General features: G+C 46.1%; 103 protein-coding genes, 1 pseudogene and 1 riboswitch (1 of these 105 cut by a window edge). Of the genes and pseudogenes, 45 read left to right on the top strand and 59 right to left on the bottom strand.

Translation table 11 applies throughout. The features are described 5' to 3' along the window. Window positions 1-483: 483 nt before the first annotated feature. The 8 genes from AC5FX6_RS10955 to AC5FX6_RS10920 all read left to right on the top strand — a co-directional run bounded on the left by AC5FX6_RS10955 (window position 484) and on the right by AC5FX6_RS10920 (window position 6,338). Complete coding sequence (locus AC5FX6_RS10955) at window positions 484-1,704, top strand: site-specific integrase (protein WP_493597092.1); 1,221 nt, start codon at window positions 484-486, stop codon at window positions 1,702-1,704. A 501-nt stretch (window positions 1,705-2,205) separates the two neighbouring features. Further along, a complete protein-coding gene (locus tag AC5FX6_RS10950; RefSeq protein WP_493597091.1) occupies window positions 2,206-2,403 on the top strand; it encodes a hypothetical protein in 198 nt (65 codons plus the stop codon). Then, window positions 2,390-2,869, top strand: coding sequence for a nucleotidyltransferase (locus AC5FX6_RS10945; protein ID WP_493597090.1), 480 nt, complete (start codon window positions 2,390-2,392; stop codon window positions 2,867-2,869). The genes AC5FX6_RS10950 and AC5FX6_RS10945 overlap by 14 nt, the downstream gene beginning before the upstream one ends. Window positions 2,870-3,249: 380 nt before the next feature. After that, window positions 3,250-4,155, top strand: coding sequence for a DoxX-like family protein (locus AC5FX6_RS10940; RefSeq protein ID WP_493597089.1), 906 nt, complete (start codon window positions 3,250-3,252; stop codon window positions 4,153-4,155). After that, window positions 4,152-4,835, top strand: a complete 684-nt coding sequence (locus AC5FX6_RS10935; RefSeq protein ID WP_493597088.1) for a DUF4166 domain-containing protein — start codon at window positions 4,152-4,154, stop codon at window positions 4,833-4,835. Before AC5FX6_RS10940 ends, AC5FX6_RS10935 begins: the two co-directional genes overlap by 4 nt. 19 nt (window positions 4,836-4,854) lie before the next feature. Continuing rightward, window positions 4,855-5,406 (top strand): hypothetical protein, encoded by a 552-nt coding sequence (locus AC5FX6_RS10930; RefSeq protein WP_493597087.1) that lies wholly within the window; start codon window positions 4,855-4,857, stop codon window positions 5,404-5,406. A gap of 6 nt (window positions 5,407-5,412) precedes the next feature. Beyond that, entirely contained in the window at window positions 5,413-5,826 is a 414-nt protein-coding gene (locus AC5FX6_RS10925) for a DUF2569 family protein (RefSeq protein WP_493597086.1), read from the top strand. 26 nt (window positions 5,827-5,852) lie between these two features. Beyond that, a complete protein-coding gene (locus tag AC5FX6_RS10920; protein WP_493597085.1) occupies window positions 5,853-6,338 on the top strand; it encodes an SRPBCC family protein in 486 nt (161 codons plus the stop codon). Window positions 6,339-6,379: 41 nt separating this feature from the next. Here AC5FX6_RS10920 and AC5FX6_RS10915 read toward each other — a convergent pair whose 3' ends face one another. From AC5FX6_RS10915 to AC5FX6_RS10895, 5 genes are all read right to left on the bottom strand, one after another. Then, entirely contained in the window at window positions 6,380-6,547 is a 168-nt protein-coding gene (locus tag AC5FX6_RS10915) for a hypothetical protein (protein WP_493597084.1), read from the bottom strand. Between the two features lie 880 nt (window positions 6,548-7,427). After that, complete coding sequence (locus tag AC5FX6_RS10910) at window positions 7,428-7,751, bottom strand: TfoX/Sxy family protein (RefSeq protein ID WP_493597083.1); 324 nt, start codon at window positions 7,749-7,751, stop codon at window positions 7,428-7,430. A gap of 174 nt (window positions 7,752-7,925) precedes the next feature. Continuing rightward, on the bottom strand, window positions 7,926-8,615 hold the full coding sequence (locus tag AC5FX6_RS10905) for a hypothetical protein (RefSeq protein WP_493597082.1): 690 nt from the start codon (window positions 8,613-8,615) through the stop codon (window positions 7,926-7,928). A 16-nt stretch (window positions 8,616-8,631) separates the two neighbouring features. Then, the gene (locus AC5FX6_RS10900; RefSeq protein ID WP_493597081.1) at window positions 8,632-9,381 is read right to left on the bottom strand and encodes an LVIVD repeat-containing protein; all 750 of its coding nucleotides are present in this window, start codon (window positions 9,379-9,381) and stop codon (window positions 8,632-8,634) included. A gap of 1 nt (window position 9,382) precedes the next feature. Continuing rightward, the gene (locus AC5FX6_RS10895) at window positions 9,383-9,895 is read right to left on the bottom strand and encodes a hypothetical protein (protein ID WP_493597080.1); all 513 of its coding nucleotides are present in this window, start codon (window positions 9,893-9,895) and stop codon (window positions 9,383-9,385) included. Window positions 9,896-10,037: 142 nt separating this feature from the next. Here AC5FX6_RS10895 and AC5FX6_RS10890 point away from each other — a divergent pair, with 142 nt between their 5' ends. The 5 genes from AC5FX6_RS10890 (at window position 10,038) to AC5FX6_RS10870 (ending at window position 12,412) form a co-directional block, all read left to right on the top strand. After that, on the top strand, window positions 10,038-10,289 hold the full coding sequence (locus AC5FX6_RS10890; RefSeq protein ID WP_493597079.1) for a DDE-type integrase/transposase/recombinase: 252 nt from the start codon (window positions 10,038-10,040) through the stop codon (window positions 10,287-10,289). After that, complete coding sequence (locus AC5FX6_RS10885; RefSeq protein WP_493597534.1) at window positions 10,243-10,590, top strand: integrase core domain-containing protein; 348 nt, start codon at window positions 10,243-10,245, stop codon at window positions 10,588-10,590. The genes AC5FX6_RS10890 and AC5FX6_RS10885 overlap by 47 nt, the downstream gene beginning before the upstream one ends. Before the next feature lie 496 nt (window positions 10,591-11,086). After that, entirely contained in the window at window positions 11,087-11,365 is a 279-nt protein-coding gene (locus tag AC5FX6_RS10880) for a helix-turn-helix domain-containing protein (protein WP_493597078.1), read from the top strand. Next, window positions 11,356-11,703 carry a hypothetical protein gene (locus AC5FX6_RS10875; RefSeq protein WP_493597077.1) on the top strand — a complete coding sequence of 116 codons (348 nt, stop codon included), beginning with the start codon at window positions 11,356-11,358 and terminating at the stop codon, window positions 11,701-11,703. The genes AC5FX6_RS10880 and AC5FX6_RS10875 overlap by 10 nt, the downstream gene beginning before the upstream one ends. 301 nt (window positions 11,704-12,004) lie before the next feature. Continuing rightward, complete coding sequence (locus tag AC5FX6_RS10870) at window positions 12,005-12,412, top strand: helix-turn-helix domain-containing protein (protein WP_493597076.1); 408 nt, start codon at window positions 12,005-12,007, stop codon at window positions 12,410-12,412. A gap of 639 nt (window positions 12,413-13,051) precedes the next feature. Here the strand turns inward: AC5FX6_RS10870 and AC5FX6_RS10865 are convergent. From AC5FX6_RS10865 to AC5FX6_RS10840, 6 genes are all read right to left on the bottom strand, one after another. Then, window positions 13,052-13,399: a hypothetical protein gene (locus tag AC5FX6_RS10865; protein WP_493597075.1), complete on the bottom strand. Its 348-nt coding sequence runs from the start codon at window positions 13,397-13,399 to the stop codon at window positions 13,052-13,054. A 74-nt stretch (window positions 13,400-13,473) separates the two neighbouring features. After that, window positions 13,474-13,743, bottom strand: a complete 270-nt coding sequence (locus AC5FX6_RS10860; protein ID WP_493597074.1) for a hypothetical protein — start codon at window positions 13,741-13,743, stop codon at window positions 13,474-13,476. A 71-nt stretch (window positions 13,744-13,814) separates the two neighbouring features. Beyond that, window positions 13,815-14,120, bottom strand: a complete 306-nt coding sequence (locus tag AC5FX6_RS10855; protein ID WP_493597073.1) for a hypothetical protein — start codon at window positions 14,118-14,120, stop codon at window positions 13,815-13,817. A 74-nt stretch (window positions 14,121-14,194) separates the two neighbouring features. Next, a complete protein-coding gene (locus AC5FX6_RS10850) occupies window positions 14,195-14,458 on the bottom strand; it encodes a hypothetical protein (RefSeq protein WP_493597072.1) in 264 nt (87 codons plus the stop codon). 199 nt (window positions 14,459-14,657) lie between these two features. Further along, window positions 14,658-17,483 (bottom strand): DUF262 domain-containing protein, encoded by a 2,826-nt coding sequence (locus tag AC5FX6_RS10845; RefSeq protein WP_493597071.1) that lies wholly within the window; start codon window positions 17,481-17,483, stop codon window positions 14,658-14,660. A 6-nt stretch (window positions 17,484-17,489) separates the two neighbouring features. Next, window positions 17,490-19,241, bottom strand: coding sequence for a DUF262 domain-containing protein (locus AC5FX6_RS10840; protein ID WP_493597070.1), 1,752 nt, complete (start codon window positions 19,239-19,241; stop codon window positions 17,490-17,492). Window positions 19,242-19,581: 340 nt separating this feature from the next. Here AC5FX6_RS10840 and AC5FX6_RS10835 point away from each other — a divergent pair, with 340 nt between their 5' ends. The 8 genes from AC5FX6_RS10835 (at window position 19,582) to AC5FX6_RS10800 (ending at window position 32,119) form a co-directional block, all read left to right on the top strand. Beyond that, window positions 19,582-19,896: a hypothetical protein gene (locus tag AC5FX6_RS10835; RefSeq protein WP_493597069.1), complete on the top strand. Its 315-nt coding sequence runs from the start codon at window positions 19,582-19,584 to the stop codon at window positions 19,894-19,896. A gap of 136 nt (window positions 19,897-20,032) precedes the next feature. Further along, window positions 20,033-21,043: a helix-turn-helix transcriptional regulator gene (locus AC5FX6_RS10830; RefSeq protein WP_493597068.1), complete on the top strand. Its 1,011-nt coding sequence runs from the start codon at window positions 20,033-20,035 to the stop codon at window positions 21,041-21,043. Window positions 21,044-21,131: 88 nt separating this feature from the next. After that, complete coding sequence (locus AC5FX6_RS10825; RefSeq protein WP_493597067.1) at window positions 21,132-23,663, top strand: N-6 DNA methylase; 2,532 nt, start codon at window positions 21,132-21,134, stop codon at window positions 23,661-23,663. After that, the gene (locus AC5FX6_RS10820) at window positions 23,650-24,894 is read left to right on the top strand and encodes a hypothetical protein (RefSeq protein ID WP_493597066.1); all 1,245 of its coding nucleotides are present in this window, start codon (window positions 23,650-23,652) and stop codon (window positions 24,892-24,894) included. Before AC5FX6_RS10825 ends, AC5FX6_RS10820 begins: the two co-directional genes overlap by 14 nt. Before the next feature lie 256 nt (window positions 24,895-25,150). Continuing rightward, window positions 25,151-26,734: a type I restriction-modification system subunit M gene (locus AC5FX6_RS10815; protein ID WP_493597065.1), complete on the top strand. Its 1,584-nt coding sequence runs from the start codon at window positions 25,151-25,153 to the stop codon at window positions 26,732-26,734. Between the two features lie 8 nt (window positions 26,735-26,742). Continuing rightward, window positions 26,743-28,050, top strand: coding sequence for a restriction endonuclease subunit S (locus AC5FX6_RS10810; protein WP_493597064.1), 1,308 nt, complete (start codon window positions 26,743-26,745; stop codon window positions 28,048-28,050). 17 nt (window positions 28,051-28,067) lie between these two features. Then, the gene (locus AC5FX6_RS10805) at window positions 28,068-30,935 is read left to right on the top strand and encodes a type I restriction endonuclease subunit R (RefSeq protein WP_493597063.1); all 2,868 of its coding nucleotides are present in this window, start codon (window positions 28,068-28,070) and stop codon (window positions 30,933-30,935) included. A 35-nt stretch (window positions 30,936-30,970) separates the two neighbouring features. Then, entirely contained in the window at window positions 30,971-32,119 is a 1,149-nt protein-coding gene (locus AC5FX6_RS10800; RefSeq protein WP_493597062.1) for a DUF4268 domain-containing protein, read from the top strand. Between the two features lie 78 nt (window positions 32,120-32,197). On the opposite strand, the gene AC5FX6_RS10795 is transcribed toward AC5FX6_RS10800, so the two are convergent. The 4 genes from AC5FX6_RS10795 to AC5FX6_RS10780 form a co-directional block, all read right to left on the bottom strand. Further along, window positions 32,198-32,806: an alpha-ketoglutarate-dependent dioxygenase AlkB gene (locus tag AC5FX6_RS10795; RefSeq protein ID WP_493597061.1), complete on the bottom strand. Its 609-nt coding sequence runs from the start codon at window positions 32,804-32,806 to the stop codon at window positions 32,198-32,200. Window position 32,807: 1 nt separating this feature from the next. Next, window positions 32,808-37,121: a small ribosomal subunit Rsm22 family protein gene (locus AC5FX6_RS10790; RefSeq protein ID WP_493597060.1), complete on the bottom strand. Its 4,314-nt coding sequence runs from the start codon at window positions 37,119-37,121 to the stop codon at window positions 32,808-32,810. Window positions 37,122-37,123: 2 nt separating this feature from the next. Then, window positions 37,124-40,918 carry a DEAD/DEAH box helicase gene (locus AC5FX6_RS10785; protein ID WP_493597059.1) on the bottom strand — a complete coding sequence of 1,265 codons (3,795 nt, stop codon included), beginning with the start codon at window positions 40,916-40,918 and terminating at the stop codon, window positions 37,124-37,126. Window positions 40,919-41,267: 349 nt separating this feature from the next. Then, the gene (locus AC5FX6_RS10780; protein WP_493597058.1) at window positions 41,268-41,519 is read right to left on the bottom strand and encodes a DUF3293 domain-containing protein; all 252 of its coding nucleotides are present in this window, start codon (window positions 41,517-41,519) and stop codon (window positions 41,268-41,270) included. Between the two features lie 139 nt (window positions 41,520-41,658). Between AC5FX6_RS10780 and AC5FX6_RS10775 the strand changes: the two genes are divergently transcribed. The 5 genes from AC5FX6_RS10775 (at window position 41,659) to AC5FX6_RS10755 (ending at window position 46,765) form a co-directional block, all read left to right on the top strand. Then, window positions 41,659-41,832, top strand: coding sequence for a hypothetical protein (locus AC5FX6_RS10775; RefSeq protein ID WP_493597057.1), 174 nt, complete (start codon window positions 41,659-41,661; stop codon window positions 41,830-41,832). 106 nt (window positions 41,833-41,938) lie between these two features. After that, window positions 41,939-42,316: a DUF1016 N-terminal domain-containing protein gene (locus AC5FX6_RS10770; RefSeq protein ID WP_493597533.1), complete on the top strand. Its 378-nt coding sequence runs from the start codon at window positions 41,939-41,941 to the stop codon at window positions 42,314-42,316. Window positions 42,317-42,549: 233 nt separating this feature from the next. Next, a complete protein-coding gene (locus AC5FX6_RS10765; protein WP_493597532.1) occupies window positions 42,550-42,765 on the top strand; it encodes a Fic family protein in 216 nt (71 codons plus the stop codon). A 325-nt stretch (window positions 42,766-43,090) separates the two neighbouring features. Further along, the gene (locus AC5FX6_RS10760) at window positions 43,091-44,278 is read left to right on the top strand and encodes an AAA family ATPase (RefSeq protein WP_493597056.1); all 1,188 of its coding nucleotides are present in this window, start codon (window positions 43,091-43,093) and stop codon (window positions 44,276-44,278) included. Window positions 44,279-44,281: 3 nt separating this feature from the next. After that, window positions 44,282-46,765: a S8 family peptidase gene (locus AC5FX6_RS10755; protein WP_493597055.1), complete on the top strand. Its 2,484-nt coding sequence runs from the start codon at window positions 44,282-44,284 to the stop codon at window positions 46,763-46,765. A 443-nt stretch (window positions 46,766-47,208) separates the two neighbouring features. Here AC5FX6_RS10755 and AC5FX6_RS10750 read toward each other — a convergent pair whose 3' ends face one another. The 5 genes from AC5FX6_RS10750 to AC5FX6_RS10730 all read right to left on the bottom strand — a co-directional run bounded on the left by AC5FX6_RS10750 (window position 47,209) and on the right by AC5FX6_RS10730 (window position 52,351). Then, window positions 47,209-47,952 (bottom strand): hypothetical protein, encoded by a 744-nt coding sequence (locus tag AC5FX6_RS10750; RefSeq protein ID WP_493597054.1) that lies wholly within the window; start codon window positions 47,950-47,952, stop codon window positions 47,209-47,211. Window position 47,953: 1 nt separating this feature from the next. Continuing rightward, window positions 47,954-48,997 (bottom strand): hypothetical protein, encoded by a 1,044-nt coding sequence (locus AC5FX6_RS10745; protein ID WP_493597053.1) that lies wholly within the window; start codon window positions 48,995-48,997, stop codon window positions 47,954-47,956. Between the two features lie 617 nt (window positions 48,998-49,614). After that, window positions 49,615-50,571 carry a DUF8464 domain-containing protein gene (locus AC5FX6_RS10740; protein WP_493597052.1) on the bottom strand — a complete coding sequence of 319 codons (957 nt, stop codon included), beginning with the start codon at window positions 50,569-50,571 and terminating at the stop codon, window positions 49,615-49,617. 294 nt (window positions 50,572-50,865) lie between these two features. Then, a complete protein-coding gene (locus AC5FX6_RS10735) occupies window positions 50,866-51,810 on the bottom strand; it encodes an ArdC family protein (RefSeq protein WP_493597051.1) in 945 nt (314 codons plus the stop codon). A gap of 76 nt (window positions 51,811-51,886) precedes the next feature. Beyond that, complete coding sequence (locus tag AC5FX6_RS10730) at window positions 51,887-52,351, bottom strand: JAB domain-containing protein (RefSeq protein WP_493597050.1); 465 nt, start codon at window positions 52,349-52,351, stop codon at window positions 51,887-51,889. Between the two features lie 513 nt (window positions 52,352-52,864). Here AC5FX6_RS10730 and AC5FX6_RS10725 point away from each other — a divergent pair. From AC5FX6_RS10725 to AC5FX6_RS10715, 3 genes and pseudogenes are all read left to right on the top strand, one after another. Further along, window positions 52,865-53,155: a helix-turn-helix domain-containing protein gene (locus tag AC5FX6_RS10725; RefSeq protein WP_493597049.1), complete on the top strand. Its 291-nt coding sequence runs from the start codon at window positions 52,865-52,867 to the stop codon at window positions 53,153-53,155. 21 nt (window positions 53,156-53,176) lie between these two features. Next, window positions 53,177-53,467 carry a hypothetical protein gene (locus AC5FX6_RS10720; protein ID WP_493597048.1) on the top strand — a complete coding sequence of 97 codons (291 nt, stop codon included), beginning with the start codon at window positions 53,177-53,179 and terminating at the stop codon, window positions 53,465-53,467. Continuing rightward, window positions 53,446-53,992 (top strand): annotated as a pseudogene (locus AC5FX6_RS10715) (PDDEXK nuclease domain-containing protein). Before AC5FX6_RS10720 ends, AC5FX6_RS10715 begins: the two are co-directional and overlap by 22 nt. Window positions 53,993-54,165: 173 nt before the next feature. Here the strand turns inward: AC5FX6_RS10715 and AC5FX6_RS10710 are convergent. The 7 genes from AC5FX6_RS10710 to AC5FX6_RS10680 form a co-directional block, all read right to left on the bottom strand. Further along, window positions 54,166-54,771: a hypothetical protein gene (locus tag AC5FX6_RS10710; protein ID WP_493597047.1), complete on the bottom strand. Its 606-nt coding sequence runs from the start codon at window positions 54,769-54,771 to the stop codon at window positions 54,166-54,168. Between the two features lie 57 nt (window positions 54,772-54,828). Then, window positions 54,829-55,776, bottom strand: a complete 948-nt coding sequence (locus AC5FX6_RS10705) for a hypothetical protein (protein WP_493597046.1) — start codon at window positions 55,774-55,776, stop codon at window positions 54,829-54,831. Between the two features lie 205 nt (window positions 55,777-55,981). Next, complete coding sequence (locus AC5FX6_RS10700; RefSeq protein WP_493597045.1) at window positions 55,982-56,320, bottom strand: cytochrome c oxidase assembly factor Coa1 family protein; 339 nt, start codon at window positions 56,318-56,320, stop codon at window positions 55,982-55,984. Between the two features lie 135 nt (window positions 56,321-56,455). Further along, complete coding sequence (locus AC5FX6_RS10695; RefSeq protein ID WP_493597044.1) at window positions 56,456-56,884, bottom strand: hypothetical protein; 429 nt, start codon at window positions 56,882-56,884, stop codon at window positions 56,456-56,458. Between the two features lie 238 nt (window positions 56,885-57,122). Further along, entirely contained in the window at window positions 57,123-57,476 is a 354-nt protein-coding gene (locus AC5FX6_RS10690; RefSeq protein WP_493597043.1) for a hypothetical protein, read from the bottom strand. An 80-nt stretch (window positions 57,477-57,556) separates the two neighbouring features. Beyond that, a complete protein-coding gene (locus AC5FX6_RS10685; protein WP_493597042.1) occupies window positions 57,557-58,180 on the bottom strand; it encodes a hypothetical protein in 624 nt (207 codons plus the stop codon). Window positions 58,181-58,319: 139 nt separating this feature from the next. Next, window positions 58,320-59,156: a toxin-antitoxin system YwqK family antitoxin gene (locus AC5FX6_RS10680; protein WP_493597041.1), complete on the bottom strand. Its 837-nt coding sequence runs from the start codon at window positions 59,154-59,156 to the stop codon at window positions 58,320-58,322. Window positions 59,157-59,706: 550 nt separating this feature from the next. On the opposite strand from AC5FX6_RS10680, the gene ltrA reads away from it, so the two are divergent. Continuing rightward, window positions 59,707-61,023 carry a group II intron reverse transcriptase/maturase gene (gene ltrA, locus AC5FX6_RS10675; protein WP_493597040.1) on the top strand — a complete coding sequence of 439 codons (1,317 nt, stop codon included), beginning with the start codon at window positions 59,707-59,709 and terminating at the stop codon, window positions 61,021-61,023. 59 nt (window positions 61,024-61,082) lie between these two features. On the opposite strand, the gene AC5FX6_RS10670 is transcribed toward ltrA, so the two are convergent. The 4 genes from AC5FX6_RS10670 to AC5FX6_RS10655 form a co-directional block, all read right to left on the bottom strand. Beyond that, the gene (locus AC5FX6_RS10670) at window positions 61,083-61,730 is read right to left on the bottom strand and encodes a tetratricopeptide repeat protein (RefSeq protein WP_493597039.1); all 648 of its coding nucleotides are present in this window, start codon (window positions 61,728-61,730) and stop codon (window positions 61,083-61,085) included. An 87-nt stretch (window positions 61,731-61,817) separates the two neighbouring features. After that, entirely contained in the window at window positions 61,818-62,297 is a 480-nt protein-coding gene (locus AC5FX6_RS10665) for a hypothetical protein (protein WP_493597038.1), read from the bottom strand. Between the two features lie 134 nt (window positions 62,298-62,431). After that, the gene (locus AC5FX6_RS10660; protein WP_493597037.1) at window positions 62,432-63,022 is read right to left on the bottom strand and encodes a hypothetical protein; all 591 of its coding nucleotides are present in this window, start codon (window positions 63,020-63,022) and stop codon (window positions 62,432-62,434) included. Window positions 63,023-63,123: 101 nt separating this feature from the next. Further along, window positions 63,124-63,672: a hypothetical protein gene (locus AC5FX6_RS10655; protein WP_493597036.1), complete on the bottom strand. Its 549-nt coding sequence runs from the start codon at window positions 63,670-63,672 to the stop codon at window positions 63,124-63,126. 267 nt (window positions 63,673-63,939) lie between these two features. Here AC5FX6_RS10655 and AC5FX6_RS10650 point away from each other — a divergent pair, with 267 nt between their 5' ends. Then, window positions 63,940-64,965, top strand: a complete 1,026-nt coding sequence (locus tag AC5FX6_RS10650) for an IS110 family RNA-guided transposase (RefSeq protein WP_493597035.1) — start codon at window positions 63,940-63,942, stop codon at window positions 64,963-64,965. 102 nt (window positions 64,966-65,067) lie between these two features. Here the strand turns inward: AC5FX6_RS10650 and AC5FX6_RS10645 are convergent, their stop codons facing one another. The 5 genes from AC5FX6_RS10645 to AC5FX6_RS10625 all read right to left on the bottom strand — a co-directional run bounded on the left by AC5FX6_RS10645 (window position 65,068) and on the right by AC5FX6_RS10625 (window position 69,241). Next, complete coding sequence (locus AC5FX6_RS10645; RefSeq protein WP_493597034.1) at window positions 65,068-65,571, bottom strand: hypothetical protein; 504 nt, start codon at window positions 65,569-65,571, stop codon at window positions 65,068-65,070. A 93-nt stretch (window positions 65,572-65,664) separates the two neighbouring features. Then, window positions 65,665-66,198 (bottom strand): YfbO family protein, encoded by a 534-nt coding sequence (locus AC5FX6_RS10640; RefSeq protein ID WP_493597033.1) that lies wholly within the window; start codon window positions 66,196-66,198, stop codon window positions 65,665-65,667. Window positions 66,199-66,235: 37 nt separating this feature from the next. Further along, complete coding sequence (locus AC5FX6_RS10635; protein ID WP_493597032.1) at window positions 66,236-67,246, bottom strand: Fic family protein; 1,011 nt, start codon at window positions 67,244-67,246, stop codon at window positions 66,236-66,238. A gap of 927 nt (window positions 67,247-68,173) precedes the next feature. After that, window positions 68,174-68,851 (bottom strand): hypothetical protein, encoded by a 678-nt coding sequence (locus AC5FX6_RS10630; RefSeq protein ID WP_493597031.1) that lies wholly within the window; start codon window positions 68,849-68,851, stop codon window positions 68,174-68,176. Between the two features lie 180 nt (window positions 68,852-69,031). Beyond that, complete coding sequence (locus tag AC5FX6_RS10625; protein WP_493597030.1) at window positions 69,032-69,241, bottom strand: hypothetical protein; 210 nt, start codon at window positions 69,239-69,241, stop codon at window positions 69,032-69,034. A 530-nt stretch (window positions 69,242-69,771) separates the two neighbouring features. On the opposite strand from AC5FX6_RS10625, the gene AC5FX6_RS10620 reads away from it, so the two are divergent. Together AC5FX6_RS10620 and AC5FX6_RS10615 are read left to right on the top strand one after the other, a co-directional pair. After that, window positions 69,772-69,933 carry an Arm DNA-binding domain-containing protein gene (locus AC5FX6_RS10620; RefSeq protein WP_493597029.1) on the top strand — a complete coding sequence of 54 codons (162 nt, stop codon included), beginning with the start codon at window positions 69,772-69,774 and terminating at the stop codon, window positions 69,931-69,933. Then, a complete protein-coding gene (locus AC5FX6_RS10615; RefSeq protein ID WP_493597028.1) occupies window positions 69,934-70,065 on the top strand; it encodes a hypothetical protein in 132 nt (43 codons plus the stop codon). A gap of 143 nt (window positions 70,066-70,208) precedes the next feature. Here the strand turns inward: AC5FX6_RS10615 and AC5FX6_RS10610 are convergent, their stop codons facing one another. From AC5FX6_RS10610 to AC5FX6_RS10575, 8 genes are all read right to left on the bottom strand, one after another. Further along, complete coding sequence (locus AC5FX6_RS10610) at window positions 70,209-71,699, bottom strand: amino acid permease (RefSeq protein ID WP_493597027.1); 1,491 nt, start codon at window positions 71,697-71,699, stop codon at window positions 70,209-70,211. A 509-nt stretch (window positions 71,700-72,208) separates the two neighbouring features. Continuing rightward, window positions 72,209-73,957, bottom strand: coding sequence for an amino acid permease (locus AC5FX6_RS10605; RefSeq protein ID WP_493597026.1), 1,749 nt, complete (start codon window positions 73,955-73,957; stop codon window positions 72,209-72,211). Beyond that, the gene (locus AC5FX6_RS10600) at window positions 73,954-75,069 is read right to left on the bottom strand and encodes a lysylphosphatidylglycerol synthase transmembrane domain-containing protein (RefSeq protein ID WP_493597025.1); all 1,116 of its coding nucleotides are present in this window, start codon (window positions 75,067-75,069) and stop codon (window positions 73,954-73,956) included. Before AC5FX6_RS10600 ends, AC5FX6_RS10605 begins: the two co-directional genes overlap by 4 nt. A 9-nt stretch (window positions 75,070-75,078) precedes the next feature. After that, complete coding sequence (locus AC5FX6_RS10595) at window positions 75,079-77,025, bottom strand: KUP/HAK/KT family potassium transporter (RefSeq protein WP_493597024.1); 1,947 nt, start codon at window positions 77,023-77,025, stop codon at window positions 75,079-75,081. 40 nt (window positions 77,026-77,065) lie between these two features. Next, window positions 77,066-77,221, bottom strand: coding sequence for a hypothetical protein (locus tag AC5FX6_RS10590; protein ID WP_493597023.1), 156 nt, complete (start codon window positions 77,219-77,221; stop codon window positions 77,066-77,068). Further along, window positions 77,218-78,168: a TerC family protein gene (locus tag AC5FX6_RS10585; RefSeq protein ID WP_493597022.1), complete on the bottom strand. Its 951-nt coding sequence runs from the start codon at window positions 78,166-78,168 to the stop codon at window positions 77,218-77,220. The genes AC5FX6_RS10590 and AC5FX6_RS10585 overlap by 4 nt, the downstream gene beginning before the upstream one ends. 283 nt (window positions 78,169-78,451) lie before the next feature. Next, a complete protein-coding gene (locus AC5FX6_RS10580; protein ID WP_493597021.1) occupies window positions 78,452-78,808 on the bottom strand; it encodes a hypothetical protein in 357 nt (118 codons plus the stop codon). Window positions 78,809-78,988: 180 nt separating this feature from the next. Further along, window positions 78,989-80,410 carry an APC family permease gene (locus tag AC5FX6_RS10575; protein WP_493597020.1) on the bottom strand — a complete coding sequence of 474 codons (1,422 nt, stop codon included), beginning with the start codon at window positions 80,408-80,410 and terminating at the stop codon, window positions 78,989-78,991. Between the two features lie 326 nt (window positions 80,411-80,736). Between AC5FX6_RS10575 and AC5FX6_RS10570 the strand changes: the two genes are divergently transcribed. After that, window positions 80,737-81,999, top strand: a complete 1,263-nt coding sequence (locus AC5FX6_RS10570) for a DUF819 family protein (protein ID WP_493597019.1) — start codon at window positions 80,737-80,739, stop codon at window positions 81,997-81,999. 94 nt (window positions 82,000-82,093) lie between these two features. On the opposite strand, the gene AC5FX6_RS10565 is transcribed toward AC5FX6_RS10570, so the two are convergent. Further along, window positions 82,094-84,763, bottom strand: a complete 2,670-nt coding sequence (locus AC5FX6_RS10565) for a cation-translocating P-type ATPase (protein ID WP_493597018.1) — start codon at window positions 84,761-84,763, stop codon at window positions 82,094-82,096. 1,162 nt (window positions 84,764-85,925) lie between these two features. Here AC5FX6_RS10565 and AC5FX6_RS10560 point away from each other — a divergent pair. Both AC5FX6_RS10560 and AC5FX6_RS10555 read left to right on the top strand, forming a co-directional pair. Beyond that, a complete protein-coding gene (locus AC5FX6_RS10560; RefSeq protein WP_493597017.1) occupies window positions 85,926-88,520 on the top strand; it encodes a phosphoenolpyruvate carboxylase in 2,595 nt (864 codons plus the stop codon). 58 nt (window positions 88,521-88,578) lie between these two features. After that, window positions 88,579-88,683: riboswitch (SAM riboswitch) on the top strand. A 370-nt stretch (window positions 88,684-89,053) separates the two neighbouring features. Further along, entirely contained in the window at window positions 89,054-90,379 is a 1,326-nt protein-coding gene (locus tag AC5FX6_RS10555; protein WP_493597016.1) for a Na+/H+ antiporter NhaC family protein, read from the top strand. A gap of 74 nt (window positions 90,380-90,453) precedes the next feature. Here the strand turns inward: AC5FX6_RS10555 and AC5FX6_RS10550 are convergent, their stop codons facing one another. Together AC5FX6_RS10550 and AC5FX6_RS10545 are read right to left on the bottom strand one after the other, a co-directional pair. Continuing rightward, window positions 90,454-91,143: a response regulator transcription factor gene (locus AC5FX6_RS10550; RefSeq protein WP_493597015.1), complete on the bottom strand. Its 690-nt coding sequence runs from the start codon at window positions 91,141-91,143 to the stop codon at window positions 90,454-90,456. Beyond that, a complete protein-coding gene (locus AC5FX6_RS10545; RefSeq protein ID WP_493597014.1) occupies window positions 91,115-92,620 on the bottom strand; it encodes a sensor histidine kinase in 1,506 nt (501 codons plus the stop codon). The genes AC5FX6_RS10550 and AC5FX6_RS10545 overlap by 29 nt, the downstream gene beginning before the upstream one ends. 124 nt (window positions 92,621-92,744) lie before the next feature. Here AC5FX6_RS10545 and AC5FX6_RS10540 point away from each other — a divergent pair, with 124 nt between their 5' ends. The 3 genes from AC5FX6_RS10540 (at window position 92,745) to AC5FX6_RS10530 (ending at window position 96,864) form a co-directional block, all read left to right on the top strand. After that, the gene (locus AC5FX6_RS10540) at window positions 92,745-93,413 is read left to right on the top strand and encodes a hypothetical protein (protein WP_493597013.1); all 669 of its coding nucleotides are present in this window, start codon (window positions 92,745-92,747) and stop codon (window positions 93,411-93,413) included. 17 nt (window positions 93,414-93,430) lie between these two features. Next, on the top strand, window positions 93,431-96,382 hold the full coding sequence (locus AC5FX6_RS10535; RefSeq protein WP_493597012.1) for a glycosyltransferase family 117 protein: 2,952 nt from the start codon (window positions 93,431-93,433) through the stop codon (window positions 96,380-96,382). A 302-nt stretch (window positions 96,383-96,684) separates the two neighbouring features. Beyond that, on the top strand, window positions 96,685-96,864 hold the full coding sequence (locus AC5FX6_RS10530; RefSeq protein WP_493597011.1) for a hypothetical protein: 180 nt from the start codon (window positions 96,685-96,687) through the stop codon (window positions 96,862-96,864). A gap of 243 nt (window positions 96,865-97,107) precedes the next feature. On the opposite strand, the gene AC5FX6_RS10525 is transcribed toward AC5FX6_RS10530, so the two are convergent. From AC5FX6_RS10525 to AC5FX6_RS10495, 7 genes are all read right to left on the bottom strand, one after another. Next, the gene (locus AC5FX6_RS10525; RefSeq protein ID WP_493597010.1) at window positions 97,108-98,484 is read right to left on the bottom strand and encodes a GH1 family beta-glucosidase; all 1,377 of its coding nucleotides are present in this window, start codon (window positions 98,482-98,484) and stop codon (window positions 97,108-97,110) included. Between the two features lie 55 nt (window positions 98,485-98,539). Then, on the bottom strand, window positions 98,540-99,526 hold the full coding sequence (locus AC5FX6_RS10520) for a glycosyltransferase family protein (protein ID WP_493597009.1): 987 nt from the start codon (window positions 99,524-99,526) through the stop codon (window positions 98,540-98,542). After that, on the bottom strand, window positions 99,523-100,365 hold the full coding sequence (locus tag AC5FX6_RS10515; RefSeq protein WP_493597008.1) for a UDP-2,3-diacylglucosamine diphosphatase: 843 nt from the start codon (window positions 100,363-100,365) through the stop codon (window positions 99,523-99,525). The genes AC5FX6_RS10520 and AC5FX6_RS10515 overlap by 4 nt, the downstream gene beginning before the upstream one ends. A gap of 366 nt (window positions 100,366-100,731) precedes the next feature. Beyond that, the gene (locus AC5FX6_RS10510; protein WP_493597007.1) at window positions 100,732-101,340 is read right to left on the bottom strand and encodes a TetR/AcrR family transcriptional regulator; all 609 of its coding nucleotides are present in this window, start codon (window positions 101,338-101,340) and stop codon (window positions 100,732-100,734) included. Between the two features lie 200 nt (window positions 101,341-101,540). Continuing rightward, window positions 101,541-101,996: a cold-shock protein gene (locus tag AC5FX6_RS10505; RefSeq protein ID WP_493597006.1), complete on the bottom strand. Its 456-nt coding sequence runs from the start codon at window positions 101,994-101,996 to the stop codon at window positions 101,541-101,543. Between the two features lie 52 nt (window positions 101,997-102,048). Continuing rightward, window positions 102,049-102,276, bottom strand: coding sequence for a hypothetical protein (locus AC5FX6_RS10500; protein WP_007653367.1), 228 nt, complete (start codon window positions 102,274-102,276; stop codon window positions 102,049-102,051). A gap of 139 nt (window positions 102,277-102,415) precedes the next feature. Beyond that, the gene (locus AC5FX6_RS10495) at window positions 102,416-102,607 is read right to left on the bottom strand and encodes a cold-shock protein (protein ID WP_076671102.1); all 192 of its coding nucleotides are present in this window, start codon (window positions 102,605-102,607) and stop codon (window positions 102,416-102,418) included. Between the two features lie 587 nt (window positions 102,608-103,194). On the opposite strand from AC5FX6_RS10495, the gene AC5FX6_RS10490 reads away from it, so the two are divergent. Both AC5FX6_RS10490 and AC5FX6_RS10485 read left to right on the top strand, forming a co-directional pair. Then, a complete protein-coding gene (locus AC5FX6_RS10490) occupies window positions 103,195-104,016 on the top strand; it encodes a prephenate dehydratase (protein ID WP_493597005.1) in 822 nt (273 codons plus the stop codon). 90 nt (window positions 104,017-104,106) lie between these two features. Then, the gene (locus tag AC5FX6_RS10485) at window positions 104,107-105,252 is read left to right on the top strand and encodes a bifunctional 3-deoxy-7-phosphoheptulonate synthase/chorismate mutase type II (RefSeq protein ID WP_493597004.1); all 1,146 of its coding nucleotides are present in this window, start codon (window positions 104,107-104,109) and stop codon (window positions 105,250-105,252) included. Here AC5FX6_RS10485 and AC5FX6_RS10480 read toward each other — a convergent pair. The 4 genes from AC5FX6_RS10480 to AC5FX6_RS10465 form a co-directional block, all read right to left on the bottom strand. Further along, the gene (locus AC5FX6_RS10480; protein WP_493597003.1) at window positions 105,164-106,423 is read right to left on the bottom strand and encodes an MgtC/SapB family protein; all 1,260 of its coding nucleotides are present in this window, start codon (window positions 106,421-106,423) and stop codon (window positions 105,164-105,166) included. The two genes, AC5FX6_RS10485 and AC5FX6_RS10480, sit on opposite strands and share 89 nt — an antisense overlap. A 111-nt stretch (window positions 106,424-106,534) precedes the next feature. Continuing rightward, a complete protein-coding gene (locus AC5FX6_RS10475; RefSeq protein WP_493597002.1) occupies window positions 106,535-107,872 on the bottom strand; it encodes a TolC family protein in 1,338 nt (445 codons plus the stop codon). 53 nt (window positions 107,873-107,925) lie between these two features. Then, the gene (locus AC5FX6_RS10470) at window positions 107,926-111,042 is read right to left on the bottom strand and encodes an efflux RND transporter permease subunit (protein ID WP_493597001.1); all 3,117 of its coding nucleotides are present in this window, start codon (window positions 111,040-111,042) and stop codon (window positions 107,926-107,928) included. Window positions 111,043-111,120: 78 nt separating this feature from the next. Next, entirely contained in the window at window positions 111,121-112,209 is a 1,089-nt protein-coding gene (locus AC5FX6_RS10465) for an efflux RND transporter periplasmic adaptor subunit (RefSeq protein WP_493597000.1), read from the bottom strand. 214 nt (window positions 112,210-112,423) lie between these two features. On the opposite strand from AC5FX6_RS10465, the gene AC5FX6_RS10460 reads away from it, so the two are divergent. Beyond that, a complete protein-coding gene (locus AC5FX6_RS10460) occupies window positions 112,424-112,759 on the top strand; it encodes an MGMT family protein (RefSeq protein ID WP_493596999.1) in 336 nt (111 codons plus the stop codon). Between the two features lie 103 nt (window positions 112,760-112,862). Here the strand turns inward: AC5FX6_RS10460 and AC5FX6_RS10455 are convergent, their stop codons facing one another. After that, window positions 112,863-113,432: a glycosyl-4,4'-diaponeurosporenoate acyltransferase CrtO family protein gene (locus tag AC5FX6_RS10455; RefSeq protein WP_493596998.1), complete on the bottom strand. Its 570-nt coding sequence runs from the start codon at window positions 113,430-113,432 to the stop codon at window positions 112,863-112,865. Here AC5FX6_RS10455 and AC5FX6_RS10450 point away from each other — a divergent pair. The 3 genes from AC5FX6_RS10450 to AC5FX6_RS10440 all read left to right on the top strand — a co-directional run. Further along, window positions 113,419-113,619 (top strand): hypothetical protein, encoded by a 201-nt coding sequence (locus AC5FX6_RS10450; protein WP_493596997.1) that lies wholly within the window; start codon window positions 113,419-113,421, stop codon window positions 113,617-113,619. The two genes, AC5FX6_RS10455 and AC5FX6_RS10450, sit on opposite strands and share 14 nt — an antisense overlap. Window positions 113,620-113,870: 251 nt before the next feature. Beyond that, window positions 113,871-114,980, top strand: coding sequence for a sensor histidine kinase (locus tag AC5FX6_RS10445; RefSeq protein ID WP_493596996.1), 1,110 nt, complete (start codon window positions 113,871-113,873; stop codon window positions 114,978-114,980). 303 nt (window positions 114,981-115,283) lie between these two features. Next, a protein-coding gene (locus tag AC5FX6_RS10440) for a LytR/AlgR family response regulator transcription factor (protein ID WP_493596995.1) crosses the window boundary here: on the top strand, window positions 115,284-115,343 show its start. 681 nt of this gene lie beyond the right edge of the window; the window shows 60 of its 741 coding nt (coding positions 1-60); it begins with the start codon at window positions 115,284-115,286; the stop codon falls past the right edge of the window.

Raw genomic sequence — 115,343 nt, 5'->3', positions numbered from 1 at the left:
AGTTAAATATACCTACTATTGGAAGGTCTCAGATATGAGTTGGAGCCAACATGTTTGTGAGTTAAATTTCCGGTTGAAATTAATAAAAAAGATGTGTAAATTTAAGTAGAAGCATTTGCAGCTAAACTGAGATAAAAAAGTTAGTGCGTAATTCGGTGAGTCGAATTTATAAGGTGTTTTATATTATTGATTATCAGTAGTTTATGGAAGGGTTCGAGACCCTCACTCTCTGCGGAATAACTTATCAGTTAGCATAAAAAGCCCTTAAATCAGCGATTTAAGGGCTTTTTTGTTTTTAGTCCTACCTGAATTTTACATTTTCTCTCCTTTCTGAGGCAGCAAATTCGGGTACCCGAAGCCGTTTCGATTCCGGGTACCCGAATTAGTGTTTAACTATCTGGCTTTAAGTAAGATGTACAGTTGTTTTACATCTTGTGGAGCCTTGGTTTGATTGTTAATTTTAAGTATAAAAGGAGGGACATAATGGACACTAAAATTAGTATCCTGTTTTACGGCAGGAAAGCCAAGACTACCAAAGACAATCTTGTGCCAATTTACCTGCGCGTCACATTGCATGGCCAGCGGCTAGAGCTCAGCACCCACCGCTACGTCTCACCAGAGCGCTGGTCAGCCGAGGCAGGCAAAGTGAAGGGCAGCTCGGCGGAAGCCCGGAGCGTGAACGCTTATCTAGACACCCTCAGGACCAAGGCCTACGCCCATCACCGGGAATTGCTGGATGAAGGCAGACCCGTCAATGTGGAGACGTTCAAGGAGAAGTGGATGGGAGTGGAGGAGAAGCCGGTGATGCTGCTAGAGGTGTTCCGAATGCACAACGAGCAGATGGCCCAGCTGGTGGGCAAGGACTACGCCCCGGGAACCATGGACCGCTACGCAACTTCCCTACAACACACCCGGGACTTTATCCGGTGGAAGTTCGGCATGGAGGACATCGACGTGAAGAAGCTCTCCTACGGCTTTATCACCGACTACGAGTTCTGGTTCAAGACCGTGCGCAACTGCGCCCACAACACCACGATGAAGTACCTGGCCAACTTCAAGAAGGTCATCCACCTGTGCCTGAAGAATGGCTGGCTAGAGCGCGACCCCTTCCTGGGCTACAGGATGAGCAAGCGGGAGGTGGTGCGCGAGTGCCTCACCGAGGCCGAGCTGCAGCGGATGGCCGAGAAGGAGTTCGTCACCGACCGGCTCGCGCAGGTGCGGGACGTGTTCCTCTTCAGCTGCTACACCGGCCTTGCCTACGTGGACGTGCAGCAGCTCAAGCGCACCGAAATAGGGGAGGGCATGGACGGGGAGCGGTGGATCTTCACCAGGCGGCAGAAGACGGAGACGCCCTCCCGCATCCCGCTCCTGCCCGTGGCCCTGGCGATTCTGGAGCGGTACCAGGACCATCCCCAGTGCCTCTACCAGGACAGGGTGCTGCCGGTGCTGAGCAACCAGAAGATGAACGCCTACCTCAAGGAGATCGCCGACGTGTGCGGAATCCGCAAGACGCTCACCTTCCATATCGCCCGCCACACCTTCGCCACCACTGTGACCCTTTCCAACGGGGTGCCCATCGAGACGGTGAGCCGGATGCTGGGCCACACCAACATCAAGACCACCCAGCACTACGCCAAGATCCTGGACCGGAAGGTGGGGGAGGACATGCAGCAGCTTCGGGACAGACTCACGAGGAAAGCGTGAAATAAGGTCACTTTGTTAGTTCATTGGAGATGCACCGCCTCAGCCTCTGGGCACGGGTGGGGGCTTGTCCAGACGGAGAGCAGGCACTAAATTTACTGTAAAGGTAAAACTTAGCGGCACTTTCCTTCACCGTTGATACGGTGTGTCTGATCGAGTGGAAAAGGGTGTTATTTTAATCAGATATTGGTGATGATAAGGGAACATGAAAGTATCTACTCCTTGTATAGCTGGCCTTGCGGCACTTGCCCTCAGCCTGTACGCCGTACGTGTACTAAGTTGGGACATGAAGAGAAGAACATGTACCATGGTGGTACATATATTATGATTCATGTACTAAAATTAATGCTTTTGTCTCATGTCATGCCAAGCCTATGAAATTAGCGCCAGCCATATCCTACGATAGGCACCAACCCCTTCTTGCATCACAACTAGAGTCTGATTAATTTAGTATATTTGTAATGGGCATCATCGATTTGTCCTAAGTACATATAAATAAGCACCATGCGTATACAAGCTGTCGTACGAAAAGGTCATATAAAAGAGATCGATGAGCAGGAGGACCTGCTCTACTGGCTCAGCCGCTCCCCAAGAGAACGAATAGAGGCAGTCACCTTCATCATCTCCCAGTTCCTCAAGCCGGGGCAAAGGATGGACAAAAGTGCTGTGACTAAAAGAAAGCTTTCTCATGGTCTTAGCTAGGGATTTCGAGGAGTTCATCGGCCTGCTGAACAAGCACGGGGTAGAGTACTTGGTGGTCGGGGGCTACGCGCTCGCCTTCCACGGAAGACCGCGCCACACGGGTGATCTGGATATCTGGATAAAGGTTTCTGAGGAGAATGCACAGCGTATGCTGCAGGTGCTAAAGGATTTCGGTCTTGCCTCTCTCGGCTTTGAGAAGCAGGATTTCCTAAAAGAAGGCTACGTAACTCAAATCGGCTACCCTCCGTTGCGAATCGACATACTCAACACCATTGACGGCGTCACTTTCCAGGAAGCTTACGGTAACCGAGAAAAGGTGGAGCTAGAGGGGCTGGAGGTAGCCTATATAGGCCTCCGTGAGTTCATCCAAAATAAGGAAGTGGTTGGAAGAGCCAGAGATTTGAGCGACATCAAGGATATACAGGCAAAGCCAAAATTGAAACGAGGCCGGGGACGCAAGTTATAGTTTGCTCCCTTCGCTGTCAAAGTATAAGAAGAAGGCTTGATTGAACCAAGCCTGATCGCTCAATCTTCTCAAATCTTTGAAATGTTTGATTAAATGGCTTTGATGTTTAATTAAAGCTGATTGCCGATGATTCAATTTGTTATATCTAAGACTCTACTAAAAACCCTTTACAAAGCCCTTACAGTCTCAATTCACTGTATCAGCCAGAGTCATTTTCAAATTAATCCTTCGTTAGCGCAGCTCTACAATTATTGCTAAAGGCACAAATTGGAGTTGATATTTTTCACTATATTCAATTCCTGTTTCATTGGATAGATAGCATGTCTCCTGCATCCTCTTACGAATGAAGGCAGTCGTAGATATCTCCATATAATTGACCAGTGGTAAGGAAACTCCTCTACATTGAAACCAAGATTGACTGCGGTCTCGATACCCTGTGGGCTTATACGCAGGAGCCTCATATTCACCAACAATGGGATTTAAGGTTCTCTGAAATAAAGTACCTCCCCAAAGAAGAGGCGGATGACTTGCAGCGGTTTCATTACTCCACCGACATAGGCTTTGGGATAAATGTAAGCGGAGTCGGTGAAAGCGTGGCGACCAAGACGAAAACAAACGGAGAAAGCACGTCTGTCCTGAGGTTCTCATCCGACAGCAGTATCTCACTCATCAAGCAAGGCTCAGGTTACTGGAAATACAAGCCTGAGGCAAACGGAGTAAGGTTCTACACGGGATATGACTATGAAACCCGCTGGGGAAAGCTTGGACAACTCATCGACAAGCTCATCTTTCGACCTCTGATGATTTGGGCAACGGCTTGGAGCTTTGACTGCCTCAAGAACTGGATAGAGAAGGGTGTACACCCAAAGCAAGCCATCACCTCACATATTACGGTGCTGCTTTCTTCAATCATACTGTCAGTTATCTGGCTTTACCAAGGCATCGTACCGAAGCTGCTCTTCACCGACACGGGCGAATTGGAGATTCTTCGGCAATCTGGCTTTTTAACGGGCTTTGAGGAAACTGTACTGATGGCTGTCGGCATTGCCGAAATAGCCTGGGGTATTGTGCTGCTATTCTTTCAAATAAGGTTGGTACACGGCATCAACATCGCTGCCCTGACCCTGCTTGGCTTGGGAGCCTTACTCAGTGATACCTCTATCTATACGCTGCCGTTCAATCCCTTCTCCCTCAACTTCGCCATGATAGGGCTATCATTAGTTGCTATCATAAACATAAAGCATGTACCAAGAGCCTCCAACTGTATCACCAAACAACGGAAATGACATCAATCTATCAGAAAGCATTGGGAAGGGAGTTTGAAAAACTGCACCCCCAGATACAGAAGCGTTTCGGTTTCAGCAGCAAGGATGGAATCGCTTCTATCGGCAGGGGTATCATGCACGAGGTGAGCTACGGCAAACTATACACCCTACCCTTCCTCTATGTCGGCACGTGGCGCAACATCATGTTCCCGCAGAAAGGCATCAACATCCCCTTTACCATTGAGAATTTTGCTTACGTTGACAGGTTCGGCAGGGAAACGGTGACGTGGGTGCGGAAGTACCAGTTCCCCGATAAGGTAAGACGATTTGATGCCACCATGATTTACAGCGAGAAACGGAAGCAGGTAATAGACTACCTTGGCACACACCAGCACCTGGCTGTGGACATAGAGTTCTCTGTAACAGAGAACGGTGGTTTAAGGCTCCGCTCTGGTGAGCAGCGCTTCTACGAGGGCATCATCGGCTTTAAGTTCCCGATGTTGTTTTCAGGCTATGCGGATGTGTGCGAGTGGTTTGATGATGCAGAGAACAGGTTCAAGATATCAGTCGAGGTCAAAAACAAAGTCTGGGGCAGGCTTTTCCACTACCAAGGCTCGTTCGATGCAGCCTACATTCCCGTGAACTCCGAGGCTGACATACCGCAGGATGTAAAGCCTGTCAGAGAAGAAATCCGAGATTAAACCCACCACACCAATAGCCATGATTTTTCACCAGAAGAAGAACAAAAACAACATCTCCGTTGAGCTTGGGGAAAGCTATATCACCTATACTATAAAGGACGAGACCACCAACAGAACCGAGAAGGTGACATACGAGAACATCCTGAATGAAAAGTACGAGTTCTACGAAAGCAACAAGGCATTTAAGAACAACGCCATCTATACTGGTGTAGTGGGTGCCTTGTTCCTGGCGATTAACATCTTCTATGGTACAAAGCTCTGGGCATGGATTTTTATACTCGCCTGCCCAACTTTCTTTTACCTGTACCACAGGTCGAAGGCTGCCTTTACTGTAATCAAGACCACTGGCGACATCAACCTATTCATCCTGCAAGACAAACAGCATGATGAGGTGGTTGAGCGCATCTACAAGAACAGAAACAGCTATCTTCAGGACAGGTACCTGAGCATTGACTACGATAATGACCCACAGAAAGAAATGAACAAGTTCGCTTGGCTCTTCGAACTTGGGGTGATTAAAGGGCGTGAATTTCAGGTGATACGGGAGGAAATCGAGAACAGCATAGCCTAAGCGAGTATGAAAAGTATCTTGAACGAGAACGCCTTCGAAGACGAGGGAAGGAAGACTGGTTACGGCTTATGGCTCTACCTCCTGCTGTTTATGGTAGCCTATAATGGGCTGAAAGCAGCCATGGGGTTGATTCAGAACGCCACATTCGACTTGGCTAACCTGATTTATGCGCTTCTTCTGGTCGTGATAACCGTTGCGACCACGGTGGGCTTTTTTGCCAGAAAGCGGTGGACACCTTTGCTTTTCATCTCGTTTTTTCTGCTGAATCTGGTCTACATTGTGTTTATCTCTATTGCCCTGTCTTCCAAATTTCCAGAGCAGATTGACTATTTTTCTCTGGTAAGGGTAGCGGTGATGAGCATCATCGTGATTCCATATATGCTGCGTTCAGAAAGGGTAAAAGAGGTTTTTGTAAATTAACATAGAGAACCCAGAGCGCCATCCCTATGCCCACTATAAGCCTAGAAACAGCCATTCACGCACCAGTGGAAATATGCTTCGACTTATCCAGAAGCATAGACTTACATGTTATCTCGACCAAGCATACAGGCGAACGGGCAATTGCTGGCGTAACATCGGGGCTTATAGGACTCGGAGAGTACGTAACGTGGAGGGCAAAGCATTTGGGAATTTGGCAGCACCTGTCGACCAAAATCACCAAATATGAACGACCCTACTATTTTGCAGATGAAATGGTAGAGGGTGCTTTCAAGCGTTTCAAACATGAACACCACTTCCAGGAATCTGGAAACGGTATCACATTGATGCGAGATGTGTTTGACTACAGCTCCCCTTTCGGCATTTGCGGTATGCTCGCTGACAATCTTTTTCTTAAGAGGTACATGACCCGATTGCTGGTGGAGCGAAACAACGTGATAAAGCACTACGCTGAATCTGGACTGTGGAAAAGCTTATTGCACATCAAAAAGTAACAGATGTTGCCAGATTCGGCTAATTAACACCAACAACCGCATTACATCCACTTTTCAAACTTGCCATCCTGCAACTTGAACACTTTATCGGAAACGATGTGGTCACCCTTCTCATTGATTTCTGCCACTGTTTCAACAAGTCTTGCTACGTTCTCTGCATCATTGCTTCCAGTTACCAACACCACATCCCGTGCGGGTATACCAATCAATATTTATCCATTCACTGGAAAGTTTTCTTTATTCCAGATATCAAGAAGAATAAGACTTGCTCCGTAGTTACCACCAACGGTAAGAATGAAGTACCCTCCTTCTCCGTAACTTTCCATATCAGGCAGCATCGCATTCAGGTTTTCTATGGAATGTTCATGCAGGGATTTTCTTTATCCGCACTACCAGCTGACTATCATTACTTTAAAACTTACAATTTGAGTAACTCACCGAATCACTCACCGCCTGATATGCTGCAAAGTAACTGCAAATACTATGGCTTAAAAATACTCATAGTTTAGGAAATAGCAACTTGGTTCTTGCTTTATACCCTGCTGTCGAGGTAGACTATATCTACTATTAGGCAGTTTTAAAATTGAGAAGCTGACAATATCCGACTCTGCCACCCTTTGCTTTGTGTCAGCCTTATTCAGACCCTAGTGAGGCTTATACTTGGATCGATGATTATCCTCTTACCTGTTTTTCTGTGCTCCAGAAAGATATTGTGCTGCATCTGAAAAGCTCTCGGGGATGAAGAAAGGTAGAGGTCGGATTTCTGAGCATGCACCTTAGGGGCGTTGCCGAAGTGCTTCCGGAAAGTGCATTACAACATTGTTGCCTTGCAATACCATAAGTATACCAATGCAAATCATCTTGCACAGTCTCAGAAAAGGAGGGGTTTTATGAGACGAATGGGAATGCTTCAGGAGAACTTTAAAGGATTAATAGCTCAGCGGTTCGGGTATTGCCGAGGTCGGGGATTTTCAGCACTAATGTTCAATAGCGGAGCAGAAGTTGGATTTTGCACAACTATCAAATAGAAGCTGTTCAGGCCCGCCTTTGGCAATGCCTTGTTAGCTGTGGCCCGTTTGATTCCGGTGTTCATTTTTTCTTTTTCGGTTTAGGTGCTGGTAATTCCTTCACAGATATTTTAACCAGTTCACTTAACCATTCACTATCTTCGATTTTATCTTCTATTAAAAAACTTGGTTTTGCGCCTTCATACGGAGGTGCTTCAACAACACTCCCTATAAATTCTCGTCCGGAACTGGTCGGTTTTATGAATAGTTTATTATCGCATATTAGTCCGAATAGTTTTTCATCAGAATAAATACCGTATTCACCAAACATTTTTCTAGCGGTTATTTTCCCTGCATTTTTGATTTGCTCTAAAACAAAGTCCACAAAATTTTGGTCGGAAGCCATCTTTAGCCTTTTAATTGAAAGTGAGGATTGTAGATTAAGCCAATGTAATTTTTTTAGCCATGACTCAATATAGCAGATTCTATGTATGCTTTCTTAACCAAAGTGGGCACTACTTTTATTCCCCTACATCCAATTTAAAACAGCTTCTTAGGGAATCATGTTTCGCGAAAAAGATTAGAAAGCCGCCCCGATCATTATCCCGAGCAGCAAATGCAAGCCGGAATAGCCATAGTCCATGGCATTTCTGTTGTAGCGCTCATGGGAATAATCAGTTTGGATAGAGCTGTTTTTGATGCCTGCCCCGGAGTAAAAATCAAACAGGAGGTGGCCATCCAATGCAGGAACCTGCAGGCCAAACAAAGCCACCCCTCCTATGCGGTTGATCTTCTCGTTAAAAGGCCGGAGGCGGTATTTGTATACCTCCAAACCCTCCGGGTCCATTTCTTTAACCCAGCCCTCTCTTTTGAACTCTAAATTAAAATGGTGGTAATTAACGCCATAGGCCAAGTACACCCTGCTTTTATCTGGGCTGGTGTAGTTGTTCATGTAGATTTTGTGCTGCACCTCTGCACCATAACCTAACACACGGTCATCCTCCCTGTCTTCCCAATTACGCCCCGCAAAAAGATCCACGGTTTTCGCTTTACCATTATAAGCCCGTGGTGAGAAAACAAAGCCATGCCTGCTCCCTTGCTCCGGAATGCGCTCCAGGTACAGGTGCAAGCCGTTTATGAGCAAATGCTGCGGACTGAATTTTATACTTATGGTTTTATCAGGAGCAGCCTCTAAAGCCTGTGCGTTGCCCTGTAGAAGAGAAGAGAAAAAAAGAAGTATAACGACAACAGCAACCCTTTTTAGCATCATAAGAGATTGTTTTGGGCTAGATAGCCGGCTTGATTGAAATAGTGCTCAGCAACACCAGTTTCTCATCCTCATACTGGTACTGGTAAAGGCCATCACTGCCTATAACCAGCAGTCTGCCGTTATCCGGTATCACATCAAAAGCGTTTATCCGGAAGTGTTGCTCCAGCTCCAGGTTCATTACATCGGTGGCATTGTATACTTTCAGCCCTTCGTCGCATACAAATAGCCTGGTGTTGGCTAAACCTAAACCTTTCGGGTTCGTCATGCTGTACTGCTTCAGGAGTGTCGGATCGTTTATGTTTTGCAGATCAATCACCTGCAGCTCATTTATGGCCAACCTGCAGGCAGTGCCGGTGCTAAGGGTAACGTAGGCGTAGCGCCCGTCTGTCACCACGGGGTCGCAGCTCACCACGTGCTGATACTGCGAGATATGCTGGGGAAACGCCGGGTTTTTGACGCTAAAAATGTGCATGCCTGTTTGGGTGCCAATGAAAAGCATATCCTCAAAAGGAAAGATCGTTTCGATGCCAAACCCTATCGGGAGCGACTGCCCCTGCTGTGGGTCTTCGGGTGTGCTAATATCGAAAATATTCAGGCTTGAGTGATCTACCGTATACAAATGATTTCCGCTGATGGCAAACCTGGCCATAGAACCACCCTGGCCCTGTGCGCCATCCGCCGAGGGCGAGGCAGCGTTATCGCTGGTGCAGGAAATGGCTGCCATGCAAACCAGAACGGAAGAAGCGATGTGTAGAAGTCTTTTCATGTTATTCCGGCTTTCTAAGTTCCCAACCTACGACAATGGCATCTTCCGGAGCGCCTGCCCTGTTATAGTATACTTCCAGGTTATCTGGTGGCAACAGGCTTGGCAGCGCATCGCGCACACGCTTGGCAACCTGAATATCCTCCATCCCGCTTAATTTTATGGCAACAAGGTCTACGGCATTATCCACATACAGCACGTCATCTTTCACGGCCATATCCACGCAGCCTGGCACCTGAATAAAGGCCATATTCACAGGCATCTTCGGATTTTGGTTGTTGATGATGTGCACGCCTTTGTACTGCTCGTTTATAAGTATATAGCTGCCGTAGCGGTAAATTTTACCAGGGTTCGAGATCGTCCGTGGCTCCTTCTTTAGAATGGAGGACTCGAGCTGCTGCCGGCTCATCAGAATGGGAGCATAAGCTGATTCCGGCATAGGATCTACGCTGCCCGGGCAGGAACAGAGCAACGGCATCAGGAGGAGCAGCAGAAAGTTTTTTGCTTGTTTTCTCATATTAGTGAAAGGATTATAACATGGAAGACTATCCATTAAATATATTAATTACTTATTATACTTCACTATGTTCTTTATTTAATAATAATTTCATAATCCTCACGCGTCTCTACATGCTAAGGCAGAAAATGATATTCCATTTGTGCCCAAGGCAGCCGGGCAGCTTTGGATGAGTGACATCACCTATATTAACTTGGAGGAAGGCTTTGCCTATCTGAGCCTGGTCACCGATGCTTACAGCCGCAAGATCGTCGGTTTTTACCTAAGCGGAGATCTTGCCGCCGGGGGATGCATCCGGGCTTTGGAGATGGTCCTTGCCAACTGCCCCATGCAAGGCTATCTGACCCATCACTCTGATAGGGGGTATCCAGTACTGCAGCCAAGGGTATGTTAGGCTGCTGCAGGAGCGGCGCATCGCCATCTCCATGACCCAAAGCGGCTACCCGCTGGAGAATGCGCTGGCCGAGCGGGTGAATGGCGTCCTCAAGCAGGAGCTTCTGGAGACGGTGTACCCAGGCTTCGCGGCGGCCCAACTAGCCATGGCCACGGCTGTGAGCATCTACAATTATCAGCGCCCACACTTAAGCGTGGACATGCTCACGCCTGTGGAGGCGCACAGCAGGACTGGCGAGCTGAAGAGGCACTGGAAAAACCATTATCCTGACAAGAATGGAAAGGAGGTGCCCGTGCAGTAGGGTGCAGGCCAAGAAGGTTTGTCGCTGTTTGGGCAGGCTGTATATCCTGCTGCTCCTTTGCCAACCTAAGAAAGAGAAGCGCCGAGTTCCGAGGTAAGCTCCACAGGGCCCGACACCCGTGGAAGGCTTTTTGTATGCAAAAATACATCTTGCTCGCTGCACCAGGCCGAAGCGTGTTTTTCCTGCCGAAGGAGGGGGCAAGCTTTTGAGACGTGAGTGATTGTAGGGCGTCATCTACTCCTGCTTTATGATAAATCTGGGCATACGGTGCAGAGAATAACACAAGCTCGGCCGGGGCGAGGTGAAAGCTGATGATGTAGCTGCTTTTCTGTAGGAATACCCGGTTCAGGCGGATCTATTGGTTTTTAATCCTGAAGGAAAGGCACCTTGCTTGTATTCTACTCGGTAAAATTGTTTTTCACAAGTTGGGTTCTCCATGTGAAAAAGGGAAGAGGAAAGCGGGCATCTTCATCCTGTAACCAAAGCAAATAGAACGATGCCCGTAGAAATCATCACCAAACAGGACCTGCTCCAGGCCCACCGGCAGCTGCTGGAGGACTTGGCAAAGCTGATCGGAAAGCAGCAGGCCGAGGCGCCGAAGAAGGTGCTCAAGTCCGCCGAGGTGCGGCGCATGCTGCAGGTCTCTCCTTCCACCCTGCAGAAGTTGCGGGTGGAGGGCACGCTGCCCTCTGTCAAGGTCGGGGGCACCCATTACTACCGCCAAGAGGATATCTCAAGGCTACTCAACGGGAAGGAGGTGCGGTCATGGAGATAAGTGCTCAGCTGGATATATTCCTCAGGAAGTTCAAAGGGGACAGGCGCTTGCGCCACCCGCACCTGAGCCTGTACCTGTCCCTGCTGATCAGAAGCCAAGGCTGTGGGGCTTTCCGGGTGAACAGGAAGGAGGTGATGGCTTGGGCGTGCATCGGCTCCCGCGCCACCTACCACCGCTGTATCCGGGAGCTGGACAGGTGGGGTTACCTATACTACCTGCCCTCTTACGATCCCTCCTCTAAAAGCCTGGTGTACATCAGGCCCCTGGCAAAGGCGGGAGCGGCAACCGAAACAGTGACAGATGATACGCTAATGAAGCTGGGTTTTCCCTGGAACTGAGCTGTGAGTGGAGCGGCCGGGAAGTTAACTGCGCTGCCGAATCCTCCCGGCTTCCCCGTTATCTGCCAAGGGAAGCTGAAAAGAATGAGGAGAGTAGGTAAGACTTGCCCGTTTTTGATTTGCTCCGAATACCTTCTATCTTTATAGCGGTTGTTTAGCAGCCTAAAGATACAACCAGCAAAGATACAAGCGAAATCACGCTAAATGGGCAGGTGATGCACTTGTAAAAGACAATCTTCTGCTTATGAAAAACAAGAACTTATTAATTGGTATTTTAATAAGAAATTCGTAAATTAATCATATGGAAACAGCAACCAGAAAACGACCGATCCACCTGGGCGACCACGTCCGCAGAATGCGTACTGCTTTGGGCGTGAAGCAATCCGCTCTTGCCAGCGAGCTAGGCACCACACAGCAGAACATCTCCCGAATTGAGCAAGACGAGGAGGTCGACAAATCTACTTTGGAGAAGATCGCAAAAGCCCTTGGCGTGACACCTGAAGCCATTGAGAATTTCTCGGAAGAAGGGGCAATGTTTAATGTGCAAAATAACTATGAAGGGTCATCTAGCAACTATAGTGGGCTACATCAATGTACTTTCAATCCCATCGAGAAAATCGTGGAGCTCTATGATGCCTTGTTAAAAGCTGAACGGGAAAAAAATGAGCTGTTGGAAAGGATGTTAAAGAGCCAGAAGACTGATGAATAACATTTTTCAGATATTTAGACTAAAAGTATTTTAAACAGTCGGTTTTACGCCCGAAATGTTAAAGTCATTCGAAAGTCGAGCACTTTTAAGTGTTTTATTTTTATATGTATACAAGTCTTACACTTCTTCCTGCCCACACTACTTTACTATCCAAGTTATTTTAAATCGAACTAGCTTCAGAATGTGTTGCTTTAACGTTCTATGAACGCGCGTTTGTAAAAGGTTATTGGCTGGAAATCTAGAGTATGCTAATTATAAATCACCCTTCAATTCACAGTAGGTATTAATATGCTTGTAGGGTAAGAGAATTTAGGCAAACTGTAAATCTTAAATCAAAAGCTGAACGGACTTTCTGCGTTCGAAATGGGATCAGAAAATATATTCAAGGCTTGTAAGTAGCTATTATATCAAAGAACTACGTTTGTTAGTGTTGTATTCGCGCGAAGAATAACTCATAGTTCACACGGACTTTCTGCGTTTGAAACAATTTCCCATGCAAAGGTGGTGTAGTGTTATAGGTAGCCATGAGTATTAGTCTTGCCTGGTTTGAAAATATAAACCTTTTTCGGCCACTCCTTTTATCACACAATCTAAAAGAGAAAGGAAAACGTGTAAATAAGCTAAAAATTGAAGTCCTGCTTAAGTCATCATACCATCCAAGTAAATATACCTGTCTAGAATGTCCTGGCAACACAGTTGGATCAGTGCCCGATTAAACTCATCTCCTGAGCTGTCGCCCAATTCTAGCCATTGGGCTAGCACATCTCCCAAGGGTATGCCTTGGTTCACCTTTAAGGAGGTTGCGATAACAAAGTCAGATAGCATACCGACATAGTCGAGCTTGGCATTTATAACCGCGTTGTACTCCTCTGGACCAAAAGCAAGAATCTCCCGGTTGCTCATTTTTCGCATGTCGGCTATTTCGATATTGCGCTCTTGTAATTGGTCTCTTACTGTCGCTAAAAAGGTGTCTAGTTCTATATTCATAAGGCTTCGGTTAAAGACAATGACTCTACTGATGAGAATTTATTGTGACAGGGATATGGGGTTGATGCTTACCCCTATAAGTTATACCAGCATGAGCCATTGCGCTCCTTCCACTCTTGTAAGAGTCTCTCAAACTTAGGGGTCGGGTACTTGGCGAAATAGCGTTTCAAATAGAATTGCTCATCGAACACTATGTCATCATCCTGATAAGCATCTGTGTGCAAAAGGAAATCCATGGTGACTGAGACAATAAGATCCCCTAATTTATCAGAGTCTAAATTGCTTATCTGGTGGTACTGGATAGTGGCTAACGTCATTGCGCAAATCTGTCTGTGTCGTTTCATCTTCTAGTATTTAGGTTTAGTGTGACCTATATACCATCGAGAAAGTCAAACTGTGACAAGCTTGATAAATGCTAAGAAAGTTCGTCCAGCCAGTCTCTGCCGGTAAATTCTTTCCAGCGCTGCTCCATCAGTTTATATTCCGGATCCTCGTATCGGGAAAGGTATCGAGCTGTTATTGATGCGTCCGACTCACTCTCCCTAAAACTCATTTTGAATAATTCTACTTCTATGCCAAGCAGCGCCTGCCTTAGCTCTTCCTGTGACATTTCAGCTACAGGCTTGGGTGTGACAGCAGGAACGGGGACAGGACCCTCCAGGGGTTCCTCTGAAAGGGGTTCTGATAAGGTCAGTTTGAATATACTTTTTCTTTGCGTCATCTTTTTAGTAAGAGAAATTGAGTGGTTGATTGCTGTATGAATTCATGTGTCACACTTTGCGGCACGACCTACCGCTATTCATAGGAGCGTATGTTAGTCAGATAAAGGGCAGGGTAGAGAGATTCTTTGTCATCCCTTTCCCATGCCACATGCTGCACTGTCCATCCGAGCACAAACTGGACATCGTCCTCAAAATCGACATACGCCTCCAGGTTGAAGGATTCGCTGGCTCTAGGTAGGAAAGGCAGGTGCCAGTCAATGACTACTTCATGCAGAGGGACAGAGGAGATTTCCTCTTCTAAATTATCGAGCGGATATAGTAGCTTAACTTTTATCATCTGGTATATACATTTAAACATCACATAATGTGACTTGAGAAACTAGCTGCCTATCTAGAGGTCTTAGTGCTGGGTGAAGTAGAATCAAGAGACTTTCTATATCTATAAAAAAGGCTGCCATTGTAGCACAATGACAGCCTTTTGATTTTTAAGCTAGGAAAAAGCTAGCCTGAGAATTCTTATTTACAAAGAGCTTCATTTAGAGACCCATCTCATCTCGCTGTGATTCAATTTTTTTGTCTAATGAGTTAAGTATGTCCTTCACATCATTTAAAAGCGATGTTGAATCTGCCAGATGTTTTGAGCCGTTTGGAATAATCTGGGTGGTAGGCTTATGGTCCGTAGCTGGTCTGAGATATATCCAACTGAAGTTCCCATCACCCTTTTCGCCACACTGAACAACTCTTATCTTATCTGCTAAACCCAGTCCTTTAAGTTTCTCCCTTAATTCATGAGTCACAAAAGAAGTGAAGGCAAAATTATCGTTGAACTGAGTGGCATTATACACTAACCCCCCTGTGCTTGGAGAAGGTGTAGTCGGAGTAGATTTATTTAAGTCTTCTGCATCATCTGTATCATTGGGTAGGCCTACCAACTTTCGGAAAGAGTCACAGAGTGAGACAATAAACTCGTCCAGCTCATCAGAAGCTCTTGAAACAGAAAAACAGTTGTCTTCAGCCTTAAAGCCGTTTGCCTCCAGTATAGCTGTAACAGTTGTATCAACAGCTTTCTTCTTCCTGTTGAAGAGCTTCACCTTGAATACCTGCTGTGACGAATAGAAAATATCAATCGCATATTGAGACTCTTTATCAAATTTCCAGTCATCGATGACAGCGCAAGGTCTTTCGTCTTCTCCACTTACAGCATAATACCATGATTTTGAAAACGGAAGGTACTGCTTGCCTTTTAAGCTATCTAAGTAGTAAGCATAAGAATAGTATTCAGCGTGCTTGCCACTCATGCGCTGTTTCTCCAACAGGTAGATGCTATCAGGGGAATTCCACCTAATGTATCTTTTGTTACCAAGGAAGTTAAACATGCCTGATACTTTGACGAAGTGTCTTCTCCAGTCTTGGATGTCGGCTTGGGTGATAATGGTATCGAGAGAGTTAATTAGATCAGCTGAATTGAACTCAGGATCATCAAACAACTCTCGCACAAATTTTCTTTTTCCTGCGTTACCATCTCTCAGCAAGCGCTTCCAGCTGATATCCCTGTCTGCATTGATTAAGAAGCTATAGTTCTTGTCCTTGCTTAATAAATAATCCCCCTTCGAAAGTAATGCCCGTTCCCAGATATGTTCATGTAGATCAATGACACCTCCTTTTCCAAATACAGTCGCCGCTTTTCCAGCGTATTCATTGAATGCGAAAATGAACTGTGCGTTTTCTGCATCAGACCAATCGCAGTTGTTGGAGTTCTTATAATAGGCCTGGATACCTGAAAAACTTAGGAGGAACCCTATCTGGCCATTGAAGTAGGGATGAGCCTCGGCTTTTAAAATAATATTCTTCCACGCATCAGTCTTAAGAATCAACTTGGCTTTTATTATTTCTTCAGCCACTTGGATATCCAGGAAACCTCTGATGTCTTTGCTGCTATGAGCAGCCAAATAGGTGAGGATGTCTGAGCTAAAGTGCAGGAGAGACTTGACTGACTTTATGGATCTTGCAAAGTCAATGGTGCTGTTGTAGATAGTATTTTCTGCTAGGTTGTGTATTACGCGCATCCACTCTGTAAGGCCGTCTGAAGAGCCGTTGGTGGTTAGGTACCCATAAAAAGCAAAGAACTTGATTCGTTGTGTATAATTGAGACTGTTATCAATTACCTCCTCAAATATTGGCTCCTCTTCGAAGTGCGTACTGCCAGAAAGGTAACACCTGAGCCTGCCATCGTTCTGGCTAAGGATATCAAGTATAGAAATAAGGTCTATCACCAATTTCTCATTAAGGGATTCTAATTCGGCGTACTGATAGAACGTGATTGGTTTAGCCTTCTCGTTTTTATTTTCAGGATCTTTTCCAAGTAGAATCTTAAGCTTATCCAGCTTCTTGTCCTCTTTCTCGCTTGCATAATGGTTGGTGGCAATCACTCTGATGAAGTTCATGAGCTGGTCATCAAATAGATTGGTAGCCTTATCCCTGTATATCCAAAAGAGGTTAGCCCACTCCGTGTCAATCTTGTGGGAGAAGTACTCCTGAACATTGACCTGCTTATCTGTGGAGCCAAACTTCAGGGTATAGCTGTACCTTGAATTGAAGTCAGCATCCTTGATGAATTGCTCAAACTTAGCTTTGAAGTTCTCGAAAGGCGTCAGCTGCTTTCCGCGAGAGTTCATCTTTATGTATAGATCATCTGTAAGCTGAAGCACCCCTAGGTCCAAGAATTGGAATGTAACAACCGGATTTTGTGTATCGATTAGCTTGCCAAAGAAACCGGTGGTGCCGGCAAATTTTTCATGAATAGAGTCCAGCATGGTTAGCATCGACTTTATCGTGGGGTCATTGTTCCAAGACAGGTAGTACCAATTGAGGTTCTGAAGTGTCTTTGAGAGACTGTTGTTTTTATTTACATCAGCCCCCAATAAGTCCATTGAATCTAGATCACACTTAATTAGTGCATCACAAAACTCTCCCGAGCTAGTGCGTGTCTCGTAAGTGAAGCGGGACTTTCCTTTTTCGTCAGATATAATATCCTTGAAAACCTGAAAGCTGCCATCCTTGTTGGCTAGGTACCAGTGTAACAAGAAGAGGGTAGTCAGGCGTTGCTGCCCATCCAAAGGAATGAACTTAGTCTTGTCTGAACCTTTTAAGCTGCCATATACAAAATCCAGATCAATGTTCTTACCAGTCTGCAAGTGGTCATAAAGCGTATCAATGAAAAGGTTCCTAACCTCACTGGAGCTCTTTCTTCCTTGCGCATAGTCACGTTGTATGATTGGTATATCTACCGCATAGTTTTTTTCTGTAAACAGCTTTGTGAACGTAAGCTTCTCGCCTGAGAATGGGGTTATATTATCTAGCATCGTATTTTAGTTTTGGGAAATAAGGTAAGGCTTCAAAGTGGAGGTAATCGCTTGCAGGTAATCATCGGCGTCTTTCTTCTGCCAGAACATTACCCCGTCCAATTTGCTGCTATAAGCTTTTAAGAAAGTATTCCTGGTACAAAGCGGAATGAAGGTGCCCCGCATGTCATTTTCCAAAATTGTTCTACGCTTGACAGGGAAGACCGCATTCTTGTAGCTTCTGTTTGTGTTTGCGTCCAAAAGCGCCAGGTTTGAAATGGAGTTAATTCCCTCCGGTTCATTGTCTTCTTTGAAGAGAACAAGCGCCCTATCATATAGGTCTTCAAATTCAGCATCTGTAATTTTATCTTGTGCCAGGCAAGCATGAATACCAACCGCGAGTCGCTTGTCTGCATCTTCCAGCTTCGCAAAAGCTTTCTCCTGCTCTTGCGGGTCCTCTGTACCGGTATAGTACTCCAGAACAGCTTCTAGCCATCTTCTTTGCTTGGAGCTCCCTTTAGGGATATCAGATTTCACGGACCTTATATGTTCTATATCCCAATTCTCTTTTTTATATCTGTCAAAAGGGAAGCGAAGGTTTGAGGCTTTATTGTTGAGGATTGTCTGGATGTTGAACAAAAGTAGTAAAGGCCTTACCACCTTTCTGTCACTATACTCGAGTTCAGTGATAGCATCGCAGCTTAACTGAAAGCTTTTTTTAATTCTAGCTTTCAGATCCTCTTTAAAATCAGACTTGCTGAATTGTCTTGACTCATGCAAAAGAGTTGTAACAGAGTGTCCTGTAGCAATCAGGAATCCGATTAAGTGGTAAAGCTCTCTGTCATTGTACCACTCTTCGAATGTTTGAAAATGCTGTTTAACCTGTAGCCACAGCCGGTCTATGTTTTTGTCTGTGAGGAAGTCCTGATGAAACTCGTAGAAAGTATAATGGGCATCATGAGATGAATTTTTACCTTTCATCAAGTCAAATATGTACTCAATACGGGTGGCATATTTTTGATTTCCTTCATGGATGAAGTACCAGAAGGCATCATGCTGTAGCATGCTTTCGATTTTGTCCCATTCACTGGCAATCTGGAGCTGCTTTAGCCTAACACTGTCCTGACCGCCTTGGGCAAAGTTGCTTTGTCTTAAAAACAGTGCCTTAATTAACTCAGCGTTCGTAAGCGGGATTTTGCCAATGTTGATGCGGGTGAAAATATCTATTGCTTCGGTGTCATCATTGACCTGATACCAGATAACCTTTGTCTTCTCAAGAAAGGGTGTCAGAAACTTAACTCTAGCGTTAGAGAACCCTGCGTCAGCTTTGCCGGCGAACCAGTTATTTATTGTTACGCTGGCATTGTAGATATGGTAATAGTCAACATTGGCGTCTTTCTCTGATTCTACTATGTTCTTCAGATAACTCTCGCTTTCTGCTCTGGTTTCATACTCGATCTTGCCAAAGTTCTTGTTGCTGCCATCAATGATGTTTTCCAGCGCTTTAAGAATAAGGTAAATGGTTGTCAGCCGCTGCTGGCCATCTATTACTTCCCATTCATTATCACTGACCGGTTTTACAACTACAGGCTGAAGGCAGTAGAAGGGCTTGTACCTATCGTCCTTGGACTTGGGAGGGTTCAACTCAAAATCCCATATATCTTCGAGTAGCTCCGTTACCTGTCTTTCATTCCATCTGTATCCTCTCTGATAGGATGGGATAAAAAATTGCCTGCCGAGCAATTCGTTAATGCTGCTCAACTCTAAGCTGTTATTCATATGTCGTTTCTTAAAAACTTGAAAGATTTAATTTGTAATGTGGCACTAGGTGTATAACCAATGTTATAACACCTCTATTCAAATTTATGTAAATCCTAAGTGTTGTATAACTAAAGTTACAACATATTGTTTTTAAAATATATTACTGTCCTTATATATTTTATTAGGTTTATTACCGAACTGCTTTGGATGCATTTGATAGTAATTGAGCGATAGTACCCAGAGACAGTTGATGTGATTTGATAGACTATAATTTATAGGGCTCAAGGTTTTGTTTATAGAACCTCAAGAAGTGTGTTTAGAAACAGTATATTAGCTCTAAAAATAGATATACATAGACATGACTTATTCACAGGCGCTACAATTCATAGAGGAAAACGGAGAGTTATCTGCAGTTGCTGTAAACAGCGCGGCAAAAGAGATCTTCATCATAAATTTTGTTGATGATGAAGATGAAGGATACTTAATAGTTAATTATGAAAAAGATTTAGGGATGAGTAGCGGAGAAGAAGATTCCTTCGATCCAGAAGACTGCCTAGAGGAATTTCCCTATGTAGAGAACCTGAAGTTCTTTGATATCAAACCGGAGACAGCCTCCAAATTGTATGGTTCAGAGTTCTGGTATCAACTTGAAGTATTAGGACTTAAAGGGTAATTGTAAGTAATGGGGAGTTCAAGCACCAGTTGATGTGCTCCTAACTTTTTAAAGCGGGAATTAGGTTGCTGGCTCAAGTAAATCTATCAACCTTTTTAGCTTGAACAAGCTTTCAGAAAACTACTGAAGAACAAAGATGTCTACTAACAGACAGGCACAAATCAGGTACTTAGCACTAGATAGATGCTTTAGAAATCGCGGCAGGAAGTACTTTATAGAGGATCTTATTGAAGCATGCAACACTGCTATCTATGAGTTTACCGGGATAGAGGAAGGAGTGCAAAGGCGTCAGCTATATGATGATGTTCGCTTTATGGAGAGCAGCCAGGGCTGGAGTATCCCCTTAGAAAAGGTGAAGGAGGGAAGACGGGTGTATTACAGATACTCTGATGCAGACTTTACAATAAGCAAAGAGCCGCTCACTGAGAATGAGGCACTACAGATAAGAGAAACACTGACTACACTGGCCCGCTTCAAGGGGATGCCTCAGTTTGAATGGGTAGAGGAAATCACAGCTAGGTTAGAGTCTTCATTACCATTAGGTGGAGCAAGCCAACATGTTTTAGAGTTTGAACAGAATCAGTACCTGCAAGGAATAGAATTTATATCTTCACTATTCAATGCAGCAGTCTATAAGCAACCCCTACAGATAAGCTATCAGCCATTCAAGTCTGACACGCCAGCCACTTACACGATAAGCCCTTATTTTCTGAAGCAGTTTAACAACAGGTGGTTCCTGTTCGGATGGAATCATGAAGATAGATTTCTGATGAACCTGGCCTTGGACCGAATAAAAAACTTAGAGGTGTGCAGGACGCAGTTCGAGGAGAATACGAGCTTTGACTTCAGTTCTTTATTTGAAGATGTAATTGGTGTCACCATACCGCTTAATTCGGTACCACAGAAAATTAGGATTAAGGTCTCTAAAGAGTTGTGGCCATACCTGCAGACAAAACCGATACATGGCTCTCAAAAGATTATAGAACATCAGAATAGCTGGGTGGAGTTGGAGTTAGAGCTATATATAAATCGGGAATTGAAGAATCAGCTGTTCTCATTTGGGGAGGAAATCACTGTGATAGCTCCGGCTCAACTTAGGGAGTGCCTACTCGACAAGGCAAAAAAAATAATTTCTAACTACGAATAACCTGTGCAGATACAGTGCACACATGGTAAATAGGTTTGTATCGTCAAGGCAATCAACGACGATGTTAAACTTATTTACTTAATTAATTATGATGACTACTATGAGTTTATCTGCTGAAATTGAAAACAAGTTTTGGAACATGTTTAATCTTATCAGAGGAGAGGTAGATACTGATTTTTTTTCAGTTGTTCCATGCACTTTCTTGCTGAGTAGCGTAGGGTTTTCTGCAGATGATATTCTTCAGGCCAAGCATAATGGCTTCAGAAATGTATTGGAGTCTATAGCGGTAGGCAAAGGGTTGAAGAGCCTGAATGAAGATTTCTTCACTGCCATAGCTGTATTTGAAGAGGATTTTCGCAAGCTACGTCAGGAAAAGCTTTTAGCTTTGATTCAAGCTATGAACGAGCCTAGTTTGATTAGACTAATAGGTGAAAGGGTAGGCAATGCCTTTGACTACTGCTTGGATTTTACGCTATCGGTTTTGTATAGTGGTGTAGGGGTTGAGTATCAGCAGCCGAAAGAGCTTTCTCAGCTATTAGCCTCTATTTATACTTTAGAGAATGGCGCAAAGGTATATAATCCTTATGCCAAGACAGCGACTATAGCTCCATTCCTTCCAGGAGGTGTTAATTATACTGGGCAGGAGGCAAACCAGAAAGCTTGGGCTTTTGGTGTATTAAAGCTTGTAGCTTACAGTATTAGTAACAAAGCAACTTTAATACAAGGCAATGCGGCGCAGGAATGGATTGAAGATGTACCCTTTGATTATATAATCAGCTATCCTCCGCTTATGCTGAAAGGTAGTAAGTACGGTACAAATAAGTACTCGACCGGAAGTATAATTGATTCAGTTTTGGTAGAGAATATTCTTCCCCTAATTGAAAATGGAAGAAAAGCTATTATAGTTGTTCATAAGTCTTTCTTAACCAGAGGCTCTAATTTTAGGTTGAGAGAATACTTAGTTGAAAATGACTTACTGGAGTTTGTTATAGAGTTCCCTGGCGGTATTTTGCTTAACACAGCGGTTCCCTTTACGATCTTAGGCTTCAATAAGGACAAAGCACATAAGGGGCAGACGCTGCTTTATAATGCTGAGAAGAGCGTATCCTTCGATTCCAAGAAGAAAGGTATAATTGATGTAGAGGCTGTGCTTGGGGTACTGCATAGAAATACAATCTCTGCGGAAGCGGCCTTTATTGATAAGTTTGCTATTGCAGAGCAGGACTATAATCTAAATCCTAAACGGTTTCTCTATCTGGATGATCAACTCCAGGAACTCACCAATGGAGCTAAGCTGGTGAATCTAAGTGAGGTACTTACGCCTTTAGCTACAAGGCCTGTAAGAGATGAATTCCTCAAGGGTAAGTATGTCAGGATACGCGACTTGAAGGATGATAATGTAGACTTTGAGGTTCAAATCGATACGCTGGAAGCAGATACAGATATTCCAAAGCAAGCTTATGAAGTTTCAGAAGAAGCCTTGTTGATAGCATTGCGGTGGGATAAATTAAAACCAACTTGGTTTGCTGGTGCCTCTGAAAGTGCTGTTTATGTAAGTGCTGATGTTGCGGCTTATAAAGTAGCGAACTCTGGAATAGACATGGCTTACTTGATAGCTGAACTGAACTCTGAGCTTGTACAGAAGCAGGCAGCTGCTTATAGAACAGGAGATACAGTGCCAGCTATTTCTAAGAAAGATCTGGCCAATATCAAAATTCGGCTGCCTAAGCTAGAGACACAGAGGGATAAGGTAGTAGAACTGAGAGAGGCTACAATCAAGCAAAAGGAGGAGGAGCTCCTGAGTTTGAAAAAAAAGCTTGGACTTGATTCGTTTCAGCAGGTGGCAACCCTGAAGCATTCTCTTGGAACACCTTTAGGAAACTTGGTCTCTGGGTTAAGAACCATAAAGTCTTTTTTAGTAAGACAGGCGGGTAACAGAGAGGCCACTACCCTTGAATCTTTACTAAACGTGAGGTATAATGTTACTTTAGGATCTGCTCTTGATGATTTATTAAATAATCTGAAGTTTATCTCAAACCTGCTTGAAAGCAATGAAGACGAGCTACTGGTTGAGAATTATACAACTGAGGTGCTTGATATAGCAGGATTCATTAAGGATTATGTATACAATAATCAACTGCGTGACTGGGCTTTTCAGCTAACTTCAAAGAATTCAGCTGAAATAGATATGGTATGGAGAAAAGGTGTATTAGTGAATGCCAATAGGCACCTTCTCAGGATATTGCTCAACAACCTGCTGGATAATGCGCACAGGCATGCCTTTCACAAAGAAGCAAGCGATGATAACAAGGTACATATCTACACCATGATTGGTCCTGACTTAGAGAATGCTCCTTCAGTTGTTGTCCTCATTAGCAATAATGGTACTCCATTTCCAGAAAACTTTGATCTCTCTAAGTTTATACAACGCAATGCAAAAGCTGGAGAGACAGGTAATACTGGAATTGGTGGCTATGATATACATAAAATAGTGTCACATTTTGGAGGTGAGCTAGAATTAAATACTAGAGACAAGGGTGAGTATATAACTACTTTTGCTATTACCCTGCCTTTAGTTACAGGTTTAGAAACAGAAGAAATAACCGATGAAGACTTATAGAGTATTGTGGCTTGATGATGCGTATGATCAGCTTCCTCATGTGCGGAATGACGCTGATGATAATAATATTATCCTCGAGGGATACAAATCTAGCGAAGAAGGGATAGAAGTTCTTAAAGAGAATATATATGCGTATGACGCCATTCTCTTAGACGCCAAGTTTTATTTGAGTAAAGAGCAGGTAACAGGAACTGAAAACTTGAAAGGGTTAAGAAGCATGGTGTCTTACCTTGATCAATTAAGGAGCCAAAGAATTATACCTTACTTTATTTTGTCTGCTCAAGCGAAACTTCAGAATGATGAGACTTTTTTTGAAACCTACGGGCGGTACTATAAAAAGAATGATCCTGATGAGCGGGAAGAATTGTTCGCTGCCATAAAAAAAGCTGCGGATGAGGATGAATGCACCCAGTTAAGGCACAAGTATAGCCAGGCCTTCGATACATGCACACCAAAGTATGTGGGAGAAGATGCAGGACGGCTCCTAATGGATGTATTATTGCACCTTAAGAGTAGCAAAAGCGGCACTCCTTACGATGAGCATTATTTTAATCCGTTGAGGAAGGTATTAGAAGCGTTCTTCAAAGCTTGTAATGACTATGGGCTGCTGCACAATAAATGCCTTAACAATAAGGGTAACGCTAATCTTACCTGGTCCTACCTGTTCCTGGCGGGTATAAAAGTTAAACTTCCTAATGATGAGATTCTTTCAACTTATCAGAATACTTTTTCGCAAGAGATAGCTGACTATGTTAAGAACATAAAAGAATTGACTAATAACGGATCTCACTATGTTTCAAAGGAACATGAAGATGAAATAATATCTGAAACTGAAGATGAAATCATAGAAACTAAGGTACAGGTAACTTCTCCGTTCTTACTGCCGAGCCTGGTTTACCAGATGATGCATGTGCTGGTGTGGTTTAAAAGCTATGTTGATCAGAATCCAAAACCAGAGGTAAATATAAAAAACTGGACACCAGTACAGTTACCCTCTGTAAACTTAGATTTTATTAGCGGAAAGGTGAAAAATTTAACAACAAATGGTGCTGGCTTTTTCAGATCTAATGACGGTTCAGTTGAAGGCTTCATTACATCAGATTTAGTTAATAAGCATGCCTTAAAGAAAGATATGCCAATAGAAGTTACTCTACTTGACAAGGGCCGCAAAAATCTAGATGTAACTCAAATCAAAACACCAGCCACTCAGGCAGTTACCACTAGCCTATAAGAGGACCAAAGTTTAAACTTGATTCTGATATATTAATTTAACTATCTTGTTATAAATTATAGAATTTACAATTACTATCCACAAACTCTTACTGAAGACACACTTAGGGCTTTGCGCCTGATCAGCAAGAAAGAATTGAAATGCTGGAGACTACCAAGCGGTATTAACCACTTGAAAGCTCAGGCAGTTCGAGGGGACAGCTAGTCTCTGGTGAGAAATAAACTAAATAAGAATACCATCAATCTTTATCAGCAATATGTCTGAAGACTACAAACAAGTACTAGAACAACAGCTCTGGAGCATCGCCAACACCTTGCGCGGCAAAATGAATGCCGACGAGTTCCGTGATTATATATTGGGTTTTATCTTCTATAAGTACCTATCTGAAAAGATGGACCTGTATGCCAACAAGATCCTGGCAGAAGACGGTATCAAGTATAAAAATATAGACGAAACTACCAAGGAAGGGCAGGAGTATCTGGAGGCTATCAAAGAAGAATCTCTTGGCAAGCTTGGTTATTTTCTCAAGCCATCTGAGTTGTTCAGCGAGATAGCCAGAAAAGGCAGCACCAATAATAAGGAAGAAGGCGAAAGCAACTTTATATTGGAAGAGCTCACTCTGGTTCTGAAGCACATTGAGCAGAGTACCATGGGTACGGAAAGCGAAGACGACTTTAATAAGTTATTTGAAGATTTGGATCTTACGTCTTCGAAACTGGGGCGTACCGAAGCTGCCAAGAATGAGCTGATAGCCAAAGTGCTTGTTCACCTGGATAAGATTGACTTTAGATTGGAGGATGCCGATGCCGATGTGCTAGGCGATGCTTATGAATATCTGATTGCACAGTTTGCCAGTGGAGCTGGTAAGAAAGCCGGTGAGTTTTACACCCCGCAAGAGGTATCTAAAGTATTGGCTAAGATAGTAGCTACGGGCAGGACAAAGCTTAAGTCTGTTTATGACCCTACCTGTGGTTCCGGCTCTTTGTTGCTGCGCGTTGCTAAGGAGGTGCAGGAAGTCTCTAACTTTTACGGGCAGGAGATGAACCGTACCACCTATAACCTGGCCCGCATGAACATGATCCTGCACGATGTACATTTCCAGAAGTTCGATATTCGGCAGGATGATACGCTAGAGCACCCGCAGCATTTAGATCAGCGTTTTGAAGCTATCGTTGCGAATCCTCCTTTCTCAGCTCAATGGAGTGCTGGCCCGCTGCATATGTCTGACGACCGCTTTAGCCAGTACGGCAAATTAGCACCGAGCTCTAAAGCAGATTTTGCCTTTATACAACATATGATACACCATCTGGCAGAGAACGGCACAATGGCTGTTGTAATGCCTCATGGCGTATTGTTTAGAGGTGCTGCTGAAGGGCACATCCGCACGTACCTTATCGAAGACCGTAATTACTTGGATGCTGTAATTGGCCTACCTGCTAATATCTTCTACGGTACAAGTATTCCTACATGTATTCTGGTTTTCAAGAAATGTCGTGAGAACGCCGATAATATCTTATTCATCAATGCCAGCGGTGAACAGCATTTTGAGAAGGTGAAGAATCAAAATTACCTCCGCAAAACTGACATAGACAAAATCGTAGATACATATCGCGAGCGAAAGGTTGAAGAAAAATATAGTTATGTAGCCTCTTTAAAAGAAGTTGAAGAGAACGACTACAATCTGAACATCCCGCGCTACGTGGACACTTTTGAGGAGGAAGAAGCCATAGACCTGAACGAAGTAGCCGCCTCACTTGCTCAGCTAGAAGACGAGATGCAAAGAACCGACACAACTATCGCTGATTATTGTGAAGAGTTAGCTATAGCTAAACCATTTTAGTTTAAACTATGGAAGCAACAGCAGAAATAATAGCAGGCGTGAAGAACGTACCTGCCTTGCGCTTTCCTGAATTTGAAAGGGAGTGGGTGACAACTACGTTAGGTGATTTCTTAACTTTTAAAAATGGTGTCAATGCTGAAAAGGAAAAATATGGCTCTGGTTATAAATTCATCAATGTTTTAGATATCATCAACAATAATTTTATCACACATGATAAAATTATAGGTTCAGTAGAAATTACAGAAAAAGAGTTTGAGAAGAATAAAGTAAAGTATGGAGATATACTTTTCCAAAGAAGCTCAGAAACGAGGGAAGAAGTTGGGCAGTCAAATGTTTACTTGGACAAGGATAAGACTGCAACTTTTGGTGGGTTTGTAATTAGAGGGCAAGCAACAAAGGAATATAATCCAGCCTTCGTGAATTACTTGTTAAAAACTTCATCTGCCAGAAAAGAAATCACTGATAAAAGTGGAGGTAGTACAAGATATAATGTTGGGCAGGAGACTCTGAAAGTTGTTAAAGTAACTTTGCCTACTCTTTACGAACAACAAAAAGTAGCTTCATTCCTTACTGTCGTTGACGACAAGGTTCAGCAGCTTAGCAAGAAGAAGAAACTGCTCGAAAAGTATAGAAAAGGGGTTATGCAGCAGATCTTCTCCCAGCAAATTCGCTTCAAGGATGGTAACGGCAATGACTTTCCGGAGTGGGCGGAGAAGAAGCTGGGAAATGTATTTGAGTTTTATACTACAAATTCATATTCAAGGAGCTTGCTTAATTATGATGAAGGTTCGGTAAGGAATATACACTACGGTGACATTCATACTAAATTCAATTCTAACTTCGACATCACAAAGGAGAATGTACCATATATCAATGAAGATGTTGATGTAAGCAGAATTCCCGAAAGCAGTTACTGCCAGATTGGTGATTTGATTATCGCTGATGCTTCTGAAGACTATAAAGACATTGGCAAGGCAATCGAAATCGTCAATCTGAACAATGAAGCCGTAGTTGCTGGTTTGCATACCTACATAGCCCGTGATAACTATAATGCATTCGCTTTAGGCTTTAAAGGCTATCTTATGCAGTCACGAAAAGTAAGGTTGCAAATGATGCGATATGCGACAGGTGCTTCTGTTCTAGGTATATCAAAAGGTAATATCGCTAAAGTTGAAATTGGTTTACCAATACTTGAAGAGCAAAAAAAAATTGTCAACTTTTTAACTTCAATTGATAACAAAATAAACTATACCTCTAAACAACTGGAGCAAGCTCAGCAATTTAAGAAAGGCTTGCTGCAGCAAATGTTCATCTAGGACGATTCAACTAAACCATGGGAACTCAACCGGAGCAGGTACTTGAAGATAACCTGATTAAGCAGCTACAGGGATTAGGCTATACCTACGTGGCCATCAAAGATGAGCCGGCATTGCTGGCCAACCTGAAAAGCCAACTAGAAAAGCATAATCAGGTTACGCTAACGGATAAAGAATTTGGTCGGGTGCTCAACCACCTGAACAAGGGTAGTGTGTTTGATCGAGCCAAGATACTCCGTGACAAAATGCAGCTTACCAAAGATAATGGGGAGTGCATTTATCTGGAGTTTATTCAGCAGGAGTACTGGTGTCAGAACCAATTTCAGGTCACACGTCAGGTAAGTATAGAAGGTACTTACAAAAACCGTTACGATGTAACAGTGCTGGTTAATGGCTTGCCTCTGGTACAGATCGAAATCAAGCGCAGAGGCTTAAAACTGAAAGAGGCTTTCAACCAGATTAACCGCTACCAGAGGCACTCCTTTGGTGCTTCCCATGGTTTATTTCAGTATGTGCAGCTGTTTGTGATCAGCAACGGCGTTAATACCAAGTATTACTCCAACAACCGCCATCAATCCTTCAAGCATACCTTCTACTGGACCGACAAGGACAATAAGCCCACTACCCAACTGGAGGCTTTTACAAAAGCGTTCCTAGAGCCTTGCCACATGTCGAAGATGGTAACCAAGTATACCGTGCTAAACGAAACGCACAAGGTACTGATGGTCCTCCGTCCTTATCAGTACTATGCCACTGAGGCTATTATTGAAAGGGTAAAGAACAGCGACAAGAACGGGTATATCTGGCATACCACCGGCTCTGGCAAAACGCTCACCTCTTTCAAGGCAAGCCAGATACTTATGAAGCTGCCGAGGGTGCACAAGGTAGTTTTTGTGGTAGATCGTAAAGACCTAGATTATCAGACGACAAAGGAGTTTAACAGCTTCTCGGCAGGTAGTATAGATGGTACTGACGATACACGCGCGCTGGTAAGCCAGTTCTCAGGCGATACAAAACTTATTGTTACTACCATTCAGAAGCTGAACACTGCAATCAGTAAGTCTAAGTTCCAGGGCAAGATGGACAAGCTGTGCGATGAGCATATCGTGTTCATTTTTGACGAATGCCACCGCAGCCAGTTCGGGCAGACGCATAACCGTATCAAGAGCTTTTTCAACAAAGCCCAGATGTTCGGTTTTACAGGTACTCCCATCTTTGCTGAAAATGCTATCAAGAATGAATTGGGTAAGCGTACCACCAAAGAACTCTTTGAAGAATGCCTGCACAAGTACCTCATTACCGATGCCATCAAAGACGAGAATGTGCTGAAATTCTCTGTTGAGTACGTGGGCCGCTACAAAGAGAAGGAGGGAAGCAAAACAGAGATTGATATTGAGGTTGAAGATATAGACACGCAGGAGCTCCTGGAGTCCCCGCAGCGCCTGGAGAAGATCACGGATTACATCCTCGAGAACCATGCAAAGAAAACGCATGGCAAAGAGTTTACAGGCATGTTCTGCGTGAGCAGTGTAGATACCCTCATCAAGTATTATGAGCTCTTAAAACAGCGGAAAGACAATGGCAAACATAATCTTAAAATTGCCACCATCTTCAGCTTGACGGATAACGAAGTAGACAAAGAGGCCAATGGCTTTCTTCCGGATTATTCAGAAGACGAGCTTTTAGTAGCTGCTGAGCCTACGGTAGCCTATACTGCCTACAGTCATACCCGCGAGAAGCTGGATGCTTTTATAGCGGATTATAATGTCATGTTCGGCACCAAGTTCTCTACCAAGGATAGCCAGTCGTTTTACAACTACTACAACGATATCTCAAAGCGTGTCAAGAACAGGGAGATTGACATTTTGTTAGTTGTAAACATGTTCCTGACCGGTTTTGACAGCCCTGCACTTAATACGCTATATGTTGACAAGAACCTGAAGTATCACGGGCTGATACAGGCTTATAGCCGCACCAACAGGGTGCTTAACGAGCAGAAGTCGCAGGGCAACGTTGTTTGCTTCCGTAATCTAAAACAAGCCACGGATGACGCGATAGCACTGTTCTCTAATAAGGATGCCAAAGACATCATTCTGATGGAGCCTTATGAGGAGTATGTTGAGAAATTTAACATTGCTTTTGCAGAGCTGTTGAAGGTTGCTCCTACGGTTGCTAGCGTAGATAATTTACCAAGTGAAGAGGAAGAACTTGAATTTGTAAAATCTTTCCGTGAGCTGATGCGGATTAAGAACATCCTCACCACATTCGCCGACTTTAGCTTTGGCCACTTAGCTATGTCAGAGCAAAGCTTTGAAGACTATAAGAGCAAGTATCTGGATCTTTACGATAAAGTAAAAACAGGTACTGCAAAAGAGAAAGAGTCCATTCTGGACGATGTAGACTTTGAACTGGAGCTTATTCACAGGGATGAGATTAATGTGGCTTATATCCTGAAGCTATTAGCTAAGCTGAAAGGAGCAACTCAAGAAGAGCAGGACAAACAGGAGAAAGCCATCATTGATATACTGACTGGCGAAACTACCCTGCGCAGCAAGCGTGAGCTAATCAAGAAGTTTATTGAGGAAAATCTGCCTCTCATAGAAGATGTAGATGATATACCCGAGGAGTTCGAAAAGTTCTGGGCAAGGGAGCAGCAAGAAGCCTTTGATAAGATGAGCCATGACGAGAAGCTTGACCCCCTGAAGTTACAAGTATTACTAGGTAATTATCTCTTTACTGAGCGTCAGCCGCTCCGGGATGATGTAATAGACATGCTGGAGGTAAAGCCTAAGATACTGGAAAGAAAAGCCATCTACGAGCGGGTGTTAGGGAAAGTCGTAGGCTTTGTGGATACCTTTATCAGTGGGATGGGGGCAAGGTTGTAATTATGTTTTTAGTCAGATAAACTAGTAGCTATAACATGTACTTAATCAATCCAGACACCAACAGCCTCTCTAAAATTGATCAGGTTTCTTTTGGGGAGTTGCAGTACTCAGAGCGATACCATTTACAGGAGTGGCTCTCCAAAAATCCGGAAGCGTTAGGGGAAGATTTCCTGATCATTCAGAAGGAGTTCAGCGGCTTTGATGATACGCAGGAGCGTTTGGATCTACTAGCTTTGGACAAGGAGTATAACCTGGTTGTGATCGAGAACAAGCTAGATGACTCAGGCAGGGATGTAACATGGCAGGCGTTAAAGTACGCATCCTACTGCTCTACGCTTAGTGGCATTGACATTATTCAAATCTACCAGGGTTACCTTGACAAGTGTGCTCCCGGAGAACAGGCAGCTGAGAAGCTTCATGCCTTTTTCGAGTATGATGATGACTATGAGCAGAAGCTAAACCAGGAGAATAGCCTGCGTATTGTTTTAGTTGCTGCCAAGTTCAGAAAGGAAGTAACCTCAACGGTCTTGTGGTTGTTGAATTACGGGATTAAACTACAATGCCATCGCGTTACGCCCTATAGAATGGGAGATAAAGTACTGCTGAATGTAGAGCAGATTATCCCGCTTCGTGATGCGGAAGACTATACCATTCGGTTAGCAAAGAAAGCGCAGGACCAGGCACAGGTGCGTCAGGCAAACAGTCACCGCTACGAGATCAGGAAAGAGTTCTGGCAGCAACTGCTTCCGGAGATCAACAAGCGTACTTCTCTTTACCAGAACGTGAATCCTACAAAGGACCATTGGCTCTCCGCAGGTTCTGGTATGCGCAGCTGCCCTTATTCCTTCACCATTACCTCGCACTCTGCTTCTGTTATGCTCAACTTTACCAAAGAGAGCAAAGCAGAAAATGACGCCATCTTTCAGAAGATGCTGAGTCGTAAGGATGAGATCGAGAGGGCTTTTGGTGATTCGCTTATCTGGGATACACAAGACAATAGAAAGTCCAGCCGGATTGAATATAAGAAAGAGGGCCTGAATTACTTTGATAGAGATCAATGGCAGGACATCATTTCCTTTCTGACAGATGCGATGGTGCGGCTTGAGAAAACGCTCAAGAAGCCAGTGCAGCAGGTGAATGCGGAGATATCTGCGCAGGCAGTTACCAGCCCTTCTATTAACTAAATAACACAATATTATGAAAGCCCTGGACATTTCGGATGCTCTAGGGCTTTCATAATATTGAATAAGATAGATTTTAGATTACGAGTTAAGAATCACCTTTCTAAAAGTAAGTGATACCCTTCTGGTTCTCTTCACTTTTTCACCATTGACAGTATCAGATTTTCTGCCTGCAATCCCGTGAAGCCATTCATATCGAGATTCTCCTTTGATGACCAACAAGCTTCTTGGATCTAGTCTGATAGATTTCTTCGCTTTTATATCCCGTTTTGAGTAGAAATCCATTAGGCAGGATGAGCCAAGGCTCATAGAAATTATAACACTTTCAAAACAAGGCTCACAATCAATATGTGGAGCGATTCCCTGTCCAGGCTCATATTCGTTTATGATTACCTGATCCGGAGTAAAGCTGATAATTTCCTGCTGATACATTCTCTTGCCTATTTCCAGTGCCCAGGCTGGGAGCTCGCCTACCTTCATGGATCGGTCGATAGATCTTTTCTGATAGTCATACTTATAGCCATAATGCTGTACCCTGCGCTTTAAATCTAAAAGCCAGGGAGAAGCATCTATAACAGCAAGTAATGATTGGTGCTCCTGCTGCGTAATAAAATCAGGTATATATTGAAGTCCTGGAATAGCAGGAAGCTCAACCTCCTGCTTTTCAGTATTAAAGAAGCCTAACTGCATTTCAGTTCTCAGGATATTTACCGTTCAATAAATTTTGTAAAATTAGTCTATTAGCCGTTGAAGGACTAGCCATTATTACGTACTTAACTTTTTCATTACCTGTGTGTTTTGCACCTATTCTATTGCGATAAGTAACTCTATCATTCCCTTCACCAATTATATTTACATTAACTGTTCTAAGAAAGTGATAGAACATCTCATTTCTATTGCCCTCCTGCGGATTCTGGAACATCATGAAAATTGGATTCGTCGTTTCATATTCATCAATGATAGCTTGAGTAAAGCTCGCTAAATCATCTGTTTGTTGCCTACTCAAATTTGCAAATAAGTAACTAAATATAAAGAGGAGCGGTTGTCCCTGATTAAAATCAGGTGTTATAGCTCTCCAATTGTTATAAAAAGAGAAAGAGGAGCCTCTTGTAAATACAGGGGAATCAGCAAAATCTCCAGCCTTCCTCATGATGGTTGACGAAATGTCTACTCCGTGGTATGTAAGTTTCGGACTATTAAATAGGCTTATATAGTCTGCATATGCTAGTCCTGCTGTCAGTGGACCACAACCAACATCTATGATTGTAGTTTCTTTTTTGAAGAGATTATTCTCGAAAAAGCTGCCATAATCAGACTTATGAAGCATGTCTAGGATATGAAGCTTTGTGAAAAAGTGTTTACGCATGTTGAAATAACAGTAGACTAATACTTTATCTTCTGCTGTCATGTCTCTGTATGGCTGGTCAAAATTTGTTTTTCCGTAGTCTATCGCTTCTCTTAATTCATCGTTGCTCCTGCCCAGAATTATATGATGGTACAGAGTATTTGGTAAAGCCTTGATAGCTCTTATTATTTTCTCCTCAAATACTTGATTGATGGTAGGAGAAGGAACGTATATTTTTCGCAAATCATGCTCTTCTGAAAGATTTAACTTTCGAAGCGGTAGATCTATTAAGTTAATGTGTTGCTGGATCTTTTCGGCATATATTCTCGGGAATTGTTCCTTTACGGTATCTCGATATTTTTTAAACTTTAAAAGTTCGGCCCAATCCCAACACTCTTCAAACTCTATTATTGCCTGACCATGTTCACCAGCAAAATCCCAACCTTTTCTTTGGGATAGGTACGTCCAGTTCCATTCGCCACAGAAGTGCCTTAGAAGCTGCACCGTAAGGGTCAAAGCAGGATTTAGAGAAAGCTGCTTCCAATCCCAATGTTCTCTATAAGATTGGAGGAGATCATAGCTGAACTCCACTTTTGTATGAGAGGAAAGCTCATGCCAGTCTAGCCTATCAGCAAAGAGATCTACTATAGTTTTATTAAAGCTGATTCTGGTATAGTCAATCTTTTCAAGCACCCATCTGTCACTAAAAGCATGGAGCATTTTCGTGTTCAGATTAATAGCGCTGTTCTGACTCAGGAGTTCCCAATCCCAATGATTTATAAATTGACTGATGATCGGAATATCAAATTGAAGATATGATTTGCTTGATAAATCTTTCCAGTCCAATTGATCAACAAAAACCTTAAGAAGATCCTGATCAAATGATATGCTATTATACCTTTCTTTATTCAGTACCCACTTATCCGAGAACGCTATAAGTATAACCTTATCTAGGGGTACTGCTTTGTTTAAGGAAAGTAATTCCCAGTTCCACCATGAATAATATTGGTTAACTAGTTCAAGATCAAATTTTAAGCGGTTACTACTTGATAATCTATCCCAATCCCACTTTTCCTTAAATAGCTCTATAACATTGGCTGTAAAAGGTATTGAGTCATAATTAATGAATTGCAGGTTCCAATAATCTCCAAATGTGAGAATTACACCTTCCGAAAAGTTATTATAGGTTTTGCTGACTATTTTCCAATTCCAGCTTTCTCTGTGCTTCCACAGAAGGTTGGTGTCATTGATCAAATCGGTATTAGATGAAAGAATGTCCCAATTCCAGCTATCTTTAAATCGGGCAATATTGTTAGGGCGAACAATTCTTGGATTAGCAGAAAGAGAATCCCATGATAAGTAGGGTGCATAAAGCTCTAGGTTCCTGTCAGATAACCTGAAACGTTCATCTAGTATGATTTCATCCCAGATAGCCTTTGTTTTTAAATTACCTAGTACAGCATCATCTAAGGAAATGTAGGATGAAAGTTTGAGAATACCCCATACCCATGATTCGTTATACTGCCTTGCAAATCTTAGAATTAGTTCTCTGTGTTCTGCAGGAGGAAGATTCTGCCAGTTAAATTTGTTGAGGAATTTATTAATCCTTGTCGGCGTTGCAAGTAGATTCCAGTTCCAGTAGATGTCAAACTCCTGTAGATTAAAGGAATCGAGCACTATATCTGAATTCTCAGATAACTTTTCCCAGTTCCAGTTTTCCTTAAACCTGTCTAATTTGATGTTATCAAAGTTTACTCCTTTGTTAGAGCTGAGGGTGTTCCAATTCCAGCAGCTTTTGAACTCTTCCAATAGAGTTGTAGTGTAGGTAATTCGGTTGCTGGCGGAAAGGGTATCCCAATCAAAATAGCTTTTAAATGTGTGTAACAGTTCTTGTGAAAGTGCGAGAAGTGGGTGGTGTACAAGTGAGTTCCAATCAAGATGGTTTGCAAACTTCATCAGAAAAGGTAACGCGAACTTTCTCGTTGTGTCTTTTGAAATGTAAGACCAATTCAAACTATCTTTGAATATTTCTAATAAATGCTCATTGTGTGTTAAGGAGTCTATCTTAGTTAAAGAGTGCCAGTTCAGCGAATCCTTGAATGTGATTAGAAACTCCTCATTCAGCTCTATTGATGGGTTTTGCAGGATTACATCCCAATTTATGACATGCCTGAATTCTGATAGTTCTTGTAAGTTATGCCAATGACAATCTCTACTGATTCTATCAGAGAAAGCTTTTTGACTAGTCGGGTCTAATTCTTCATAGTTAATCCTATCCCAATACCTGTGAAGCAGGTCATAGCTCCAGGTGAGATGAGCATTATCAATCAGCCCTGGCTCATGATGAGGTACGGATACCTCATACTCTTCACCGCCTTCCCATAATTTGAATCTGCTATGAGTTTCAACGGTAACCCACCTCTTAGACTGCCATCTGATCTTATCAAAAGAATCGAATAAGTCTACTACAGGGATAGACCAGCAGACTTTCTCAAGTGCTAAAGAAGTGATCTTATCAGCATAGCGTTCTAAAATAGTATAAAACCTTGGGTCTAGAATTTGATCCTCGTTTAATCTCTCAATAGCCTTGTTAAGATTTAGGAACGCAACGTACTTTTCTAATCTAGGAATATCTATCCTAAAGCTAGCATTAGCAGTAAGCTTGTCCCAATTCCATTTATCCTCAAACTTGATAACTACCTCATCAGAGAAGGGTACATGGGGGTTAGCAGATAATAGATCCCAGTCCCAGAAAAAATAGAACTCCTCGAGAAGATCAGCAGTAAAGTTTAAGTCTCTGCTTGAAAGACTTGCCCAACTCCATCTGTTCTTAAACACCTCAAGCATGGTTGCGCCCGGAGTGATCACCCCTTTGGATGCAAGTTCGAAGCTTAAAGCTGTGATTATTTCCTGCTGTGCTCTTTCATCATTATTTAAAATAGTCGACAGTTCTTCATTATACTGATTTTGCCAATAGACCTTGAGTTCGAATCCTGAATCTTTTTTCAAGGCATGAACCTCAACATCTGCATAACATTCTTTAAAACCCTCTGATACCAGATCTGTATAGAAAGCTAGTTTGTTGGTTTCCGGGTTATATATGTCAGGTGCTTGTACCCTCAGGACTTCTTTCAATAAATCCTCCGAAGGAAAATTCCAGTCGGATTCTTCAGCCTGATAGTCCCTTGATGCGTTTTTAAAGTATCTGTGGATTAACTGATGTTGGGCGGACAAGGTATCAAAGTATACATCAAAATGCTGTCCCTTTCTACAGGAAAGCTTGATCCTCTTTAATGTAAATTCGAGTCCCCATTTGGTAAGGCTGTACCTGTTATCAGCAAACTTAAGCATAACATGATCTTCTGAAAGAGATTCCAGTGCTTCCCTCAAGATCTGCTCTTCTGCATCATCCTTGTAAACTCTATCTTCAAATCTGTTTTCAACGGATAGCCCTAGTATGCTGCCCAACTCAGTGAAGTTCTTGCCTCCATGGTTTAACAGGATTTCGCAGATTACTTCTTCTATGAGAGTAAAAGGACTACTGTTGTAAATATCTGCTTGGTAAACTGCCTTCACAAACCTCCACTTATAGTTTGTTTTGGCCAATGTATTTTCCTGACTCTTTAGAAGAGCGTCATTAATGATAGCTGCAAATTCCACGGCTAGTTGTAAAGGTTAAGGAGTTTATAATCAATGAAGGTTGGCTGTGTAGAAGCAGCACCTCTGATCGTATTGACCACATTTGCATACATCTCATTTCTTCTAAAATGAGCTGCATTCCCAACAACAATCAAGAGACGCTTCGCTCTGGATAAAGCAACATTTAATCGTTGAGGAGTTTCTGCAAATCCTAGGGAATCGTTCTTCTTATAGCCCTCATTATTTGGATACTTTATAAGACTCGGCTTTTGATGCGGTGTGTCAATAATTTTATTGCTTCGCACAGTAGACACTATGATAATATTGCGCTCCATACCCTGGAACCTATCAACTGTCTTCATGAGCAATTTTAAATCGGGAAATTCTCTTTTGAGTGAGTTTAACCTATTCATTTGCTTTCCATAAAAGCTTATGATCCCTATTTCCTGATCTTCTTCTTTTTCCCAATGAGACATGTATTCTTCAAATCCTTCTGAGTTCTTCAAGTACTTTAAAACTCGGCGGATAGCTTCCACCTCAGATTCATTCACTCTGGAGGTTCCATCCTTTAGCTCTGGTTCATCTACATTTACCCAAATAGTATGGCTGTCAGGACTAATAAAGCCATCATGAGAAAGCCCGTGATAACGGGAGAAAGGATTGCTTAGATCAGGATCATCGACTTGATCGAGCGGTAATCCACAACTCAGGCCTCCATCCTCCAAATAGAATTGTTTGATAACCTCATTGATTTGAGGGTGCATTCTATATTGTTGGTTGAACGCTCCCCTAAGTGTAGGAGAAACCTTGTCGTTCATAAATAGTCTCTCAAACTGTGAGGTCTGATAATCTTTCTCTGTCCAGTGCCTGGCTAAGTCAAACTTACCTATCGTATCAAGTGTCTCTTTGAAATCTTGCTCGTTTAAGCTAGGTGGTAGTTGTCTGTGATCTCCTATTATAATGGACTTCTCCCCAAATGTTAATGGTAATAATAGTTCAGGAGGAGTGGCTTTACTAGCCTCATCCATGATAACAGCATCAAAATGCACCGGCTTTAACTTGGCAGCGACATCTGTTCGTAAAGGCGTACCATTTTTTACACTATAAGTATAGCTTCTGAGATCCTTATCCTCTATCTGTGGGTTATATAAGGTTTGGTAATTAATAATGAAATCAGGGCTGCCAGCAGAGCTACAGGTATTTCCTACAACATTAACATGTGCAATATAGGCGTGCTTGAACTCTTGTTTTGTACTGCTCGAGGGGTTGCTAAGACCTTCCCTCCATTTATTAAGTACCTGTTGATATTCCTTGGGAGAGTCGGCTGATCTCCTGATAATGGTGTTCAACCATGTCTGGACAGCATTATTGTTAATGTTGCCACCATCTTTATCTTCAAAGATATCTCTATGATCTACTCTGGCCCATTGCTCAATTCTTTCTAACTGAAACTGCTTACCTTCCTCTTCTTGAACATTTCTACCGAAACGAAGAGGCTTAACTATCATTGTTTTAGGATTGTCCAGCCTACCCAATGCATTGTCAACAGCAAGATTACTTTCTGAGGTAAGCAGAAGCCGAGAATTCTGTTTCTTCAGAATGGACTGCCAAATGATTTCAGAAATCACGGTCGTTTTACCAGTGCCCGGAGGGCCTTGTAAAAGGGCTAAATCTTCGGCCTTTAGTGCTTTAGCAACTGATTCAATTTGTGAGTTATTGATTTTGTTAGAGTTCAGTCGCTTCTTGACAATTTCTATTTCATCCTGTAATTCAGAATGTCTTATGCCTTTTGCCTGAGATGAGTCGAAGATAAAGTCACCGAGTTTCGCATTAGCTGGTTTTTTCCCAAACTGATCCCTTGGTTTGGTAATTTTCTCAATGGCTTCTTTGAGATAATTGTTCTTACTTCTATCTCCGGACAGATCTGGATGGACTGTATATAGAACTTCTTCATCCATGAACAGACCCCTGATGACTTCGCTAAAGCGAACATTCTCTTCAGTATCTAATGTTAAATTGAAAACCAGCTGCTCATACTTGGACCTTCTGCCATCTAGCTTGCCAAGGTATACCTTTTGTGTCTTTCGTGCATTCCCGTCTGCATTCTCTAGTTCTTTCAACCAGTAAAATTCGCTGCCGGCTAAAGCCTCTATTTGCTCTGAGAATATTGCTTTCTGAGTTTCTTCATCAACTTTGAAGTAGAACGCGTAAGGGAATTCAGATGTATGGTGCTCTACTTTTATAGCATTCTCTGCCTCTAATGCCTCTAGTCTGTTGAAGAACGACACGAACTCATTGGAAGAGGAGTAATAACGGAAGTAAAGAGTTAGTTGATTTTGAGAAAATTCAAAATCAACATCTTCCTTATATTCCTGCTTTAATCGCAGGCCAATCGCAGTAAGGTCTGGATTTTCAACACTTAGACGAACTTTATACTTAAAATCTTCTCCTAAAGAATCTAGATTATGGCGTACTAAGTTTAGCTCCTCTAGCTTATCTATATTTTCCTTAAGCTCGTGTTTATTGAGCACATCGAAAGATAGAGTTGCTTTGTCTTTTCTTTGACCTACATTAAAGCCTTCTTCTCTTAAAAATCTAAGACACTCCTGTTTATTCTCTTTTATAAAATCGTGTTTGTTTATTGGCTTAAAGGTACCTGTAAGCTTAATTAATTTGATAGTAGGGTATTTAGAAGCTAATACTTTTTGGAAGAGCCAGAGTGACTCAAAACATTGCGTTGTGTCTTTTTTAAACTCTATAAGATTATCAGTATGATCTTTATATTGATAATATCCGGTCCAGCTTTCTCTAAATAAACCGAAATCATCAAGCGTAGCTTCAAGACTCTCGAAATTACCTCGGAAATTTTCGACAGTAACAGATACGCGTTTTATAATTTCAGCATTATCAGGATCAAGCTGTTTTCTTACATTGAATGTAATGCTGTCTACATCCAACCTTTCTTTCAGCCGCCTTTCTAAAATCGCAGAGTCATTATAATTGTATATCGTTGAAACTGCTCCAACTTCAGGTTCCCTTCTTACATAGGGATACTTTCTAATATACTTGTCAATATTCCGTATTTCTTCTACCGTACAATATACTGTCTCATCTTCTTCTAATTTAGAAGATAAGCCGATCAGAGTAGCTAGGTCAGAATAGTCTTGCCTAAGAGAGCTGATTTTTCCCCAGATGGCAGGCTTGGGATTGTATTCTGTAAATTTTGGGTGTCTTGTGTTAAACTCTATTAGAACTTGCTGAGTTGCATGAAGATTTCTGTGACTGAGGCTACTAAGATATATAAAGCTGTCGCTGTATTTTGCGTAATGCTGATTTGGTATTATTCTTCGATACTCTAATGCACCAATCATTTCCTTAGAAATGTTCTTTTGGTTGACAGCTACCGTTGTAGTTAATACCGGCTCATTCCAACGATTTTTTTCCTGCTTTGTCTCAACAATACGAGTAACTTCTATAGGTTTAGATTTTTCCTCTATGATAGCTTCATTGGCCTCAATATAAGCTTCCCATACTTTTAATTGTTCAGCATGAGGGACTCCTTTCCTTTTACTATGGTCAGAGTGTTTGCCTATAGAACTAGAATCGGACTCTTTTTTTCTATCAGGTATTTTGATATCTCTCTGAATAGAGGTATCTGAGAATTTCTTTTTTAATAAATCAAATTGAGCCTGATTGATTCGTGTAGTTGGCTTATCCTCAATCTCATACCCAATTGTCTTTAAGTAACTAACAATGCTGGTAGTAGATGTTTTGAAAATGAATGCTACTAATCTAAGCCTTCTGTCTGATGCAGTCATGTATACAAGAAATAGGTATGATCTTAAAAACTTATATGTTCGCAGCTGCCTAGAAGATAATTGACAAGAGATAGATAAGGGTCATAACAAAGGCCTAGGGAGAAAATGCACCTGAAGCTAAGTTACCTTGCCTTTCTTTAGTTTATCTTTTGTTAAGTATAGCTGAGGTTTGTTCGAATCGAAGGATGAGGAGCTCTGGTTCTAAGTCCTCTCCGCCAACCAGTATGGCATTTTGGCCAAAGTAGCTACCCAAGGCAGCGGCTTATTCTCTGCAAATTCCTTGGATAAAGAAGCTTTCTTCGCCCTCACAACTCCCTCCTCGACTTTAGCCTTCTCCCTTGCACACTTTTTAATCATGTAGTTTCTCAAGTAGGAGACGCTGTTGCTGCTGGTTGTATTCAGCTGACTGCTCAACAGAATATGGATTCCAAGCAGTAATGTATGTCCAGTCTCTGACACCTTCTTGCTCTAAATAGGAAAGCAGGTTTTGGTTAGCTTCATCCAAGCTAATAGTAATGGTTCTTGAGCCATCAGTAAAGCTGTATTCTGTAAGTGTGTAGGCTATCTTAAGATGATCAGGTAGCGAATTTAATTGGCTCATTAGCACCTAAAAGTAATAAGTAGGAATAAAGTACTCTGCTTTATACATTCGTAATCCCAAATATATTATAAATCTAAACTATAGCAACACAAAATAACGTGTTATGAATACAATAATTTTGCACATACCACATGCAGCGATGACTGTACCTATAAAGGAGGGATACACTGCTCCCTGGTATGTGGTGGAGCGGGAGTTAAACCTGCTGACGGATTGGTTCACAGATGAGCTGTTCACGCATGAAGATGTTATCAGAGTAGTCTCTCCTTTCTTCAGGGTGTGGAGCGCTTCCCAGATGATGAGCAGGAGGTGATGGCACATTACGGTATGGGTATGCTCTACACGAAAACGGATAATGGGCAAGAGCTCAGGCAAGTAAGTGCAGGGCTAAGGAACAAGACCAAGAAAGAATACTATGAATTGCACCATACTGTAGGCTTCCCCGATTTTTAGGCCATTGTAAAGTTGGTTTTTTTAAGTTACAGTTTCCTCGAGTAATTCCGCAGGCGCCTGCGAAGATCTATTGGCCAGTGCTGTTGCGTTGGAACATCATCCTGGCGCAGCAGCAAACTAAAGGATGGGGATCCAAAGTGATTCAGACGCTCTCTGATGACATACGCAAGGAATTCCCGGAGTTGCAGGTCTTCTCTTACCGGAACCTGCTGTATATGGGGCAGTTTGCTTCTGTTTATCCTGGAGCTGAATTTACGCAACAACCGGTTGGGCAATTGCCCTGGGCACACCATGTAGTGTTGTTTACTGGCTATTTCGGCCAATTCCAGCCAGTTCATATTTGAAAGAGCTGGAATTGACAGAAGACAGAACCACCGGTATCCTCACGATAAAAAGGGCCTGAAAAGCAACGGTTCTCCTGCGCCTACTTTTACAACAGATGATGAGCGGTCTTTTTTCGAGGTAGAGATTGCTGCCACCCCGCTTTTCAGAGACCAGCTTAGTCGAAAGCGACCAAGTTAGTGACCAAGTAACAGAGCTAGCTGGAAGGCTAAGTGAAGAGGATATAAAGCTGCTAGTGTATGCATATAAGCCGGCAAAGCGGAAAGACATGCTGGAGGAAGGCCTAGGTATATCTAATCACACCAAGAACGCCAAACGTTATATTGATCCGTTGCTAGACAAAGGTTTGCTGGAGCGTGCAATAAAGGAAAGCCCAAATAGCCCATTGCAGCGATATATTATAACAGAAAAGGGACGGAGTTTGCTTCAGTGTCAACTTAAATATCAATAAAAATGCTTTACACCTGTTAATGAACTTATTTCTCAATCGGTAATCCCGCTATACGAAGACTTTATTCCTGCAGCCTTCAGTACCTGCCCTAGACTCATGCCCCTGAAGCTTTTAATAGCCTCAGGGGCTTTTATGTAGATAGAAGAATAATCTAATTGAATTAAAATCTAGGTGCACAGAGCACTTACCGAGTACTGAGAATTGGGATTTTGACATAGGGATTATATGTAAATCAAAAAGAAATTATTTCGTATTTATGGAAATTTATTCCTTGATTTGGAAATAAATTTATTATATTTGCAATTACAATTCCATATAAGTAAAAATGATTCAATATTTTAATATAGTTCAGGCATTGTGCAGATCAGCTCTTTCAAGTCCTAACGAAGCTGTTATGCACCAAATTTCTAGACTGCAGAAAAGCTTAGAAGAAGACGGTTTTGCCAAAGAAGCAAAGTCTATAGCAGCTATACTTTCATCATCTCAAGGCTCATTGGATATGTCTCCTAGTAGAATCCAGAAGTCTTTCATTGCTACAAAAGGTGAAGAGCTCACTAAAAGAACTCCCATTCCTGTTGACAAAGAAACATCTACCCCCTTGGTTGAGGTTTTTTTTGAGACAGAATTGCCTGATGACGTGCCATTGTTCGACTCCAATATTCAGCTAGCTATTCAATCAATTATTGATGAATGGTCAAGATTTGATGAATTGGCAGTATTACAAGCCGCCCCTGCACGTTCCTGTTTAATATATGGTGCCCCTGGAACAGGTAAAACACACTTGGCAAAGTGGATGGCGAAGCAGATTGGTCTACCAGTAGTGCTGGCAAGGCTAGAAGGGCTAATGTCCTCCTTTCTCGGCACAACATCAAGAAACATTGGAAACCTGTTCACTTTTGCTAATAGGTACAAGTGCGTATTGCTGCTTGACGAATTTGATGCTATCGCAAAGCTACGCAATGATCCTCAAGAAGTGGGAGAGGTGAAGAGAGTTGTAAACACATTACTACAAAGCTTAGACACTAGAAGGGAACAGGGCTTTACAATAGGTGTAACTAATCATGAATCTTTACTAGATCCTGCCATATGGCGAAGATTTGATATTCAAGTTGAAATTCCAAAACCATCTCCTGAAGTGATGATGCTACTGCTGAAGAACTTTTTGAAACCTTTGGAATTCAGTGAAAGCGAAACAAAATTCTTAGCGTGGTCCCTAGAAAGTGCTTCAGGCGCTGACGCAGAAATGCTCTCAAAATGGCTAAAGAGGGCCTCTGTTTTAGAAAAGGAGAGAAACATTGTATCTACGATGAAGCAGTTTGCACTTCTAAACTCAGGGAGAGTTGATGCTGCTAAAAGAAAGGTTATGCTCAGCAGTGATGAAGACTTTATTTCAATGCTGTTGACCGATAAAGATTTTTCATTTAAGCAGAAGGATGTCGCATCCTTATTTGGTATAACACCTTCTACCTTGAGCAAACAATTATCAAAACTGAAAGAAACAGAAAAAATATAAGCCATGTCAAACAGCCCTATCCAGATAATCTTGAATACTAATGATTTCATTCAATCATGGGAACGTACAGGAGGTGGTCCTAAGAAAGACTTCTTTGCCGGAAATGACGCTGAGTTTGTCGAGCACAGGGAAAGTCTCCAAAAGCAGCTTCAGGATATAAAAGACTTACAAATTAGGAACAATTATGCTCCAATTGCATATGCTAAAATCACATTGAAACAAGCTGCTCTTGCGAAAAGCCACCGTCCTACTTCTCAGATATTTAAAAGAGATGTTGCTCCAGTAGTAGGAGCTGGCGACTTAGGAGAGTTATTTGTTGAATTGAATCCTGAAAGTATTGAAGAAGTAAACAAGAAGGTAGGGCAAGCAGAGGCAGAAACTAGATATAAAGAGCGTGATGGAAAAAATGTGCCCAACCCTACAAAGCTCCGCAGTGAGGTTGGTGCCATAAAAGAAATATCGCCTTATACATCTGGTGACAAAAGGAAGTTTTCTGTAGCTGAAGCATTAAACTGGTTATCTAATCCACAAACTGGAGGAGCATACATTGTGGAATTATTTGACTCGCCGCCTCCTAGACAACACTGGGACACATTAAGTCAATATAAGCTTGAATTGTTTAAAAGCTTTTTTGACGGTTTAGAAAAGCTTGGAAAAGGGTTGATAGCCACAAGAATAAACGGTGGATTAGGGACAGCTGTTATTTTTGGTGTCAGGCTGGAGAATTCATCTTCTTCTCCTATTTTACAATTGGCACCTTCTACATCTTCGGCTAGCAAAATCAATGATCATAAACAGGTGAATTTAGATCCGGAGGTGAATAGTATACTCTTGTCCTTTTTAGATCATCACCCTCTGGTCAAAAGAGTTACGTTACCTCCAATAATTACCCAGAGTCAAGAACAAACGAATTATAGAAAAAATGACACTTTTATAATACCTCAGCCTCAAGAAAGCGCCTCCTATCCCAAATTGTGCATAGTAGACGGAGGCGTTTCTGATGTATATAATGAGTGGGTTGAGGAGAGATGGGGCCTTGTCAGCCCTTCTGACAAAGATGAAAATCATGGAACATTCATCGCGGGCTTAGCTTTATTTGGCCAGACCTTGAATGGACATGCTATTTGTAAAGAAGTTGATGGTTGCAAAATCATTGACTTAGATATTTTACCTACAGCAGGGAAATACTCCTCTTACTATTCAAAACCGCTCGAATTCTTCAATGAATTAGAAATAGCGGTTCAGGAGCTTAAAGCTCGAACAGGAGTTAGAATATTTAATTTTAGTTTAAATATTGAAGAGCATGCTTCTACGGCTGGGTACAGCTTACCGGCTCAAATACTAGATAAAATAGCAGAGGAAAACGACATTATTTTTGTGATTTCTGCAGGAAACACAAGTCCTAATGACATGAGAAAGGAGTGGCCATCTGATCACTTCGAAGCTTTAAAAATTTTAGCCAACTCAAGAAATGATACTCTTAAGAGACCGGCAGAGAGCTGTAGAAATATAAGTGTCTCAGCTTTAAACCCTCCTGATATTAATGGAGTTGTTCCTTATGCCTTAAGTAATTACAGCTGTAGAGGCCCGGGATTAAGAGTTGGTCTTAAGCCTGATCTAGCTCATATTGGGGGATCAGGAACAATACATTCTATCTTAGGCCATGGTCTGCTTTCATTAGATGCCAACGGAAATGTTGTAGATGGGTGCGGAACAAGTTATGCAGCACCTAATGTAGCTAGAACTTTAGCCACCCTTGACCATACTATTGAAGGAAATGTTTCAAGAGAGACTCTAATAGCTTTGGGCATCCATCATGCAGCATTACCAGAACCGCTTACCGACAAGAGGCTGAAGAATATAACTAAGCATTTGGTTGGCTTTGGTATCCCAAATGGTTCAGAAGAAATCTTAAAAGGTGACCCTTCAGCGATAACATTGGTGTTTGCCAATAGAGTAATTAATGGACATAAAATGAGCTTTAAGTTTTCATGGCCTTCAAGCTTAGTGAAAGACGGCAAGTGTTACGGCCATGCGAAACTTACTATAGTTAGCACCCCTCATTTTGATTATAAGTATGGCTCCGAATTTGTCAGAGTCAATATAGATGCAGCTCTGCGTCAGCAGCAGAATAATGGTAAATATCTAGGACGTCTAAATGCAGTATACACTCCTGATGACAAGGAGGGTAATTTATATGAGAAGGATCAAATAGATCACTCATTTAAGTGGAGTCCAGTAAAAGTGTATGAAAAAATATTTCCTAAAGGCGTTGGCCCAACTACAAATTGGTCTTTAGATGTTGAGTACCTAGCAAGAGACGGAGTAACTCTCCCCCCTTCAGGAGTTCCTTTTACAGCTATTCTAACAATTTCTGATCATAAGGGGAAGGAGCCTGTTTTTAATGACATGAGGCAGATGCTACAGTCTATAGGAGTGAATGCTGTAGATATCAAGACCGCGGCTAGAATTGTACCTAGAGTTTAATCGCCTTGGGTTATATAAATATAACACCTCCTCCAGAATGTTAAAGAAAGCTTCTTTAGTCTAGTGAGTATTCGTCAGTTTGCAGTTTGCAAACTGACGAATACTCACTTAGGTACTTATACGTGAAGGGACATGATGACTAAATAAAGGAACAGGTTAATGTAAAAAAATTATATGTAGTAATAGGTTATAAGCGACTTTCCTGTATCGCGTCAGTTATTCCAACATTTCTGATTATAATTAGCAAGGTGCAAACTTTGTACTGTTTTTAGGATGATGAATTTCAAGAACCCATATTTGCGGCCAGTATATGACATGGCATAATTTGCAAGTTTCTTAAGTCTTTTGAATCCATGCTTTCCTATGGTAAACCAGAGCGCTGCTGGTTCATCTTGACCTTATCACTACTGACTAAAAAGTATACATTAAAAAGCACTAAAGTATTAATCAGGCTCTACCACATTAAATGTCCCATTTGCTGTTATAATATCACCTGCCTCATTAGTGGCTACCGCTCTATATGATATTGCTCCAGTATAACCGCCAAATAATCCTGGAGTAAAAAAAACTGTCGCTTGGCCATTTTGATCTGTTTTGGTAAGAGATCGGAATAGCCTAGAACTAGTGGATGACAAGCTATCCGCAACAATGAATTCTACAGATGTTCCTTCGCTAGGTAGTCCTTCTAATGCGGAAAGGTTTGCGATTAGTTGGATTTCGTCTTCAAATGTTCTCGAGACAGCGAACTTGTTTTTGTTGGTTCTAATGGCAGTTGGATGAGAGGTCAAAAAACTAATAAACCTTGTAGTCTTGAACACCTCGGGTATTTCAATGGTAACTGCATGCCTCCCTTTTTTGGTAGTGGTCTTGAGAGTTGCGAAAATATAAGCATTAGTACTGTTGGGACCATCCCTGTATAACTCTGAACTAGAATACTCTGCTTTGTTATTTTCTAAGAACACACCTTCCTTAGTTGTGAAATTAACCTTCACGTAATCTTTATTCGGTGCTAGTGGGAACAGAACCTTGATTCGTATGCTATCTACTCCATTGGCAAGGGCTCCTTGTGGAGGGTCGATTTCTACTGTAGGGCGATAATCTGGATTTACTTTCTCAAAGTATTCTTCGTAGTCATAACAAGAATACAGAGGGAGAAAAACAAGTAGAATTATGGCTATATTTCTCATTTTACTTAAAACCTAAGGTTGTAATCACTCCACCAACAATATCTCTCAGCTTGATATCTAAGGTTACGGCCAGATAAGATGTCCCTGCAATTGACTTTCTATCGGAAATGAGCCTGTTAGGATTCACTTCATAAAAGAGCATTTGACCATATGATATCCGTAATGCGTCTACAGGCTGATAACCAATACCGATTAGAATATTACTGTCGCCTATTAAGTCATCTCGGAAATTTTCTTCAGCTATGCTGTTGATTGTCAACCCAAACAAATAAGAGAATCTTTGTGGGGCAAGGAGTTTGTATGATTTAAAAGGTATATCTGGATCAATTTGCCTTATGTTGTAAAAAACTCCTAGCATTAGGCTTGGCCTAATAAATGTATCCTCACCATTCTTAAATATGGGCACGGCCACACCAAGTTGAGAGAATATCCGTTGCTTGAGCCTCCTATCCAATGTTGGGGAGACAGTAGTGAAATAGTAGCTATCTAGCTCATCTTTATCACTCCATCTAATATCAAGTCTATAGTTACGGTCCGGTTTTAAATTATTTAGCTCTACATATATGAACTCTGAATCTTTACTCTCTTCATAGAGCTGCTCATTATTTATATCATCGCTTAATGAATTTGAAATATCTATAAGACGTTTGGCCTTAACTGTTGAAGGGTCTTTTTCCTGTTTATTAGATGGAAACGCTTCTTTGGTTTCTTCTACTGTTTTTCGTGACACCTTGACTGTATCCTGCTGATCTTGATAGACAGTTTCAACTATATCTGTTTTTGTCTTTCCTATATCAGCTTTCTTACCCTTTGAGTGGCGTTTAATCTTCAAAAAGAAAACTCTGTCAAAAGGAACTGCCTCTTTTGCTAATTTCAAGACTGGGTCAGTTTCAACTGTTCTTAACTCTAGAAAGCCTGTTTCTGAACGTTTTTCGACAATACCTGATGAATACAATTTTTCCTCCTGAGCACAGGCTTCCTGAACTATTGCAAGATTAGCAATCAATAAGGTGATTGCCAGTATTATCTTCCTATATCTATTCATAATCTAGAGGATGTATTTAATAAGTGCATATTAATCTTTAAATATACTTATTAAGTACAATAAAGTTAAATTTTATCAAGATTATTTTGAATAAAACAATAAGGTTATTTGAAATATCTAACAATATGCATCTACATCAAATAAACAGTGTCTTTATAAAACAGTACCTTCTAAATAAGTTGTACATAATATAATCTTATCAACCAGAGCTAAATAAGCAAGAGAGGAGCTATAGTCATTTAAGCTATAGCTCCTCTCTTGCTTGCTGCTCAGTCACTTAGTAGTAGGGCAAAAATCAGAGATGGCAGTTAAATCTTCGAAAAGATTATTCGATAATTGAGGGCTTTGGTCTACCTAATCGGACTGATTAGTAGAAATGTTTGTGTCAATTCCTTTATTTTGAACTGCCTTGGACAAGAAAGTTTACCCTTTAAATGCCCAACTTGATATTGCTCGAATAAAGAAGTAAATCTGACCACGATAGACAATAAGAATCTCGGAGAGGAGGAAAATTCGGGTACGCGCTGTATTTTAGAGTATTATGCAATTGATAGTGAATAGGTTATCTAGATGGTTCGACTCCCTGCATAACAATAACACAGTATTGCTCTCTTCTCTTAAAGTCTCATCTTAACTCCTTTCCAACCGCTGATTCCTTGAAGCAGCCGTTTTGCCAGTTGCGGCTTTGCTACCAGCAGCTCGTTTACATCCTTATAGTCTTGGTAAGTGGAGGAGAGGTCCCGGCAGTTCAGTTCTGATCGTAGCAGCCGCTCACTCGCCATTCTACCCGCCTGATCATTGTCTAGGAAGAGAAGCACCTGCCGGTGCCGGCCGATCACGTCCAAGCTCTTGCCTAGCTGGGCAAGGGAGTTGAGGACAAGAAAGCTGGTGCTGACCTGAAGGCGTGACCGAAGCTCGAGAAGCGAGAGAAAATCCATGAAGCCCTCGAGCAGGCAGACCGTGCCGACGCCGTGATTGATATAGGTGATGTCCTTGGGGGAGGAGGATCCTTTGAACCAGCTGTTACGCAGTTCATAGCCGCCTGAGCGATTAGGAAATCCAATAGCTTTGTAATGTCTGGTGCCGATGGAGAAGCTGACCGCTTGGCAAAAGGGGGCTGCCGTATGGAGGCTAATGCCGCGCTGCTGCAGGTAGTTTGCCAGTTGGGTATTGTCCTCCAAGGGCTTTGCCTCCAGTATTTTGATACTAGTGGAGGGTGCTGGTGTGACAGCCGGATTTTGCCCCTTAGTAGGTTTTCCTGTTGGCTGTATACTGAGGGTCGCTGTTGCCTCTGAAGGTATAGGCTGCTGGGAGAGGAGCTGGATAACCTCCCGGATCGAGGCGGTGCGGTGGAGCCTCATGGCCAGGTCGAAGATTTTGCCGCCCTCCCCGCTGCCGTGGTCGTACCAGCGGTTCAGGCGCGTGTTGACCTTGAAGGAGGGAGTGCGCTCGGCCATACGGGCCGGAGAGATGTACCACCAGTCACAGCCCCTTTTGTAGGCGGGGTGTATGCCCTGGCTTGCCAGGAAATCGGTGATGGCGATTTCGCTATTGATCTGTTGAATGTTCATCATTTCTTATCTTTTGCAGTTGTGAAAGCACTTTCGTTGAGTAGCTGCCGTGCTGTGGAAAGCATGGAAGCCTGAGAAAGGCTTTTGTGTTTCATATTTTTGACTCCTTTTAAAGATCGAGGAGCAGCACTGAGTTTTTTCACAAGGCGATACACAATTGGGAAAAGTTTATGGAAGCGCATCGTAGTTTATATGAGCCGATTCAAGTCGTTATTCGGCTCATTTGTATCGTTTATTTGAGCCGAATAAGTGTTATGGAATGGGCCATCCGCTTTACCAGACAGCCCTTCACTTTCCCTAAGCAGCCTGCTTATCTGCAAGTGATGCTCCTTTGTCTTGTTCGGCTTTCAGATCTAGGATATAGCTGGCCGCTTTGAAGGCCTTGGTGCCGGCGTAGATGATCATCGTCTTGTCCTCCCGGAGCCGGCTGATCCAGCCCTGCAGGTAGGCTACCGAGTTTTGGAACACGGCCTCCTTTATTCCTGTGAAGGCGCAGAGGAAACTGGCGCCCATCTCTGCCACCAGCTCCTCCTGGCTGTAGGCCTCATCCCCGAAGCGGCTGGACTTTTCATCCTCTAAGAAGCGGTTGAGACGAGCGTGGTGGCCGGTGGCGTGGATCAGCTCGTGGAAGAGCGTGGCGTGGTAGGCCTCCGGGGAAACAAAACACCTGAGGTTGGGCACCTGTACGATGTCCTGGGCCGGCGCATAATAGGCCTGCGCTCCGCCGTACTGTATCTGTGGGCGCGGGGAGGGGAAGCTGTTCACCACTTGTTGGCAGGCTTCGATGATTTGCTGTCCGGATTGCTCTGGCATGGTTGGCAGCCGGAAGTCCACGCCCTCCACTTGATCAATGTTGAACACGGTCCAGAGGAAGGGGACGAACCTGTTGCAGGGGCGGTCTTTCCCCTCGGCCGCTAAATCTACTGGCTGCTTTTTCTCTTTCGCCTCATAGATCTTCCAGTAGACGATGGGGGTGCCTTTCTGGCCCTTCCTGACACGGCCGCCCAGTTCCTGCGCCTGCTTAAAAGTAATAAAGTATGGCGCCGTGTAATTGTTTTTCCCGGTGACATGATGGAGGTAGAAGGCATTGAAGCCCTCGTAGGGGCGACCGGAGGCGTAGTTCTTGGGAAGCCCGTACGTGCTCCAGGGCTTTTGCCAGATGGCTTTTCCCTGCTGCAGTTCAGCAATGATTTCATTGGTCACCTGCTCTGCCAAGTGGTTGAATTTCTGATAGGCGTTCATAGGATTAGATTTTAATTGATGAAATTGAATGGAAGGGGGCAGGGGCCGTTTCCGGCTCCTGCCAAAGAAAGAGGGGCTAAAGGAGCCCCTCGTCAGCCAGGGAGTAGTAACCCTCGCTGGTAAGGATGATGTGGTCGAGGATGGCGATGTCGAGGAGCTCCCCGCCCTGCTTCATTTTCTTGGTCAGCTGCAGGTCGGCCGCGCTGGGCTGGAGATTGCCTGAGGGGTGGTTGTGGGAGAGGATGATGCCCGAGGCGCAGGCCTTGAGAGCGGCGGCGAAGATGAGCTTGGGGTCGGCCACGGTGCCCGAAACGCCCCCGGTGGAGACCTCGTAGACGCCCAGCACCCGGTTGGCCCGGCTCAGCAGCAGGACCTTGAACTGCTCGACGAACTCGATCCTGCCCGTGTCCCAATTTTCCTTGAGCACATTGTAGGAGTCAGTGGAGCAGGTGACCTGCGGTCTTTCGGAGGGCTTTACTTTGTTGCGGTAGGAGAGCTTGATCTCGGCTACTCTGGCGAAGGTGTTGACGGTCTTTTCCATAATCATAACGTTTTAGTTTGAGGAAATTGATTATGGTGCCCCCGCTGCCTTCGGCGCCGGACTAAAGGCAAGGTGGAGCCAAAGAAAATGCGGAGGGTCCGCCGCAGGTGGATACCCATTTTGTTTGGACTACCTTGGCGCAGCGCACCTGTGTCCGGTCCGCAAGGCTACCTTTGCGCCAAACCAAGTGACGTTGGATCTTGGCTTCGGAATGGCTTAGAGCATGGGATCTAAAGGGAATCTATCCCTCTTTTGACTTCTGTTGATAGCTAGGTTCTCTCAGTCAATGAGGGATAAGGTTTAGTTGTATCAGCCTTGGATGTAAGATGCTTAATCAGTTGTGCATAAGCCTGATGCAGCTTGGTTCAGATTAAAATGATAAGATGTTGTACTCAAGCGGAGTATACTTCCCTGGCCTGTGGCTAAAAAAGTTTTTCACTATTAGGGCTCATGTTGTGAAAAGGAGGGGAGATAACAGGGCATCTTTCAACTGTAACCCAAACAAGCACGACTATGCCCATAGAAATCATCACCAAGCAAGACCTTCTCCAAGCCCACCGGCAGCTGCTGGAAGACTTGGTAAAACTGATTGGAAAGCAGCTGGCTGAGGCACCGAAGAAAGTGTTCAAGTCTGCCGAGGTGCGGCGCATGCTGCAGGTCTCTCCTTCCACGCTGCAGAAGCTGCGGGTGGAAGGCACGTTACCCTCGGTCAAGGTGGGGGGCACGCACTACTATCGCTCAGAGGATATCACCAAACTCCTGAATGGAAAGGGGGAACGGCATTACATTGGATCTGCCTCTTAAGGGCGATTACAGGCAAGCGGGGTGACGGGCGCCTACTCATCCCGCACCTGTTCCGCTTACAAGGGCTACTGGCCAGTGCTGTTGCGTTGGAACATCACCCTGGCGCAGCAGCAAACTAAAGGTTGGGGATCAAAAGAACTTCGGACACTCTCTGATGACATACGCAAGGAACTCCCGGACCTGCAGGGCTTCTTTTACCGGAACCTGCTGTATATGCGGCAGGTTACTTCTCTTACCCTGGATCTGTATTTACGCAACAACCGGTTGCGCAATTGCCCTGAGCACACCATGTGGTGTTGCTGGATAATGTAAAGGATGGGCAGCAGCTACTCTTCTACATCCTTAAAGCCATTGAGAATGGCTGGTCCAGAAATGTGCTGAGTCTGCAGATTAAGTCCAGCCTTTACCAGCGAGAAGGGGAGAGCCTGACCAGCTTTAATCTGAAGCTCCCGGCGATTGAATCAGACCTAGCCCGGGAAATGCTAAAGGACCCGTATATCTTTGACTTTCTGACCCTAACGGAAGATTACCAGGAGAAGGACCTGGAGAGCGCTTTAACACAGCACATTACCAAATTTCTGTTAGAGCTGGGAGCTGGATTTGCTCTTCTACTATCTCAAACTGCGTTGCTACGTTGTCATTGAGCTCAAGAAAGGCAAGTTTCTTCCTGAGTACGCCGGTAAGTTGAACTTCTACCTCCCCGTGATAGATGACAAACTGCGAACAGAGCAAGACAAACCAAGTATCGGGCTGCTTATCTGCCAGGACAAGAACAAGGTGGTCTCAGAGTACGCCCTGAAGAACATTGATAAGCCAATAGGTGTTTCGGAGTACTAGCTTACAGAGGAAACTTAAAGGGAAGCCTCCCTTCAATCGAGGATTTGGAGCTGGAGCTTGAGGAGTCCTGATTATATCCCTTTTCTTTTACATAAGAATACTTATGCTGCCCAACGGGCTTTGCTATGAGGTGGCGTAGCTACCTTATAAGTTGTGTTGGCAGAGGTAGTTTTTCATTTTCTCTTTAAACTGTCATAGGGTATACTGATCGCGGCTGGTGGGGGAGGAATCAATACGTCTGCGGTAGTGCTAAAATTCCTACTCTCGCTCTTGATTAGATTTTGTTTTTCAACAATATCCAATAATCCATAAAGCGTCTCTTCCAACTCACCTTGCAAGGTTCCAACTATTCTTGCTTCTCCATTGTGGAACACGAATTGCAAAGAGTGAAATGCTCCATCTTCTTCAAAAGAAAAGCCTTCTTTCAAGCTATTGAAATCAATAGAGTCCACTAATCCATACACTCTTCCCATACTTTGTGAATCAAGCTTTGCTATATAGTTTTCAACAACGGTTTCGCTATGCCTTTCTCTCAAACGGTAGTAGACGGTACTATCATTATTTATCTCTACGTCCTTGCTATACCTTTCAGTCCCCATACCGGGGAATATAGAAAAGCTTATGCGTTCGAATAGAACTTTTTGTTTTGTTTTTGAAATTGGTTCAGTAACCTTATTGACAGTACTTTCATTTACATTCTCGTCACTACTCCCACATGAGATTAGAAGTAACAGGAACATAAGTTGTAGAGAGTTTTTCATAATTTCTTTCACTGCCAACGGACTTTGCTAAACGATGGCGTAGCTACCTTATAGGTTTTGTTGACCTAAGTAATTTTACCTTTTGCTCAACTCTAGCACAGCCTGTCTAGGACTAGGAAAGCTAGTTGCTACTCGCGGGTCCATGATGTTTCCGCCAAACCCTGTTTCATCATCCGACAACTTTTTCTGTATTGTCATTAATTTTTTCCGATACGTTTCCCCTCCAACTTCCCAAAGCGATCTGATAGCTATCACCTTTTCAAAATTTTCATTTTTTTTATCGGAGATGAAGTTGAAAAGATATAGGGCCGACGCACTTGAATCGTCGTTCTTTAGAAGCTGTAAGGCAGACACTCTTGAATGAAAGTTGTCAGTTCCGATAAACTTTTTCAAAGTGCCTAGCTCAACTTTAATATCAAGTAGGAATGCAGTTTCTAATGCAACATGCTGTATAAAGAACGTCTCGATCTCTTCTTCATCAAACCCAGCTGGATCTTTAGATAAATAAGACTTTATAAAATCCGAAACCTTTGAATAATCAAACTTATTAGCCTTATGGTAACTCCAGATCTCTTTATAAGTATCTTCGTAAATTTCTTGAGAAACAAGTGCTTTATGATAACTGTGTCGATAGGTTGCCATAACCTTACCATCTTCCAATAACGCAAAGCCTGAAGTAGGCGTCGGTAAGCTATAATTGCCCTCTTCTCCTTTCTTTAGCAAAAGGTAATAAGTTTCATTCGCAATGAGAGGCAAGTGCAAACCATGGCCAGATGAACTTTTAAGATCCAGCATGTAAAAGCCTGATATGTTTACAACCCCATTTAAATTGCTATCCCCAAAACTCTTTACTATTTCTACTCTTGTTCCCGTGGAATCATCGCTAAGCGTTTTTGCAAGAACAAAATAGTCTGCGTTTCTAATTATTTCTTTCTGCCATGGTTCATCCCAAGTTTCTGCAAAAAGACCGAGGGGTAAAAATAGTGTAGCAATCAAGGCCACTAGTAACCTAACATTTTTCATATAATTATTTATTTCGGTCAACGTTACTTGTGCAGCCGAAACCCGTAGCGAAGCAAGGGTTAAGTATGCACTATGTTGGATATAGTTATTCTTCCGTATCTAATAACCTTTAAGAGTTGGTCCATCTTCTAACTTTTACCTTCGAGTGGCACTCAATAAAGGAACTGCATTCTTATTTAATAGTATGGTAGTAGTCTATGATGAATTAATTATGCATCCAGAAATCCCTAACTACCCATTCATTAAGTGAATCTTTTTCCAAGACTATATTGATCGGTGAGTTTTTCTTACTCCCTTTAACGGTATAGCTGAAATGAGCTTTTCCCCCTTCTGGATAATTCACCATACTTCCAGATACAAAAAAACCGTACCCTTCTACTTTGCCTATTTCATTATAAACTGCTGGGTTATTCTCTATGTACAGTTGAGAGGCTTTATAAGCGTCTGTTTCTTTCGTTTTTGAAATAACAAATACACTAATAGCAGTAGAAAGAGCAAATACTACAGCTATAGATATAAGCACAAGTTTTGTAAGGCTACTCATAAAATGAACAAAGCTTTCGTCGATGAAAAGTATTAAGCTGCTAATTTTCTTTAATTTTTTTAATAGTTTTAATTGTATCCAACGGCTTTGCTATGGTGAGTTTATGCACTATAGGTTTTGTTGTATGTTGCTTTTCTATTCAATGTTTAGGCAGAAGTACATTTCATTCAGGTCATACCTTGCCAGCTCTCTTGGAACACTACTTTTAAAATTAGCTTTGTCTTTTGACCAATCATAGTCTTTAGATATAACCAATCCAAACTTGTCGATTAACTGAAAAATCATTTTATAATCAACATCTTTATCAAGTTCAATACCATCGAATAGCTTCAGGTAATTATCATTACCACTCTCCAGTGTTAAGCAATCACCCCACACTGGGCAATAGACTTTATCTTCTGCTTTAAAATAAATTGTAATAGCTCCGATTTTCTTGCCTTTTTTGGTGAGGTCATCAATCCCACTTTTAATGTCCTTTGGTTGCCAGCAAATTTCATCTGGACGCAATTGTGAGAGATATGCCTTCTTTAAAAGCTCTGAGTCTATGTAACTAAAGTCTTTCATAAATTTAAGTTACATACAACGTTACTCGTGTAGCAGAGGTATTGTGTCAACAAGCCTATCTGCTACACTTGGTTAGGCTCTGACATTTTTATACTTCTTGCAGTTTGCTTCTTGAAATTGCTATACCTTCTTTCATAATGTCAACCATTGTAGTTAACTCTGCTTTTGTCCATTTAGGAGCAAATTCCTCTCCTTCTGGAGTAATTGCAGGTATATTTGACCCAAAGAAGAGTTTGTCCTAAATCTTGTTTCTAATTTTATTCTTTTTATTTCCCTTAAATTCAAGATTCAGCGTCGTCACCACATCTGTAAACAGATTCCAAGCAACCAAAGCCTTCTGACAATCTATCTCAATTGCCCCGCTTTTTATCCAGTCTTGAATGTAATCCAAATCATGCAGGACAGGCTCTTCATTTTGAATGACTAATTTATTATTCTTTGCAAATTCTAACAGTTCTTTCTTATTCTTAAATGCTATTATTTTAGCTGTAGAAGAAACTACTACCAAACCATCAAGGTCATCAGAAAACCAAATCAGGTAGTTAATCTGATTATCCAGCTGAAGTTTTAATATGTAGTATAGTCTTTCCAATAATTGCTGTTTGAGCCTAACGTGCTGGTATAGGCAACGGGTAAGGCGTTGAGGCCTGTGCTTTGTTAGGCGAAGAAGTTTTACCGCTTTTTGACCAACAACACTGAATCAGCAGGTTCTTTGTCCAAATCTATTTTATATAAAACATAATCAGATTCAGTTACCGAACCTATAGGACGGTCAGGAACAATGCTTGCTTTCTTTATATAAAGCTGTATCGTATCAACCCTTGCGTGATTTTCTACTCCAAAGCGGTTACCTTTTTCATCAACTAGTTCATTTTCTAGCGAGTAAAGCTTTAATTCAGGCAATCCACTTTTAGCGAAGAACATTTCTTTTAATGTAGTGTCTTTTCTTGCAACAGTAAGCACAAAGCCATTTCCACTACCCCCCGCTGAATATTTTAAACTTGGCTCTCCATTTGCTGATTTGACATAGTAGCTGTCGAAAATGAATAGTCGATGTTTCACTTTTATCGGTTCATGAATCCATGCGCTACCAAGAGCTACCACTGATTCACCAATTCTTATATTACTTCTAACAGGTACATACTCCGCAGCAAGAAAGCCATGTTCACGTGCCAGTTTCTTGTCTAAAGATATATCTTGGTTTTCAGCATTTTTAACACTTATAACCCTAAGTACCAACAGGACTAACAGCACAGTTACTGTTATTAATATAAGTATCGCCTTAATTTTATTCATTCAGAATACCGCAGAACGGATTAGTACAGGCTGCGAACGAGGCGCAGCCGAGTGTGGAGCCTGTGCCGTGTTATGTGCTTTAGTTTTACTTTTTTAGTTGATTTGATTCGGCCTGCTCAGACCTTTTCATCTAGAATGGCTATCTCACATAGAACTCTCTTGTAAAGTAGATATAAACACTCTCTGTTACATTTCCTATCTCCTCGGGATTCTCTACTTCCACCTTAAGCCTCTTCTTCGCTTCTTCAGCACTTATCTGCTCGACTCTATAATCCTCCAAACGTCCTTGCACCACATGCTTTCCCTTCTTTTTGGGAAGAACTACAAACTCCGCTGACAATCCACCACCATTGACTGTATCGGTCGCTGCAGGGTTTATGAGTCTGTACTTCTCGCCAAAGCCACCGATGTGCAGTCGTACCTGACTTTTACTCCCATAAAAGGGAGCCTCTAATTTAAAGCGCAGTCTTATCTCTTCCCCTAAAGATATAGTATCTCTGTTACTGAAAACTGTCATGTAGTGGCTGCTGTCAGCTATAATTTTTTCAGTTTCATCATACCTTATTCTTTGATTGCCTATGTAGTCGTCCTCAAACCTGATATATTCATATGCTGCTTGCTTCTTACCATTCTCCCTGTACTCGTAACCCCATCCAGCTGGCATCCCTTCAGAATAGTAGGTTTTCTCTTTCAGTTTACCGTTCGGATAAAAAGCTTTATAAACCCCGTCTAAGACACCATTCCGGTAAACACTTGTTTCTTCAATACTGCCGCTTTGGTAATAGTGGGTAAATTCTCCGTGCTCTTTGCCCTCTTTGAAAAAGCCCCTGGCTCTTACTTTTCCATCCGGATAGTATTCAATCCGTTCTGTTAAGCCTGTTTCGCTATTATACCTTTCATCAAGCTCTCTGTTCCCGTTGCAGGCAACTAACAACAAAATGAAAGGTAGAAGCCGCCATATCCAAGTTAAATTCATTTGATTTTTTTCGATATTTCACATAACGGATTGGGCTATGAAGTGGCGTAGCTACTTTATAGGTTTTGTGTGCGCCCAGTATGGGCTCCTGATACTAAAGGTATCATATTATTCCAGAGGGTGCAAGTCCCTTACAGGCGAGTTGGTGAAGCCTGTTAGTAAGCCGCAAGCTGGCTGGCCGTGAGGCAGCAGTGAAGAAAGCGGGACTGCAAAATCCGGTACTGACGAACAGAAAGTACATAAGAGGCATATTAGCGCGGGTAAGCAAGCACATCTTTGCAACGCTCCTGACCAACAAGCGCTGGTATGTAGATGTGCCAGGAATCGGAGGAAGGAAGGTGCTCTTACCTGGGGAGGTCTCCCGGTGTCGTGAACACAGGGAGAAGTCAGCAGCGGTCGTAGTAGGTAGCGGCAACGAGCCGGGAAGCACCCGGAGGTCTCACAAGCTGCCCAAGGACCAAACGTTAAGTTTTCCCAAATTCGGCAGGGAGGCCTCGGCCAGCCCTGCCTTAAGCGGGAGAAGAGATTACTCTACAAACAGTAGTAACAGATGATAGCGAAGGTACTCCACCGGGGCAACATGCTCCAGGCATACACGCACGTACGGGCCAAGAAAGGTTCGGCCGGCGTGGACGGTATGCCCGTGGAGCAGCTGGCCCAGCACCTGAAGAAAAACAGGGACGCCATCGCCACGGCCATCTGCAACGGCAGGTACCTGCCACAGCCCATCCTGGGGGTGGAGATCCCTAAAAGCAACGGCAAGACCCGAATGCTGGGCATCCCCACCGTCACTGACCGGGTATTGCAACAAGCGGTGAATCAGGTGATAGCACCGCTCTTTGAGCTGGAGTTCACCGAGCACAGCTACGGCTTCCTTCCGGGCCGCAACGCCCACCAAGCCCTGCAGCAGGCGCATAAGTACATCCACGCAGGCTATCAGTACATTGTTGATATAGATCTTGCCAACTTCTTCGACGAGGTGGATCACTGCCTGCTGCTGCAACTACTCTACCGGAAGGTAAAGTGTCCCCTGACCCTGCGCCTGATCCGCAAATGGCTGCGGGCTCCCATCCTTATTAACGGGAGACTGGTCAAACGCAGGAAAGGCGTGCCGCAGGGAAGCCCGCTCTCGCCGCTGCTCTCCAACATCCTGCTCCACGAGCTGGACAGGGACCTTGAGCGGCAAGGGCTGCGCTATGTCCGCTATGCTGACGACTTCAGTGTCTACACAAACAGTGGAGTGACTGCCCGGAAGGTTGGAAACGCTGTATTCCTGTTCTTGAGGAACAAGCTGAAGCTGCCCATCAACCGGGAGAAGTCGGGTATCAGGCGGCCGGTGGATTTTCAAATGCTGGGCCACGGCTTTGTGCCCACCTACAGGAAAGGCGACAAGGGCAGATACCAGCTGGTGGTGGCAAAGAAGGGATGGGAGAGACTCAAGCAGAAGCTGAAGGCCATCACCCGCAAAACCACGCCCTGCTCTTTCGAGGAACGTGTCCAGGAACTGAAAGAGGCCCAAAGAGGCTGGGTCCACTACTTCCGGCTGGCCAATATTCAAGGCAAGCTCAAAGAAGTGGACAGCTGGATACGAAATCGGCTCCGGCACTGCATCTGGCATGACTGGAAGAAGCCTGAACGGAAAAGGAAGAACCTGATCCGGCTGGGTGTCCCGAAGGGTCAGGCCTACGCCTGGAGCAGGACCAGGAAAGGGGGCTGGGCGGTGGCTCAAAGCCCGATGCTGATCACGACGGCAACGGTGAAAAGGCTGGCCCAAAGGGGGTACGAATCTTTGCTCGACTACTATAAGAAAGTAGCTCCACAACTTAACGAACCGCTGTATGCGAGACCCGCTTGTACAGTGGTGTGAGAGGCGCACCCCGTCAGCGTTAGCTGACGGGGCCGTCTACTCGATTGGCAGCAGGCTTATTAAAGCATTTCTTCTAAATCAATTGATCCATCTATAATCATTTTAAGATACACCACATCTTTGTAATCCATCTCCTCAAGCTGACTAACTATTTGATCTCGTTCTTTCCACTGATTATTATAATGGTACGCTATAGCTAAATTACCTAGAATCCCAAGAGAGCTTTTGGGTTTAAGTAGCTGCTTAGCTTTTTCACCTAGTTCTACCGCTTTAGAATAATTTTTTTCTTTTAATTCAAGCATTAATAGGCTCGAATAAGCCTCTGGATTTGTCGGATTCAGATTTAAAGCTGTATTATATATTTCTCTCGCTTTTTCATATTGCCCCCTCATTCTAGCAATTACACCTAATCCTACAGTCGCTTTATAATCATTTGGATTTATCTCAAGTCCCTTGATATAGGCGAACTCTGCATTAACTGTATCATCCAATTCAATATTAACGGTACCTAAGAAAGTCCTCATTCCCTCTGCCTTAGGATATTCTTCTAAATAAGCCTCAAGTTCTTTTTTACATTGTTGAAACTCACCCTGGTGATACAATTCTATAATTTCTTCTTTCTTTTGTTTTTCTGGAAATTTATAGATTTGATATACGACGCCCAGTGATATGATGAACCAAATTAAAAGATTATGCTTTTTTTTCATTTTGATTTTTGTTTGCTGCCAACGTGCTGGTATAGCAGATGGCAAGGCTTCAGCCGAAGCGTGACTGCTATACTTTGTTGTGTGATGTCAGTTTTCCCCTTCTAAGACTTTTGCAACAAGTCTCCTGTAAACTTCATCATCTAACTTTTCATGGTACCCAACCTCCTTTGTCCAACTAAAATCAGTCGGGTAGGAAATTCCAGCCAATACAGTTTGACGATGGTTTTCAAATCTCAAGCCTTGGTCACCTTTATGGAAAGTGTAGTTGGTTATTCTTTTAAACTCAGTATTCTTTGGGCTATACTCCACTACAACTACACTCACACTGTCTGATTGCAAGTTGGTTAAGCTTAATTCAAACATGCTATCAGAGTTCTGGACATAGTTTTTTGTTCTTATTAAATCTTTACTGCTATCTGCTACTACCCAGTAAATGCTCAGCCCATTATTCTTAAAATTCTGTATTTCCTTTCCATGGATTGTCTCTCTATCATTCTGAAATACCTTATTATTTACAACTTGAGCATTACAAACTGTAAAAGCAAACAAAATTAAAGCTATCAGCATGTAACACTTCATTAGACTTCTTTTTATAATTAGATGATACACAACGGATTGTACAGGCTGCGAACGAGGCAAAGCCGAGTATGAAGCCTGTGCCGGGTTAGCGAATGCCATTCTTTTTTAATTCTCAGACAGATTTAGAAGTACACTCGGTTAAAGTTAATACGCCACTCCGTGTCCTTGTTTTCTTTCAAGTATGCAACTATCTCTTCTTTGGTCTTGAGTGTTTTCAAAATGACGCCTTTCCAAAAGTCAGTTATTTCTCCTTCTCTGTGCTTGAAAATCAGAACATGCTCTGCCTTCCCAAATCCACCCGTATGGTAAACCAGTAAAACTAAAGTGTTGTCCATACCTAGGTATACTAGTTGCCTGTCGGCAAGCCCTTCTTCAATAACATCTGTTTCCTGCCAGTCTTCCCCATAGTTTACCATTGAGATGTCTCCCCCAATCTGGCTTTCGAGAAACACTCTGATGAAAGGCGGAATATCTGTTACATCATCATACCTAACCAATCCCGCTTTTTCCACTTCTGTTAGAAGCGGCTCAAGGTTATCATTGGTAAGTATAGCAACTGTATCAAGTACGTATACACCATTGACTTTCGTGATACCTGTAGTTTGAAAAGTATCAACAGGTTCTTTCTGCAAAGCTATTACTTGATTCTCAACTTCTGTCTCAGAGCAAGAACAGAGAACTAAGAGTATAAGGCCGAGCTGAAACCTGTTCATTCTATCTTTATAGTTTTGGTGAACATTAACGTCTCGTGTATACCTTGTGCGAGGCCATCAGCCGGAGCATAGGGTATAAACTGTGTTGAGTGGAGTAATTTTTAATCTTCTGTTTCTTCTTCTTGCCCAATATACCTTATCACCCTTATCTGCCCATTTTGGTCAATAGCTACTTCTGCTGCGTCACATACATCTGAATCTGGCACACAAGCGTCCACTACAAAAAGAAACTCACCATTTCCATACCTAAGAAACGATGCGCCAGAATGCCGAAGGTCTTTGTCTCTACCGCTAAAGATGTTCCTGTTCAGGACTGATTTTATAAAAGGCTTCTGGTTTTTAAGTATTTCTATTTTTGTCTCTCTATTATGGGCATGTATAATGATTTCTCCCATATCATCAGTTATTGTGTATACAGCTGAACTATCATTTAAGCTGTGGGTAATCATGCTTATGTGATACTGGTCATCCAGTCGAAGGACTGTGTCTTCCCTTGTCATTTCATTTTCAAGTGGCCAGTATTCATGCCTTTCAGTTACAGCTTTACTGTTTGAAGTTATTTGTGTGTTTTCAACTTCAACGTTCTCTTTGGTGCTGCATGAGAAGCTTATAAGAGAAAGTATAGCCGAGGCGAGAAGTTCTTTTTTCATTAATTTCTATTTCACTCAACCTTTAGCTTAGCCCTATATTATTTTTCCAATACACCCAGCACCCTTTTACCAGGTATAGGAGTAGAGCTTTTATACCTTCAGAGCAGCCAGTGCACTACCCGCCAACAAGGCGAACAGGTCCTACTAACCGATTCAGACTGACTGCTTTTTTATAAACCCGCAGGCGGGGGTCATATAGATTTTCGGGACGCTTTGGGCCCATTATAAAGGTTTCGATCCGCAGCTTGCATAACTTAACCAAAAGATATGGAAAAGCTTATACTTCCACAACAAACCCCTGCTTTTATACTGGGCATCGATGTGTCCAAGGACAGCCTGGATGTGTGCCTGGTCAGGGTCAGCGACAGCAGGCAACTCTGCCACAAGCTTAACAACAACCCATCGGGTTTTAGGAGAATGAAGGCCTGGCTCAAGCAGCACGGCTGCGAGGCGGGAGCAGAAACACTCTGCTGCCTGGAGCACACCGGCCTCTACACCCGGCAGGTGGTGCATTACCTGCTGGCCAGGGACGTGCGGGTTTGGATGGAGAGCGCCCTGCAGATCAAAAGAAGCATCGGCATGGTACGCGGCAAGGATGACAAGGTGGACGCCCAGCGCATCGCCCGCTATGCGCTCCTGCACCAGCGAGAGGCCAGGTGCCTGAACCTGTCGGGTGTGACGCTGGAGCGCTTAAAGGATCTGCAGGCAAACAGGTCAAGGCTGCTCAAAGCCCTGCAATCGATCAAGGTCACGATCAAAGAACTACTCGCAGTGGATCCTGTCTCTGGCAAAACCCTCGAGCAGGTGAACAAGAAGGCCATCCGTGGGCTGGAGAAGAGCATGGAGCAGGTGGAGGAGAAAATGCAGGAGTTCATCGCCAAAGACGATGAGCTGAAGAAGAAGTACGACCTGCTCACCTCAATCAAGGGCGTGGGCAAGGTGCTGGCTATCTCGCTGCTGGTCTACACGCAAGGGTTCACCAAGATGGACGACGCAAGGAAGCTGGCCTGCTACTGCGGGGTGGCCCCGTTTGAGTACCGCAGCGGCACGAGCGTGATGGGCAGAACGGGGGTCTCCAAATTCGCCAACAAAGAGCTCAAGCACATCCTCCATATGGCTGCCATCAACAGCGTCAGGTTCAACGCCGAGTTCAAGCTCTACTATGAGCGCAAGGTCGGGGAAGGCAAGAGCAAGATGAGCGTCATCAATGCCGTCAGAAACAAGCTCCTCCATCAGATCGTGGCGGTGGTGAAACGGAGAACTCCTTATGAACTAAAATTGAAGAATATTTAGAGCAAACCCCTTGTTTTAATCATAGATTTCGGTTAGTACAGGCTGTGAACGAGGCGCAGCCGAAGTATGGAGCCTGTGCAGGGTTATACCTTGTTGTTTTGTCTATGGCACCACATCATATACAGTTGAGCTGTTGTTCTGAAAGATTTCTGCCTGAATCTTCCTTCCCAATGCTACCACCTCTTCAAGGGTCGAATTAGATTCAATTCTGATTACTGGTGCTGGTGTCACGGATGGATAGTGTGGTTGATTGCCATATGTCGTCATCACACTTTCCAATTCATTCATATGGGCAAATTCTTTTAATTTATCAATGAATGGTGTTTGCTCTGCAACCATTGACTCAAATTCAAGGTTGAACTTGCCATTTTCATAAACGAAGTATAGGCAGTCAATTCCATTGGAAGTTATGCCAATGAAATCAAATTCTGTTTGCCCATTTTTTAGCTTTGTTAATGTAGTAGGCAGTTCATCTATGTTTATTCTGTCTGCCATTTGGATAGTTTGTTCATTATTTGTCTGGACTGCCGAAACAGTTTCCGAGTTTCCACAGCTTACCAATAAGGCTATTCCTAACAGTCGGATAGTGGAGTTAATTATTTTCATTTATGACTTCAATTTGGTATAACGGATTGGTGCAGCTGATGAGTGAGGCGAAGCCGAGCATAAAAGCTGAACTTTGTTATGCTCTGTAATTTTTTAATCCCACCACAAGTAAACCACTTTCTTACTCTCAAACTTCTTCCTTAGTTGATTTACCTTTCCCTCCTGATCATACTCAACTTCATCTGGCTGGAGACTCTTTGTAGCTTCTATAATTTGTTCTTTTGATAAATCGCCAACGATATAAACAATATCTGAAAATATCCATTCTTTATCGCTGAGCTTCCCATCTTCGTAAACATTGACATCTTTTACTTCTAAAAAAACTCCGTTCACCTTTGGGTTCTTGGATAAGCTTTGTAAGACTTTATAGTAATCTTCAATCTTTGGCTTAACTGTAAGATTGGGAGCGATTGAGCTTTCGTCGTTGTTGCCGTCGAAGAACTCGTCGACTGTCAGAAACACAGGATGGTCCAGACTTGGGAAATTTATCAGTCCGTACTTTTGAACCAAAGCGTTTCTTTTATCTATATTAATCGGCTTATCGGTCTTATGCCCGCTGTTCAGGAAGTTACAGCTTGATAGAGCCAGTAACACTAAAGTGTAAGCACATAATTTTATTGACTTCATTTTTATAATTGAGCATAACGGTTGGGCTATAGTGCGTTTATGCACTATAGGTGGTGTTGTGCTTTCGGGCTTTTTCTTTACTCTCCAGTACTCCCATCAACCGCTGGTTTAGGTAAAGTTTTTCCTTTCCTACCTTAGTTGCTTTTAAAAACCCTTCCTGCTCAAGCGCTATCAGGTAGTTCCCTACAGTCTTTGGTGTTCCCATGTTCGCGTCTATCAGAAATTGGCGTTTGGTATACGGCAGTCTGAACAAGATTTCTATCAACTCTTTTGAGTGCACCTTTGGGAGTTTCTCTTTTATTTCCTCTGAAGTGGCCTCCATAACGGCCATGATCTCCTCCAGTTTTTGGAGTCCGCTGGCGGCTGTTTTTTCAATCATGTCGAGCATGTAGAGTATCCAGCCCTCCCAATCTCCTGCTTCCGTTACTGCCCTTAGCTTCTGGTAATAAGCCGCCTTATGGTGGATGATATACTCACTTAAGTAAAGAGCAGGCACATCCAACAGTTTTTCCATTTTCAGGTAGAGCAGAAGTAAAATCCTTCCTGTGCGTCCATTACCGTCAATGAACGGGTGGATGGCCTCGAACTGGTAGTGCATGACAGCCATTTTGATGAGAGGGTCCAGCGTGCTTTCCTCGTTAATGAAGCGCTCCAGGTTTGCCATTTTCTCACGTATTACTGTTTCCCCTGCCGGCGGCGTGTAGATTACTTCGCCCTGCGTGTTGGATAAGGTCGTGCCTGGAGTAGCCCTGATACCCGATGTGTTCTGCTTGATACATCGCATGATATCCACACAGAGGTTTGTTGTGATAAATGGCCGCTCTTTGAGCTTTTCCAAGCCGTACCACAACGCCTCCTTGTAGCTTATAACCTCTTTTGCTGCCGTGGGTTCATACCTCTTTTCGGCCACGACTGACTTATAGAGGTCATCATTTGTGGTGATAATGTTCTCTATTTCAGAGCTTGCCTTGGCTTCCTGTAAATGGATTGTGTCTAAAAAGAGGCTTGGGTTAGGCAGGTTGATGATGGCTCCGTTCAGCTGCGCCAAAGCCCTGCTTTTACAGTCTTTCGCATAACTTCCTTTGTCTCAAGATCTACATCCGGAGGAAGCAAGGGTAAGTCATTGTAGGGTTCTTCTCTATGAAATGGGGCCATAAATAACGAGGGTAACAGTTACTCTTACTTTAAATACAAAGGTAAAAATAATGATTTATTACACTTGTTGTTTGTTCAGAGGTAACTATTACTCTTGTAGGTTATTTTTCATACTTTGCATGAAGTACAACTACTGGATATGCGTAAACATACGCTTATCTGCACTATGTACAAAAGTGGTTTTACCCATTTCCAAAGCTGAAATTTGCACTTTCATAGCTGTTTCGAGGTATTCTTCCATAATATTACTCCTATACAATATAAAGAATAATTTGGTAAACCAGCTTACGCTCACTACTTTTTAGAGGCAGCATACTTAATATAAGATGACTGTATGCCATGAGCCTGCTATCACAGAGCAAATAATCAGTTCTTATCCGCTCCTCCTTAGCAGACAGCAGTTTTAAACGTGCTGCCACTGGTGAAAATAATAGCGTTTCGGTGCAATTCATCAATTCATATTATCCGTGTTAAAACGCGTATACTCGTGTTAAAACTCGGATAAAGTGGTAAATAATAGACTTTAGAGCCTCAGGACATCAGAAGAGGTTCTGCTTATGAGTAGTATATTAATATCAGGAATATGCAAAATTCAGTGCAATTCATTGCGTTTTTATGGTAGGGCTGTGGCAGTTAGGTGATAACCATCCTTAAGTTTCTAATGCAATATTAAACGCTGTTACCTAGAAGCTGTTTCAATAAACAAGCTCTGCGCCCAATGCAAAGCCATGGGAGGCTTTGGACTATGGTAGAAGGTATCTAATAAGGTTTCTGTTATAAGTGCTTTATAAGCTTCCTACGGTACAGATAATCCGCAATCTTAAATATAGCATACTTTTTGTCTCCTGCTGTTGTCGGAGTGAAAGCATCCTTGGCTTCCCGTTTCAGTGTGAAACTTAGCTATGCTGTTCTGTGAGGTGTCGAAGAGACTCTTGGGGAGCTTGTATTCATCGAACCTCTTATTGACTGCATCCAGAGCGAAGTACTGTTTGGGTGAGACGTCAGCTACGAGTAGGCGATTGTCAAAAACGGTTGCTTTCCCAATGGTGAAGTCCGATGTCATGAAGCGGTACCAACGCCTGCTCTTCCTTTCGTAGCGCAGGATATCCCTGTTCTGGAACCCATATGAATCACCTTTGTGCTTAACCGTGGCATAAGGCTCTGGAATCGGTACTTCATCCGTAAGCAAATCCGATTCTATGAATACATCTGGATTGATTTTGTAAGCTGTTTCGTAGGTAAGGGCAAACAGGCTTTCGTTACGAACGGCAATGGCTGTGGGTGGGTGTTTTAATTTGCTTGCTGATTGCCAGACAGGTTGAAAACTGGAATTGTAAAGCTCAACTGTCTGGTCTTGCTTCACTACGTACAGTCTATCAGACTCGGTTACTTCGAAATCAACAACGTTGCGTAGTCGCTCCCAATCAATGCTGTCCGACTTTGTGACGAACACCCTGCCTTGCTGGTTGATGATATAATACTCACCGAACATGCGCACCTTCCTGACGTCGGGTCAGTCGTCTTTGGATAGCCTTTTGTACTTGTCTTGCGATAGTGGTGTCGGCAGCCTCTGCCAGGATTTACAGTTATCGGTCGTCCTGTAGAGTATGTTCCAGAATGAGCCAAATAGTCCTGTTCTCTCGTCTTTTGCAAAATGGATGGTCGAAAATCGAAGATTTTATTTCTGTTCTACCTTGGGAAAAGACTTCCATGTTTTGCCGTAATCATCGGTGTGGTAGATGAGCTGCGAGCTTCCGCTCATCCATGCTTTCCCCTTCTTGTTGACATAGGCAGCATCGAGCCAACTGCTATTGCCGAACCTGACTTTCTCCCTGGTCTTGCCGTGGTCAACGGAGCGGTGGATAGGATACCTAAAAGAAAAGAGCACAAGGTAATCAAAACTATACACGTGTAGATCGACCTGGCTGAACTAGAAGAGCGACATTGATTGGTTTAGCTGTATGCACGCGTCGTGAATGGTAATGAAGTATGCTGAGTAGTAAGGATGATAGTCTTTTTACTCTCTCAATTTGATGATTGTGAAATAAAGCGGTAAATTTGATTAAGGAAAACACTAGAATCCTCAGTAGGAGGAAAATTCGGGTGACCGCTATATTTAAGAGCAATAAGTAATTGATAATAAACGTGTTGTGGAGTAGGTTCGAATCCCTCACTCTCTGCGGAATAACTTATCAGTTAGCATAAAAAGCCCTTAAATCAGCGATTTAAGGGCTTTTTTGTTTTGGTGCATGTATCAAATTATTCACTTTTTCGCAGTATTGCGGTGAGTGCATCAGAGTAAAATATCTACTCACCAGATTGGTTATAATTTACTGATAGTCAAGATGTAAAACAGTTATTCATCTTGACTTGGTGTGACTGCAAGGCTACATTTGTTTAACCTTAAAAGTTATTGCCATGAAGCTTAACATCAGTATTCTCTTTTACCTAAAGAAACCCAAAAACTATCAATCAGGCCCAGTGCCTATCTACCTGCGTATGACTGTAGCAGGAAAAAGCACAGAACTGGTGACTGGAAGGGCCATTGAGCCGAATAGGTGGAACTTATCTTCAGGCTGAGTGTCAGGTACTAAAGAAGTGTTCAGATCGCTGAATGCCTATCTGGACGGTCTGCAAGGCAAGCTCCTGGAGGTGCATCGGCAGCTGATAGATGCGGGTATGCCGATGACAGCTGAAAGTCTGAAGAAATAGCTTAGGGTATTCCGGGGCACAGTTACCGTTAATTTTTATAGTGCCCCCGGCGCCAGAAGAAAAAGTGGACAGGAACCGCGGCTTCTGTTAGGAGTGCAGAAAACCTGCCGCCAGAGGCAGCAGGTTTTGCTTAACAACACTTATTAACTTACCAGTTCTTTAGGCCTTTCCGGAGAAGCTTTCTGCTGCAGTTTGCTGTGATGGCGACCATAGAGGAAATAAATCAAAACCCCGAGGGCCATCCAGATAATCAGCCGCAGCCAGGTATCAAAGCCCAGGTTCACCATCATGTAGCCGCAGATCAAAATACCCAGGATGGGTACGAGTGGCACAAAGGGTGTCTTGAATGGGCGTTTAATGTCCGGATTGGTGCGGCGCAGAATGATAATACCGGCACATACAATCACGAAGGCCAGCAGTGTGCCGATGCTCACCAATTCGCCCAGCAGCCCAATCGGGAATATGCCGGCTATGACCGCAGCCACTAACCCAGTAAGGATCGTGGTGACGTGAGGTGTATTAAACTTCGGGTGCACTTTGCCAAAGACCGCAGGCAGCAGGCCATCGCGACTCATGGCAAAAAAGATGCGAGGCTGCCCCATGAGCATTACCAGCACTACCGAGGCAAGACCTGCCACAGCGCCCACCCCAGTGAAGAAGTAGAGCCATTTCAAAGCAGGACCAGCTGCCTCCAGGGCCACCAGCACCGGATCTGGCACATTCAACATCTTGTAGGGCACCATGCCTGTCAGCACCAACGACATGAGCACGTAAAGCAACGTGCAGACACCCAGCGACGCCAGCATGGCAATCGGCATGTCACGTTGCGGGTTCTTCGCTTCCTGTGCGGCTGTGGAGACGGCATCAAACCCGATGTAAGAGAAAAATACGATGGCGGCACCGGCCACCACACCCTGCCAGCCAAAGCGGCTGCTGCCATCCGTCAGGATTTCCTTAGCCGGAATGAAAGGCTCCCAGTTAGCGGAGTTCACATACTGGAACCCAAAACCAATTACCAGAAGCACGATTGCTACTTTGACAACAACGATAATGTTATTGAACTTGGCAGATTCCTGTATACCTACCACCAGCAGTGCTGTCATCACGAGTATAAGGATAACGGCAGGCAAATTGATGAAAGCCCCCGTGGCCTCAAAGGAGCCGCCTGTATAGGAAAGTGGGGCAGAAGCAATCGCTGCCGGAATGTGGATGCCTAATGACTTAAGCAGACTCACAAAGTTACCACTCCAGCCCACGGCCACCGTGGCCGCGCCAAAGAGATATTCCAAAATAAGGTCCCACCCGATGATCCAGGCGATGAATTCACCCAGCGTGGCATAGCCATAGGTATAGGCGCTTCCGGCAACCGGGATCATGGAGGCGAATTCTGCATAGCACAGGCCAGCGAAAAGGCAGCCCAGCCCTGCTATCAGGAAGGATATCACGATAGCAGGTCCGGCGGCGTTGGCGGCGGCGGTACCAGTGAGTACAAAGATACCCGCGCCGATAATGGCGCCGACGCCCAGCATGGTGAGGTTGGAGGCAGTGAGTGTACGCTTCAGGCTATGCTCCCCGCCCTCCGATTCCTTTATGAGTTTCTCGACGGATTTCGTCGCAAATATATTTTTAGCCATTTTGAGTTTAGGTATAGATAATTATCAATTGTTTAATCCTGACTTATTGTGCACGATGATGAATCATGGTTTGACCTTGTAGGCAAGATCAAACCATGATTCTCAGTCAGAGATAAATCAGTAGCAGGAATAAGTAAGAAGCTCGGCTAAGGAGCGTTGGGGAGTATCCGGAACTGCTGAGTAAGGGATGAAACACCAAATACAGGCGAGATTACCTCCGTGCTGCAGAGCGAGCAAATATGGAACTGGAGACCACTGTACCTGAACAGGAGTTGGAGAAATGATTCTGTTGAGGTGGCTCTGATCGGCGCGCTGGATTCTGCCCATGCGACGGGATTGATGTAGACCGCCGCTGTTATTTGTTCTGCGGCTGGTTCCACTTTGCTGACATCAGGCGAAGCAGAAACCACACATGTTCTCAAGCAGCCAGAAGCGCACAGCAGCACGACCCACAGCAGCAGGATGACTAAGGGCGGTATGTGTTTTCGGTTCTTCAAGGTATGGTCTGTTCAGGCAGCCCCGGCTTGCTGTGCTAGATGCAACTTGCTGTTGCGGTAGCCATAGGCGAAGTAGATGACCAGGCCGAGTGCGAGCCATGCTAGGAAACGGCCCCAGTTCGTAATGCCGAGTTCCGTCATCAGGTAGAGGTTGGTGAGCAGCCCGAGCACCGGGATTAGGGAAAGGTTGCGCAGAAAGGAAAGGACGACCAATGCCACTGTCACGGCAACAAATCCTAATAAAGGCAGCTTATGCTGAAAACTTTCCCAGCCTCCGGACACGCTTAGAAAAGATGCTACTTCCGGGGCATTGTACCGCATGAGCAAACCCACTGCAGTAAGCACCAGCAGCGGCAAGACGTACTTTCCGTTGATATAAGGCACCCGGAAGCCACTGCGAGCTTCTAATGACTCTTTCTGCCTTTCCTCCAGCAGCAATATTCCGCCGCATACCAGCACAAAGGCAAAGAGCGTCCCGATGCTGGTCAGGTCCGTTACCTCCGTCAGATTCATAAAAAGGGCGGGCACAGCCACCACGATACCTGTCACAATAGTGGCGATGTAAGGAGTCTTATGCTTGGGATGGATTCTGGAGAAGGCCCTGGGCAGTAGGCCATCGCGGCTCATGCTCATCCAGATGCGCGGCTGTCCGTACTGAAATACCAGCAGCACGCTGGCCATCGCCACAATGGCACTCACAGCCACGATACCCGCCATGGCGTCGAGGTTAACCCTTGAAAAGACATAAGCCAGCGGATCGCCTACCGCCAGCTCCGCGGAGGGCACCATCCCTGTCAGCACCAGGGCCAGCACCACGTACAGTACCGTGCAAAGCACCAAAGCGAAAATCATGGCACGGGGAAGGTCGCGCTGCGGATTCTCGCACTCCTCGGCAGTCGTGGAGATGGCATCAAAACCGATGTAGGCGAAGAACACCGCTGAGACTCCTTCCATAATGCCTGCCAAACCGTTTGGTGCGAAAGGGGTCCAGTTGTTGGTGTTCACGTAGAAGGCGCCCACCGTGATCACGAGCAGGATGACGACCAGCTTGAGTAGCACAAGCAGGTTAGCCGTTCGTTTCGACTCTTTGATGCCGATATAGACCAGGTACGTAATCAGAACCGTGATACCGAGTGCGGGGAAGTCCGCCACCAGTTTGAAACCCCCAATAGCCGGAGCCTGTTGCCAGGCGTGGTAGGCCTCCTGAATGTTGGCCGGCAGCGCGGACAGGTGTTGTCCCTGTGCCAGCAAGCCCAGAGCCATTTGGTAACCCCGGGAGGCGCTCAGGTAGTCCATGGTCAGGTATTCGGGTATCATCAGTCCTACTCCGCGCATGACAGCCGTAAAATAATCGGACCAGGAGATAGCTACAGCGATGTTCCCGATGGCATACTCCATCAGCAGGTCCCAGCCAATGATCCAGGCGACCAGCTCACCGAAGGAGGCGTAGGCATAGGTATAGGCGCTGCCGGACACAGGGATGGTAGAGGCAAACTGAGCGTAGCACAGAGCCGAGAAACCGCAGGCGATGGCCGTAAAGATAAACAGCAATGAAACGCCCGGTCCTCCTGCCGCGCTGGCATTGCCGATGGTGCTGAATATCCCGGCCCCGATGATGGCGGCTATGCCAAAAGACACCAGGTCTTTGAGGCGGAGGGTGCGCACCAAATCCGTTCCGTGGATGTTGCCATCCTGCCTGTAATCTTCTAAAAGGGCCGTGGCACTTTTGCGGCGGGTAAGGTTCTTGGCAAAGTTTCTCATGTAGCGGCTGATAAATCAGTTTTATTTAATGTGTTCATGTTCCCCTGACCTGATGCAGCGATTGCTTTGTTATCCTCGTTCCTGAACACCTGCGCAACCCAGCGGGGGAAAACAATGACTCCAGCCACCAAGTAAAGGTAATAGGTCAGCAGGCGGTAGAGCAAGACGATGACCGTGGTAAACCCGCCCAGAAAAGCACCGAAGAAGGCTGGGAAAGCTATTTCAGCGAAACCAGCCCCGCCTGGCGTGACAGAAAGGAGCAGGACGACTTTATAAATGAGGTTGCGGGCGAATACCAGGAAGTGGTCCTGTAGGGGCAGGTCGGTGAAAGCCGCTATCAGGCAGCCGATGATGGCATACCGGGCTGTCCAGACGAAAAAGGTGGAGACGCTTGCATGCAACCAATAAGTCGTATTTTGGGTGCGAAGGTGCCTGGAGGCGACCAGCAGCTCATTGGCGTGGCTGAGCAGGGAAGACCGCCACCTGCGAAGCAGCCTGAAGCTTCCTACCCGCAGCAGAAGCCGCTTGACGGAGTTAGGGTTGATGAGCAGGGCATAAAACATCGTGAATGCGTACAGGGCAATCAGGAGGTAGGAAACTGTGAAGGCGATGCCGAGGCTCTGCCTGAAAGTCTCGTCCATCGTCCCGAGGGTCGGCAATAGCTGCCCATCCATAAGCAGCAAGACGAGCGGCACAGCCAGCACAAAATACAGGTTGTCGAGCATCGCTGTCACCATCACCTGCGCAATGGACTTGCCCAACGGGATGCGCTCTTTGTAAAGGATATAGGCGGCAATTGTGGAGCCGCCCACCACGGAGGGTAGGGCACATGAGGCAAATTCCCAGAGCATGATTACCCGGAAGCTCTGCTGCCAGCTAAGTGCTTTGTCGGTGATGTAGCGGATGCGGTACATGTAGCCCAGATCCCGGACCAGCAGTACAAAAAGGGCGACACCCAACCAGAGTAGACTCGCTCCCAGGAGCGTCTGCAGTTGCCCCGGCTCGTAGTTTTTGTACAGCATGTAGCCGACCACGCCAAGACCCAGGAGCATGGGCAGAACCAGCCTTCGGGCTGAGAACTTTGCCTGGAGTTTTTCTTTCGTTAAAGCCATTATTGTGTCTTATCTCACTTGAACCGGCACTCGTTTTAACTGAGGCAGCTTCACAGGCATGATAACCAGCGGTACCTTCTCCACTTTCACAGAGCTGGTGTCCAATCCGAACCACTTGCTTTCGGATGTCGCAAACCGCTTTATATTAAAATACCACTCCATCACCAGGCGTTTGCCGAAGGGCAGGTCATTCTCATAGGAGAGGAACTTCTCCAGCACCACAAACCTGAAGTCGCCTATGAGCTGGTGCCTGCTCAGGGACGTGTAGCGGCTTGTGATGTCGACTTCCCCATTCTCCACAAGTTCCTCCACCACTTTGCGGAAGAACAGGTTGATACGCTGCTCTACCCTGAATCCGAGCTTGAAATCTATCCGAATCACGTCATCGGCGACGACATGACGCACTTTGTACTCCGAGGTGTAAGGCTCGTCGGTCGTTTCCACATGGATGAACCAATAGATATCGGCACGTTTGGGGCGTTTCTGGAAGATAGAATAAATGATTTTCGACTCGATGTCTTTCGGGCTGGAGGCGCTCGTCATAAACACCAAGTGTGTCGTGTACTTGGGAACCGTCTCGTCATTGCTCAACTCTTTCAGAGCGGGGACATAATCAGAAAGTTGCACATACTCTGTAAAGCTGCGCTTGATGTGGTAAGCACTTATCCAGATGTACATCACCGTCAGCAGCAGACCGCCAAGCAGCAGGGACACCCAGCCCCCATGCGGAAACTTGCTCAGGTTGGCTATCAGGAACGAGAGCTCAATCGTCAGATAAACAGCCAGGAACAATGTGACGAGTATCCTGGACCTGGACTTGACATAGAGGTAGTAGCTCATCAGGATCGTGGTGGAGAGCATGGCCATGGTGATGGCCAGGCCATAGGCAGCCTCCATGTGCTCAGATTCGCGGAAGTACAGCACGACGCCCACACAACCCAGCCACAGGAGCCAGTTGATGCTGGGTACGTAGAGCTGCCCTTTCAGATTGGTGGGGTAAACCAGTTTCACCTTGGGCCAGAGGTTCAGCCGGATTGCCTCACTGATGAGCGTGAAAGAGCCGGATACCAGGGCCTGACTTGCTATGATGGCGGCGATTGTTGCGATGGCAATGCCCATGAGCAGAAACCAGTCGGGCATGATGCCATAAAAAGGATTTCCGCTGAGTGCCTTGCCCTCCTGCGTCATCAGCCAGGCACCTTGCCCCAGGTAGTTGAGCACCAGGGTAATCTTCACAAATAGCCAGCTCAGGCGGATGTTCGGCCGGCCACAGTGGCCAAGGTCAGAGTACAGGGCCTCGGCGCCCGTGGTACAAAGAAATACGGCCCCCAGCAACCAGAATCCATTCGGATAGTGGACCAGCAGGTTGTAGGCGTAGGAGGGATGCAGCGCCTTCAGAATCTCGGGGTAATGCAGCAGGGAAACCACACCCAGTGAACCCAGCATGGTGAACCATACCAGCATAATGGGCCCGAAAGCTTTGCCCACTATCTCCGTGCCAAAGCGCTGCATCAGGAACAAACCGGTAAGAATGGTCAGCACGATGGGCACGGTAGGTATATTCGGGTAAAGCAGCCGCAAGCCCTCTATGGCCGAGGAAATGGAGATGGGCGGCGTGATGATGCCATCCGCCAATAAGGCAGCTCCGCCAACCATGGCCGGTATAATCAGCCAGGTGCTTCTGCGTCGGATGAGGGCATAGAGGGAGAAGATGCCGCCTTCCCCGTTGTTGTCCGCCTGTAGCGTCAGCAACACATACTTCAGTGTTGTCTGGAGGGTCAACGTCCAGAAAACACAGGAGATGCCGCCATACACCAGCGTCACCGAGATGGGCGCCTCCCCGATGATGGCCTTCATCACGTAGAGCGGCGAGGTGCCGATGTCACCGTAAATGATTCCCAGTGATATGAGTAAACCAGCAGTGGAGACAGCCGGTGCTTTCGTTTGAAAGAGCATGTATGAGGTATTGAGAATTTGACCGTTCGTTTAATCTGATTTAGGCACTAAACAGGAAATAGCCCAGGTATACATGGTTCAGGCCAGTTGTATACCTGCATGGGGCCCACCTTTTGATGGGAACCCTGATTACGGGCACATCCTGTACGACCCTCCCTTCGCTTACCGTGATTGATCGGCCAGCTGTCAGCTTCATGGTGAAACAAAATCACGGGGCGGAGACAATACCTTTTCCTTCTTTGGGAAAAGGAGAGACGCGATGACCGACACCCCCAGTATGGCACCTACAACCAGCAGGGCAATGCGCATGTCGAGGTGGTAGAAGTCGCTTACCAGCAGCTTGGCTCCGATAAAGACCAGTATCAGCGACAGGCCGTAGTGCAGGTAGTGAAAAAGCTGCATGATGCCCGCCAAGGCAAAGTACAGGGCTCGCATTCCCAGTAGGGCGAATACGTTGGAGGTATACACAATGAACGGGTCCTTGGAGATAGCCAGGATGGCCGGGATAGAGTCGGCGGCGAAGACCACGTCGGTGCTCTCGACCATGATGAGCACCAGGAAGAGCGGTGTGGCGTAGAGCTTACCGTCGATGCGGGTGAAGAACTTTCCGCCTACCGCCGTCTTGGTGAAGCGCAGCCTCTGGCTCACCCAGACGATGAGAGGGTTCTGCTCGGGGTGCAGCTCCCCGTCATCTTTCGTGAAGGCCATTTTGATGCCGGTATAGACCAGGAACGCCCCCAGGATATAGATGATGAAGTGAAACTTGGCGATAAGCGCCACACCCACCAAAATGAAAACGCCGCGCAGCACCAGCGCCCCGATGATACCCCAGAACAGGATTTTGTGCTGGTACTGCTGGGGTACTTTGAAGAAGCTGAAAATCAGGATAAAGACAAAGAGGTTATCAACGCTTAGTGATTTCTCGATCAGGTAGGCAGTGAGAAATTCAAGTGCAGGGGCCGGGCCTTTCCAGAAGTAGATAAAGGCGTTGAACGCAAGGGAGAGGGCTATCCAAAAGGCGCTCCAGAGGAGGGCCTCCTTTATCTTGACCTCATGCTCTTTGCGGTGGAATACAAACAGGTCCAGCACCAACAGCATAAGGATGAAGGCATTGAATATAATCCAGAATGTCACTGTATTCATTGTTAATTAGTTAAGGAAGTATTTAGGCAACGAGGCTTGGCTGCCTAACCTTTTTTACAGAAGAGAATCGGGGGAAAGATGAAGCAAATATCTTATTCGTATATTTCCACATACTCCACCAAGTGCAGGTCGATAAGACATGTAACGTCTATCGGATGCTGTAGGAGCTCCATAAAATTGACCCATTACAGGGCAGAAAATAAAACGAATAAGGAAAAACGCACCTATGCAGCATGGCAAAGGTGTTACAATAGCTTCTTGTTAGAAGATGAAAAGGGAGCGACTAAGGTCCTTTGATGAGAATGGTGTGCAAGCAGCAGTCGCCTTTGGTGGCGGCGTAAGTATGCGGTGCAGGTGCTGTATCCTGCGGTTGTGGGTACAACTGAAGCAAGAGCGCATACACTAAGGGTGTTAGCAGAGTTTTATCCAATTGCAGGATACCTTCTAATTCACCGGAGGTGGCATCACCCGTTATGAACTGAAGCGGACTCTCATCAGACTGCTGCGTAAGCTGCTGGTCAGCAGGGACCATTGGAGCAGCGATCAGATTGGCGGGCAGGCCAATAGCCAGAAAACTGCATAGCAGGACTGCCAGCAGTATATTCAGCTTTTTAAATACCTGTATACCTGTCAATTTCATCACCGCAAAGGAATGAGGTTGTAAAGACTAAAGCAATAGAGGAGCCTAGTTATTTTTTAAATGAGCTTGCTAAAATACACTGACACCTGAGGCGGGCGCATAATGGATGCCGGGCAAAAGCTTCTTCGCGCTAACTCTACAGAAGCAAAGCCCCGGCGTAATCGCCTGTTCTGCACGCAATCATTTCATAACCTTCTCTTCTGGTGACACCTGTTGCTTTTTGTTTTTGTTGAACCACCAATACATTGGAATGCCTGTCAATATGAGTACCATCCCAATGGCTGCTTCACGGGGGCGCACAAAAATTGTGTTGATGAAAAGGGCGGCGCAGAAAAGGACCATAATGGCGGGCACCACCGGATAACCCCATACCTTGTAGGGCCGAACTGCGTTTGGCATTTTCCACCTGAGTATGAACACTCCCAGGGTAGTGGCCCCATAAAAGATAAACACGGCAAAAATGATCATGTCGGTCAGCTGGTCAAATGTCCCGGAGAGTACGAGCAAACAGGCCCAGATGCACTGGTAGCGTAGAGAATAGGCTGGTGCCTGCGCCTGGTTGAGTTCCGCTGCTTTCGGAAAGAACATCCCTTCCCGCGCCATGGCAAAGTACGTGCGGCAACTGGCCAGAATGGTCGCGTTGGTGCAGCCCAGCGTGGTGATTAGAATAAGAATAGAGATGAACACGGCGCCTCCATACCCCCAGAAGCTTTTGACAACCTCCACCGCTGCAATCTGGTTGCCTGCCGCATGCACCTGCTCCAGTACGGAAGTCGGTAAGATGGATAGGTAGGTCATGTTTACCAGAAGGTAGATGGCTATCACCGTCAGTACACCAATCGAGATGCCTTGGGGAATGTTTCGCTTCGCGTTTTTGATTTCGCCGCCCAGGTACCCAATGGCTGCCCAGCCCTGGTAAGCCCAGAATGCGGACAGCATAGCCGTAAAGACTGCGCTGAAAGTAACAGGCTTAGAGGAAATTGCGGACAAATCCAGGGTTAAGCCCAAATCGGCTTGGCTGCTGCCAAGTCCGAAGAACACGATGACGCCTATACCTGCAAAAACCAACAGCAATATGACCGTTCCGAGCCAGGCGCCTGTTCTGACTCCCTTCGCATTTACCCAAGTCAAAACAATAATCAAGACTATGGCAACGAACTTGACACTAAGGTCGGCGAAAGGGTAGAAAACACCTCCAAGAGAGAAGCCAGCGAGTGCGTCTAAAACAGGGGGCAGCGGCACCATACTGTTGAGCGACTGGGCAAAGACGTAGGCCAGGGACGAGATAGCTGCTGTCTGGATAACGGTAAACAGGGACCACCCGAAGATGAAAGCGAAGAAACGGTTGTATATCTTTTTATAGTAGGCATACTCCCCGCCGGTATCGGCCAGTAGTCCGGCCACTTCCGCGTTGCTCAAAGCGCCGAACAGGGAAATGAGGCCGGCGAGCAGCCAGCAGATCAGCACCCATTCCGCCGATTGCAGCTCGGCGGCCATCGGTGCCACCTTCTTGTACACCCCGGACCCGATGATGTTTCCGATCACGACTACGATGACCAGGCGCAAGCCCAGTGATCGGTCCAGTTCGCTGTGTTTTCCCATAAGATGTGTCTGCTGTTAGCCCCCTGCTACTGAAGCAAAAGTGGCTACCAATGTATGGCAGAAAAACAACATTTCATACAAGTTCAATCAGAAGAAATATCGGGCCGCATGTCTCCGGCTGTCTGGCTTTCTGGTTGGGAGGCAGCACAAGATTTTTTAAGTTAAAGTCGTAGCGGGAATGGCCTAACTTACCCGAAATAATTGTTCCTCCTCTCATCAAACTGTCGATTCCATTCCTCTATATTTGCAGGTTATCCAAAGCCTTCATTTTGCTGAAAATTCAGCAATGGGTTCCTTAGAAAGCTAACGTCGAAATGTCTCCATATATGGAAGAAACCCCAGCACAGGATTTGCCTTTGATTACCAATGATGCCGTCGTATTGGGCATCCTGATCATCATACTGGCTTTTGTCTTTAAGACCTCGTCTAGCCCGAGACCTGTCTTCAGGAAGTTCTATTCGGTGGTGCCTTCCGTACTGTTGTGCTACCTTATACCCAGCCTGCTTAATTCCCTGGGCATTATATCGGGGGAGCATTCAGGGCTTTACCAGATGGCTTCCCGCTACCTGCTTCCGGCCAGCCTTGTTCTATTCACGATTAGCCTGGATTTAAAGGAAATCTGGAAGCTCCGCCACAAGGCGGGTCTGATGTTCATTACGGGCACGGTCGGCATTATGATAGGCGGTCCCTTGGCCATGTTGATTGTCTCTACCTTCGCACCCGACATCGTGGGGGGAGAGGGGCCCCATGCGGTATGGCGCGGGCTTTCCACCATAGCAGGCAGTTGGATTGGAGGTGGTGCAAACCAGCTGGCGATGTATGAGGTTTTTAAGCCTGACCCCAACCTGTTTTCCGCTGTGATTGCGGTCGACGTGATTGTGGCCAATATCTGGATGGCCGTGCTGCTGTACGGTGCCGGTAACAGCGAAAAGGTAGACGCTTTCTTCAAAGCTGACAGTACCGCCGTGAATGAGTTGAGGGATAAAATAGAAAAGCATAGGCTTAGCATCTTGAAAGTGCCTTCCATGGCCGACACCATGATGATAGCGGGGGTGGGCCTGGGTATTACGGGTATCTCACATTTTTTTTCTGATCTGATTGCGCCTTGGATAGAACTCCATGCACCTTACCTGGCTCAGTTTAGCCTTACCTCGGGCTTCTTCTGGCTTGTGGTGCTGGCCACAACCTTTGGGATGCTGCTCTCCTTCACCAAGGCACGTGAACTGGAGGGCGTAGGGGCTACGCGCATCGGCAGCATTTTCCTCTACATCCTGGTAGCCACCATTGGCATGCAGATGGACATCACCGCCATCGTGAGCCAGCCCGGACTCTTTTTAGTAGGCCTTATCTGGATAAGTATCCACATGCTGCTGCTCCTGATTGTGGGAAAACTGGTCAAAGCGCCCTTCTTTTTCCTGGCGGTGGGCAGCCAGGCGAACGTTGGGGGAGCGGCATCAGCACCTATTGTGGCAGCGGCCTTCCACCCTGCCCTCGCGCCGGTAGGGGTACTCCTGTCCATCCTGGGTTATGCGCTTGGTACGTATGGCGGCTATCTCTCAGCACTGATGATGCAGTTGGTCGCCCCTTGAGAAAAGGGCTATTAGTGCACCGCTTTACAAATCTGTATATCTCGGTTGTTACTTACTGTGAAAGAACATTGACAGCTTAGGGTTCGAATCGACGTTACCTTTTGAATATTTTTCTGTCGATTTTCACAACAACAAAAACCACGCTACCCGCTGCAACGGATACCAGCAGGTTCTGCGCTGACAACGGTACCAGCTTAAAGAAGCCTTCCATATAGGGCAGGTAGATGACGGTGAGCTGCAGCAGGACGGCCGAGACTACGACCGCGACCATCAAGGGATTTGTTTTGATGGCCAGGGGAGAGTGGGCCGAAGAACGCAGAGCAAGGGCCTGGAAAACCTGCGCAAATCCCACAGTCGCAAAAATCATGGTTTGCCAGGTCAGATCCTCTGGGTCTTCAGGGTTGTAGTAGTACAGGGCCAGTCCCAGCGAAACCGCCGCAATAGTGGCTCCGACTATCCCCATCTGATAGAAGTCTTTTTTCTCCAATGCCCCTTTCTCCGGATTTCTTGGTGGTCTTCTCATGGTGTCCTTCTCCCCAGGCTCTGTGCCCAAACCCAGCCCGAGCAAGCCATCCGTGAGCAGGTTCAGCCACAGTAGCTGCAAGGGCTGCAAGGCGATGACCATGCCGAACAGGGGGGCAAGGAGCATGATCAGCACCTTGCCGATGTTGCCTGCCAGGGAGAACTTGATGAACCTAATGAGGTTGTCGAATATCACCCTGCCCTCCTCCACAGCCGCGACAATGGTCGTGAAGTTGTCGTCGAGCAGCACCATGTCCGCCGCTTCCTTGGCCACGTCAGTCCCGGTGATGCCCATGGCTACCCCAATGTCAGCCCTTCGCAGTGCCGGGGCGTCATTCACCCCGTCACCCGTCATGGCCACTACCTCTCCCTGGCTCTGCAGGGCGCTTACAATCCTTAGTTTGTCCTCCGGGGAGACGCGGGCATAGACTGAGGTTATTTTGGCCAAAGTCAGGAGCTCCGCCTCATCTGCCTGCTGCAGCTGTTGACCTGTCACCGCATCAGACTGCTCCGTGAATAGCAGCTCACGGCCTATGGCCGAGGCAGTCAGTGGGTGGTCGCCAGTAATCATGATAGGGCGGATACCCGCTAGCTTGCAATTCTCAACGGCCGCCTTCACCTCTTCCCGTGGCGGGTCTATCATACCTGCAAGGCCCACAAAGACAAGCCCCTGCTCTGCATCCGTGCCACTGCTCGGCGCTTCCAGGCTACGGAAAGCGAGACCCAGCACCCGCATGCCGTTTTGGGCCAGTTTCGAGTTGGCCTCCAGAATCCGCTCCCTCCATTCAGCGTCCAGCGGTATCTGTGAGTTGTTCACCCAAACATATTCGGAAACACTCAACAGAGAATCGGGCGCGCCTTTTGTGCAGAGCAGAAAGGGAGTGTTCTGAAGTGGGAGTAAATAACCTGGTAAGGCGCCCTCCACTTTATGGATAGTGGACATCCTTTTTCTGGTGCTGTCAAAAGGCACCTCTTCCACCCTTGGCAGGGTTTCGTAGAGTTGCTCTTTACTGATTTCTCTTTTCGCACCGGCTATGAGCAAAGCGGCCTCCGTGGGGTCCCCTATCACCTGTCCGGTATCCGTTTCTGCGCCGTGGTCGAGGGTGGCATCGTTGCATAGCACCGAAACGGCAAGGGCGAAGTCAAGGTCATCTGCTGACGCGCTGTCCATTTCCATCATCACGGAGGGTCCTATCGCCACCGACCGTTCCGGCAGATCCACTACCGTTACTGTCATTTTGTTCTGGGTAAGGGTTCCTGTCTTGTCTGAGCAGATGACCGTGACAGAGCCCAACGTCTCAACTGCGGGCAGCTTTCTGATCAACGCGTTCCGTTTCAGCATTCGCTGTCCGCCCAGTGCCAGTGTGATGGTGACAACCGCGGGAAGCCCCTCGGGAACGACAGCCACTGCCACACTCACGGCTGTGAGGAACATGTCCGCGGCAGCCTCCCCCATAAGCATACCCATACCGAATACCAGTGCGGCCGCAGCGGCTCCGAAAAGGGCAAGCATCTTGCCGAGCTTGTCGAGCCTTTCCTGCAGTGGGGTCTTGCCTGACTCAACGGAGTCTATGAGGTTGGCAATTGTCCCGAGCTCGGTCTTCATGCCTGTGGAGACGGTCACACCGACCCCTCTTCCATAAGTCACCACCGTCCCCATGTAAGCCATGTTCTTTCTGTCACCCAGCGGGAGTTCCTCCTTGGGGATAGGGGCAGTATCCTTGTCTATAGGCTCCGACTCACCTGTCAGGGCGGCCTCCTGAATTTTGAGGTTAAAAGAATCGGTCACCCGTAGGTCTGCCGGAACCACGTTACCGGCCTCCAACTCTACTATGTCACCTGGCACTAGGTCGGTTGCCGAAACTTCCCTGGCTTTCCCACCTCTTCTCACCCGCACTTTTGGCACCACCATACGGTTCAGCGCGGCCATAGCACGGTCTGCGCGGTACTCCTGGATGAAGCCGAGAAGCCCGAAGAGAAGCACGATGGCGAGGATGGCGACCGCCTCGGTGGTCTTGCCAAGGAAAAGGGAAAGCAGCGCGGCGACGATCAGGATAACCACCATGGTCTCTGTGAACTGCTGAAGCAACATCTTGAAAGGGTTTTTCCCTTTCTTTTCCTCCAACCTGTTAGGCCCCACCTCATTCAGGATGGCATCGGCGCTGGCATCTGTAAGGCCTGAAGCTGATGTGCCTAGCTCGGATAAAACCTGCTCTTTGGTTTTTGTGTGCCAATTGTTCATAGTGGTTAGATTTTGGTCGCCAATATAAGTTGCAGTCACTTTACGGGCAATCTGTAAAATAAGACTATATCATTTGAAGCGTTGTATGAATTTTGACCTCTTGTAGCCTGCAAGCTTACTACATGTTTTAATATAGAGTATTGAAAAGTAGCTAATGCGTTGTATGTGTGAAGCAGTGCACGAGCGTATATCCGCTACGTGCCCTCTTACGATCCCCGCTCCAAAAGTGAGGTGCGTATAATGTCTTTGATGGATGAACCTATTGTTATGTAGTAAATCGCAGGACTAAGGAAGGCAAGCAGGAAGTCAGGACTATAGTTGAGCGCAGAAATTGAAGTAAATTGAAAAAGCGGTTGCCTGTTATTGCCAGGTAACCTTTTTATGCATAAGTTATCCTGGCTGGTTAGGACGAGAGTTTTTGATTCGTCCTGGATGAAGCTGAACGTCTGGAGTGCCTACAGCCTATGTCAGCACTGCAAAGCTTCCTTAATAGTGATTGATGTTTGATCAAAACTCTATGGGGCCGCGTGTTCTCCTTAACCTTGGGCGATAGTATAGGTTAGACGAAAGAAATGTTGCAAATGTAGGAGGTCACTAGCATCAAGTATGAAATATCCAACATTTAAGGGGGCCTAAATAGTATGAATTAATAACCACGTTGGTGAGTGTAATTTCTAGTTGAAATTGATAAAAAAGATGTGTAAATTTAAGTAGAAGCATTTGCAGCGAAACTGAGATAAAAAAGTTAGTGCGTAATTCGGGGAGTCGAATTTATAATATTTTTTATATTATTGATTATCAGTGATTTATGTAGGGGTTCGATACCCTCACTTTCTGCTGGTAGCGATATCAAATAAAAAGCCCATCAATCATCGATTGATGGGCTTTTTATTTTTACATATCATCCTAATCAACCAGCCAGATCCCGCTGCCTTCTGAGCGGAACCTAAACTTTCGTAGCGTATCCGTATAAGAGTTTTAGGCGTGTGCTATACCTGTTGGAAATCTCAAATTACCCTTGCTACAAGTGCCGCGACAAAATAGAACACCTTCACCCAATCGCTCAAGCAAGAACATGCTCCACATCTGAATCGGCAACTTTTATACCCGCCTTCTAAAAATTACTTATATTCAGAAAAATTTCGACAGATCCTCCGTCCCTATGAACACACACCATAATCTGCGAGCCAATACCAACCTGGAAGTCTTCTCAACCCTGGTTGGTACGCGCTATGAAATGTATAACAGCTTGTTTTCTTCGTTGCCTTTTCATCGGGTGGAGAAAACGGGTGTACTGCTTTCATTGTTGGTGCTGCACTGTGAGGACGGCTACCAACGGCAACAGAGTCCGCAGGAGATCATTCAGAGTTTTTTTGAGCAGTATACCCATTACCGTTCAGAGCAGGAGCAGCACGACCTGCTGTTTCGTTTTGTGCAGTACGCCGAGCGCCAGGTGGTGCTGTTCGATGCGCTGGAAGAGGCCGCTTTCCGTGACACGCACGACATGCAGGGTGCGGGTACTTTGAACCAACTCAGTATTGCGGTACTGCATGAACAGGCCCATGAGCAACTGTCACTTAAGCTGCAGGACTTTGCGGTACGCATGGTGTTGACGGCACACCCCACTCAGTTCTATCCAAGCAATGTGCTGGGCATCATCAACGACCTATCGCAGGCACTGGCAACCGACAACACCTCGCAGGCACACTCATACCTGCGACAACTGGGCAAGACACCTTTCTTTAAGAAAGAGAAACCTACGCCCTATGAGGAGGCCGTTAGCCTGATTTGGTTTCTGGAGAATGTTTTCTACCGTGCTGCCGGCGGCATCATTTCATACCTGAACGCCCAGTTTCCCGGCGCCGTTCTGCCGGGTTCAAAGCTGATCCGGATGGGGTTCTGGCCCGGAGGAGACCGGGACGGAAATCCTTTTGTAAAGGCTGAGACTACCCTGCAGGTAGCAGATGCACTTCGGGTAGCTGCCATTAGGGCTTACTATGCCGATGTGCGCCGACTTAGACGCCGCCTGACCTTCAGGGGCGTGGAAGATTTGCTCCGGGAACTGGAAGCCAAGCTATATAATAATCTCTTTGTGCCTGACTATACCCTAGACTTGAAGCAGGAGGATATCCTTGCTCCGCTGCGAGAGATCAGCAGGCTATTGCTGGAAGAGCACAACAGTTTGTTTCTGGGGCAGGTGGAAGCGCTGATCACCAGTGTAGAGCTCTTCGGACTGTTCTTTGCCTCGCTCGATATCCGACAGGACTCTTCGGTGCACGCCCATCTGTTTGAGGAGCTTGCACAGCGCACAGACCTTCTGCCAAAAAACTACGCACAATTGTCGGAAGAAGAGCGAATAAGCGCCCTGCTAGGTATAGCTGCAAGCCTGAAAAACCAAGACCTGTTCGAAGATGAGGAACTGCTACAGGACACCCTGGAGACAATAGCTGCCATCCGGACGATACAGGAACACAACGGCGAAGAGGGATGTCACCGCTATATCATCAGTCATTGCACCAGTGCCTTGAATGTACTGGAAGTCTATACCTTGTTCCGCCTGGCTGACTGGCAGCCGGAAGAACACAGCGTCGATATTGTGCCGCTCTTCGAAACAATAACTGACTTGCGGCAGGCAGCGGCCGTGATGCGGCAGCTTTACGAAAATGAGGTATACCGGGAGCACTTGCAGCGGCGGGGCGACACCCAGACCATTATGCTCGGTTTCTCGGACGGCACCAAAGACGGCGGTTATCTGATGGCCAACTGGAGCATCTACAAAGCCAAGGAGGCGCTAACGGAGGTAAGCCGGGAGTATGGCATTGAAGTCATTTTCTTTGACGGACGGGGAGGACCACCGGCACGAGGTGGCGGCAAGACACAGCAGTTCTACGCTTCGATGGGCAACAACATCGCCAACAAGGAGATTCAGCTGACGATACAAGGCCAGACGGTGAGCTCCAATTTCGGTTCTGTGGATGCAGCCCGTTTCAACCTGGAGCAGCTCCTGCATGCCGGTATCAGCAACAGCCTGTTCGACCGCAAAAAGCCCACACTCACGCCCGACGATGACCAGCTGTTACAGGAACTGGCGGAGGTGAGTTTCGACGCCTACACGGAGCTGAAAAACAACCCGGTTTTTCTGGAATACCTGACCTTTGTGAGTCCACTGCGCTACTATGGCGAAGCCAATATTGGCAGCCGCCCTTCCAAGCGTAAGGCCGGTAAACTGAATTTGGATGATCTGCGTGCCGTTCCTTATGTGGGTGCCTGGAGTCAGCTCAAGCAGAACCTGCCGGGCTATTATGGTGTGGGCAAAGCGCTCGAGGCACTGCATGCAAAAGGGGACTGGCCAAGGTTACAGCAGCTTTACAAACACTCACTCTTCTTTAAAACCCTGCTTGACAACTGTGAGATGGCGATGAAGAAGTGCTTCTTCCCGGTAACGGCCTATTTAGAGGACCATCCTACTTACGGTGCACTCTGGAAGCAGATTTACGAGGAATATGAGCGGACAAAAAAATATGTGCTGTTACTGGCAGGAGCCGACACGCTGATGGCTGACAAACCTATGGACGAGCTCTCGATTCAGCTACGACAGCGCATTGAACTACCGCTAATTACGATACAGCAGTATGCTCTTGCTAAGATCCGCAGTCTGGAAGAGCAGGACCCGCAGCAGAGGTCCAAGCAAGTATATGAAAAGCTCGTTGTGCGCTGTTCTTTCGGCATCATCAATGCGGAGCGGAACTCAGCCTAACGGCTGACAGCTTGTCTGCTACCAATCGGTGTTGTACATTTGCGGCATCTTTATCTAAGATTTATAAAGAAGAGGGGAGAGAGCAGGCTCGGTGAACCTCTAGCAACCTCCGGTGTAGTCCGGACAGGTGCTAACTCCTGCCCATTTTTGGGGCCTATAAATTAAACACATGCACACCTACACTTCACACTTTACCCGTATCAACATGCCATCCGCTACAAGGCTTGCCAAGCGCCTTTGCTGTTGTTGCTGTTAATACCTTCCTGTATATAGTGGTATCAAAGCCCCTTTAGTCTGACGGCCTATACTACAGCCTCAATACAGGAATCCCTCTCTACTTTAGGTTCTGCTATAGTTATCTTGCCAGGCAGCAGAAGCTGTGCCGGTATTAAACAGACCTTGGGGGCCAATCAAAAGAGCCATAGCGCTTTCATTTAAATATTTCTCAGCAAGGGATAGGGAAGGTGCCGTCACCGGTTTCGACTCGCAGCCCTTTCAAACCTATTTTTTTCAGTTTAGATTTTATGAGTAGCATGCAAAAGAGCGGGGGCATCGCTTTAGTCCCTTTTTTGATATTTATACTTACTTTTTTGGGAGCTGGCATCGGGCTGCAGGATTTTTACGCACTGCCTTCGCCAGTTGCCGTGGTAATCGGCATTATTTCCGCTTTCCTGATCCTCAAAGGCTCTGTTAATGCCAAAGTAGCGGCGCTGATCCGCGGTTGCGGCGACTCCAGGATCATGACCATGTGCTTGATTTACCTGCTAGCCGGTGCTTTTGCCACCGTGTCGAAGGTCGTTGGAGGAGTAGATGCCACAGTTAGCCTTGGCTTGCATTTGCTGCCAGTGGAGTATCTGGCACTGGGGGTGTTTGTCATGGCGGCTTTTCTATCGACGGCTACCGGTACCTCAGTGGGCGCTCTCGTTGCGCTGGGACCTATCGCTGTAGGCTTGGCAGATCAGAGCCAAACCTCTTTACCGCTACTACTAGGTGCGCTGCTGGGAGGTGCAATGTTTGGCGATAACCTATCATTTATTTCAGACACCACCATCGCCGCTACCCAAACACAGGAGTGCAGCATGAAAGACAAGTTCAGGGTGAACCTGCTTATCGCTGGCCCGGCCGCGCTCCTTACCTTATTGCTGCTTTTGATGGCGGGAGAGCCTTCCGCAAATGCAGTTGGTATGCCCGATACCTGGAGCGATTATACATTCTGGCAAATAGCGCCCTACCTGCTGGTAATCGTGCTGGCCGTGCTGGGAGTGAATGTATTTGTGGTGCTAACTATAGGTACGCTTGCCTCAGGTGCGATAGGATTGCTAAACGGCAGCCTGGAACTGCTGACATTCAGCAGGCATGTTTATGAAGGGTTTACAGGTATGTTTGAGATCTTCCTGCTCTCCATGCTCACTGGTGGACTGGCCGAAATGGTACGCGAAGCAGGTGGTATTCAGTTCCTGTTGCAGCAAGTTGGCGGCACTATAAGAGGTTATCGTTCGGCACAGTTGGGCATCGGAGCACTGGTAGGCGGAACCAATGCCGCCATAGCCAACAATACCGTGTCTATTGTGGTGACCGGGCCACTTGCCAGAGACATCAGTCAAAACTATCAGGTAGACAGGCGCAAGTCGGCAGCTGTGCTGGATATCTTTTCCTGCATTGTGCAGGGTCTTCTGCCTTACGGTGCCCAAATCCTGATTCTACTCAGTTTCACGAATGGAGCGGCCTCTTTTGTGGATCTTTGGGCGAATGCCTGGTACCTGCACTTGTTGCTACTCTTTAGTCTACTGGCCATCTTCACGCCTTTTGTTGACCGCTACATCAGCAAACAGCCCGCTGCTAAAAGGGTGGCAGTGTGACAGCGGAGGAAACTGAGTGGATGATTGGTCTAGAAGGTGATCCTGAGATCTTAGATTCACCTGACTGCTCTTTTTCAATAAACCAATTTATAGCCTATACCTCGTATGTTGAGAATTTCGACCGAAGGATCTTTTTTGAGGTGCTTGCGGAGTTTTGAAATGAATACATCCATGGAGCGTCCGTTGAAAAAGTTGTCATCGCCCCAGAGTTTGATGAGACTGGCCTTGCGGTCCAACACCTGGTTTTTGTGCTGAGCAAGTAAGCGGAGCAGTTCACTTTCGCGGTGAGATAGCCGACAGACGAGCTCTTGATCGTGCCAAAGCTCCTGCTTGAGCGGTGCAAAGGTATAGGAGCCAATCTCTACCGATTCTACATTATTGCTTTCCACAGAACCACCGCTTCGTCGAAGTAGTTCTTTCAGCCGCAGCACTAATTCCTCCAGGCTGAAGGGCTTCCTCAGGTAATCGTTACCTCCCAGTTCAAAGCCTTTTACGACGTCTTCTGTCATGGATTTAGCGGTGAGGAAAAGCACGGGAGTCTGACTATCAGTTTTGCGGAGTTCCTGCACAAAAGTAAAGCCATCCATGAGTGGCAGCATGACATCTACCACACAGATGTCAAATGTATCGCTGCGTACCGCGTCGAGCCCCTGCAGGCCATTAGTTGCGTGGTATACCTGAAAACCTCTGCTCTGCAGGCTTTCCGCCACGATTTTGACTAGCTGCGGTTCGTCTTCAAGCAACAGTACTTTGGGCTGGCTCATGCTGAAATATGGGAAGCGATAAGATAAATGTAGTGCCTTGCTGCTCACGGCTCTGCAGACGGATAGTACCGCCATGACGCTCCACTATGGTTTTAGCATAGCTGAGCCCGAGTCCGTAGCCTTTGGTATTGTGGGTGTTGCCGGTCGGTACCCGGAAGAACTTGTCGAACACCTTGTCATGCATACCTGCCGGAATACCGATGCCATTGTCCTTCAGAACAAGGATAGCCTGTCCGTTTTCTTCGTAGCTTTTTAAGTCCAGGTGCAGGGTGCCGCGGCTATACTTGAGTGCATTTTCGATCAGGTTGGAAAGTACGTTGAGCAAATGCAGTTCATCTACCTTTACCAGCAGGGGGGTAGCTGGCGGGTTGTAACTGATCACTGCTCCGGCCAGGTCAAGCTGTGGACGGTGCTGCAATACAGCTTGTGCGACCAGCTGCTGTAAACTCAATACACGTGTGTTTAGCTCCAGCTGTTCCTGTTCCAGGGCAAGGTTTTTCAAAATGCCATCGATTAATTGCGACAGGCGGCCGGACTGCTGGCGGATAATACTGAGGTACTCGTGGGATGAGGCTTTGCTTAAGTTGAAGTCTTGTATGGCCTCGGCTGCGATGCTGATCGTGGCTACCGGTGTGCGCAGCTCGTGCGTCATGTTATTCACGAAGTCATTCTTCAGCTCGCTCAATTTTTTCTGCCGCAGAATGGTGCGCAAGGTATAGGCAAAGCAGAAAATGGTGACTACAATCAGCACCAGCGAGCTTAGCAGCACCCATTTCATGCGGAAGAGCAAGGTTTTGTTTGGGTCCGGAAAGGTGGCAAACACTTCGTCAAAAGGCAACCTGAAACCGAACTGCAGGGTTCGGGTAGTGAAAGGGAAATCGTCTGAGGCTACTAGCTGCCTTTTGTCATGTAATAGAAAGTTTGTGTGGATATCTCTTGCGGCTAATTCAGCTGTATAGAACTGTTGCAAGCGAGCTAGATCAAGCTTACTGTTTTGCATAGCTTCATTCATCAAATCGCCTAACAGTTGGGTATAATAAAAAGTATCGCCCCGTTGCAGGTTCTTGCGAATTTCAGTACTTACCAATCTATCAATGAAGTACTTTTTTACATTAGGAGTCATTTTGCCATCGGCCGTGCGGTAGCCCTGAAAGCCAAGGCTGAATTCAACCTTACCATTTACAGAAGGCTGTTTTTCCATGACCGTGAACACCGTAAGCCCTGAAGTAGTATCAATGTGGCAGTCGATGGCAAACAGGTTGGTATCAGCGAGCCAACCTTTGTACTGCTCTGCCAGTTGGTCCTGCCTGTGCTCCATTTCCTGGTCCACTGCTGCTTCTAGGGCTAGGTTTATCTCACTTCGGAAGGCTTTGGAAGCGCTCTGAAAGGCCTCGTAACTCCAGTATAACTGAAACAGCAGCAGGCACAGGGTGCTCACTGACATCAGGAACAGGATAAATGTGACGCGCTGCTTCATATATCAAATATATCAATCCCCAGGCAGAGTTGGATATCCGTTAACACTATTTAACACTCCTTAACTTGACTTAACGCTATACCTGAAATAAGAGGGCTTCCTTTGTCATAAAAAAATGAAGCCTATGAAAACCTCAACAAGTAGTACTTTTTACAAAGCCGGCTGTGCTTTGCTTTTATGCCTGATGATGAGCCTGCAAAGTGTAGCGCAAAATCCGGACAGCACCACCATCACAGTGAAGTGGGATATGGAGTCAGGCGAATTGCGGGACGTGCTCCGGTTACAGGACATCGACTATTTCAGCGTTGCCTTCAATGACACCAGCCTGCGCGGGAAACATTTTAAGCTGGTATCGAAGGAATACCGAAATGGCAAACTGACCGCCACCCGCGACCATTACGCAGAAACGGGATACCCGGCAGCCTTTGCGTTTCACAAGGACAGCGCCGCTTTCAAATTCAAGCTCCTGGCACGGCAATCAAAAAAGAAGCAGGCACATTTCATGTTCCAGTTCGACCGTGTTGGGCTAAATCCAAGGTATAAATCAAAGGATACCGACCTGTATAGCCTGCGCGATGCGACCGGCTCGCTGGGTGACCCGGTGCGGGTGCCGCTACACAAACCCTTCCCGCTGTTTGTGTACTCGCTGCCTTATGTCGACCCCAAGCGACCGGATTTATATCAGTACTGTGCCCTTACCCAAGACGGCGTGCCACCGAGCGAATGGGGCAAAAAGTATGGCGTGAAGCACTACATCGTGTTCGAGATGCAGATTACGGATGAAGCAGAATAACTCTTGAGTCCTTAGCCATGCGCCATTACAAGCTTATCAATAACCTCACTGGTTGGGCAGTTTTCGCCGTTGCTCTCACTGTCTATACCTTGACGCTGGAGCCCACTGCCAGTTTCTGGGACTGTGGGGAGTTCATTGCCTGTTCCTACAAACTGATGGTGCCGCATGCGCCGGGCGCTCCGCTTTTTCTGCTGGTAGGCCGACTCTTTTCCTTATTGGCGGCAGATCCTTCGCAAGTGGCATGGTGGGTCAATTTTCTGTCTGGCCTGAGCAGTGCTTTCACATCCCTGTTTCTTTTCTGGACCATTACCATCCTTTGTCGCAGATTAGTCAGTGTGTCAGGAGAGGAAATGAGCGGCACAAAGGTACTATTGGTGGTGGGTAGCGGTGTAGTGGGGGCGCTTGCCTATACCTTTACCGACACGGCCTGGTTCTCGGCTACGGAGGCGGAGGTATACGCGATGTCTTCTTTCTTTACCGCCATTGTGTTCTGGGCTATGCTGCGCTGGGAGGCTAAGGCAGGTGATTCTTCGGCAGACAAGTGGCTTATCCTGATTGCCTACCTGGTGGGGCTTTCTATTGGCGTGCACCTGCTCAACCTGGTGGCTATACCTGCGCTGGCCTTCATTTTTTACTTCCGGAAGTTTAAGCCTAACTGGAAGGGAGGGGTGGTGACTTTCCTGATCAGTGGGGCCATCCTGCTCATCATCCTTTGGGGTGTTATACCTGGTCTGCCTTCGCTGGCGGGCAGCGTGGAAGTGTTTTTTGTGAATAGCTTGGGACTGCCGTTCGGTACAGGTATAGTGGCTTTTGCGGGGGTACTTGTAGCTGGCATTTTTTATGGCGTCTACTATTCCGTCCGCCACCAGAACAGGCTGTTAAACACTGCCATACTCAGCTTTCTGTTTGTGCTGATCGGGTATGGCTCCTACCTGATGATCCCAATTCGCTCCAACTATAACCCGACACTGGATATCAATAATCCGGAAGATGTGATGAGCTTTGTCTCGTACCTGAAGCGGGAGCAGTACGGTGATCGTCCGCTACTTTACGGTCCACAGTATAATGCAAAGCCAACAGGTCAGCAGGAGGGAGCTGTCAGGTATACGAAAGGCAAAGACCGCTATATCGCTTCACCTACTTTAGTGCCTGTATATGACAGCCGGGATAAAGTGCTGCTGCCCCGCATCTACAGCGATAAACCAGCTGATGTGCAGGAGTACAGAAAGTGGCTGGACCTGCGGGAGGGGCAAAGGCCGAGCTTTGGCCAGAACCTGGGCTTTCTGCTGCGCTATCAATTTGGGCACATGTACTGGCGCTACTTCTTGTGGAATTTTGTCGGCCGTGAAAGCGATGTGCAGCATGCTGGCGTGCTGTGGTGGAGCAAAGGTGGTGATGGTATACCTGCCAGTGTGTTGCAAAACAAGTCCCGCAATAGCTTTTATCTGCTGCCGCTGGTGGCAGGTATACTGGGCTTGCTCTACCAGCTGCGCAGAAACCGGCAGGATGCTATTATCATTGGCCTGCTCTTCTTCTTTACAGGTATAGCCATCGCCCTATACCTGAATCAGCCACCTGCCGAGCCTAGGGAGCGGGATTATACCTTTGCCGCCTCATTCTACGCCTTCTCGATCTGGATTGGGATAGGCGTCTTGGCACTGGCTGAGTTGCTTCAAAAATGGCTTCGCCATAAGCACGTTGCCGCAGGCATAGCCACTGTCGCATGTATGTCCGTACCACTGATCATGGCGGTGGAAGGCTGGGATGACCATGACCGATCTAAGCGCTATTTCTCCACCGCCTCCGCCAAAAACCTGCTGGATTCCTGCGCGCCCAATGCCATTCTGATCACCCATGCCGATAACGATACTTACCCACTCTGGTATGCGCAGGAAGTAGAAGGTTACCGCACTGATGTGCGGGTGGCAGTGATGACCTTTTTGAATACCGACTGGTACATCGATCAGATGATGCGGCCTGCCTACGAAGCAGAGCCCTGGCCACTGGCCCTAGGTATAGACAACTACCGCCAGGGCACAAACGATTACCTGCCTTACATGGAGCGTCCTCAGGTGGCCGCAGGTATAGACCTGCGCCAGTTCATGCAGCTTGTCAAAAGCAACCACCCAGCGCTACAGGCCCAGTATGGCGCAGGAAGTACCCTGCTCACGTTCCCTACCAAAGATTTTTTCTTACAGGTTGACCGAAAGCGGGTCCTGCAGCAAGGCATAGTACCCGCGCAAAAGCAGGAAGAAATCACAAACAGCATACACCTGCAGCTGAAAGTGCCATACCTGGAAAAGCGGCATTTGGTGCTGTTGGACCTGCTAGGAAGTCAAAACTGGAAGCGTCCACTTTATTTCTCAAGCGCCATACCTACATCCGACTACACTGGGCTAGACAGCTACTCCCAACTAGAGGGCATGGCCTACCGCATTGTACCCGTAAAAACGGCGGATGGACTGGAGCAGGGCTATGTGCATAAAGAGGTGATGTATGACAACCTAATCAATCGTTTCAGCTATCTCAACCTCGATAGAGAAGACGTTTACCTAGACCAGAACTATCTCCGGTTCACAGCAAGCACCCGCGAGAAATTTGCGCTGCTGGCCGAAGCCTATCTGGAGGAGGGGAATGTGGAGAAAGCGAAAGAAGTGATCGACTTTTGTATGGCTAAGATCCCGCTCGACACGGTTCCGGCAGACTTTCAAACCCCACGCTTTATACCTGTGGTAGCCGCTGCAGGAGAAGCAAAGCTGGCTTCCGATATGTTTTACAGCATGGCAAAGGAGACAAAGCAGGAAATTGAATACTATTTAGCCAAGGGAGCCCTGTTTGAGCGGGATGTGCAGCTGAACATGCTGAAGATGCAAAACCTGATCATCGCCGCACAGGATAGCGGCATGCAGCAGCAAGCAGTTGTGCTTCACGGTACTTTCCAGCAATACCTGCAGCGTCTCCGGAGGTGAGCAATTTACAGGCAGATATTACCTTTCCGTATCCGCAAGAGAAATATTGGCGGGACAAGCTGATTGGTGGATACTGAGTAAGGTAATCCAGAGTAGACAGGTTCTGACTTTCATCTAGTAGTTTAGTAAGATAGGGCCAGGTCTTTAGGGGTGGGTGTAATCAAAGCAGGAAGCAGGGGCGCCTATAAATTTAACAGAAGGTTTACATTCCCTTATCACTGTGTTTATGTACTGGGCGTAGTTTAGCAGTGTGATGCATCACGCTACTAACATTCTTTTTGACTCAGAAAACGACCCTAAAGATGACTAAAATTACCAACTTCACAGCACTTACATCAGGTACAGAGTTAATTACGCCACAAGGAAAAGGCCGGTTTATGCATTATAAGAAAGGAAACTTCCGAAACCAGAATGTGCGCATAGAACACCAGAACGGAAAGCAGATCTGGTATTCTGAAGCAGTATTGAAAGCGATGAATTAGCCTGCCTGGGAAGTTCTAAAATACCAGCGTACCTTGTTTATAGTGTATCGCATTTAAGAAACTGTCCCTTTTCGTTCACAATAAAAATGCCCACTATAGAGCGGGCATTTTTCCTTAACTAAACTAATCTTACCTTTATTAACTAACCTACGGTAAAGGTATAGCGCTAATTTGACTTAAAAAATGGGCGGGAGCAGGCTTAACAGTAATATAATGGGGCGTTAATCTAGCCATAATGTGCCGCTATGAAATACCACTCTGTAGAAAGTCGCGGTACCAGAGACCGGAGCTTTTGATCGTGCGCTGCTGTGTTTCGAAATCCACATGCACCAGCCCGAAGCGCGGGTCATAACCTTCGGCCCACTCAAAATTGTCGACAAAGGACCAGACAAAGTAGCCCTGTACGTTGACGCCCTCCTGCCTGGCCCGCAACACCTGCTGCAGGTAGCGCTTCAGGTAGCACAGCCGTTCCGGATCATGTACACGTCCGTCTTTAAGTTCATCCGGGAAGGCTGCGCCATTCTCAGTGACAATGAGCTTGCGTATACCCTTGTAGCGATTGAACTGGTGAAGGACGTGGTAAATTCCCTCCGGGTATACCTCCCAGTTCATCAGGGTATAGGGTACACCACGTTTGCGGGCAGGTACCAGAATCGCCTGCATAAAAGGCGTCCAGAAAGCATACTTCACCACTTCCCGGGTATAGTTTTGCACCCCAATGAAATCAAAGTCAAAGGCCATTTTTGCCTCGTCGCCTGGCTGCATGTACTTTTCGATGCGGCGCATGAACCGGAGGTCGTCAAGTGGATAGCCAAGGCCCAGTGCAGGTTCCAGGAACAGGCGGTTTAGCAGGGCGTCTACCCGTCGGGCAGCCTGTAGGTCTTTTTCCTGCCGCCGCAACGGCTCGATGTGGGAGCATGAGAAGGTGGTGCCGACTTCTGCCTCAGGTCTGAGGTCTTTGATGACCCTGCCACCAGCCGCCTGGCAGAGCGTGGCATGGTGCACAGCAGGTATAAACGAGCCAAAGCCACGGCGGCCAGGGGCATGCACGCCCAGGAAATAACCAGCTCCTGTAAAAACCATGGGCTCGTTCAGGACCATCCAGTGCTTTACCCGGTCACCGTAGAGCTTTACCGCCAGGGCGGTATACTCTTCAAACCAACCCACAATATCCCGGTTCGCCCAGCCTCCTTTTTTCTCCAGTTCGTGTGGCAAGTCCCAGTGGTAAAGTGTGAGCCAGGGGGCAATGCCTAGCTCCAGACAATGATCAATGAGGCGATCGTAATAGGCAACGCCGTGCTGATTAACATGGCCTGTGCCATCCGGCAGGAGGCGGGCCCAGGAGAGGGAGAAACGGAAGTTAGGTATAGCCATTGACTGCATCAGCTCCAGGTCGTCGGGGTAGCGATTGAAGAAGTCACAGGCGAAATTGCCATGATGGCGCTGCTTGATCTTACCTTTTCTGGCCGAAAAAACATCCCAGATGGAAAGACCCTTACCTTCGGCTTCGTGTGCACCTTCAATCTGGTAAGCTGCTGTGGAAACTCCCCATTCAAAATCATTGCCGAAGGCTGATCGGATTAGTTCGGGTTGTTTATGTTCGTTGCTACTGTCTATCATACAAAAAGCAGCTTCCCTTTGCCAGGAGCTGCAGCGTAAAAGCTTTAGGAATCGGTTACGTGTTTTCGTGCACGATGCGGTGCACAATGGCCTCAGTCTCGTCCGGGTAGTCTACCTGTATCGGTTGCCCATGCTCCAGCCAGTCATAGATCTTCGGCAGGTGCTTTTTCTTCAGACTTTTGATGGTGGCTACCCCCATGTGCTTGAGAGCAGCGGCATTGCATACCTGCTCAAACTGGTTTTTCATAGGCACCACCAGGAGTTTCTTTTGTAGGTATAATACCTCAGAAGGCGTACCAAAACCTGCGGCACAAAGCACTCCCGCCGAAGAAGCCATGCTCTGCAAGAAGGCCTCATTCTGGATAGGCCGCACCGATACGTTCTGGTGTTGGAAAGGCTGCTTGTTATGTTTGGAGAAAACCTGCCACTCAATTTGCTTGAAATGCGTGAGCCGGTTTACGATTTTATGATCATCGTGAGCGGGCAGGTATACCGTGTAATGCCCCTGGTTGCTTACCTCGAGCTCGCGGACCTGTTTTCGGATAATGGGCGTGAAGATGGAATCATCAAAGCGGGCAAAGTGAAAGCCATAGTTTGTAGTGGTAGGGGCGTAATTCTTCAGAATGAATTTCCCCATGTGATCCGCTTTCTCTGGTTTAGGCACGTTTTTGTTCAGCACCGCCACCTGGTTACTCAAGCCTACACAATGCTTCTTGGCCATCATGCAGGCCCAGGAAGAGATCGGCTCGAAGTCAGAAACCACCAGATCATAGCTCTTTACAGGCAACTGCCGAACTTCCCTGTAAAAGTTGCGGGAATTGGCCTGTGCAATGGTCCTGTAAAAGTCCACGCCGCCATTCTTTCCAAAGATGAAACTCATACCGTTCAGGCGGTATTTCACGGGGTAGGGTAGAGTCAGGTCTACCTGGCAGCCACTCACCAACAGGTCGACCTCGCCGTGCTGTTGCAGGGCAGGTATAATGTCCAGGGCTCTTGTCAGGTGACCGTTGCCTGTGCCCTGGATGGCATATAGTATTTTCAAGCAGACTTCAGATTGAATTCCACCATCAGGCTTTGAAAGAGCTGTATATTAGTAGGTACCTGCTCTTCTTCATCCTCCATCACCACAGCATCCAGGTCTTCTCTGAACTTGTACAGGCTCCAGCTGCCGCTGTTATACTCCAATGCTGTCAGGTTCTCAATCCAGTCGCCCGAGTTTAGGTACGTTACCTTACCCGCATTATTGGAAATGTCGCGCATCTCAGGTTGGTGGATATGCCCACAAACCACGTAGTCGTAGCGGTTTGTAATGGCAATATCGGCGGCTGTCTGCTCAAAGTTGTTGATGAACTTGACGGCGCTCTTTACTCTGTTCTTGATGTTGCGCGATAGGTATACCTTGTCGCGGTTGAGCTTGAGGCAGCAGAAGTTCACCATGCGGTTGAGCAGGATAAGCAGATCGTAGCCTTTGGCTCCCAGTCTGGCCAGCCACTTGGAGTGCTGCATGGTCACATCAAACACGTCGCCGTGGAAGAACCAGGCTTTCTTGCCATCAAGCTCCAGCACCAGCTTGTTCACGATCTGGAAAGAACTCATCTGGAAGCCTTCAAACTTGCGGAGCATCTCATCGTGGTTGCCGGTAATGTAGTATACCTTGGTCCCTTTGGCGATTAAGCCCATCAGGTACTTCACCACTTTCATGTGGCTGGCTGGCCAGTAGTTCTTGCTGAACTGCCAGATGTCCATGATGTCACCGTTCAGGATGAGAGTGTCAGGGTGGATGCTCTTCAGGTAAGCCAGGAGCTCTTTTGCATGGCAGCCGTAGGTGCCCAGGTGCACGTCAGATATAACGGCTACCTCAACTTTTCTTTTTCTTGCCATATACCAGGCGTGGGTGAGATTTGGTAAACTTTGGTAAACTTAAACGGGGAGTAGAAGGAGTGTAGCCTGTAGAGGGAAATGTCCAAAAGTCTTCGCACCACGATGCTAATGGGGTTGTTTGTTGAACGTGCCATTGTTTTCGTTGTTTAATGGTTTAGAAAAGTCCCTTGGCTAAAGCTCTTTTTCCACGTTCCAAAAATACGGCCGAGGTGTTAATTGCAGGTTATGAGCGGGTTATGCTTGTGTTATTTTTGGAGGGCGGTACGGTCTTAGGGAGGGCAATGGGAGTATGTAAGCAATACCTTAGTTATGCTGTCAGAAGTGAGTTTGGACGATTCACTGACTTAATCTCATAGCCAGCTTACCTTACTTCTTCTCGAGCAAGCCGTGAAAGATTAGATTAGCCAAGCCTTCATATACAGCGGAAGGGGTATAGTTGATCTCCTGCATCAGTTCAGAGGGTACCTGGCTAATGAACTCCGGATCCAGGATTTTCTCCAGCGCACTGGCATAAAGCAAGACTGCTAACGAGATATTGGCATCTTTGCGAATGAACCCCTTGCGGCTGCCTTCTTCCAGCAAAGTTCTGAATCGTTTAAATGCCGCTTCAGTACGATATTGCTGCAGCAAAGCCCAGGTTTTTGGGGTGTGCTTTCTGATGTCAGCGAGCAATTGCCCATTGATACGGGCAAAGCGCTGCCCGACGGTATGAAACACCTGTTCCGCTTTTCTGATAAAGTCACCATCCTCCTGCTGTAGAAGGCTTTCCACCTCCCGCTGCAGGTTTTCCAGGTAGTTCTTTATCACGGCATGGAGTAACTCTTCCTTGCCTCTGAAATACTGGTACAGCGTTTTTTTGCTCATACCTAGTTGCTTGGCCAGGTCGGCCATCAGGACTTTGCTATAGCCTTGGTTGAAAAATTGTTGTTGGGCCTCTTGCAGAATTAAGGCTTTGGGGGTGCTTGTCGTATCCATACTAACTAATAGGGTGCGCTTCAATTTGGCCGACCTGGTTGCAAAGTTATAAACGGCTGTGGTCGGAAAACTTTATACGACAAAAAAATCTCCTGTAGTCAGCATTATTTCTGACATTAGCAGGAGATTTTCGAATAGTAATCGCTTATAGAAAACTGGGCAGCTCAAATCTGCTTAGCAAGGATTTGAGCTAGAGATGGTTACGCCAGTTTAACGTTAACAGCATTTAATCCCTTCGGGCCTTTCTCAACCTCAAAGGTGACACGGTCATTTTCCTTGATCGCGTTTACAAGGCCGTTCTGGTGTACAAACACCCGCTCTTGTGTAACGTGGTCCTGGATGAAGCCATAGCCTTTTGAATCGTTGAAAAACGAAACGGTGCCTTTGCGGATCAGGTCGGCCGGGTCAAGCTCTGCTTGCTTCGCTACACCTATCTGGATATCCTCCAGTTTAATTTCCTTAGGCTTTTTCACCGGATCAGGCGGAGTATCGGATATATTGCCGAACTCATCTACGTAGGCGAACATTTCCTCTACGCCTTTGCCTTTATCGGAATTGGCTTTGCGCTCTTCCTTCTTCTGTTCTTTGTCTTGTCTTTTCTTAAGCTTCTTCTTCTCTTTTTCTTTTTTACTGAAGGTTTCTTGTGATCTACCCATATATGCTGTTAAATGATCTATAAAATTACGGTATGCAGGTGTTCAGGTGTGACTAGTATCTGAACAGGAAATTTGTGCCGTTGCGAATCCACTTTTCAAAAAATGAATTGTCGTTATACTCGCCGGTCACAAGCTCAAAGTCGGGTTGGTCTTTATTAGTACGAGAGTTCATGAACTTTGGGAGAGAATCCTGATTGTTTGGGGTCCAGTCCTGTCCTTTTTGGAGGGCTACGCAGATGTACTCGCGGGTGGTAGTGTCTACCAGGTATCTTCTATTCATCGTAAGGAGGGGTTTGGTGAAACATTGCCAGAGCGGCATTAAACTAATAACGGGGGAGTAGTGCAGGCACGCACATCAAATGAAAAAAAAGCCTCACCCGCAGGCAAGGCTTCTTTATGAGATGACTTATATGTGGAAACTAAGCACGCTTAACGTTAACCGCGTTTAGTCCTTTTCTTCCTTCTTGCAGGTCAAAAGTCACTTTGTCGTTTTCCTGGATCTCATGTACCAGGCCAGTCACGTGTACAAAGTACTCCTGATCTGTGTTGTCTTCTTTAATAAACCCGAACCCTTTCAGGTCATTAAAGAATTTTACTGTTCCGTTATTCATTCTGTTTTGATTAATTATATACTAACTACATTGCAGTTGGCATATAGGTTCATTTATTTTTTTACAATGTACGATTAAAATTTTACAATTACGTAGTCTAATTTGTTTAATCGTCATATTTGTAAGTGATATCAACTTCAATATAGCCTATAAAGTGCCTTTATGTGCTTTAAATACAGGTATTTAGCCATGTGGTGAAAGTGATATGGTGGTTGCTAATCACTTGGACGGACCAGATTGGGCGAAAAAAAACGAAAATAAATTGGTGTTCAGTAAAAAGTATCTATATTGGCGGTTGAAATGAACAAGCAGCAGAAATCTTATACCTTCTTTTTTTACTTTTTTCCTCTAGAGGACTAAAGCGGGAAAAGGTATATGTGATCATATAGAGGCCCCGCACCATGCGGGGCCTTTTTTATTTTGTAAAATCCAGATTAGATGCATTCTACGCAACAGAACTTTAATTACAGCTTTGGTTTTAGCTTTTACTTCTTTGGTAAACGCCCGGGGCTGTATTGATTATACTTCACAGTAAATTATCACCAGCGCCCCGGAGTCTTACTTCGGGGCGTTTTTTTTTGATTCATATGAAAATAGCAATTCAAGGTATAGCAGGAGCATTCCATGAAGAAGCCGCCCGTCTCTGGTTCGGCGATCAATCCATTGAGATAGTGCCTTGTCTCACTTTCGGGGAGGTGGCAGAAGTGGTTGCCGCCGGACTAGTTGACAAGGGGATTATGGCCATCGAGAATTCTATCTCAGGTACAATACAGCTTAATCTGGCCCTGGTACGGGAGCATCGACTGTGGATCGGTGGCGAAGTGATCATGCGGATTCGTCAGCACCTGGGCGGTATACCCGGGTCTTCGCTTCAGAGCATCCGCAAGGTATACTCCCACTACATGGCCCTGAACCAATGCCGCCCCTTCTTTGAATCCTACCCCGATGTAGAACTGATCGAGTCGGCAGATACGGCGCTGAGCATACGGGATGTGGCTATTCAAGGCTCCGTGGAGCTTGCAGCTATTGGCAGTGCACTGGCCATCTCACAGCATGGCTTGATCGTGCTCGGCAAAGAGATCGAAGCAAGTAAGCAAAACTATACCCGCTTTCTGCTGCTCGACAGGCAGCCGCATTCACTTCCCACCTGTAATAAGGCCACCCTGTCCCTGGTATTGAAACCAGAACCGGAGGCATATACACAGGCAATGATGCTACTACACAAACATCGCATGCAACTCGCCAAAATTGAGTCGGTGACCATACCCGGTCGGCCATGGCACTACCGCTATTACCTGGACCTACACTTTGAGGCAGAGGGAGATCTGGATACACTGCTTGCTGATCTGGAAGCACTGACCGAATCCATTGAATTGCTAGGGAAATACGCAGCTTATAAACACTCCTAAATCATGATGACCCATTTAACAGCACATACCAAAAGCTCAGTTAAGAGCACTATAACAGATTCAATTACAATCGCTCCAACAACAAAGAATATGAAATCAGTAAGCAATCTAAGCACTCAGGAAAAGCCACTCATCATAGCAGGGCCGTGCAGCGCTGAAACAGAAGAACAGGTGCTGGCGACGGCACATCAGTTAAAGGACGCTGGGGTTGGTATCTTCAGGGCAGGCATTTGGAAGCCAAGAACCCGTCCAGGCTCTTTCGAGGGAGTGGGAAAACCGGGACTCACCTGGCTGCAACGGGTGCAGCAGGAAACGGGCTTGCGTGTAGCGACGGAAGTAGCAAATACAGCCCATGTGGAGCAGTGCCTGCAGCATGGCGTTGATGTGCTTTGGATTGGGGCACGCACGACAGCCAACCCCTTTGCCGTGCAGGAAATTGCAGATGCCCTGAAAGGCGTGGATATACCTGTGCTGGTCAAAAATCCCGTGAACCCGGATGTGCAACTTTGGCTGGGCGCAATAGAGCGGCTGGAGAAAGCAGGTATCAACCAAACCAGTGCCATCCACCGGGGCATCTCGCCGCTGGGTAAATCTGTGTACCGAAACAACCCGGAATGGTACATGCCCATGGCTCTGAAGGAGTTGCGCCCTGATCTGTTGCTGATCAATGATCCGAGCCACATCGCCGGTAACCGCCAACTGCTGGCAGGTATAGCCGAGACGGCATTGGCACTGCAGATGGACGGCCTGATGATCGAGACGCACATAAATCCGGAAACAGCCTGGAGTGATGCCGACCAGCAAATAACACCACAGGCGCTAAAAGAGCTATTGGCAAAGCTGACTGGCTGTCCATTGGCCCTAGACACGAACTCTGCCGCAGATCTAAGTGAAATGCGCCACTCCATTGATTACATCGATGAGCAACTGATCGATCTATTGAGTTACAGGATGCAGGTGGCTGCTGAGATAGGGCAATACAAAGTGCAGCATGGGTTAACTATATTCCAGGAAGAAAGATGGGCGGAGCTTTTGGCTAAGCATGCCAGCCTTGCCTTGAGCAAAAACCTGAACGAAGAGTTTGTCACGCAGTTGTTTGACCGCATACACCAGGAATCGGTGAAGAGGCAGTATGGGGTGTTACCGCTTATACCTGCAGGGTATAGCCTTCAGGCCACCACCACAGCACCAACAAACCGCCCAGCAGCACAATGCCAAAAAGGAGTGATATCTTAGCGAGCAATCCTTTGTTTCCCAAAAAGCCCACTAAGGCGCCTTTGAAGGCAACATTAGAAAGTCCGGCAATCAGAATCACGCGCCAGCCAGTGTCGGCTGACAAATTACCCATGCTCATAAGGCGTGAGGTAGACAGGGTGATGGCATCCACATCGGTCAGGCCTGAAATAATGGCGACGATATAAAGACCGCTGTCACCCAGGTAATCTTTTGCGGCAGCTGTGGCCAGGATCACGAGCCCGTAAATAGCGCCAAAGACCAGCGCCGCTTTCAATTGGGCGGGGTTTTCCTGCTCGGGCATGTGGTCACTTTCCTCCTTATTGGTGAAGTAGGCAACCAGGCCAGTCACGACCATCAGGCCCACTACAGCTAAAAGGGGAGGGGCTACCTTCCCTATTACACCCGGTGCTACGATCAGAATCTCTGTGAGTATCCGGAAGAAAGCTACCGTGGAGGCAATGAAGATTACAATAGCGGCCAGTTGACTGCTTCCTTTTGATTCTTTGGTGCGACGGGCATAGCTTACTGTGGTGGCTGTACTGGAAATGAGTCCTCCCAGCACACCACCCAGGAAAGTGCCGGCTTTGTTGCCAAAGATCTTGTACACGAAGTAGCCCAGCAGTCCTATACCTACGATGAGCACGACCATGAGCCAGATGTTGTGCGGGTTCAGTACCAGGTAGGGACCGTAAGCTTCGTCGGGGAGTACTGGCAGAATGACCAGGGAGATAACCACAAACTGCATAATAGCCGTTAGGTCCCGCTGCCCGATGCGGGCCACGATGCGATGGAGGGTATCTTTGAGATGAAGAAGCACGGCCACGGTAGCACCTATTGCCACGGCCACGGTCGTGCTGCCCAGCACCAGGTAGGCGCCTACGCCATACATCAACAGGGCGGCGGCCTCCGTAGTTTGTCCTACATCAGGCTGTAGTTCCTGCCGCTTCAGGAGGTTGGCCACCACGACAATAGCAGCTGTGCCTAGTATACCTGCTCCCACGATCCAGCCGCCATAATCCTGTGCCAGCATTGCGCTGATCGTACCAAACAGGGTAATCAGCGGAAAGGTACGAATACCCGCAATACGGGCTTTGTCGTGCTGCCTTTGCAGTCCGACAAGCAGGCCAAGGCCAAGTGCTACAGCAAGTGTTTGGAAGAGTTCCTGTTCCATGCAGGGTATGGGTTGGTTAGGGCGATGCGACTAAGATAAGCCCTAAATGATAAAAGTATAGCACATGTGCTATACTTTTATCGGCAATCAGGTATAAAGTCTTTTTGTAGCTTACTGTGCGTTCTCTTGCAGCAGGGTGCTGCTGATACGCTTTAGCTCGGTTTCAGCAGCTTTCGCCTGAAACTGGATATCAATCAGGCGGTTCTCCGCTACTAATTGGTTACGCTGTGCCTCCCGCAATTCAATCGCAGTCAAAAGTCCTAATCGGTATCTTTCTAAAGCAATGGCGGCGTTTTCCTGTGCCAGCGTGAGATTTGTTTCTTCTAATTGCAACAACTGTAAACGATTGCTGTACTGGCTATACGCTCTGGCCAGGGAAGCATCCAACAGGTTCTGCTGACGCTGGTACTCCAGGTTGGCCGACTCCATGTTAATGCGTGCATTTTGAGCAAGTCGGTTGGTGTTCAGGCCATTAAAAATAGGCAGGTTCACACTCAGCCCATAGTTATAGCCCCGGTTCTGGTTAAACAAAGGCGAGAATTCGTTCAGCGGTTCGTTTTCTGAGCGGTTAAAATTGTAAGCACTCACCACACTGATCACAGGGAAACGACTGGCACGTACGGCTTTGATGTCCAGGTTAGCAATTTCCCGGTTTACCTTCAGGCGTTCCAGAAGCGGGTTATTGGCGAGCATACCTTTGTCGGCGTTGGCGTAGCTCAGATTAGGATCTACCACAATGGAGTCTGTCACCACAAAATCGATATCCGGGTCACGGCTGAGCAATTGGTTCAGGTTGATCTTTGCATTTTGCAGCGCCTCCTGCTGTACCAGCAATTCTGAACGGTCGGTGTTGAAGTCCACCTGAGCACGCAGAATCTCTACCTTAGCGCTCACACCTACTTCATACTGTGCCTGTGCAATGTCAACGCGGGCTTGTGAGATGGCAATGGCATCTTTGATCGCCTGCATCTTCTGCGACTGGCGCACTACTTCAAAATAGTTGTCAAAGATGGCCGCCAGTGTATTTTGCACCGTCTCCCGTGTAAACAGAATGCCGGACTTCTCCAGTGCCTGCAGACGCTCATAGTTGATGAACATGCCCATCCCATCGAATATGGTCCAGTTCAGGTTGATGCTACCGTTGATGTTGTTGGAGCTGGCGCCGTTACGGGTACGGTCCGGGCCCGTCTGAAATGTCTGGCGGGAGTTGTTCTCACTGAAAGTACGGCCACCACGAGCTTCTACACTCGGAAGAAAGCCAGCATTGCCACGGGTTACGTTGTTTTCGGCGATAGCCTCCTGCCGGGTGGCAATCTGGATATCATAGTTATTCTGGAGCCCTATGCGGATGGCATCTTGCAGCGAAAGCTGCTCCTGCGCGGCAAGTTTGTTAGGGAAGAGCAGCATTACTCCAAGTAGGAACAGTGCTGCAACTCTAAGTGGGGACATTATATTAGAATGCAAAAGTTTAAATCTTAGCGTCAAAGATTAGATTTTAGATATTATTTGCTCAGAACAGGTTCTCTTTCCTGCTTGCGCTCTTTTCTGCGCTCCAGTTCTTCCTCTTCATCTTTGTCAGACATCAGGGCAAGATTGGCCTCAGCAGACGAGAAGAACGAGTAGATAGCCGGGATGATATACAGCGTCAGACCAGTCGCGAAGATCAGACCACCGACTACGGCTATACCCATGGAGGTACGGCTTTCGGAGCCTGCACCCAGCGCCAGTGCGATTGGCAAAGTACCCAGGATCGTAGACAAACTCGTCATCAGGATAGGGCGGAAGCGAGACACGGCGGCTTCTCTGGCTGCTTCCAGTTTGGTAAGGCCCTGTTCTTTCTTCTGATTGGCAAATTCCACCAGCAGGATACCGTTCTTGGTTACCAGACCCACAAGCATGATCATACCGATCTGGCTGAAGATGTTGAGCGTCTGATCAAAGTACCACAAGCTCAGCAGTGCACCTGCCAGGGCCAAAGGTACCGTGAACATGATGATGATCGGGTCGCGGAAGCTTTCGAACTGTGCTGCCAGGGCCAGGTAGATCAGGCCGAGTGCCAGTAAGAAGGCGAACATCAAACTGCCGGAGCTTTCCTGGAAATCTCTGGACTGGCCGGTGAGGGAAGTTTGGAAGGTTTCGTCGAGCACGTCTTTCGCGATAACGTCCATGGCCTCTATACCATCTCCAATGGTGTAGCCCTTATTGAGTGTAGCACTGAAAGTAGCTGCGGCAAAACGGTTGAAACGGTAGATCTGAGGTGAAGAGCTTTCTTCTTTCAACTCGATCAGGTTGTCAAGCTGTATCAGTTCACCGGCATTGTTTTTCACGTACAAGCTACGCAAATCGAGTGGTTCGCTACGGTTCTCACGCGCTACCTGCCCCAGTATCTGGTACTGCTTGCCACCGCGCACAAAGTAGCCGAAGCGCTGTCCGCTCAGGCCTAGCTGCATGGTTTGTGCCACGTCACGCACGCTTACACCCATCGACAGGGCTTTTTCACGGTCTATCTCTACGCGCAATTCTGGCTTATTGAACTTCAGGTTTACATCCACAAAGTTGAACACAGGGTTCTGACGGGCTGCCTCGAGGAAAGGAGGTATGATTTCGCGCAGCTTGGCCATGCTTTGTGCCTGCACTACATAAGATACCGGCTGACCGGCACCACGTCCACCACCCAGGCCTTTGTCGCCGGCTGCGAAGGCACGGGCTCCCGGAATCTGGTTGAGGAGGGCTGGAAGCTCTTCCACGATCTGCTGTTGTGATTTGCTACGGTCCTGAGGGTCTACCAGGCGCAGGCGTATGAAACCGGAGTTGGAGTTACGCGTCATGGTAGTCATGCTACTGATGCCCTGTACAGAGTCGTTCACCAGTGCCGACAACTCGTTCATATACCGGTCCATGAATTCAAAGGAAGCTCCTTCGGGACCAGTGGTTTGAATACGAAGGCCGCTTCTGTCTTCGTCCGGTGTTAATTCGGAGCGCATAGTGGAGAACTGCCACCAGATGATACCGGCGGACATAATAACTAACACAAAGGCTACCCAGCGGAAGGACAAGAAACTGTTCAGACTGCTTCTGTAGGCGTTTGTTAGGCCCGCAAAGAAAGGCTCTGTTTTACGGTAAAACCAATTTGGTCTGTCGCGGTGCTTCAGCATACGCGACGACATCATTGGGGTCAGGGTAAGCGAAACAAATGAGGATATGATCACGGAACCTGCCACCACTATACCAAATTCGCGGAAGAGGCGACCGGTGGTATCTTCAAGGAAAGCAACCGGCATAAACACCGCCGCCAATGCGATGGTGGTGGAGATAATCGCGAAGTAGATTTCCCCGGCTCCTTTCTTGGCCGCCTTCATCGGTTCCTGGCCCTCCTCGATACGGGAGTAGATGTTCTCCAGCATTACGATAGCATCATCCACCACGAGACCAATCGCCAGTACGATACCCAGCAAAGTGAGCACGTTGATGGAGAAGTTCATCAGGTACATGATAAAGAAGGCCCCGATCAGCGACACAGGTATAGCCACCACCGGGATGATGGTAGAGCGCCAGTCACGCAGGAAAAGGAAGATGATCACCACTACCAGACCGAAGGCAATGAAGATCGTTTCCTTCACCTCTGCAATGGAGGCTCTTACATATTTTGAGTTGTCAAAGCCGATGGTAAGCTCCAGATCTTCCGGGATGTCCTTTTTGATGAACTCCAGTCTTCTGTAGAATTCGTCAGCAATCTCCACCTGGTTGGTACCCGGCTGTGGGATGATCACGACACCAATCATAGGGATGCCGTTGTAACGCAATACCGTTTTTTCGTTCTCTGGGGACAGCTGCGCATAACCGATGTCGCGGAAGCGGATCAGGCGGTTAGCGTCTTCCCGCACCACCAGGTTATTGAATTCTTCTGGCGTAGAGATACGGCCCATGGTTCTCACCGAAAGCTCTGTTGTAGCACCTTCGATGCTACCTGATGGCAGCTCCACGTTCTGGCGGGCCAGTGCATCTCGCACTTCCAGCGGAGTCACCTGCAATGCAGAAAGCTTGTCCGGGTCCATCCAGAGGCGCATGGAGTAGCGCTTGTCACCCCAAATGTTGATGGCACTCACACCCGGAATCGTCTGCAACTGCTCTTTGAACACGTTCTGGCCTATATCAGAAAGGTCCAAAAGGGAGCGTGTTTCGCTGCGTATACCCAGGAAAATGATCGGGTTGGCATCCGCATCGGCTTTGGATACGGTAGGTGGTTCGGCATCTTCCGGAAGACGGCGCTGTGCTCTCGATACGCGGTCGCGCACGTCGTTGGCAGCAGCCTCCAGGTCTACATCCAGGTCAAACTCAACGGTAATGTTACTGTTACCTTCGCTGCTTGACGATGTCAGGGTGCGTATACCTGCAATACCGTTGATGGACTCCTCGAGCGGTTCGGTGATCTCCGACTCGATGGTCTCGGCATTGGCACCGGCATAGCTTGTGGATACGTTTACGATAGGCGGGTCTACGCTAGGGTATTCGCGAACACCCAGGTACGTGATGCCGATTATACCGAATACAATGATCGTGATGCTCATCACGATGGCGAGTACCGGGCGCTTAATACTTATATTTGATAAACTTGCCATAATTGTCTTTTACTAAACAGACTGAGAGCAGAACCAAGGTTCATTCCCTCTTCACTCCATCTAACGCTTCAGGAGACGTTATTGAGATACTTCAGATGTTACTACTCTTCTGATGTTCAAGTCAGAACCGGGGCGTGTCTGCAATATACCCGAGCTGATGATGGTGTCGCCGGGTTCTACTCCTTCAATGATCTGAATCAGGGTTTCGGAGCGTTGGCCAATCTTTACCATTTTAGGCTGGGCTTTTCCGCCTTTGGCCAGGAAGATCTTGTGCCCTGTTGCTTCTGGTATGATTGACTCTGTAGGGATCAGGATAGCCTCTTCCATGTCTTGCAGGCTAAGTGCCACCTTCACAAAGGCGCCAGGCTTTATTTCCTGGTTCTTGTTTTCGTAAAGGGCTCGCAGCTGCAGGGTACGGGTAGCAGGATCGATGTTTGGTTGAATAGCATAAATGGTCGCTTCATACACTTCTGCGCTGCCTTCGGAGGTAAAGGTGATCTTATCGCCTACTTTTACGGATTGGCTGTAGCGGCCGGGTATCGAAAAGTCGATTTTAACCGGGCTGATGTCCACAATGCGGGCCACAGGGCTGGTTGGTGTAACATAGCTGCCCTCACTCACCTGGCGCAGACCGATCACACCATCAAAAGGAGCACGTACATAGGCTTTGTCCAAGGTTGCTCTCAGCGCCTGAATGTCAGCAGTGGCAGTTGCCAGCTGATTACTCACCTGGTCATACTCCTGGCGGCTGATATACTCTTTTTCGAGCAGGGTGCGCTGACGCTCCTCCATGTCCTGGTACAGCTTCTGGTTAGACTGCAACTTGGCCAGCTGGGCACGCAGGTCTGCATCGTTCACTGTCATCAGCAGCTGTCCTTTCTTAACCTGGCTGCCTTCTTTGAAGTTGATAGCCGTTACGCGGCCGGATATTTCACTGCGCAGTTCCACATCCTCGTTAGGTATAACGGAGCCAGTAGAAGTGATTTTATTCTGGAAAGCAGTGTGAGAGACTACAAAAACGTCCACGGCTACTTTCTGAGCCATAGGGCCGCCCGTAGGTCCGGATGCATTTGCTTGCTCGCTACCAGAAAACACTTTGTTGTATAATAGGTAACCAACAACGGCAGCAACTACAAGTAGGAGAATGGTTTTGACAGTTTTGTTCATTTAAGTTTAAACTTCGATAAGGTGATGTTACTTCAAAGGTAGAGAATTACAGTTTGTATTTAACGTATAGACAACAGCGAAAAACGACTAAATTTACATGCTTGTCATGGTATATTAAAGCATGCTGTAGGCGAACTCTACCAACAGGCGCTATTATAAGACAAACGGCAACATCAGAGGTTTAAAATAAGATTAAAAGAATTTGTACAAAGGTATGAGCGAGAGCAAGAAAAACTTTTTTGAGGATGTATATGAGGTGGTTAAGTTGATTCCGGAGGGACGGGTGACCTCCTACGGAGCCATTGCCAGCTACCTGGGGTCAAAAGGCTCGGCCCGTATGGTTGGCTGGGCGCTGATCGCCTCACAGCCCTTCGCTGCTATACCTGCACACCGGGTAGTGAACCGGGTCGGCATGCTGACAGGCAAGCAGCACTTCGAAGCTTCCAATGCCATGCAGGAGCGGCTGGAGCAAGAGGGGGTGAAAGTAGAAAACGACCAGGTGGTGGAATTCGAAAAGCTGTTCTGGGATCCGGCAAAGGAACTGATCTGAGTGTGAGAGTTCAGGAGTCAAAGAATATGGAAATGGCGTTATGTGTAGCCGCAAACTAATTATAACCCAGGGCTATCTGCGTTGCAGTGCAGTTATACCTTCGCTATTGCGTAGTCTTTGGTTTTGCGGATCTAGCTGACAATGTGCTGTATACCTGAATCACCTTTTGCAGACGAGGGCGATTGTAGCGCTGCACCAGAATAGGATAGACATTCAGCACCACGTTCAGAAAAATTAACCAGAGAGACTCTTTTAGCCCGTCTCGGAAAGCAACAAAGAAGGTAAAGCCAAGCACGATGAAGAATATAATCAGGTGCCCCAACTCAGAATGACGGGTATTGTATTCCAGCAGTGTTAGGGCTTGCAGGTCTTTTTTAACAGGACTAACCGCTTTGCGAATCTTTTCCCAACCTACCCATACCATCAATTTCCTGAAACCATTCACGCCAAACCACCTGTACATATGCCCATCCGCTTCCCATTTCTTAGGTTCGTAATAAGGAGATGTTAGCTGCGGATTAAATGTTTCTGCAAGAGACGAAACGGCCATCATCAACATGAAATTCAATACCCAGGCAAAAGTAAAGGAAGTAAAGCCCTGCAGGTAAGCGATCGCCGCGATCATACTTACAGCGAAAAGTGAGATCAAAAAAGTGCCTATGAACTTTAACATCTATGCCAGGTATGGTGCGCAGCCCTTTCAAAGGTATAGCGATCTACGAATATACCTGATTGCGCAGCACCAACCTAGCCTGAAAATGAAAAGGCACCACCTCGACGGCAGCGCCTTTCACCACTCTAACAAATCACTGTCGGCGCAAGTCCGGGGCTTGGGCTGCCGACAGCGGCTCTTTTCATAGCCTGCAGAACGATATAATATGCAGCACTAATAGGGCTCTGCTTTCCCCGATAGCGATGCAAGTATACTGTCGCCCGTATTAAGAAAATTGAATATTAGACAAGCGACCAGTTTGCATACCTGTACAGCAGGTATAGCACCCTACAGGCTGTACACGGTTCGAGGGCTGCACTTCAGGTGGCAGGTATGGCCGCTCGTCTAAAAGCACCTGTCGGTTAGGGACTTGATGCTTAGATAATGTAACTTTGTAGCATGGAAGTAAAACTGAACGCAACGCGCGAGCTGGAGGTAGAGAGGTGGAGTTTAGCGGATGTACGCACCATCACCCAAAACAGGCTGCTGTTGCACCTGCTCTTCTGGGCAGTATACGTCGGCTTTTTCGGCTTGCTCTATGGAAGTTACATCGATGACTACTACAACGCCTTTATGGTGGAGCTCATTGAGCTGCCGTTTAAGATGACGCTCGTTTACTTCAATATGTACTTCCTCATGCCACAGTACCTGCTGCAGAAGCGCTATCTGGAGTTCTTTGTATACCTGCTCCTGATGATGGGGGCTATTGGCATCCTGATGCAGTTTGTGCTCATGCCGCTGCTCATTCACCCGCTCATTTGCCCCACTACCTGCACCAATGACAACCTGACGCTCTACCGCTTCGTGCGAAACAATGTTAACTTAGGCTACCTGGTGTCGATCTCGGCGGCGATCTACCTGCTCAAAAACTGGTACCGTGACCAGCAAGCCACACAGTCGCTGGCGCAGGACAAGCTGGAGGCCGAGCTCAAGTTTCTGAAAGGGCAGATCCATCCGCACTTCCTTTTTAATACCCTGAACAGCCTGTACTCGCTCACGCTCCGCAAATCCGAGAATGCGCCGGAAGTGGTGCTTAAGCTTTCGGGGCTGATGGATTACATGCTCTATGATGCTGCAGCAGCCAAAGTGCCACTGGAGAAGGAACTGAACTATATACAGAACTACATCGCTCTGGAGCGCATCCGCTACGGTGACCGTGTGGATATCGCTTATACTGAGTCGGGAGGAGCTGCCGGTAAGCAGATAGCTCCCATGATGCTGCTACCTTTTGTGGAGAATGCCTTTAAGCACGGCGTGAGCACCGAAACTGAGAATGCCTGGATACGGATAGATGTGAAACTACAGGGCGATACACTGGTGGTGCTGGTTGAGAACTGCAAGTGCCACGAAAAAGCCAGCGACAGCAACCGTGACTTTGCCTCAGGCATCGGCCTAAAAAACGTGCGCCGCCGTCTGGAGCTGCTTTACGAAAACAGGTATAACCTCGAAGTGGAGGACGAACCTGAAAGCTACGCTGTGCGCCTTGAACTGGACTTGGGAGAGGTATAAGATTTTAGTTACTCACCCTTGCCCCGTAAGAGAGGAATCAGACAAGAGATATTCCCCTCTCGGTACCAGGGTCGTTTTATTCTACTTTTTTTGTCATCCTGGAAGGATTTTGGCGGCGAGTAGCCTAAGCTTGACCTCCCTACATACAAGTTTCTTAACAGAATGACAGTAGGATTTGGGTCTATTTTATATGAATTAAACGGCCTTGCCCTTGGGAAGGGCAGGGGTCGGGAAATGCGTATTTCAGTAAAGGGCGATTCACTAAGCCGATAGATTATACCTTGTGCCATACTTAAATAAAACATGAAACTTCGCTGCCTGATAGTAGATGATGAGCCCCTGGCGTTGGATGTGCTGGAGACT

It is taken from the genome of Pontibacter sp. LHS2, from assembly GCF_058932845.1.
The sequence above is the reverse complement of the archived record's forward strand: the minus strand, read 5'-3'. Positions and strand labels throughout refer to the sequence as shown.

Bases quoted from the DNA above. Each gene is read 5' to 3' on its own strand.
- AC5FX6_RS10955 (WP_493597092.1), top strand. From the start codon at position 484: ATGGACACTAAAATTAGTATCCTGTTTTACGGCAGGAAAGCCAAGACT.
- AC5FX6_RS10950 (WP_493597091.1), top strand. From the start codon at position 2,206: ATGCGTATACAAGCTGTCGTACGAAAAGGTCATATAAAAGAGATCGAT.
- AC5FX6_RS10945 (WP_493597090.1), top strand. From the start codon at position 2,390: ATGGTCTTAGCTAGGGATTTCGAGGAGTTCATCGGCCTGCTGAACAAG.
- AC5FX6_RS10935 (WP_493597088.1), top strand. From the start codon at position 4,152: ATGACATCAATCTATCAGAAAGCATTGGGAAGGGAGTTTGAAAAACTG.
- AC5FX6_RS10930 (WP_493597087.1), top strand. From the start codon at position 4,855: ATGATTTTTCACCAGAAGAAGAACAAAAACAACATCTCCGTTGAGCTT.
- AC5FX6_RS10925 (WP_493597086.1), top strand. From the start codon at position 5,413: ATGAAAAGTATCTTGAACGAGAACGCCTTCGAAGACGAGGGAAGGAAG.
- AC5FX6_RS10920 (WP_493597085.1), top strand. From the start codon at position 5,853: ATGCCCACTATAAGCCTAGAAACAGCCATTCACGCACCAGTGGAAATA.
- AC5FX6_RS10910 (WP_493597083.1), bottom strand. From the start codon at position 7,751: ATGGCTTCCGACCAAAATTTTGTGGACTTTGTTTTAGAGCAAATCAAA.
- AC5FX6_RS10905 (WP_493597082.1), bottom strand. From the start codon at position 8,615: ATGATGCTAAAAAGGGTTGCTGTTGTCGTTATACTTCTTTTTTTCTCT.
- AC5FX6_RS10900 (WP_493597081.1), bottom strand. From the start codon at position 9,381: ATGAAAAGACTTCTACACATCGCTTCTTCCGTTCTGGTTTGCATGGCA.
- AC5FX6_RS10895 (WP_493597080.1), bottom strand. From the start codon at position 9,895: ATGAGAAAACAAGCAAAAAACTTTCTGCTGCTCCTCCTGATGCCGTTG.
- AC5FX6_RS10880 (WP_493597078.1), top strand. From the start codon at position 11,087: ATGCCCGTAGAAATCATCACCAAACAGGACCTGCTCCAGGCCCACCGG.
- AC5FX6_RS10875 (WP_493597077.1), top strand. From the start codon at position 11,356: ATGGAGATAAGTGCTCAGCTGGATATATTCCTCAGGAAGTTCAAAGGG.
- AC5FX6_RS10870 (WP_493597076.1), top strand. From the start codon at position 12,005: ATGGAAACAGCAACCAGAAAACGACCGATCCACCTGGGCGACCACGTC.
- AC5FX6_RS10865 (WP_493597075.1), bottom strand. From the start codon at position 13,399: ATGAATATAGAACTAGACACCTTTTTAGCGACAGTAAGAGACCAATTA.
- AC5FX6_RS10860 (WP_493597074.1), bottom strand. From the start codon at position 13,743: ATGAAACGACACAGACAGATTTGCGCAATGACGTTAGCCACTATCCAG.
- AC5FX6_RS10855 (WP_493597073.1), bottom strand. From the start codon at position 14,120: ATGACGCAAAGAAAAAGTATATTCAAACTGACCTTATCAGAACCCCTT.
- AC5FX6_RS10850 (WP_493597072.1), bottom strand. From the start codon at position 14,458: ATGATAAAAGTTAAGCTACTATATCCGCTCGATAATTTAGAAGAGGAA.
- AC5FX6_RS10845 (WP_493597071.1), bottom strand. From the start codon at position 17,483: ATGCTAGATAATATAACCCCATTCTCAGGCGAGAAGCTTACGTTCACA.
- AC5FX6_RS10840 (WP_493597070.1), bottom strand. From the start codon at position 19,241: ATGAATAACAGCTTAGAGTTGAGCAGCATTAACGAATTGCTCGGCAGG.
- AC5FX6_RS10835 (WP_493597069.1), top strand. From the start codon at position 19,582: ATGACTTATTCACAGGCGCTACAATTCATAGAGGAAAACGGAGAGTTA.
- AC5FX6_RS10830 (WP_493597068.1), top strand. From the start codon at position 20,033: ATGTCTACTAACAGACAGGCACAAATCAGGTACTTAGCACTAGATAGA.
- AC5FX6_RS10825 (WP_493597067.1), top strand. From the start codon at position 21,132: ATGATGACTACTATGAGTTTATCTGCTGAAATTGAAAACAAGTTTTGG.
- AC5FX6_RS10820 (WP_493597066.1), top strand. From the start codon at position 23,650: ATGAAGACTTATAGAGTATTGTGGCTTGATGATGCGTATGATCAGCTT.
- AC5FX6_RS10815 (WP_493597065.1), top strand. From the start codon at position 25,151: ATGTCTGAAGACTACAAACAAGTACTAGAACAACAGCTCTGGAGCATC.
- AC5FX6_RS10810 (WP_493597064.1), top strand. From the start codon at position 26,743: ATGGAAGCAACAGCAGAAATAATAGCAGGCGTGAAGAACGTACCTGCC.
- AC5FX6_RS10805 (WP_493597063.1), top strand. From the start codon at position 28,068: ATGGGAACTCAACCGGAGCAGGTACTTGAAGATAACCTGATTAAGCAG.
- AC5FX6_RS10800 (WP_493597062.1), top strand. From the start codon at position 30,971: ATGTACTTAATCAATCCAGACACCAACAGCCTCTCTAAAATTGATCAG.
- AC5FX6_RS10795 (WP_493597061.1), bottom strand. From the start codon at position 32,806: ATGCAGTTAGGCTTCTTTAATACTGAAAAGCAGGAGGTTGAGCTTCCT.
- AC5FX6_RS10785 (WP_493597059.1), bottom strand. From the start codon at position 40,918: ATGACTGCATCAGACAGAAGGCTTAGATTAGTAGCATTCATTTTCAAA.
- AC5FX6_RS10780 (WP_493597058.1), bottom strand. From the start codon at position 41,519: ATGAGCCAATTAAATTCGCTACCTGATCATCTTAAGATAGCCTACACA.
- AC5FX6_RS10775 (WP_493597057.1), top strand. From the start codon at position 41,659: ATGACTGTACCTATAAAGGAGGGATACACTGCTCCCTGGTATGTGGTG.
- AC5FX6_RS10760 (WP_493597056.1), top strand. From the start codon at position 43,091: ATGATTCAATATTTTAATATAGTTCAGGCATTGTGCAGATCAGCTCTT.
- AC5FX6_RS10755 (WP_493597055.1), top strand. From the start codon at position 44,282: ATGTCAAACAGCCCTATCCAGATAATCTTGAATACTAATGATTTCATT.
- AC5FX6_RS10750 (WP_493597054.1), bottom strand. From the start codon at position 47,952: ATGAGAAATATAGCCATAATTCTACTTGTTTTTCTCCCTCTGTATTCT.
- AC5FX6_RS10745 (WP_493597053.1), bottom strand. From the start codon at position 48,997: ATGAATAGATATAGGAAGATAATACTGGCAATCACCTTATTGATTGCT.
- AC5FX6_RS10740 (WP_493597052.1), bottom strand. From the start codon at position 50,571: ATGATGAACATTCAACAGATCAATAGCGAAATCGCCATCACCGATTTC.
- AC5FX6_RS10735 (WP_493597051.1), bottom strand. From the start codon at position 51,810: ATGAACGCCTATCAGAAATTCAACCACTTGGCAGAGCAGGTGACCAAT.
- AC5FX6_RS10730 (WP_493597050.1), bottom strand. From the start codon at position 52,351: ATGGAAAAGACCGTCAACACCTTCGCCAGAGTAGCCGAGATCAAGCTC.
- AC5FX6_RS10725 (WP_493597049.1), top strand. From the start codon at position 52,865: ATGCCCATAGAAATCATCACCAAGCAAGACCTTCTCCAAGCCCACCGG.
- AC5FX6_RS10705 (WP_493597046.1), bottom strand. From the start codon at position 55,776: ATGAAAAATGTTAGGTTACTAGTGGCCTTGATTGCTACACTATTTTTA.
- AC5FX6_RS10700 (WP_493597045.1), bottom strand. From the start codon at position 56,320: ATGAGTAGCCTTACAAAACTTGTGCTTATATCTATAGCTGTAGTATTT.
- AC5FX6_RS10695 (WP_493597044.1), bottom strand. From the start codon at position 56,884: ATGAAAGACTTTAGTTACATAGACTCAGAGCTTTTAAAGAAGGCATAT.
- AC5FX6_RS10685 (WP_493597042.1), bottom strand. From the start codon at position 58,180: ATGAATAAAATTAAGGCGATACTTATATTAATAACAGTAACTGTGCTG.
- AC5FX6_RS10680 (WP_493597041.1), bottom strand. From the start codon at position 59,156: ATGAATTTAACTTGGATATGGCGGCTTCTACCTTTCATTTTGTTGTTA.
- ltrA (WP_493597040.1), top strand. From the start codon at position 59,707: ATGATAGCGAAGGTACTCCACCGGGGCAACATGCTCCAGGCATACACG.
- AC5FX6_RS10670 (WP_493597039.1), bottom strand. From the start codon at position 61,730: ATGAAAAAAAAGCATAATCTTTTAATTTGGTTCATCATATCACTGGGC.
- AC5FX6_RS10665 (WP_493597038.1), bottom strand. From the start codon at position 62,297: ATGCTGATAGCTTTAATTTTGTTTGCTTTTACAGTTTGTAATGCTCAA.
- AC5FX6_RS10660 (WP_493597037.1), bottom strand. From the start codon at position 63,022: ATGAACAGGTTTCAGCTCGGCCTTATACTCTTAGTTCTCTGTTCTTGC.
- AC5FX6_RS10655 (WP_493597036.1), bottom strand. From the start codon at position 63,672: ATGAAAAAAGAACTTCTCGCCTCGGCTATACTTTCTCTTATAAGCTTC.
- AC5FX6_RS10650 (WP_493597035.1), top strand. From the start codon at position 63,940: ATGGAAAAGCTTATACTTCCACAACAAACCCCTGCTTTTATACTGGGC.
- AC5FX6_RS10645 (WP_493597034.1), bottom strand. From the start codon at position 65,571: ATGAAAATAATTAACTCCACTATCCGACTGTTAGGAATAGCCTTATTG.
- AC5FX6_RS10640 (WP_493597033.1), bottom strand. From the start codon at position 66,198: ATGAAGTCAATAAAATTATGTGCTTACACTTTAGTGTTACTGGCTCTA.
- AC5FX6_RS10620 (WP_493597029.1), top strand. From the start codon at position 69,772: ATGAAGCTTAACATCAGTATTCTCTTTTACCTAAAGAAACCCAAAAAC.
- AC5FX6_RS10610 (WP_493597027.1), bottom strand. From the start codon at position 71,699: ATGGCTAAAAATATATTTGCGACGAAATCCGTCGAGAAACTCATAAAG.
- AC5FX6_RS10605 (WP_493597026.1), bottom strand. From the start codon at position 73,957: ATGAGAAACTTTGCCAAGAACCTTACCCGCCGCAAAAGTGCCACGGCC.
- AC5FX6_RS10600 (WP_493597025.1), bottom strand. From the start codon at position 75,069: ATGGCTTTAACGAAAGAAAAACTCCAGGCAAAGTTCTCAGCCCGAAGG.
- AC5FX6_RS10595 (WP_493597024.1), bottom strand. From the start codon at position 77,025: ATGCTCTTTCAAACGAAAGCACCGGCTGTCTCCACTGCTGGTTTACTC.
- AC5FX6_RS10590 (WP_493597023.1), bottom strand. From the start codon at position 77,221: ATGAAGCTGACAGCTGGCCGATCAATCACGGTAAGCGAAGGGAGGGTC.
- AC5FX6_RS10585 (WP_493597022.1), bottom strand. From the start codon at position 78,168: ATGAATACAGTGACATTCTGGATTATATTCAATGCCTTCATCCTTATG.
- AC5FX6_RS10580 (WP_493597021.1), bottom strand. From the start codon at position 78,808: ATGAAATTGACAGGTATACAGGTATTTAAAAAGCTGAATATACTGCTG.
- AC5FX6_RS10575 (WP_493597020.1), bottom strand. From the start codon at position 80,410: ATGGGAAAACACAGCGAACTGGACCGATCACTGGGCTTGCGCCTGGTC.
- AC5FX6_RS10570 (WP_493597019.1), top strand. From the start codon at position 80,737: ATGGAAGAAACCCCAGCACAGGATTTGCCTTTGATTACCAATGATGCC.
- AC5FX6_RS10565 (WP_493597018.1), bottom strand. From the start codon at position 84,763: ATGAACAATTGGCACACAAAAACCAAAGAGCAGGTTTTATCCGAGCTA.
- AC5FX6_RS10560 (WP_493597017.1), top strand. From the start codon at position 85,926: ATGAACACACACCATAATCTGCGAGCCAATACCAACCTGGAAGTCTTC.
- AC5FX6_RS10555 (WP_493597016.1), top strand. From the start codon at position 89,054: ATGCAAAAGAGCGGGGGCATCGCTTTAGTCCCTTTTTTGATATTTATA.
- AC5FX6_RS10550 (WP_493597015.1), bottom strand. From the start codon at position 91,143: ATGAGCCAGCCCAAAGTACTGTTGCTTGAAGACGAACCGCAGCTAGTC.
- AC5FX6_RS10545 (WP_493597014.1), bottom strand. From the start codon at position 92,620: ATGAAGCAGCGCGTCACATTTATCCTGTTCCTGATGTCAGTGAGCACC.
- AC5FX6_RS10540 (WP_493597013.1), top strand. From the start codon at position 92,745: ATGAAAACCTCAACAAGTAGTACTTTTTACAAAGCCGGCTGTGCTTTG.
- AC5FX6_RS10535 (WP_493597012.1), top strand. From the start codon at position 93,431: ATGCGCCATTACAAGCTTATCAATAACCTCACTGGTTGGGCAGTTTTC.
- AC5FX6_RS10530 (WP_493597011.1), top strand. From the start codon at position 96,685: ATGACTAAAATTACCAACTTCACAGCACTTACATCAGGTACAGAGTTA.
- AC5FX6_RS10525 (WP_493597010.1), bottom strand. From the start codon at position 98,484: ATGATAGACAGTAGCAACGAACATAAACAACCCGAACTAATCCGATCA.
- AC5FX6_RS10515 (WP_493597008.1), bottom strand. From the start codon at position 100,365: ATGGCAAGAAAAAGAAAAGTTGAGGTAGCCGTTATATCTGACGTGCAC.
- AC5FX6_RS10510 (WP_493597007.1), bottom strand. From the start codon at position 101,340: ATGGATACGACAAGCACCCCCAAAGCCTTAATTCTGCAAGAGGCCCAA.
- AC5FX6_RS10505 (WP_493597006.1), bottom strand. From the start codon at position 101,996: ATGGGTAGATCACAAGAAACCTTCAGTAAAAAAGAAAAAGAGAAGAAG.
- AC5FX6_RS10500 (WP_007653367.1), bottom strand. From the start codon at position 102,276: ATGAATAGAAGATACCTGGTAGACACTACCACCCGCGAGTACATCTGC.
- AC5FX6_RS10495 (WP_076671102.1), bottom strand. From the start codon at position 102,607: ATGAATAACGGAACAGTAAAATTCTTTAATGACCTGAAAGGGTTCGGG.
- AC5FX6_RS10490 (WP_493597005.1), top strand. From the start codon at position 103,195: ATGAAAATAGCAATTCAAGGTATAGCAGGAGCATTCCATGAAGAAGCC.
- AC5FX6_RS10485 (WP_493597004.1), top strand. From the start codon at position 104,107: ATGAAATCAGTAAGCAATCTAAGCACTCAGGAAAAGCCACTCATCATA.
- AC5FX6_RS10480 (WP_493597003.1), bottom strand. From the start codon at position 106,423: ATGGAACAGGAACTCTTCCAAACACTTGCTGTAGCACTTGGCCTTGGC.
- AC5FX6_RS10475 (WP_493597002.1), bottom strand. From the start codon at position 107,872: ATGTCCCCACTTAGAGTTGCAGCACTGTTCCTACTTGGAGTAATGCTG.
- AC5FX6_RS10470 (WP_493597001.1), bottom strand. From the start codon at position 111,042: ATGGCAAGTTTATCAAATATAAGTATTAAGCGCCCGGTACTCGCCATC.
- AC5FX6_RS10465 (WP_493597000.1), bottom strand. From the start codon at position 112,209: ATGAACAAAACTGTCAAAACCATTCTCCTACTTGTAGTTGCTGCCGTT.
- AC5FX6_RS10460 (WP_493596999.1), top strand. From the start codon at position 112,424: ATGAGCGAGAGCAAGAAAAACTTTTTTGAGGATGTATATGAGGTGGTT.
- AC5FX6_RS10450 (WP_493596997.1), top strand. From the start codon at position 113,419: ATGAACTTTAACATCTATGCCAGGTATGGTGCGCAGCCCTTTCAAAGG.
- AC5FX6_RS10455 (WP_493596998.1), bottom strand. From the start codon at position 113,432: ATGTTAAAGTTCATAGGCACTTTTTTGATCTCACTTTTCGCTGTAAGT.
- AC5FX6_RS10445 (WP_493596996.1), top strand. From the start codon at position 113,871: ATGGAAGTAAAACTGAACGCAACGCGCGAGCTGGAGGTAGAGAGGTGG.